This window comes from Brevibacillus sp. AG (assembly GCF_028369215.1).
GTDB lineage: Bacteria > Bacillota > Bacilli > Brevibacillales > Brevibacillaceae > Brevibacillus > Brevibacillus porteri.
Window position 1 is genome coordinate 456,883 of record NZ_JAQMYO010000003.1, and the last position, 81,795, is coordinate 538,677.

Annotated in this window: 78 protein-coding genes, 7 tRNA genes, 1 pseudogene and 2 riboswitches (1 of these 88 only partly in view); of the genes and pseudogenes, 13 read left to right on the forward strand and 73 right to left on the reverse strand. The window is 47.0% G+C overall.

The annotated features are described in order from the left end of the window. The 3 genes in view from purQ to purC are tightly spaced (at most 4 nt apart) and all read right to left on the reverse strand, a layout consistent with a single transcriptional unit that may run on beyond the window. Positions 1 to 325: the 5' end (the start) of a phosphoribosylformylglycinamidine synthase subunit PurQ gene (gene purQ / locus POF51_RS11010; protein ID WP_069847358.1), read on the reverse strand. 368 nt of this gene lie to the left of the window's left edge; only the first 325 of its 693 coding nucleotides appear in the window; the start codon lies at positions 323 to 325; its stop codon lies beyond the left edge, outside the window. A 4-nt stretch (positions 326 to 329) separates the two neighbouring features. Beyond that, positions 330 to 578, reverse strand: a complete 249-nt coding sequence (gene purS, locus POF51_RS11015) for a phosphoribosylformylglycinamidine synthase subunit PurS (protein ID WP_007717324.1) — start codon at positions 576 to 578, stop codon at positions 330 to 332. Next, positions 571 to 1,290: a phosphoribosylaminoimidazolesuccinocarboxamide synthase gene (purC, locus tag POF51_RS11020; RefSeq protein WP_069847360.1), complete on the reverse strand. Its 720-nt coding sequence runs from the start codon at positions 1,288 to 1,290 to the stop codon at positions 571 to 573. Before purC ends, purS begins: the two co-directional genes overlap by 8 nt. Before the next feature lie 291 nt (positions 1,291 to 1,581). Between purC and POF51_RS11025 the strand changes: the two genes are divergently transcribed. Together POF51_RS11025 and POF51_RS11030 are read left to right on the forward strand one after the other, a co-directional pair. Continuing rightward, a complete protein-coding gene (locus POF51_RS11025; RefSeq protein WP_271755375.1) occupies positions 1,582 to 2,781 on the forward strand; it encodes an iron-containing alcohol dehydrogenase in 1,200 nt (399 codons plus the stop codon). Between the two features lie 96 nt (positions 2,782 to 2,877). Beyond that, positions 2,878 to 3,993, forward strand: a complete 1,116-nt coding sequence (locus tag POF51_RS11030) for an aminopeptidase (RefSeq protein WP_271755376.1) — start codon at positions 2,878 to 2,880, stop codon at positions 3,991 to 3,993. Between the two features lie 51 nt (positions 3,994 to 4,044). On the opposite strand, the gene POF51_RS11035 is transcribed toward POF51_RS11030, so the two are convergent. From POF51_RS11035 to POF51_RS11060, 6 genes are all read right to left on the reverse strand, one after another. After that, positions 4,045 to 4,665 (reverse strand): hypothetical protein, encoded by a 621-nt coding sequence (locus POF51_RS11035; protein WP_271755377.1) that lies wholly within the window; start codon positions 4,663 to 4,665, stop codon positions 4,045 to 4,047. A 275-nt stretch (positions 4,666 to 4,940) separates the two neighbouring features. After that, positions 4,941 to 6,032 carry a sensor histidine kinase gene (locus POF51_RS11040; protein WP_069847369.1) on the reverse strand — a complete coding sequence of 364 codons (1,092 nt, stop codon included), beginning with the start codon at positions 6,030 to 6,032 and terminating at the stop codon, positions 4,941 to 4,943. A 42-nt stretch (positions 6,033 to 6,074) separates the two neighbouring features. Continuing rightward, positions 6,075 to 8,228 (reverse strand): serine racemase VanT catalytic subunit, encoded by a 2,154-nt coding sequence (gene vanT / locus POF51_RS11045; protein WP_069847371.1) that lies wholly within the window; start codon positions 8,226 to 8,228, stop codon positions 6,075 to 6,077. Continuing rightward, positions 8,215 to 9,012, reverse strand: a complete 798-nt coding sequence (locus POF51_RS11050; RefSeq protein ID WP_069847373.1) for a M15 family metallopeptidase — start codon at positions 9,010 to 9,012, stop codon at positions 8,215 to 8,217. Before POF51_RS11050 ends, vanT begins: the two co-directional genes overlap by 14 nt. 3 nt (positions 9,013 to 9,015) lie before the next feature. Beyond that, positions 9,016 to 10,068: a D-alanine--D-serine ligase VanG gene (vanG, locus tag POF51_RS11055; protein WP_069847375.1), complete on the reverse strand. Its 1,053-nt coding sequence runs from the start codon at positions 10,066 to 10,068 to the stop codon at positions 9,016 to 9,018. A 2-nt stretch (positions 10,069 to 10,070) separates the two neighbouring features. After that, on the reverse strand, positions 10,071 to 10,949 hold the full coding sequence (locus POF51_RS11060) for a M15 family metallopeptidase (protein ID WP_069847377.1): 879 nt from the start codon (positions 10,947 to 10,949) through the stop codon (positions 10,071 to 10,073). 136 nt (positions 10,950 to 11,085) lie between these two features. Here POF51_RS11060 and POF51_RS11065 point away from each other — a divergent pair, with 136 nt between their 5' ends. Both POF51_RS11065 and POF51_RS11070 read left to right on the forward strand, forming a co-directional pair. Then, a complete protein-coding gene (locus tag POF51_RS11065) occupies positions 11,086 to 12,033 on the forward strand; it encodes a helix-turn-helix transcriptional regulator (RefSeq protein WP_069847380.1) in 948 nt (315 codons plus the stop codon). A gap of 65 nt (positions 12,034 to 12,098) precedes the next feature. Continuing rightward, entirely contained in the window at positions 12,099 to 12,620 is a 522-nt protein-coding gene (locus POF51_RS11070) for a DinB family protein (protein WP_069847382.1), read from the forward strand. On the opposite strand, the gene POF51_RS11075 is transcribed toward POF51_RS11070, so the two are convergent. Continuing rightward, the gene (locus tag POF51_RS11075) at positions 12,617 to 13,393 is read right to left on the reverse strand and encodes a DUF169 domain-containing protein (protein ID WP_069847384.1); all 777 of its coding nucleotides are present in this window, start codon (positions 13,391 to 13,393) and stop codon (positions 12,617 to 12,619) included. The two genes, POF51_RS11070 and POF51_RS11075, sit on opposite strands and share 4 nt — an antisense overlap. A gap of 206 nt (positions 13,394 to 13,599) precedes the next feature. Between POF51_RS11075 and POF51_RS11080 the strand changes: the two genes are divergently transcribed. Further along, positions 13,600 to 14,160 (forward strand): hypothetical protein, encoded by a 561-nt coding sequence (locus POF51_RS11080; RefSeq protein WP_017249696.1) that lies wholly within the window; start codon positions 13,600 to 13,602, stop codon positions 14,158 to 14,160. Positions 14,161 to 14,238: 78 nt separating this feature from the next. Here POF51_RS11080 and POF51_RS11085 read toward each other — a convergent pair whose 3' ends face one another. The 14 genes from POF51_RS11085 to POF51_RS11150 form a co-directional block, all read right to left on the reverse strand. Beyond that, a complete protein-coding gene (locus POF51_RS11085; RefSeq protein ID WP_069847386.1) occupies positions 14,239 to 15,558 on the reverse strand; it encodes a VWA domain-containing protein in 1,320 nt (439 codons plus the stop codon). 20 nt (positions 15,559 to 15,578) lie between these two features. Further along, positions 15,579 to 16,253 (reverse strand): Tad domain-containing protein, encoded by a 675-nt coding sequence (locus tag POF51_RS11090; RefSeq protein ID WP_069847388.1) that lies wholly within the window; start codon positions 16,251 to 16,253, stop codon positions 15,579 to 15,581. After that, positions 16,254 to 16,655 (reverse strand): TadE/TadG family type IV pilus assembly protein, encoded by a 402-nt coding sequence (locus POF51_RS11095; protein ID WP_026043177.1) that lies wholly within the window; start codon positions 16,653 to 16,655, stop codon positions 16,254 to 16,256. It lies immediately after the preceding gene. A gap of 34 nt (positions 16,656 to 16,689) precedes the next feature. After that, positions 16,690 to 17,412: a hypothetical protein gene (locus POF51_RS11100; protein WP_069847391.1), complete on the reverse strand. Its 723-nt coding sequence runs from the start codon at positions 17,410 to 17,412 to the stop codon at positions 16,690 to 16,692. A 23-nt stretch (positions 17,413 to 17,435) separates the two neighbouring features. Next, positions 17,436 to 18,290, reverse strand: coding sequence for a hypothetical protein (locus POF51_RS11105; protein ID WP_069847393.1), 855 nt, complete (start codon positions 18,288 to 18,290; stop codon positions 17,436 to 17,438). Between the two features lie 15 nt (positions 18,291 to 18,305). Continuing rightward, a complete protein-coding gene (locus tag POF51_RS11110) occupies positions 18,306 to 19,451 on the reverse strand; it encodes a hypothetical protein (protein WP_069847395.1) in 1,146 nt (381 codons plus the stop codon). Positions 19,452 to 19,481: 30 nt separating this feature from the next. Further along, positions 19,482 to 20,927: a vWA domain-containing protein gene (locus POF51_RS11115; protein WP_069847397.1), complete on the reverse strand. Its 1,446-nt coding sequence runs from the start codon at positions 20,925 to 20,927 to the stop codon at positions 19,482 to 19,484. A gap of 129 nt (positions 20,928 to 21,056) precedes the next feature. Further along, positions 21,057 to 21,269, reverse strand: a complete 213-nt coding sequence (locus POF51_RS11120) for a hypothetical protein (protein ID WP_007717266.1) — start codon at positions 21,267 to 21,269, stop codon at positions 21,057 to 21,059. Positions 21,270 to 21,369: 100 nt separating this feature from the next. Then, positions 21,370 to 22,305 (reverse strand): type II secretion system F family protein, encoded by a 936-nt coding sequence (locus POF51_RS11125; RefSeq protein WP_017249686.1) that lies wholly within the window; start codon positions 22,303 to 22,305, stop codon positions 21,370 to 21,372. Between the two features lie 4 nt (positions 22,306 to 22,309). Further along, a complete protein-coding gene (locus POF51_RS11130; protein ID WP_017249685.1) occupies positions 22,310 to 23,236 on the reverse strand; it encodes a type II secretion system F family protein in 927 nt (308 codons plus the stop codon). Next, positions 23,214 to 24,602 (reverse strand): CpaF family protein, encoded by a 1,389-nt coding sequence (locus tag POF51_RS11135; protein WP_069847399.1) that lies wholly within the window; start codon positions 24,600 to 24,602, stop codon positions 23,214 to 23,216. Before POF51_RS11135 ends, POF51_RS11130 begins: the two co-directional genes overlap by 23 nt. A 28-nt stretch (positions 24,603 to 24,630) precedes the next feature. Further along, complete coding sequence (locus POF51_RS11140; RefSeq protein ID WP_017249683.1) at positions 24,631 to 25,788, reverse strand: AAA family ATPase; 1,158 nt, start codon at positions 25,786 to 25,788, stop codon at positions 24,631 to 24,633. 3 nt (positions 25,789 to 25,791) lie between these two features. Continuing rightward, the gene (locus POF51_RS11145) at positions 25,792 to 26,622 is read right to left on the reverse strand and encodes an SAF domain-containing protein (RefSeq protein ID WP_069847401.1); all 831 of its coding nucleotides are present in this window, start codon (positions 26,620 to 26,622) and stop codon (positions 25,792 to 25,794) included. 96 nt (positions 26,623 to 26,718) lie between these two features. Continuing rightward, entirely contained in the window at positions 26,719 to 27,174 is a 456-nt protein-coding gene (locus POF51_RS11150; RefSeq protein ID WP_069847522.1) for a prepilin peptidase, read from the reverse strand. 213 nt (positions 27,175 to 27,387) lie between these two features. On the opposite strand from POF51_RS11150, the gene POF51_RS11155 reads away from it, so the two are divergent. The 3 genes from POF51_RS11155 to POF51_RS11165 all read left to right on the forward strand — a co-directional run bounded on the left by POF51_RS11155 (position 27,388) and on the right by POF51_RS11165 (position 30,411). Further along, entirely contained in the window at positions 27,388 to 27,702 is a 315-nt protein-coding gene (locus POF51_RS11155) for a thioredoxin family protein (RefSeq protein ID WP_069847403.1), read from the forward strand. Between the two features lie 130 nt (positions 27,703 to 27,832). Then, complete coding sequence (locus POF51_RS11160; protein WP_069847405.1) at positions 27,833 to 28,984, forward strand: response regulator; 1,152 nt, start codon at positions 27,833 to 27,835, stop codon at positions 28,982 to 28,984. Between the two features lie 32 nt (positions 28,985 to 29,016). Further along, positions 29,017 to 30,411, forward strand: a complete 1,395-nt coding sequence (locus tag POF51_RS11165) for a DUF4832 domain-containing protein (protein WP_069847407.1) — start codon at positions 29,017 to 29,019, stop codon at positions 30,409 to 30,411. A gap of 66 nt (positions 30,412 to 30,477) precedes the next feature. Here POF51_RS11165 and POF51_RS11170 read toward each other — a convergent pair whose 3' ends face one another. From POF51_RS11170 to POF51_RS11225, 12 genes are all read right to left on the reverse strand, one after another. Further along, positions 30,478 to 31,164, reverse strand: coding sequence for a DUF4956 domain-containing protein (locus tag POF51_RS11170; RefSeq protein ID WP_271755378.1), 687 nt, complete (start codon positions 31,162 to 31,164; stop codon positions 30,478 to 30,480). 22 nt (positions 31,165 to 31,186) lie between these two features. Further along, a complete protein-coding gene (locus POF51_RS11175) occupies positions 31,187 to 31,921 on the reverse strand; it encodes a polyphosphate polymerase domain-containing protein (RefSeq protein WP_069847412.1) in 735 nt (244 codons plus the stop codon). After that, positions 31,918 to 33,642: a CotH kinase family protein gene (locus tag POF51_RS11180; protein ID WP_069847414.1), complete on the reverse strand. Its 1,725-nt coding sequence runs from the start codon at positions 33,640 to 33,642 to the stop codon at positions 31,918 to 31,920. The genes POF51_RS11175 and POF51_RS11180 overlap by 4 nt, the downstream gene beginning before the upstream one ends. Positions 33,643 to 33,673: 31 nt before the next feature. Then, positions 33,674 to 35,074: an exopolysaccharide Pel transporter PelG gene (pelG, locus tag POF51_RS11185; RefSeq protein WP_069847416.1), complete on the reverse strand. Its 1,401-nt coding sequence runs from the start codon at positions 35,072 to 35,074 to the stop codon at positions 33,674 to 33,676. 5 nt (positions 35,075 to 35,079) lie between these two features. Then, on the reverse strand, positions 35,080 to 36,486 hold the full coding sequence (pelF, locus tag POF51_RS11190) for a GT4 family glycosyltransferase PelF (protein ID WP_069847418.1): 1,407 nt from the start codon (positions 36,484 to 36,486) through the stop codon (positions 35,080 to 35,082). Positions 36,487 to 36,489: 3 nt separating this feature from the next. Then, a complete protein-coding gene (locus POF51_RS11195; protein ID WP_244521738.1) occupies positions 36,490 to 38,355 on the reverse strand; it encodes a DUF2194 domain-containing protein in 1,866 nt (621 codons plus the stop codon). 38 nt (positions 38,356 to 38,393) lie between these two features. After that, the gene (locus tag POF51_RS11200; RefSeq protein ID WP_069847421.1) at positions 38,394 to 39,368 is read right to left on the reverse strand and encodes a hypothetical protein; all 975 of its coding nucleotides are present in this window, start codon (positions 39,366 to 39,368) and stop codon (positions 38,394 to 38,396) included. Continuing rightward, on the reverse strand, positions 39,361 to 41,565 hold the full coding sequence (locus tag POF51_RS11205) for an NAD-dependent epimerase/dehydratase family protein (protein WP_271755379.1): 2,205 nt from the start codon (positions 41,563 to 41,565) through the stop codon (positions 39,361 to 39,363). The genes POF51_RS11200 and POF51_RS11205 overlap by 8 nt, the downstream gene beginning before the upstream one ends. Further along, positions 41,562 to 41,981 carry a response regulator gene (locus tag POF51_RS11210; RefSeq protein WP_069847425.1) on the reverse strand — a complete coding sequence of 140 codons (420 nt, stop codon included), beginning with the start codon at positions 41,979 to 41,981 and terminating at the stop codon, positions 41,562 to 41,564. Before POF51_RS11210 ends, POF51_RS11205 begins: the two co-directional genes overlap by 4 nt. Before the next feature lie 405 nt (positions 41,982 to 42,386). Continuing rightward, entirely contained in the window at positions 42,387 to 42,752 is a 366-nt protein-coding gene (locus tag POF51_RS11215; RefSeq protein ID WP_069847427.1) for a response regulator, read from the reverse strand. 265 nt (positions 42,753 to 43,017) lie between these two features. Further along, positions 43,018 to 43,626 carry a hypothetical protein gene (locus tag POF51_RS11220; RefSeq protein ID WP_106834449.1) on the reverse strand — a complete coding sequence of 203 codons (609 nt, stop codon included), beginning with the start codon at positions 43,624 to 43,626 and terminating at the stop codon, positions 43,018 to 43,020. 39 nt (positions 43,627 to 43,665) lie between these two features. Further along, complete coding sequence (locus POF51_RS11225; protein WP_069847429.1) at positions 43,666 to 44,214, reverse strand: hypothetical protein; 549 nt, start codon at positions 44,212 to 44,214, stop codon at positions 43,666 to 43,668. Positions 44,215 to 44,362: 148 nt separating this feature from the next. Here POF51_RS11225 and POF51_RS11230 point away from each other — a divergent pair, with 148 nt between their 5' ends. After that, a complete protein-coding gene (locus POF51_RS11230; protein ID WP_069847431.1) occupies positions 44,363 to 44,767 on the forward strand; it encodes a hypothetical protein in 405 nt (134 codons plus the stop codon). 97 nt (positions 44,768 to 44,864) lie between these two features. On the opposite strand, the pseudogene POF51_RS11235 reads toward POF51_RS11230, so the two are convergent. The 3 genes and pseudogenes from POF51_RS11235 to POF51_RS11245 all read right to left on the reverse strand — a co-directional run. Further along, positions 44,865 to 45,061 (reverse strand): annotated as a pseudogene (locus POF51_RS11235) (gamma-glutamyltransferase); the annotation flags it as partial. Next, a complete protein-coding gene (locus POF51_RS11240) occupies positions 45,062 to 45,394 on the reverse strand; it encodes a hypothetical protein (RefSeq protein WP_069847528.1) in 333 nt (110 codons plus the stop codon). Positions 45,395 to 45,411: 17 nt separating this feature from the next. Further along, positions 45,412 to 46,008, reverse strand: a complete 597-nt coding sequence (locus POF51_RS11245) for a TetR/AcrR family transcriptional regulator (protein ID WP_271755380.1) — start codon at positions 46,006 to 46,008, stop codon at positions 45,412 to 45,414. A gap of 115 nt (positions 46,009 to 46,123) precedes the next feature. Here POF51_RS11245 and POF51_RS11250 point away from each other — a divergent pair, with 115 nt between their 5' ends. From POF51_RS11250 to POF51_RS11260, 3 genes are all read left to right on the forward strand, one after another. Continuing rightward, entirely contained in the window at positions 46,124 to 46,390 is a 267-nt protein-coding gene (locus tag POF51_RS11250; RefSeq protein ID WP_069847436.1) for a hypothetical protein, read from the forward strand. A 36-nt stretch (positions 46,391 to 46,426) separates the two neighbouring features. Then, entirely contained in the window at positions 46,427 to 46,834 is a 408-nt protein-coding gene (locus tag POF51_RS11255; RefSeq protein WP_069847438.1) for a YiiX/YebB-like N1pC/P60 family cysteine hydrolase, read from the forward strand. An 81-nt stretch (positions 46,835 to 46,915) separates the two neighbouring features. Further along, complete coding sequence (locus tag POF51_RS11260; RefSeq protein ID WP_271755381.1) at positions 46,916 to 47,944, forward strand: hypothetical protein; 1,029 nt, start codon at positions 46,916 to 46,918, stop codon at positions 47,942 to 47,944. Between the two features lie 60 nt (positions 47,945 to 48,004). On the opposite strand, the gene ggt is transcribed toward POF51_RS11260, so the two are convergent. The 23 genes from ggt to POF51_RS11375 form a co-directional block, all read right to left on the reverse strand. After that, positions 48,005 to 49,615 (reverse strand): gamma-glutamyltransferase, encoded by a 1,611-nt coding sequence (ggt, locus tag POF51_RS11265; RefSeq protein ID WP_069847442.1) that lies wholly within the window; start codon positions 49,613 to 49,615, stop codon positions 48,005 to 48,007. A gap of 28 nt (positions 49,616 to 49,643) precedes the next feature. Further along, complete coding sequence (locus POF51_RS11270) at positions 49,644 to 50,174, reverse strand: chromate transporter (protein ID WP_069847444.1); 531 nt, start codon at positions 50,172 to 50,174, stop codon at positions 49,644 to 49,646. Then, entirely contained in the window at positions 50,171 to 50,752 is a 582-nt protein-coding gene (locus POF51_RS11275) for a chromate transporter (protein ID WP_048030999.1), read from the reverse strand. Before POF51_RS11275 ends, POF51_RS11270 begins: the two co-directional genes overlap by 4 nt. 24 nt (positions 50,753 to 50,776) lie before the next feature. Beyond that, on the reverse strand, positions 50,777 to 51,763 hold the full coding sequence (locus tag POF51_RS11280; RefSeq protein ID WP_026043174.1) for an ABC transporter ATP-binding protein: 987 nt from the start codon (positions 51,761 to 51,763) through the stop codon (positions 50,777 to 50,779). After that, positions 51,760 to 52,734 carry an ABC transporter ATP-binding protein gene (locus POF51_RS11285; protein ID WP_026043173.1) on the reverse strand — a complete coding sequence of 325 codons (975 nt, stop codon included), beginning with the start codon at positions 52,732 to 52,734 and terminating at the stop codon, positions 51,760 to 51,762. Before POF51_RS11285 ends, POF51_RS11280 begins: the two co-directional genes overlap by 4 nt. Before the next feature lie 35 nt (positions 52,735 to 52,769). Then, positions 52,770 to 53,600, reverse strand: coding sequence for an ABC transporter permease (locus POF51_RS11290; RefSeq protein ID WP_069847449.1), 831 nt, complete (start codon positions 53,598 to 53,600; stop codon positions 52,770 to 52,772). After that, positions 53,600 to 54,556 (reverse strand): ABC transporter permease, encoded by a 957-nt coding sequence (locus POF51_RS11295; RefSeq protein WP_017249656.1) that lies wholly within the window; start codon positions 54,554 to 54,556, stop codon positions 53,600 to 53,602. The genes POF51_RS11290 and POF51_RS11295 overlap by 1 nt, the downstream gene beginning before the upstream one ends. A gap of 41 nt (positions 54,557 to 54,597) precedes the next feature. Beyond that, on the reverse strand, positions 54,598 to 56,160 hold the full coding sequence (locus POF51_RS11300; protein WP_271755382.1) for an ABC transporter substrate-binding protein: 1,563 nt from the start codon (positions 56,158 to 56,160) through the stop codon (positions 54,598 to 54,600). 114 nt (positions 56,161 to 56,274) lie between these two features. Then, entirely contained in the window at positions 56,275 to 56,751 is a 477-nt protein-coding gene (locus tag POF51_RS11305) for an Lrp/AsnC family transcriptional regulator (protein WP_069847451.1), read from the reverse strand. Between the two features lie 241 nt (positions 56,752 to 56,992). Further along, complete coding sequence (locus POF51_RS11310; RefSeq protein ID WP_069847453.1) at positions 56,993 to 57,463, reverse strand: nucleoside deaminase; 471 nt, start codon at positions 57,461 to 57,463, stop codon at positions 56,993 to 56,995. 70 nt (positions 57,464 to 57,533) lie between these two features. Next, entirely contained in the window at positions 57,534 to 59,420 is a 1,887-nt protein-coding gene (locus tag POF51_RS11315; RefSeq protein ID WP_069847455.1) for an ABC transporter permease, read from the reverse strand. Further along, positions 59,395 to 60,165, reverse strand: coding sequence for an ABC transporter ATP-binding protein (locus tag POF51_RS11320; protein WP_007729857.1), 771 nt, complete (start codon positions 60,163 to 60,165; stop codon positions 59,395 to 59,397). Before POF51_RS11320 ends, POF51_RS11315 begins: the two co-directional genes overlap by 26 nt. Positions 60,166 to 60,232: 67 nt before the next feature. Next, on the reverse strand, positions 60,233 to 61,249 hold the full coding sequence (locus POF51_RS11325) for a sensor histidine kinase (protein WP_271755383.1): 1,017 nt from the start codon (positions 61,247 to 61,249) through the stop codon (positions 60,233 to 60,235). Beyond that, complete coding sequence (locus POF51_RS11330; protein ID WP_017249650.1) at positions 61,246 to 61,944, reverse strand: response regulator transcription factor; 699 nt, start codon at positions 61,942 to 61,944, stop codon at positions 61,246 to 61,248. The genes POF51_RS11325 and POF51_RS11330 overlap by 4 nt, the downstream gene beginning before the upstream one ends. A 653-nt stretch (positions 61,945 to 62,597) precedes the next feature. Next, positions 62,598 to 63,113, reverse strand: coding sequence for a sigma-70 family RNA polymerase sigma factor (locus POF51_RS11335; RefSeq protein ID WP_069847459.1), 516 nt, complete (start codon positions 63,111 to 63,113; stop codon positions 62,598 to 62,600). A gap of 298 nt (positions 63,114 to 63,411) precedes the next feature. Continuing rightward, positions 63,412 to 63,984, reverse strand: coding sequence for a GNAT family N-acetyltransferase (locus POF51_RS11340; RefSeq protein ID WP_069847460.1), 573 nt, complete (start codon positions 63,982 to 63,984; stop codon positions 63,412 to 63,414). 444 nt (positions 63,985 to 64,428) lie between these two features. After that, positions 64,429 to 65,724: an adenylosuccinate lyase gene (purB, locus tag POF51_RS11345; protein WP_017249647.1), complete on the reverse strand. Its 1,296-nt coding sequence runs from the start codon at positions 65,722 to 65,724 to the stop codon at positions 64,429 to 64,431. Next, the gene (gene purK, locus POF51_RS11350; protein WP_069847462.1) at positions 65,721 to 66,884 is read right to left on the reverse strand and encodes a 5-(carboxyamino)imidazole ribonucleotide synthase; all 1,164 of its coding nucleotides are present in this window, start codon (positions 66,882 to 66,884) and stop codon (positions 65,721 to 65,723) included. Before purK ends, purB begins: the two co-directional genes overlap by 4 nt. Next, positions 66,881 to 67,369 (reverse strand): 5-(carboxyamino)imidazole ribonucleotide mutase, encoded by a 489-nt coding sequence (purE, locus tag POF51_RS11355; protein WP_012684280.1) that lies wholly within the window; start codon positions 67,367 to 67,369, stop codon positions 66,881 to 66,883. Before purE ends, purK begins: the two co-directional genes overlap by 4 nt. A 181-nt stretch (positions 67,370 to 67,550) precedes the next feature. Continuing rightward, positions 67,551 to 69,089 carry a M1 family metallopeptidase gene (locus POF51_RS11360; RefSeq protein WP_069847464.1) on the reverse strand — a complete coding sequence of 513 codons (1,539 nt, stop codon included), beginning with the start codon at positions 69,087 to 69,089 and terminating at the stop codon, positions 67,551 to 67,553. Between the two features lie 19 nt (positions 69,090 to 69,108). Further along, complete coding sequence (locus POF51_RS11365; protein WP_271755384.1) at positions 69,109 to 70,605, reverse strand: M1 family metallopeptidase; 1,497 nt, start codon at positions 70,603 to 70,605, stop codon at positions 69,109 to 69,111. A 59-nt stretch (positions 70,606 to 70,664) separates the two neighbouring features. Beyond that, positions 70,665 to 71,966, reverse strand: coding sequence for a histidine--tRNA ligase (locus POF51_RS11370; protein ID WP_271755385.1), 1,302 nt, complete (start codon positions 71,964 to 71,966; stop codon positions 70,665 to 70,667). Between the two features lie 291 nt (positions 71,967 to 72,257). Continuing rightward, a complete protein-coding gene (locus POF51_RS11375; protein ID WP_017249642.1) occupies positions 72,258 to 73,634 on the reverse strand; it encodes an NCS2 family permease in 1,377 nt (458 codons plus the stop codon). 194 nt (positions 73,635 to 73,828) lie between these two features. Then, positions 73,829 to 73,930, reverse strand: a riboswitch (purine riboswitch). A 159-nt stretch (positions 73,931 to 74,089) separates the two neighbouring features. Here POF51_RS11375 and POF51_RS11380 point away from each other — a divergent pair. Continuing rightward, complete coding sequence (locus tag POF51_RS11380) at positions 74,090 to 74,575, forward strand: NTF2 fold immunity protein (RefSeq protein WP_271755386.1); 486 nt, start codon at positions 74,090 to 74,092, stop codon at positions 74,573 to 74,575. Between the two features lie 68 nt (positions 74,576 to 74,643). On the opposite strand, the gene guaA is transcribed toward POF51_RS11380, so the two are convergent. From guaA to POF51_RS11435, 11 genes are all read right to left on the reverse strand, one after another. Beyond that, positions 74,644 to 76,182, reverse strand: coding sequence for a glutamine-hydrolyzing GMP synthase (gene guaA / locus POF51_RS11385; RefSeq protein WP_069847532.1), 1,539 nt, complete (start codon positions 76,180 to 76,182; stop codon positions 74,644 to 74,646). A 158-nt stretch (positions 76,183 to 76,340) separates the two neighbouring features. Further along, positions 76,341 to 76,443: riboswitch (purine riboswitch) on the reverse strand. A 20-nt stretch (positions 76,444 to 76,463) separates the two neighbouring features. Next, positions 76,464 to 78,698 (reverse strand): transglutaminase TgpA family protein, encoded by a 2,235-nt coding sequence (locus POF51_RS11390; RefSeq protein ID WP_069847471.1) that lies wholly within the window; start codon positions 78,696 to 78,698, stop codon positions 76,464 to 76,466. A gap of 4 nt (positions 78,699 to 78,702) precedes the next feature. Beyond that, on the reverse strand, positions 78,703 to 79,908 hold the full coding sequence (locus tag POF51_RS11395) for a DUF58 domain-containing protein (RefSeq protein ID WP_069847473.1): 1,206 nt from the start codon (positions 79,906 to 79,908) through the stop codon (positions 78,703 to 78,705). A gap of 14 nt (positions 79,909 to 79,922) precedes the next feature. Continuing rightward, positions 79,923 to 80,876 carry an AAA family ATPase gene (locus tag POF51_RS11400; RefSeq protein ID WP_017249636.1) on the reverse strand — a complete coding sequence of 318 codons (954 nt, stop codon included), beginning with the start codon at positions 80,874 to 80,876 and terminating at the stop codon, positions 79,923 to 79,925. Between the two features lie 196 nt (positions 80,877 to 81,072). Beyond that, positions 81,073 to 81,149 (reverse strand) — tRNA-Arg (locus POF51_RS11405). Between the two features lie 7 nt (positions 81,150 to 81,156). Beyond that, positions 81,157 to 81,232 (reverse strand) — tRNA-Gly (locus POF51_RS11410). 51 nt (positions 81,233 to 81,283) lie between these two features. Continuing rightward, positions 81,284 to 81,365, reverse strand: a tRNA-Leu gene (locus POF51_RS11415). A gap of 68 nt (positions 81,366 to 81,433) precedes the next feature. Then, positions 81,434 to 81,509: transfer RNA gene (locus tag POF51_RS11420), tRNA-Lys, on the reverse strand. Between the two features lie 5 nt (positions 81,510 to 81,514). Further along, positions 81,515 to 81,589: transfer RNA gene (locus tag POF51_RS11425), tRNA-Gln, on the reverse strand. A 4-nt stretch (positions 81,590 to 81,593) separates the two neighbouring features. Then, positions 81,594 to 81,669 (reverse strand) — tRNA-Thr (locus POF51_RS11430). A gap of 18 nt (positions 81,670 to 81,687) precedes the next feature. Further along, a tRNA-Phe gene (locus POF51_RS11435) sits at positions 81,688 to 81,763 on the reverse strand. Between the last annotated feature and the right edge of the window lie 32 nt (positions 81,764 to 81,795).

The following is an 81,795-nucleotide window of genomic DNA, read 5'->3' on the forward strand; positions in this document are numbered from 1 at the left end:
TCAGTGAACGGTTGCGCAAAAGTGCTCCTGGCAACAGCCCGACCTCGGTCAGGATCTGGAAGCCGTTGCAGATTCCCATGATCAGCTTGCCTTCTTCTGCTGCCTTCACCACTTGCTCCATGACAGGTGAAAAACGAGCAACTGCACCACAGCGCAGATAATCTCCATAAGAGAATCCGCCTGGCAAGAGAATCGCATCATATTTAGAAAGATCCGTATCGGAATGCCATACGTAATCCACTGGCACTCCCATTACATCTTCAACTGCGTTAAACAAATCAATGTCGGCATTCGAGCCTGGAAAGACGATAACGGCTACTCGCATGTCCTTAGCCCTCCACGATATCAAAGCGATAGTCTTCTACCACCGTATTGGCCAGCAGCTTTTCGCACATTTCACGTACACGTTCTTCTGCTTGCGCACGGTCAGAAGTGTTCAATTCCAACTCCATGTACTTCCCGATGCGCGCATTGTTTACTTCATCAAAACCCAAGGTGTGCAGAGCACCTTTTACAGCGTGTCCTTGCGGGTCCAAAACACTCTCGCGCAATGTTACATAAACAACAGCTTTAAACATGTACGTCTCCTCCTAGTCTCGTAAGCATTTCTTTGTAAGCTTCCTCCACATTGCCTAAATCGCGGCGGAAGCGGTCTTTGTCGAGCTTTTCATTTGTTACCGAATCCCAGAAACGGCATGTATCCGGGGATATTTCATCGGCGAGGAGAATCTCCCCGTCCGTTGTTTTTCCGAATTCCAGTTTGAAATCGACCAAAGTAATGTTGCGCTCGCTCAGGTAAGGCACGAGGACCTCGTTTACAGCAAGACCCATGCGCTCCAATGTCGCTTGGTCACTCTCACTCGCAATCCCCAACACTTTGATATGGGAGGCATTCACCAATGGATCTCCCAGTGCGTCATCCTTGTAGTAAAACTCGACAACTGGCTGCGGGAGCACAGTCCCTTCTTCCATGCCAAGACGCTTGGCCAATGAGCCTGCTGCGATATTGCGAACGACTACCTCCAAAGGGATAATCTCCACTTTGCGAACAATTTGCTCTGTGGCGGACAGCAGACTGACAAAATGGTTGTCGATGCCCCGCTCCTTCAGCATGGTGAAAAAGATTGCCGTAATGCGGTTGTTCAGCTCACCTTTTCCGGTGATTTGCGCCCGTTTCTCTCCATTGAATGCTGTTGCGTCGTCTTTGTACTCTACCCAGTACTGATCAGGCAAAGATGTCCGATAAATACGTTTTGCCTTACCTTCGTAGAGTTGTTCCTGTTTTTCCACCGTAGGAGTCACCTTCCCAGTCAAAAAGGTTGAGTTTCGGTTAATTCACGAACGTTTCAACTACATTAAAACACAAACATACGCATTTATCAACGAAAAATGATGGAATACACTTCGACAAACGTTCGGGATTTACATTATATTTTTCTTCTCAACCTCACTAACATTCGCAAACTCATTATCCAAACTACCTCATATGCACATAGAGCCCGCCCACGGAGCAGACTCTTCTCTTTTGTTTATGGTAAACTTGTCGTTGGTACAACCAATACGTGAAAGAAGGAATTTCAGATGTTTCCATTTGAAGTGTCTTTTCCTACCAAAATTTACTTTGGCATGGGCGAACTGGAACGTTTGGGCCAAGAAGCAAAATCGATGGGCCAAAAAGCATTGCTCGTCACAGGCGGCAATGCGGCCAAACGTACAGGACTTTTGGACCGCGCCAAGGCTCTATTGCAGGAAGCTCAGGTGGCGTATATTGTTTTTGACAAAATCGAACCGAATCCACGTACGGCAACGGTTGATGCTGGAGCTGCTCTTGCTCGTGAGCATCAGTGTGACTTCATCCTGGCTATCGGTGGCGGCTCCGTGATGGATGCCTCCAAAGCGATTGCGGCGGCAGCGGTTTCCGGACGCCCGATTTACGATTACATGCGAGGAAATCCTAGCGGCTCTGGTCAATTGCTGGTACCCGTTCAGGAAGCACTGCCAATCATGACCGTTCCGACAGTAGCCGCTACAGGTTCGGAAGCAAACCATATCAGCGTCCTGACTCATTGGGACACGCATGAAAAATCTTCGATCAACGGTCCAGCACTTTACCCGAAGATTGCCATTCTTGACCCGTCTATCACCTTTACCGTTCCGGCTCGTGTCACAGCGGAATCTTGCGCCGATATCTTTTCGCATCTGTTTGAGAACTATTTGATCAGCGCAGAAGGAACCCACGTTCAGGACGGTATTTCCGAAACACTCATTCGTCTCGTCGTCGAGCACTCCATCATAGCGCTTCAGCAGCCAGACCATGCAGAAGCACGATCCACCCTTTTGTGGGCGAGCACGCTGGGCATCAGTCCATTCGCTGCTGGCGGTCGTGGTGCTGGTATGCCGTTGCACGGAGTTGAACATCCGCTGAGCGGAATCTACGATATGGCTCACGGTCGGGGACTGGCGATCCTGTCCCTTCCTTATTTTGAACAGGTGATTTTGCAAGACCGTCCCGAGAGACTAGCCCGTATGGGACGTCATTGCTTTGGCGTTACCGTGGATGACGACGGCGAAGCAGCACGAGCAACGATTGAAGCCGTTCGCCGTTGGTATGAGCGCATGGGAATCACAGAACGTCTGTCTGACTTCGGCGTGACCCAACAATCGTTGGCACAAATGGCTGAAGAAGCGGTTCGCATCGGCGGACGCGGAATCGGGTATCTGCCTAGCTCACGAAAATTGAATGAATCTGATGTGATCGCGATCTACGAGGCTTGCCTGTAATCGAAGCATCAAACACACTGGCGAGCCCTCAATTAGTTGTGTAATAATACAAATTAATCATTAATCAAAATTATTTTACTACGGAGGTTACCACCTATGGCAGATCCACGCATTAATGAACTGGCAAGCCGTCTCGTCCGTTACTCGCTCCATTTGCAAAAAGGCGAAAAAGTTCTGATCGAAAATACAGGCCTGCAACCTGAACTCGTTCGTGCACTTGTGCGTGAATCATTTGCAGTTGGGGCTCTGCCTTTGGTCACCTTGAAAGATCAGGAAGTCATGCGTGCACTCTATCAAGGCACGAGCGAAGAACACATGGCGCTGATGGCAAAATACGAGTATGACCGGATGAAAGACATGGACGCTTACATCGCCATCCGCGCTTACGACAACATCAACGAGTATGCCGACGTACCGGAAGACAAAATGGGCATTTACGCTCGCGTCCTGTATCAACCTGTACATACGAACGAGCGTGTTCCGAACAAACGCTGGGTTGTACTGCGCTACCCGAACAAGTCGATGGCGCAGCTGTCCAAAATGAGTCTCGAGGGCTTTGAGGACTTCTACTTCTCCGTCTGCAATCTGGACTACGCGAAAATGTCCGCTGCCATGACTCCGTTGAAAGAGCAGATGGAGCGCACCGATCGTGTACGCATCGTCGGTCCAAAAACAGACCTGCGCTTCTCCATTAAAGGAATCAATGCCATCAAATGTGACGGCAAACGCAATATCCCGGATGGCGAAGTATACACCGCTCCTGTGCGCGATTCCGTTGAAGGAACGATTTTCTACAACGCGGCGTCGATCTACAACGGCATTACCTTCAATGATGTTCAGTTCACTTTCAAAGAAGGCAAAATCGTGGAAGCGACCAGCTCCAATACAAAAGCATTGAACGATATCCTCGACACTGACGAGGGCGCACGCTATATCGGAGAATTCGCGATCGGCTTCAACCCGCACATCCTCCACCCGATGCTGGATATCCTGTTTGACGAGAAAATCGCGGGCAGCTTCCACTTCACGCCAGGAAATGCTTACACAGTAGCAGACAACGGCAACCGCTCCTCCATTCACTGGGACTTGGTCCAAATCCAACGCCCTGAATACGGCGGCGGCGAAATCTGGTTCGACGATGTGCTGATCAGAAAAGACGGTCGTTTTGTATTGCCAGAGCTGGAAGGCTTGAACCCGGAGAATTTGATTTAAACGAAATGAATGAAAAAATGGGTTAGGGAATGAGGTTCCCTAGCCCATTTTCTATCTCTGTGAAAAGCCATCCACCGATTCCGCACCTTCTCGAATTTTTTCTACAACTTCTTCAGATTTGAGTTGCTTGTGCGAAGGAAGATCTAAGAATGTAGAAGCACGTTGATCGAGCCACAAGCTTTCCTCACCTTCACTATCAGTTGCAACGAAAATAAACCCACCTGAATAACTAATGTACGTAATGTTTACATCTTTCCCGAGTGTATTTTTAATGTTCTCGTAAAGATCAAACAATTCAGGACCACTTTTTTCACCACCAGCCATGATTGGCTCTTTATCTGTTGCTATAACGATACCTTTTACTTCATCCTCTTCCATAATGAACGAAAGTTTTTCATCCGTTGACGATAGTAGTCCTTGCATATTCGTATCGTTGTATTTACGTATTTTATCCGCTTCTGGTAAAACAGCTCCCTGAATCGAAAAGTCTGACAGGGTTACATTACTACTCGATTTGCTTAAGGGTTGGTTCTCTTGGTTACGTGCCTGTTCCATCTTTTTATATGCATGTAGCGCTTCCTTATCCCCTTGGTTAATGGCCCCAGCCCAAGTAGCCAATGATATTCCAGCAACAATTACCGCACCTATCAATGTCCATGTGTATTTATTCATAACTAACCCCCAAAGTTAATTTGTTTCGAAGCCATACAATGAGTCAACCTACGGTATAGTTATAGGAACATTCTACCAAAATACGGTAAATAGTTGCGCACACCAATCGGAATTTAGATCTCCATGAATGAGGAATTCCATTTGCCGTTGATAGATAATATCTGCAATAAAAAAATGGAGACTTTGAAGCGTCTCCATTTTTTTATTTATGCTGGAAGTTTATATACCTATTGCTTGAAATAGAATTCGGTACGAGAGTTGTTCTTTGGCATATTTCATCCATACGGCAACCGCACCTCAAAACACGTTCGAATCACATCACTTTGAACAGAAATCGTTCCCCGATGCTTCTCGACGATATTTTTTACAATAAACAAGCCGAGTCCTGTACCTCCCCCTTGATGAGCTCGCGCTTTGTCGCCCGTAAAAAACATTTCAAAAATATGCGGTAGCGCCTCTTCAGGTATCTGGTCACCGTAATTCATGATTTGAACAACTACTTCATCGCCCTCCCGGTAAGCGTTCAAATCGATAAAATGGCCATCGCCCCCGTAGCGTATCGCGTTGGTCAGGATATTCTCAAATACGCGCGCCAGCAGCTCTCCATCCCCCACGATCACTAATTGAGCAGCAATCGTACACCGCGCGACCAGCTCATTTTTCTCAAAGGAAGGATACATCTCTTCATTTAACTGAACCAGCAATTCACTCAAATCAATGACCTTTTGTTCGATGTTGACCATGCCGTAATTCATTCTGGTAATTTCGAAGAGCTCATCAATCAACTTTTCCAATCGTTGCGACTTGGTAAAGGCAATCGTCGCATAATGCCGCATCCGTTCTTGTGGCATCTGCTCGTCTCGTAAAACTAAATCTAAATAACCCAGCACGGATGTCAGTGGTGTGCGTAAATCGTGTGCCAGATTCAAAACAAGCTGATCCTTGCTGCTTTCCGCGAAGTCTCCTCTTTCTACCGCCTTTTGCAGCATTTCACTTGCCAGATTGATATCCTTGGCGATATCTGCGAACTCATCATGGGAAGAAATATGCACATTGTGCGTAAAATCTCCATTTGCCAGATAATGAATGCCTTTGGAAATCTCCTGAAAATAGCCAACATACCGTTTGGTCAGGAGATAGAACAACAAGATCGCAATGGGAGCAAAAACAAGCAAAAAGAAATTGATATCTCCCATTTCCTTGATGTAACGGCGAACCAGGGCAAGCGGATCTTCGTACTTGACCTCCGTCCGATAGTAAAACTGGAGCACTTTATAGAGCAGGTAGGTTACGAGACCGGCCAAAAGCATGCCAAACCCAAGAAGCTCAATCATTTTGGAACGAAAGCTATATCTCCTCTTCATCATGGAAAAAATGAACCACTCCCTATACTCGCTTCCGTCCAGTGCTCAATCATGATAGACTCTTTTTACACGTTCTCCCAAACGACTAACCAGCTCGTTCGTAATGGTTTTACATGGAAGGGCCATTTCCTCGGCAGTGATCCCCTCTTCTTGATCTCTGCCGATAAAGGTCACAACATCTCCCATTTGTACCCCTTCCATGTCTGTAATATCTACTAAAAGTTGATCCATGCAGACAGAGCCGATAATCGGTCTCCTTTTTCCTTTGATGAGGCAGGTAGCGCCCGTGTGTGATAGCATACGTGGAACCCCGTCAGCATACCCGATAGATACGATGGCAATCTTACTGTCTTGCTGTGCTGTGTAAGCTCGGCCATAGCCCACGGAGGCTCCTTTTTCCACCTGTTTCACCTGCACAACTCTTGCTTTTAGTGATAACACAGGACGTAGGTCGACGCTTGTTTTTACCGTGTCTCCCTGCTTGCTCAACATTCCGTAGAGAGCAATCCCAATCCGAGCATAATCGTATTGCAGCTCCCCATAATTGAGCACGCCGTAACTGCTTTGGACGTGCAGCCTCTGTGGATCGATTCCCTTTTCTTTCAACTGCTCGATCACTTTCTGGAAACGAGCAATTTGATTTTTCGTGTATGCGATATCCGAAGCTTCCAAACTGTCAGCCACACTCAGATGCGTAAAGGTACCACATACCTGCAAATTTTTATAGCGATACATAGCCGCAATTTTTTCCGTGTGTTCCCAAGATTCCCCGAGTCTCCCCATTCCCGTGTCGATCTTGATATGAACAGGGATTTTCACGTTGTAGCTATTCAGTTTTTGGGCATATTCGTCATCTACTACGGTTTGCGTCAGTCTGAAACGGGCGATTTGGCGTATCCGTTGCTCATCGGTATAGCCAAGCACCAGGATCTCCCCTTTTACGCCCTTCTTTCTTAGCTCGATTCCTTCATCGATTGTGGCAACAGCGAAGTGATCAATCCCGAGCTTGTTTAAATACCTCGCGACTTGCCACCCGCCGTGACCATATGCCTGCGCCTTCACGACTGCCATCACCGCACAATCCTTCGGAAGAACCCGCTGGATTTCCCTGACATTATGTTGGAGATGAGGAAGATGGATATCCGCCCATGCTCGTCCTGTTTGATCCGGTTTCTCACCTCGAAAGCGCTGGATCACCTTCATCGCCATCACAGAAAGAACAAACGACAGCACCGTGACTAGCGTAAAATGAACCAAGCTGTTTTCAACAAGTAACCATGTCAGTCCCGTTACTTTGGCCGCCGCGCGAATGAGCACAATACATAGCGGATGAATGACATAAACATACAGACTCAGCTTTCGTAAGGCTGGGCGATTTCTGCCTTTCCAGAACAACAGAAGTTGAAAAAGAAAATACATGCACGGTATCAAAAAAATATACATACTGTCATGGCGTTGCAGCTGATAAGCGTGCAAAAGCAAGCCTTCTATAACTAACATGCTTCCGAACAAAACAAACCCGATGGCATACGGTGCAACCTTTTTCTTTTTCCGTCTGCGGGTATTGGCAATCATTCCTCCCATGACTACAAAAACCGGGGCAAAAAATATACCGTTCCGCGTGTAATCAAACAGGGTAAACATCGATTGATAGAAACTATCCACATACGGATTCATCTGGGCAAATCCAAAGTAACTGTCTCCCAACAGCCCGATGCCATACAGCAGCATGGTCACCCAAAACGTTTTCCATGCGGATAGTCTTGTATACAAAAAGGTACTGATACACACCCCCAGCATGATGCCTGGGAAATACCACAGATGATACAGAGTCCCGTTAAAAAGGAGGTCTTTTACCACCGAAAACACGGTCAATTGATCCGTAAAATACCCTGCATACACATTCACCGGAAGATAGAGAAGAATCGAAAGCAAATATAGCTTTCCTACTTTCCATAAAAACGGCTTCAGCAAGTACGCATTTCTGTTGCGATCTGTACCAAGCTTTTGCAAGAAGAAAAATCCTGTGCACATAAAGAAAAACGGAACCGCCACCCTGGCTATTGTTCGTGTCAGTGTAAAGTCAGCCCATTCGCTTATGGACAGCAGAGGAGAAGTATGGATTGCGATGACAAGGATCGCTGCGATGATTCGGAATTGATCCAGCCCGCCATACTGCTTTTCACTACCCACGTTCATTACGTGCCTCCTGATGAAACACCGTAATGATAAATCCATCCACATTGTTGCCCGATATTTCGTATCTCTCACCATCCACAACCGGGATGTGCGTAACAGTATCGGTAGCTTTTACATAGTAGATTTCAATGCTCTCTTCATCCACTAGCAAATGCTCCTGATGGAATTCGTAGTTTTTCACATACTCGATATACTCTTCCAGACAGAGCTGAAGCTTTTCCATTAAGACGGCATGCGGATAGCCCACATACCGAAAATGCCAAGGCTCATCCGAAATGCCTGTCAGTTGTTCCTTGTCTTTGTCGTAGCGTTTGATAAACCCATATTGACTGGCACGTTGGCGAAACATTCGGCATACGCCATGATCGGGAAAAGAAGGGCAAATAAAATCGATCTCTTCCTTCTTTTCCCCTACATCAATCGCAAGCCCGGTCTGATGTTCACTTTCATTCGGACGTGCTACAAATTTACTGGTAAACACCTGTCCATTTTCGAGCAAGGATTGATCATAGATATCCGTTTGTTCGGCCTTGCTGCGAAAGCCACTGACTGGCACGATTGTCTGCTGTGCGTTGCAGGCTTTCAGCAGCTTGGCAAGCATCTTCGCAGCCGTGTTTTCCAGCATAATTTGGTTGTGTGTTCCATCAATCAGCCGCATGCGGTTTAGTAGAATACTGTCGTCTGTTTGCCAGCGGATCGGGTACTGGCGATTCACCAGAATCAGATGGCCGTGATGCAGATTTTCGCTGTTCAAAGAAATCGTAGAGACGTGAAGTTGTGTCATCGATTAGTCCTCCTCCAACGCTAGCATAATCAACGTATCAAGAAGCTCTTTATAGGAAATTCCCGCTGCACGCAGCATGCTTGGATATCTGCTTTTCGAGGTAAAGCCGGGGATTGTATTCACTTCGTTAAATACAATGTCTCCGTCTGGCGTGACAAACATATCTACGCGAGCAAAACCACGACAACCTAAAACCTGATAGAGATGGGTGGCTGTTTGCTTGATTTTTGCAGCGAGTTCTTCGTCAATTCTTGCTGGGATGTGGATGTGAGCAGTCTCCAATGAGTACTTTTCCGTATAATTGAAAAAGCCTTGGAGCAACTCGATTTCATCCACTTCTCCCACAAGGATCTCACGATTTCCTAGTACCGCACAGCCGACCTCAAATCCCACGATGTTTTCCTCGATGACTACTTTGTCATCATGCAGAAGGGCGTTTTCTATACCGAAAACCAATTCTTGCGTGTTGTATGCCTTTGTAATCCCAATCGAAGACCCTGCCTTTGCAGGTTTGACATACAAAGGGAATCCCAGTTCTTCGGTGGCAGATTGAACAGTGGCAAGATCAGTATTTGGATAAACGGTAACGGATCTTGGCGTTTTTACACCGGAGCTTGCCGCCAGCGTGTGAGCGATATCCTTGTCCATACAAATCGCAGAGGATAGTGTCTGACAACCGACAAACGGAATTCCGGCGAGCTCCAACAACCCTTGCACCGTTCCATCCTCTCCGTTTTTGCCATGCAAAATTGGGAACGCCACATCAACCTGCGTGATCATCATGGCACCGTTCTCCTGTGTAACAATTCCCCGCATCTGTCTGCAAGGAGAGAGAAAGGCAGGCACGCACTTCTCACTTTGATGCCAACTGTCATTCCGAATGCTTTCGATGTTGCCGGTATATCGCAGCCATTGCCCTTCCCTCGTAATTCCTAGCAAAATCACCTCATACTTTTCCAGACACAAACTCTCCAGCACCGAACTCGTAGATTTAAGAGATACTTCATACTCCGAAGAACATCCCCCAAACAATATCGCTACAGTCAATTTCTTCATACTCATTCACTCCTTCTTTCTTTGTTCACGTAGCTTGTTACAATCACGCCGCCCATATTGTCACCCGAAATCTCATAGTTGCGAGCAATCGGTACTTTGAGCGTCATCTCTTGATCGACAGGGTAGTAGTTAATTTCATAGATCTTCCCATCGTTTGTCACGGAGATCCTTCTTTCGTCTTTTAGGTAATCCAAGTATTCCTCGAGCGAAAAGTTATTCTGCTTCATGATCGCGCTATGCGGCAAGCCAACATATCGGAAATGCCAAGGCTCGAATTCCGTTCCTGTAATGGCTACCTTGTCCTTTGGGTAGCGCAAAATAAAACCGTATTTCCATGAATAATCTTCCAACCACTTGCCTTCAGGGGCGCGCTCCATTTTCATTTGCGTCGATCCAATATCAAGCGCGGAACCTACATTATGTTCGCTGTAACCGCTCGGCATCGCATACGCTGGCCCCATTTCTGCATATAGCTGATCTTGTTCTTCCTTGCCTCGATAACCGCTGTTCAGGATAAAGTGGCTCACGTTATCTTGCTGCGCAGCTTTGATCATCTCCAAAAATTTTTTGGCTACACTCTCTGACACTTCGATTCTTTGATCTTGCAAACGATAGCCTTGTAACAGTTCTTCATTCTCAGACAATCGAACCACATCGTTTTTTACCCCTGCCTCATGAACCGGATACTCTTTATTGACCAAGAGAAGGTCTCCTTGATAAATTTGATCTTTTGTTATTTGTATCGATTGGTGCTCCACCTCGGTAGCCTCTCCCAACGTTTCAGTGTGTCCCCCAACATTAGGTGGTCCATCTGCTATTTTTTGAATCACGATATATCCAAACAGCAAAAGCATCACAAGCCAAAAAACCCTCTTTTTCATTCACAGTTCCTCCTTCACTTACACATGTAGGATAGGGAAAACTGTTAAAATAAAAAGTAGGGTAAATATAAAATAATTTTAAAGTTGGCCATTCATTTTTATAAAGATGCTAGCTGGATAGAGAGGGGGTCAGAGCATGAACAAAACAGACCGTTTGTTGGCAATCGTTCTGGAGCTACAGCGAAAAAGTACGTTGCGCGCAGAAGATTTGGCCGCGACCTTCGAGACGAGCGTTCGGACGATTTATCGTGATATGCAGGCATTGAGCGAAGCAGGCGTCCCCATCGTTGGGGCACCGGGTCAGGGCTATTCGTTAATGGAAGGATATTTTCTGCCGCCCGTCAGCTTTTCGGTAGAAGAAGCCGTTGCACTCTTGATCGGAGCAGACATGGTTGAGCAAGTATTTGACCAAAACTTTGGCAACAGCGCAAGAGCCGTACAGCGCAAAGTAGAAGCGATCCTGTCAGCGGATGTAGGCGAACAAGCCAGCCGTATCCGTTCAACCTTTCGCCTCATAAGCCCCAGAGCAAACAATCTGCGCGAGCAGGAAAAGGCGCATGCACAACTCCTCCACGATGCGATCATCAATGAGCGGAAGGTACGGTTCCGTTATCGGAGGGGCACACCTGGGCATGATGACGATCGTGAGACAGTGCGTGACGTTGCTCCATATGGTCTGGTGCTGGTTCGTGGTTCTTGGATACTTCTCGCTCATTGCGATCTGCGACAAGATATTCGTCGATTCCGCCTGTCACGCATGAGCGGCCTGATCGTATTGGAAGACCGCTTTATCCTCCCTGACCATTTCCATTTTGATGATTACACGCCTCTCGACGATCGGTCCCTGGAGGTGCAGATCGTCATCAGCGCAGCTGTCGCTGATCGGGTAAAAGAATCGGGCTATTTTTTTATAGAAGAGATTACGGAGCATCCGGACGGCTTTCTCGTCAGATTGCGCGTCAGACAAATCGAAGAAATATTGTCTTGGGTACTTGGGTTGGGGGCAGATGCGGTTGTTCTTACGCCTGAATCCTTGCGTAGCCGAATGCACGAAGAAGCCAAAAAATTATTCGAACGCTACTGACATACTGCTGTCAGTAGCGTTTTACTATTATAAAAGCAAGAAAACCAAGAGGAGCTGATTCGCCCATGAATACAAAAGAAATCGTGAACAAATTTGAAGACGTGACAAACCACTACCTGCATGAATTAGAAGGCTTCACCATGGAACAACTCTTGCAAAAACCAAGTGAAGAGGAATGGTCGATCGGTCAAATGTACCTTCACTTGATCCAATCTGCCCGGTATTTTCAACTGGGAAGTATCGAGAAGTGTAGACAAGGAGGTCCTGCTGTCACAGAAGCAGGTACCGAAAAATCCGAGATTGGGCAGACGATATTTGCTCAAGGCTCCTTGCCGCCTATTCGCGTGAAAGTCCCTGCCTCCCCGGAGTACACACCTGCACAGCCAGAGAGCAAGGAGCAATTGATTGATGGACTCATCAGCGTACTCACACAAATGAAAGAGCTGGAACCGATTTTGGACGAAATTCCTGCGCATCACACGGTGGCTCACCCAGCCTTCGGTCCGCTGACGGCAATGGAATGGTTTGCCGTCGTAGAAATGCACTATCGCCATCACCTGCTCCAGCTCAACCGACTGAAGGGTTAGTTTTTTTCCCCAAACATCCCCGCAAGCTTCTGATAAGTCGGCGGAAACTCTGCCTGATAGCGCAAAAAGGACGGGATCGGGTAGCGGATTCCGCCTTTTTGCGTTCCCACTAATCCCTCCACCAGCTCGGCGGCATCGCGAAAATGAAAGCTGAAGGCCATCTCGTGATCCTGTGTCTGAGCAAACAATCTGTCTCCATAACACGGTACGATCACTTGCGGCTGTCCCGTCTGGATCGGCTTGATTGCGATGTCTGCACAGTCAGCCCGACTGGAAAAGGTGGAAGGAATCGATCCACCGCGCTGGTACAGCATCCCCGCCACCAATCGCATGACTTGTGCCGCATTGCCGTAAATCACAACGACATCTGGCTCGATCTCTGCCCGCTCCAGCGGAAATGATACGTAGTAGCCGCTTTCTTCTGCTGAAAATTTCGGGACATCCAGCTCGCTTTTCGCCCCATTTTCTAATGAATCTGTATACATCCCACAGGCGAGATGACCCTCTGTATAAAACGCAGGCTGCTCTTCATAGCCAAAAGCCACCTGCGCGATCGGACAGGACAGATCGGCTCCATTCATCGCGATACTCCAGCCATAACGCCGTGAAAAACCGACAGCTTGGCAAATGGTAATCGGATATCCCAGATCACGAACAGGTCGCTTTGCCTTTGACGGCAGAGCGGCTTCTTCTTTTCGGATGCTAACTCCTACAGGAAAGGTCTCGGTCCTCACATACATTTGAAGCGCTTGATATAGCTCGATGGCGTTCATTCCATTTGCCCCCTCGTTTTCACTTACACCACTCATACTCCGAATTTTTCGTCTTTTTTGCCCAAAGTCCTGTCATTCCCTACATTTTTCTCAAAACTTACAACATCGTAAGGTAATGGAAAGGTTAATCGATAGGGAGTCGAAACAATCCCTGTTAGCATTAAAAAAGATTACACGTATGACTTGGGATGGCTGGAGGGTTCACAATGAAAAAGTTCACATGGCTGGGCACGGCGCTTCTCGTCTTTCTGTTAATGGGATGCTCCTCCAGCTCACCAGATGCAGTGCAAGGGCTCGGAAAAGAAGAAGCGGCGCAAATCGCTGCAGCCGCTGTTAGACAATATTATCAGATGGATGTTGATACTACTGATCGGGAAATTACGCTGGAGGACCCAACCAATTCGGTATACAGAGGAGTCCCTGTTCACGCCGTACTGAAACGCGAACCTGTGAGTGGCGATGTCCATGGCTTTCACGCCATTATTGAACCGAGGTCAAAGCAAATCCTTTCCCTGTCGATTGACGTTATTGGAATAAACGGAGAAATGGCGACAAAAACGATGACAGAAGCAGATTTGGAAAAGACGGCATCCGATTTCATCCGCTCGAAAAACCTGCTTGCGACGAACGACTTCCAATTGGTTAAAGCTTCTGACGCTCATTCCAATGACGCCAAGCGTTACTTTTATTACACAGATGGCTTACATGATGTGGCAATCGGAGTGGACCCAGGCCTACAACAGGTCGTTACGTTCACCTATGATTGACGCACCCTATCCCTTTACATTTACAGTGGGTTCTCCGTTGCGACCGCAATCGCTTTTGTAACGGAGAACCCATTGCTGTTAGTTTCCGCTGTATTTATCCTCAATTTCCTCTCTCATTTCCTGATACGTCTCGGTTGTGAGACTTACCAAGTAATTGGTAAGCTCCTCCTTGGACTGTGTAGCCAACGCTTCTCTTGCTTGCCTTTTCCCAGTAAGGTACTCCCTCGCTTCATTGCCAATCTTGCCACTTGCAGACAAATGCTCAATCGCCATTCCGATGTTCAGACTCTCCCGCCAGTTTTTCTCGTACCAGTCCCGGTCGTAAGCATCCACCCATTTTTTGCGGTCGATCAGCACAGCGTCTGCTTCTGTCAAAGCATCCCGTTTCCACTGCTCCCACTTCTGGGCAATTTCTTTCGCGCGTTCCAGCTCTTGCTTGAACTGCTCACGGTTCGTCACATTTGCATACAGACCTTCTGATGCGTGGGCAATTTCCTTCAATTGCTTCTGCCCTTCTGCATTCACATCAAAGCCAATGACGTTCAACAACGGCATAATTTTGGACTGGGACAATTCCTTGGCTACTGCCACCGGATTGCCATCGCACGTCTCGATGCCGTCACTAACTAGATAGATGACATTCGTATTTTTATCCGCTTCGAATCCCGCCAAATCCTCCTGAGCGAGACGCAAGGAGTGCGCAATGGATGTCCAGCCCGTCGGCTCAAACATGCCAAGTGCTTGTTCAAGACCTTTCGCATCGTAGGCTTGCAATGGATAGACCATCTCACTGCTGCCACAGGAGAGCTGTTTATGCTCATCTGCATTGCTACCCTTATGTCCATACACGCGCAGCGAGATTCTCGCCTCTTCTGGTAGTGCTTCCGCGAATTCCTGGATCGCTTCCTTGGCGAGCTGCATTTTCGTTTTGTCCCCGATTTTCCCAGCCATGCTGCCGCTTGCATCTAGGATGATTTCTACGTTGAAATTTTCCCGAAACTGAAAGCGGGCGTCCTCGATGTCAGGACTCCCATACGAAGCCATTCTCCAACGGTCGACAACCATTTGGGGACTGAGGTAATCCTCGGCAAACAGGGTGAGCAATTGATTCCAGTACAAATCCAAGTAAGCATCATTCATCCCATCGACCAAGGTAGGCATTTTATCCAAAACCTGTATGATCTCAGCTCGATGCGGATAAGCTGCATGGAAAAATTGTGTGCCAGCAAGCGGTCCGGGCTGTGAAGCAATCAACTCCTGTGTCGTCTGCGGCCATTGATTTTGCTGGATCCCTGTACCCGCTCCTATTGCGCCCAGTGAACAGCCAGAAAGCAGCAGCATGATCATGATGCTGTTGATCAAGAGCGACATCCGCATTTTTTGTAGCCTTCTTGTCATGCCATTTCCTCCAACCATCATCATCCAAGAATCGGGATATTGATGTAAAACCAGTCGTTCACCTCATCAATAAAATCGATCCGTCTGCTTTCCCCAGTCTGGTAGATTTGCTCGGAATAGGCAGGAATGAAGTCAAACCCCATCGATTCCGATTCGTACTTTACAGAAGTTGTTACTTCAATCCGATTGTCACTGTTGAACAATTTGACGGACGAACCGCTGGGCGTTGCCTTGTTATCCGATAGCACTTTGGCAACCACCCCAGGAATTTGGCTGGCCGCGTTTCTCAACCCTAGACTTACATATCCCTGCAACTCAACATTGCCTGGCAATGCGTTGCTCAATACCGAGTCAATCGCGCCATATTCAATTTCGCTATGAGACCAATCGGGGTGCGACGCTCTCAGCGAGCTCTCAGCAGCTATTATTCTGGGTGTGAGATAATCTTGGTTATAATACCGATTGGGTGACGCATCGTATATTTTAATTGCATCATCCATCTCATCATAAATATCCTTCACCGCTGCAATACTCGCCTGCTGCGCACTGTTCGACGCCTGCTCCTTATCTACAAAAATGGTCGAAAAGTTGAACAGCGCAACAAACACCAGCATGAACATAAACCAGTAAATCGTCAGGGTGAAGATCGTCATATTTCCACGTTCATTTTGCAAGTGACGCAGTATACGTACCATCTAGTTCATCACCCTGCTCTTCATTTCCCGATCAAAGGAGATATATCGGTCTTCCTTTTTGATAGAGAGCCAGTCAGGAAGGAAACCCAGCTCCATCTGGACGCCGACCTTGGCTGTAAAATATCCGTCACCATCCCACCTGATATCGCCGTCACTGAAGGAAATATAGCCTCCTGCCGCGTTCACCACGTTTCTGGCAGCTTGTATGGCTTCACCCGAATTCCCCGTTATGGCGTACACCTTCGCTGCCTCATTTGCTGCCGACTGAGAGATGATGACGCCGTAGACGCCCACAAGAAACTGCCAGCAAATCAGCATGATCAGAAAGACGAACGGCAGTATGGCGATAAACTCTACGGTGACCGAGCCCTTTTCATTGGAAACGATCTTCTTCAGGCGCATTCTTCGCTCATCTCCTCTCGAACTTATTTGCAAGCTACCTTTCATCGAGCAGCAATCCCCCTGCCACAGCCGCTTCCGCTCCTGCCGCCTCGTCTTTCCATTTATTCACGTACATCATGAACATGACCGCAAAAAACGGGAGAACAATCACATTGAGCAACAACTCAATAAACATAACCGCCCCAAAGGTCGCCGTAATAGACGTGACGAGGAACAAGCCCGCCAAACTGATTAGCCATTCCACCACGCTCACCATTAGCAATAGGCCAAAGATTGGGAAGAAATGCTTTTTGCCCATTTCCATGGCAGATCGCCAGCAACGCCAAGGCGATTGTTTTTTCAGCACCACAAAAAACGGCGTCAAATAAAACAAGATCATAAGAATCAACCCGGGTATCATGAACAGCATCATTCCTGTAGAGACAAGAAAGCTAAACACGATCCCAAATACGAATACAGAAAAGCTGTGTTCAAAAAAAGTCCGAAATGCTTTTCGAATCGGACGCTCATCGCCGTCCAGATCACTTTGGACATACTGGGCAAAAGGGATCTGGAGGATCAGCAAAAACAGAAGAAGTAAAAACAGATTGAAAAAGCTTGCTACGAATTTGGCGCCCGTGATCGCGGCAATCAGATTCAAGTAGTTCAGCGTAAAGTTGTGGATGACAAAAAATGGAACCACGAGCACGGCGGACAAGAGCAGCAAAGACTCGATGTTCCGTGCATAAAACCGAATGCTTTCTTTGAAGGGATGCATATGGGTTTCTCTCACCTTTCCTGTTAAGGGTTTCGCAGTTTATCCATCAGCCCGTTTTCCAAGATGGTCCTATTCAGCTTCTCGTGGGCTTCCCGCAACTGTTCAACCGTATGGAAAGACTCATGCTTCCCTGTCGTATGCGTCTCAAAGCTTTTCACGGATTCATCGGCAATATTTCGCAGTGTTTTGTCTTTGTATACAGAGAGCAAGTCGCTCAGCTTTTTTCGTTTCTGCTCCTGTACCCGATCCAGTTCTACTCGATTGGATTGGAAAAACTGGTAAAGCCGGTCTACCGAGTCTTTGATCAGCACCTGCTTGCGAATGCGATCATACAAAATATAGTCAGATTCAAATAACACATCCCGTAATGCCGTTTCTTCTCCCGCGATGACGTAGTTGCGCGCGAAAAATTGATTGAGCAGATCCATCCCTCGATCATAAATGGCACGCAGCTGGTCCCGGCTTTCCATCATGGTTTTACAAACGTCGATCAGCTTCTCTGCATCTTGCCGAAGCACCGTGTCCATCTTATCCTGGTAGCTTGGCAAAAGCGCCCTCAAAAACTCGTATTTTTGCTCGTACATCTCGATCGGTTTATCCTTATCAATGGCCAGATTGTTCTTAATCTTGCGCCCCGCATGTGCATGCACCAAAAATAGTTTCACGACGGGCTCTGCTTCCTTGCGGCGAACCACTTCACCATCCGGTCGCAGCACCAAGTACCCGACAGCGTCTTTTTTTCCCCATTTCCAGTACGCGACATGGTAGTAATATTCTCCGTCTACGTAGGCCGGGTAATTATACAGCTCTGTCCTCTCTAAAAAACGCTTATTCCGCTCGATCTGAGCCTGAACCTGTGGTGTATTCACGACTTTCATAAGCAAGGACCTCCGTTACGCAAATAAGGATTTTACCCAGCCAACAGCTTTTCCGACCCCATCCCGGATTCCACGGGTAATCGCTCCTCCGGCTAGCTTGTCAGCGTACTTCACGAGTTTGCTCAACCCCCACAAAACCGCACCGGTGACAACAAGCACACCGCCTACCGCCTGCCCACCTGGTATGACGGAAGCAATGACCCCTCCGTCCATCAGCACACTGCCGAAATTACCGACGCCATCCACAAATTTCTCATTTTGTGTCGCTTCATTCTGGCTCGGATCAAACGCCATGCCAAAGCTACCGATCGTATCCATGATGTCAAACGGAAGGCTGATCGCTGCTACGCCCACATTTAAGCCTTTTACGATCCCCGGCATTCTGACGCCGGATGGATTTGCCGAATTCGTCAGCTGACCGCCTTGGAAAATATCCCGAAAACTGTTATTCGGCAATTGTGCCAACACAAATTGATAGTTGGCCCACGCATTCATCCCGTCGAGTGAATCGACACCTAAGCCTGTTACTGTGTTTACATACGGCGTATTCTTGAAGGCAAGATCAAGACCTTTTATCGCCAGATCTCCCAAGAACAAGCCTTTGCCACGAAGTCCCGCTGCCATGTCTACTTCGCCATTCATAAGCAAATCAGCGCTATATGCCAGCGTTCCGCCCATGACGTCCTTGAACGTCCATTTGACTGCACCGTATTCAAGCGTCTCCGTCATCGGCTTCGAGCTATCTGGATCGACGCCAGGCTGCTGAGAAGCAGGCATTTGTACATTTGGTGCAGGTGCGGTTGCATTTGGCGCTTGCGGGTTCGAGTGATTGACGCTTGGCCCCTGCAAATCAGGTGCCTGCGGATTTATCCGATCCCAATTTGGTGCTTGCGGATTCGTCCGATCCCAGCTCGGCGCCTGCGGGTTCAGCTTTTCCCAATCAGGAGCCTGTGGGTTTATTTGTTCCCACTGCGGCGCTTGTGGGTTGAGCTGCTCCCATTGTGGCGACTCCAGATTTGGCTGATCCCACTTCGGGGCCTCGTATTGTAACCCTTGATACTGAATGGAAGCTGCCAGGCCCACCAGCGGAAACAGATTCATCATAAGAATCAGAAAAGCGAAAGTCGCCGCTGCCATTGGGCCTCTTACCCATTTTCTCACTTTACAAACCTCCTTTTGGAGATTTCGTCTCTAGTTCGTTTTCGTATGTTGAGCAAACTTCTGGTTGATCGCATCCACGGCTTCCTTATAGGACTTCTCGTTCAAGGTATCCAGGAATTGCTCCAGTTCATCTGCCTTTTTCTGTGCGATTTCCAGCTGCTCATCGTTCAGCTTCCGCAGCTGATCGGCGAACTCATCTGAAATGATGTTGTTTGCATCCATAGTCATGATCGCAGATGTGAGATCATGATTTTCCCGTTTGGCGATACGGCTCCATTTCAAAGCAAAGTGACTAATGTCGATCGATCGAGAACTACGAGTGGATACGGCTTGATGGGATGCATTGGCTTTCCACTCTTTCCACTTGTTCGCGATTTCTTTCCCACGATTGAATTCTTCCTGTAGCTCCTTCTGATCTTGAATCAGAACATAGCGGCCTCCCGCTGCCTTTGCGACTTCTTTCAACTGCTGCTGTCCCGGACCGTCTACACCAAATCCAATCACGTTAATAATCGGCGTAATCTCGGATTGGGCCAACTGTTTGGCGGCTTCGACAGGGTCACCATCGCACGTTTCGATTCCGTCACTGACGAGGAAGATCATATTGGTGTTCTTATCTCCAGGCAATTTGCTTAAATCCTTTTTCGCTTCCTGCAAAGAGTAGCCAATCGGAGTGTATCCGGTAGGTTGGAACTGATTCAAAGATTGCTGCAATTTTTCTTTGTTGTAAGGCTGCATTCCATATACCAGTTCACTGCTGCTGCAAGACAGTGCTTTATCCGACTCTTTCCCGCTGCCCTTGTGCCCGTATACGCGCAGAGCGACATTCGCCTGTTTCGGCAAAGATTCAGCAAAGGCTTGAATCGCTTCTTTGGCAGCATCCATCCTCGTCTTGCCATTCGATTTTGCCGCCATGCTGCCACTCGCATCCAAGATAATTTCAACATTGTAGCTTTCCTTAAACTTGAACCGTGGATCATCGATGTCCGGATTCCCAAATGAGGCCATTTTCAGTTCATCTATGATCTGTTGCGGATCGGGGTAGCTCTGGGCAAACAGCCCCAACAAGGCAAGGTAGTATTGGTTAATCATTTCTTCGTCTGGGTTTTCAACAGTAGGAAACTTTTTAAGTTCAGGCAATACTTCTTCCCTGTTGTTGTCATACGAAACCCCAGAAAAACGTCCTGGCGGCGAATTGACGAAGTCCTCTGTCGTTTCCCGCTTTAGCGGCATTCCTTCCTGTGCCATCGCCTCCAACGCTTTTACTTTTTCTTCTCGCGTCAGTTGGGCATTTGTTTCCCCTGTTTGGTCTGGCGGCTGGCTTTGTGTAGGCGGTGTTTCTGTGCCTGGTGGAACAGAAGGATTTTGACCCTCTGTGTTCTGGGGAGTCTCCGGTTGATTGTCCGCCTCTTGCGAACACGCCGTTAACAGGCTCAACAGGAGGATCACTGCAATTATTCCCTTCACGAGTCTCATCAAAGTGCTACCTCCTGCTTGATTTCGACTTGCTATGTATGAAGCCTCGTATGATTCAGGTGGTGAAGAAACATCCCTTCACCACCTCTTTTCCATATGCTCATCACCAAAAAAGCATTCAATTGTTGATTAATTTCCGTCTAATTTTTTGATGATATTGCTAAGCGTATCCCCAATCGATTCGCCAACAAGTGCCGGGTTACCATTAAAGTAAGTAATCACCGCTCCAAACACAGCGATCACCACACCCGCCAATGCGATCCACTCAATTGCTTGCGCTCCTTTTTCATTTCCCAGAGCTCCTTGACCTTTTGCATACCATTTCAGCATCATGCTTTTCATAAAAAATCTACTCCCTTCATTATTTGGATGATGAATAAATAAAGAACTGTGCACTCCCATCTCGCTGACGGGCATCACCTCCTAAAAGTGAAGTCATGGATTATGGCATGATGTCAGAGAACAAACTGAAGTTCTCCAAAATATTCAATACCATCAAACCACCAATCAGGATAATCGCTGTAGGAGTCACGACAAACGTGGTGATCAGGGTTACTTTTGGCGATGCCTTGGCCGCCTTTTCCTTAATCAGCTCTTTGCGGATTCTCCGCATGTTTTCCGCCTGTGCCTTGAACGTGACGGCAATCGGCACCCCCAGGCGCATCCCCTGAATGAGCGCTTTGATCAGCATTTGAAACTCCGGATTGTCGTTGCGTCGCAGCAATTGTTCATACGCCTTTTCCCGCTGCACACCGAGATCCAGCTCTTGATTGAATCGGGAAAACTCTTCCCGAATCGGCCCATCAAAAAACTTGATGACTTCGCGCAAAGCCTGATCGAGACTCACCCCCGCCTGAAGCGTCACGCTTACGGTGTCGAGAAATTCTGGCAGGTCGTAGCGAAGCTGATGTTGACGATCGCGCGCTGTTTTCTTCAACAGAAGAATGGGCAAAAAGTAGCCGATCAACGGCCAGGCGATCAAGCCTAGATGCGATAAGGGAAAGCGGAGAATGAAAAACAGCGTTCCAGCAATAATGCCGAGCAGAGCCATAAAAATTTTGACCCCTTGGAATTGGGCGACGGTCAAATCTAGCGGCCGTCCAGCTTTCAGCAACCAATCCTCGACCTCATGCGACTCACTGAAAAAGTTGATGCGCTGCCCCATGACAGCATAGTCGTCTCCATACCGAAGCAATCGTTTGACCAGACGCTCGGACGAGGTTTCCTGCTTGCGTACACCGTAGTTTTTGTGCCCGCTCATTTCATGGACATGTGCGAGCAGCTTTTGCTTCTCGACGGAGTAGCGATACCACTCCTTCAGACAGATCGCAAACAGCAATAGAAACAAGAATACGCATGTAATTATGAGAGCATCCATGTTTTCACACCTTTATGTTGGTCACTTTCTTGACGAGGATATAGGACAGGAGAGTTCCGATTACAAACAACCCCAGAAGAAAAAGACCAAATCCGGAAAACAACGGATCAATGAAGCCTTTGTTCATCATGTTCATCATCAGCACCAGGGCGATTGGCATGATCGGCACCAAGATCGAGACGTACCGCTGTTCCGCCGTCATCGTCTTGATTTCCTGATTCACAATGCGGCGATCCTCCAATGTCTCCGCCATTTCTTGCAGCACCTGGCTCAGATTCCCCCCTGCACGCCGTTGAATCAGCAGGGTAGCCGTAAAGATACGGAATTCTCGCGTCGGTATTCGTTTTTCCATGTCAGAAAGCGCCCGGTCAAAGCTGACGCCTAGCTGCAGCTCACGCGCCATACGGCTAAATTCATCACCCGCGGGATAGTTCATCTCCTTGGCTACCAGTGAGATCCCCTGCGAAAGCGTTAGACCTGCGCGCAGCGAGTTTGCCAAAAGGCGGCACACTTCAGACAGCTGTTCATTCAATCGCTCCTGGTACTTGTTGCGTCGGACAAAGAACAGCACGTTCTGTATGAGATACATCACCACTGCACCGATAATGATGTTAAAAGGAAAAGAAATATTCACAACGTTACTGAGCAAGAAGGCCAGCCCCATGGTACCTACGATCAAAATTCCGTAAAACTCCGAGGGAGCAAGCGGGAAGTTCGCTTTGATCAGTTTTTTTTGGATTTCTTTGGCATAGGGCGTCTGGTCAAATTTATCTCCCCAAACGATGACGACGCTTTTTCGTTTTCCCTTCACCTCGAACCATTCTTCCGCTTTCTTTTTCCATTCGGTCTTCTTGGCCCGATAGCCGAGATACTCGTAGATGCCCCAAATGCCAAACAACACCGCGAGACTAAACAGAATAGGCATGGTCACGCTGCTTCCCTCCTTCCGCCCTGAATATGGATTCATCCAGATTGATTCCAAAAACTTGGAGCCTCTCCAAGCACCGCGGGATGACCCCGGTTGCCGTAAAGTAGCCAAGGACTTCCCCTTTCGCGCCGATCCCCTTTCGCTGGAAACGGAAAATCTCGTTGACCTCCACTCGCTTGTCTTCCGTTTTCGCTACTTCTGAAATCGAAACGATTTTACGTGTTCCGTCTGACAGGCGTGTGACCTGGACGATGATATCCAGCGCACTGACGATATATTCACGGACAATCGTGGAGGGCAAATCCATCCCGGCCATGACGACCATCCCTTCCAAACGGTTGAAAGCATCCTGTGGTGAGTTGGCGTGGACAGTGGTAAGTGATCCTTCATGCCCAGTATTCATGGCCTGAAGCATGTCGAATGCCTCTGCACCCCGTACCTCCCCGACGATGATGCGGTCTGGCCTCATCCGCAGGGAGTTTCGCACGAGCTGACGGATCGTGACTTCCCCTGTTCCCTCCATATTGGGCGGACGTGCCTCCATCCCGATACAGTTGGGGTGAGTTAGCTTCAACTCGGCCGAATCCTCAATGGTAATGACCCGTTCATAGTGCGGAATGGCTTTTGCTGTCGCATTGAGCAATGTCGTCTTTCCGCTACCAGTCCCCCCAGAGATGAGCGTGTTCATTTTGGCTTCCACCACGGCTTGAATGAACTGGGACATTGCTTCACTGAATGAACCAAATTGCATCAGATCATCCATCAAGAACGGCTCTTTGCGAAATTTACGGATCGAAACGAGTGTGCCATTGAGACTGATCGGAGGGATGACGGCATTCACGCGGCTTCCATCCTTCAGACGGGCGTCGACCATCGGCGAGCTTTCATCGATTCGTCGACCAAGCGGTGCCACAATCCGGTCCACGATATGCCGCAAATGTTCCTCGTCACGAAATTTTAAATCGGTTAATTCCAGCCTTCCTCGTTTCTCAACGTATACCAGGTTGTGTCCGTTAATCGAGATCTCCGTGATTTCCGGATCGGCGAGCAGCGGTTCAAGTGGACCAAGCCCCACCGATTCATTGATCAAACGAGTCAGCAGGATATCCTTTTCATTTCGCGGAATGACTACTTTTTCTTCCGACATGTATTGGGAGACGAGACGTTCGATTGCGAGGCGCATCTCATCTGAACGAAGGCTGGTCAGTCTCTCCAGATTGGTCTCCCGCAAGAGTCGGGTCTTGTAATGCTCAGCCAGCTCGTCGATGTACGGATTGAAGGAAGGAGCTGCTAATGTGGCAGCGAGTGTCGTCTGTTTTGCCTCATCCCCTGGCGCTGTCTGCTCTTGCTTTCGTCGGAATAAAGCCATCTAACTCCCACCTTTTTGAACTTGCTCTTTATGACAGTTTCTTGAGTACCCATTTTCGGATGTCTTTCGCAGCAGGAGAGAGCTTCTTCTCATTCGCTTCCTTTTGCAACGGTCGGCCTTGATTGACAGCCGCTTGTACGCCTTGATGATCTCTGCTGATTTCAGCAGTAATCGGTGCAGTGAATAATCCTTTCAAATCAGACACATTCAGTTCGTTATCCCTTCCAACCTGGTTGACGACCACTTCGAGCCTACCTGCGGTATCAATGCGCAGACGTCGGAACAAGTCTTCCACGAGTCGGTAAATTTGAACGGACGGTGTGTCCAGATTCATCACGTAATAAATCATGTCCGACTCTGACAAAGCGGCAAAGGTAAGCTCGTTCATATGCGTTGGCAAGTCGATAATCACAAAGTCATAACTGCGGCGGCTAGCACGGATCAACCTGGTGACAAATGCCTCGGACATATTCTCCGCCGTCTCGGCATCACGCGGACTGACCAGCACCTCCAGCTTGGAATGGTCCTCCCGCTGGGCCACATTGCGAATATGAAATTCGTTGATTTCATCCATAACCGGCATGAGATCACCTAATGTACGGTTGTTGTCAAATGACAAGAAGGTTTCGATTCCACCGTATTGGAGATTGAGATCGATGAGCAGCACACTGGCCGTAGATTCCAGCTTCAATGCTTGCGCAAAGCCCGTTGCCAGCTGCGTTCGTCCGCTTCCCCCTTTTCCACTGTAAAAGGAGTACACCTTTCCCCGACCTCGCACAAAAGCTTTGCCGGATGCATCCGTGCCCTTTTTTCTCTGTTTGATCTGGGATAAATCTGATATTTTGTCGAGACGATCGGACAATAGGTTCAGCTCATCGGGCATCACGATGTATTCCACCGCACCCGCGCGGACAACATCTCGCAGCAGGACAAAATCCTGTTTTTCTGTGAGATAAATGAGGATGCCCTCCGGAAGCTCTCCTTGTATGTACTGCACCAGCTCTACTCCTGCTCCGTCTTCCGGCTGCACAAGCAAAACGACATCCGGTCCAATCCGGTCAATTTCTTTTTTCACTTCGCTGGAAGTCGTGTAGCGTACTTGCTCATACGGAGTCAAAATGTCCCTCAGCATGTCTTTCACAGAGTCGTAATCCGCAACGACGAGAATCTTCATATCTTTGTTCATGACTTACCCTCCGGTTTTCGGTGGTTGATTAGTAGGCTGCGGTGGTACCGAAGTTGGTTTCGTTGGAGGCTGGGCCGGAACTGTCGGTGGTGTCTGTACGGCTGGCTGCCCTGCTGCCGGTGGTGTGACAGGCAGTGTCGCAGGTTTCGCTTCAGCTGGTTTGCCAGGCGGTTTTGTCTGTTCCGGCTTGGGTTCCACAAACGGATCGGGTATACCCAAGTCCCCTTTGCCCACATTCGCTTTCAAAATGCGAACCATCTGAGCATAATGCTGCTGGTGAATGAATTTCGGCGCTTCCTCGAACGGCAGCTCGAGAGCTACCCCCTTGAAGCTGTTCTCCGATTTGGCCACCATGGCGACTGGCACGTCTTTCATGAACACTTCCGTCACGGGCTTCCCGTTCTCCTCATGCGAAATGATAACGTCCACCCGGTCTAGCGCCTCCAGCTCCTGGTCGAAGACGACATTGCTTGATGAAAATACCGTCACAAGCCTGTTGTTCTGGTCCCGTACAACATTGGCTGGCTTCATGATGTTTTTCGTGATGATGTCTCCCTTTGACAAGGGAACGATCGTGACTTGATTTTTCAAACTAGCTTTATCGATGACGTACGAATCATCCGCGTACTTTTTGGGGATTTCCCTTACCGTCAATTGATCGGGTTGTATCAGTGCCCGAGATGGAATATCTGCATTTGCTTCGTATATTTCCACCATTTCGCCCAGTTGCGCATTCAAATCCTTGATTTTTTGCAGAAACAGAAAGCCCGCAAGTGCAGCAAGTAGGAACGATAATACAAGGAAAATGATTGCCCTACGTTTTGATTCCAACATCAGAAGATTCCCTCTCTTTTTCGAAAAATCCATTCATGTTCATACACTGTCGTTTTATTACCAATATTCCAAATCGAAAACCTTATGAGAAAGGCACTAGGAATACATGATCATGACCAGCATGAGACTGGTCCCACCCGCAACAAATGGAGCCAACGGGATCTCTCGCCCGAGCTTCATCCTGCCTGTCATTTTGGCGATGGCCCACATAGGAAGCACGCTGACTCCCGCAAGCAAATACGTAAGCATGAGCACGACCAACCCCGCTTGCCATCCAACCGCTGCGCCGACCAAAGCGAGCAGCTTAATATCTCCTCCGCCCATCTGACCGTTGCTGATCACCGCCATCAGTAATGAAATTCCTCCCAGCACAATTACTCCCATCGCATAAGTCAGCCATTTCTCTGGATGAAGGTATGCATGCAGAACGAGAAAATATACAATTCCCGGAAGCGTCAGCCAGTCGTAAATGAGACGGCGGCGTAGGTCGGTATACATAGCGACTGCCATTACGAAAAGAATGGGAATGATGACATACCAAGATAACACCATATGTCCTCCTTCCTGCTTTTTGAGGAAAATTTCACCATTACAGACTGTATATGAGGGAATTTTGTTGCAAAAATATCCAATTTTTTTGTATGTTTTTTGTAAAAACGCTTTCATTTCCTCGGAGATTACATCTGTTGTCGCTTCATGAGGCAAACATTTTTTTGTGCTATTCTAGTAGAAAAATACGGCGACGAAAGGTGGGAATACCGAACCGTGCAGGAGTATCTCGAACTGACTGAACTACTTGCAGAGATTGAACGTCATCCGATTAGTCTGTTGTTTATAAAAACGGCAAACTGCGGTGTTTGCGATGTCACCTACGCAAGAACAGTAGAACGGCTGAAACAATTTCCACAAGTGAAAAGCATGGTGGTAGCCATGGAAAAAATACCTACCCTTTCCGGGGAGTATCTCGTATTTACTGCTCCAGCGATCCTCTTGTTTGTGGACGGAAAAGAAGTGTTTCGGCAAGCCCGGTTTGTATCATTTGACGAGCTGGAGCGTGTTCTGACCTCCATCACTTGCTAAAAATTCACATTTCCTTCCATCGTAAAGATTTGGATAACCTCTCTTTTGATGATAGAGTAGAGAGTATGGATAAATCAGACTCGTAAGACAATCTGTTGCATTTTATCGTTTTTTGAAGGAGAGACAGTGGATGAGAGCCTTATTGGTAGACGACGAGCAACTACCCTTGATGCATCTGCAACGATTGCTAGAAAAAGATGTTGGCGGCGTTAAGGTAGTCGGAGCCTACACCAATCCTCTCGAAGCGATCGACCAAGCAATATCCCTTCAACCAGATGTCGTATTTTTAGATATTAATATGCCACGCATCAGTGGACTGGAGATCGGAGAACGTCTGCAAGGAATCGATAACTCTCCGGAGATCGTATTTGTCACGGGGTATGATAAGTACGCCGTTGATGCTTTTGAGCTGTGCGCGCTGGATTACATCATGAAGCCCGTACAACTTCAACGCTTGCAAAAGACAATGGACCGACTGCATGAGAGAATCAAGTCCGCGCAAGAAGCCGAGCCTGTTAAAGAAGAATCATTCGTTTCTATCCAATGCTTCAATAGTATTTTGTTTCACCAGTCGAATCAGGAGCCGCAAGAGATCAAGTGGCGCACGAATAAAGCCCGCGAGCTGTTTGCGTATTTGTTGCATCACCGCAATAAGATGCTCGACAAAGATTCGCTGATCGAGCTTTTGTGGCCGGACTATGATGGAAGCAAAGGCGTAACCCAGCTATATACGACGATTTACCTCATCCGGCAAACCTTGAAACGCTATGGTCTCCAAACGATATCGATCAACAAAGGCAATTTAGAAGGCGGCTATAAGCTGACGATCGATTCAGCTGCGATCGATGTGGAAGAATGGGAGAATCGTCTCAAACAGTTACCGCCCCTCTCTCTTGCCAATATGCAAAAGTATGAGCAAGTGCTCGCGACGTATACGGGTGATTATTTCGGAGACTACGACTATTTGTGGGCAGAGTACGAGCGAGAAAGACTCCGCAGGATGTGGCTGCAGCTCGCCAAAACAATGAGCAGCTTCTATTTGGGACACGGCAGAGTCCAAGAGGCGATCAACGTCAACCAACGCATTCAGCATTTGCACCTGCTTGAAGAAGACAGCTACATGATCTTGATGCAGTTGTACGCTTCCTTGGATAATCAAGCGGCTGTAGAAGAGCAGTATCAACTCTTGACCTCTCGATGGGAGATTGAACTCGGCTCTACTGTAAACGAACATATCACCAATTGGTATCACATATGGAAACAGGAGACAGAACAAAAGTAATGATACTCTCTCACTAGATCTAGGGGGCACTCATGAAGATCCGAAGTGGTCTATACAGCGTACTTCTCGCTGCTTTTTGCATTCTACCTTCCTCTGCCGCCGCCTCCAGTTATGGAACGGCGACTTATTCGCCAAAGCAATCCCAAGACGTACTACAAAACCCTTATATGGGACTGGCTCCCGATTCACGGACGAGTAATCATGAGCAAGAACACACCCTCGTCTATGCCAATCTAACCTGGAGGATGCTCGAGCCAACCAAAGGAGATTATGCTTTTGATGAGGTCGAAGATACGATCCGGTTTGAAGAATGGACAGAAAAAGACGTCAAGTTCATCCTCCGCATCGTTATGGATCTTCCTGATAAAAAATCGGACATGGAGATACCGGATTGGCTATACAACGAGATCGGCGGGGACAATGACCATTTTGATGATGGCGAGTGGTATCGAAACGACTATGGCAAAGGCTACAGTCCCAACTACAGTAATCCATTGATCATCAAGTACCACAAGGAATTGATTGGCGCTCTGGGAGAGCGCTACAAGGACGATCCCCGCATTGCTTTCATACAACTGGGAAGCGTCGGTCACTGGGGAGAATGGCACACCGACACGTCTATTCCTTTCCCTGCAACAGAAATCACGGATCAGTACGTACAACCGTATCTAGATAACTTCCCTGATCCCATGCTGCTGATGCGCAGACCACACCCAGTTGCCAAGGAGTACAGACTGGGACTGTTTAACGACATGTTCGGCAATAAAGAAGATACAAACAGCTACCTGTCCTGGATACAGAAGGGCTACGTCTCCTGGCTGACCAAAGAAAAAATGCCTGCCATGCCCGACTTTTGGAAGTATGCGCCAAGCGGCGGAGAATTCTCTCCATCCGACTCATTGACTAGCTACTTTACTCGCTCCTCGATTAACCAGGTAATCTCACAAGCCAAAGCTTCGCATATTAGCTGGCTTGGCCCAAATACACCCGCACGTTTCGAAAAAGACGGCGATCAACAAGAATATTTGGACCGCTTTTTAAACACGATTGGCTACCGCTTCTCCATCACCAAAGAGACACATGCAAAAGCAGTCGAGCCCGGAGACAGCCTCGCTGTGACGATGGATTGGCAAAACCGCGGTGTTGCTCCATTTTACTTCCCGTGGATTCTCGAGCTGTCACTCGCGGATGAAGACGGTGAGATCGTAACCAAGACCAACACGGACGAAGACATCCGCAAATGGCTTCCCGGCAAGAAAACCGTCAAGCAAAGCTTGGAAATTCCGGATAATCTTCCTGAAGGAACATACACTCTCTGTGTAGCAATCCTCGATCCCCATACAGAAGAGCCGGGCATTCAATTTGCCATGGAAGGCAAACGCTCGGACGGAAGATATACGTTGGGTACGGTCCAAGTACGAGACTGATCCATCAAAAAAATCCCTTCCTGACCACCTGTATAGGAGTCAGAAAGGGATTTTTTCTTCTAATCATTATGGTGCATAATCGCCATCGTAGCTTACCAATGATACGTTCTTCACACCTTCTACCTCTGAAATATCTTGAACAAATGCCGTATTATCTCCTTTGATTTTGACTTGCACGATCAATTCCACCATCTCTTTGTGTACGGTCTTTGACTTCAAGGCGTATTTCAGTTTGTTCAACTGGTATTTAACCCCGTCATTGGCTAGATCGTGATAGTTGATAATGAGCAGATAGGCAACATCTTTCATTTGCCGCTTGGATAATACGACAATGACAACCGCCACCACCAGTGATCCCAAGACAGAAACCGGGTACACACCTGCTCCCGTCGCAATACCGACCGAGATCGACCAAAACATGAAAACAATATCCAACGGGTCTTTAATAGCAGTACGGAACCGCACGATGCTCAACGCTCCGACCATCCCGAGAGAGAGCACGATATTGGTGCTAATCGTCATGATAATCAGGCAAGTAAGCATCGCCATTGCCACCAGCGTAATGTTAAAGGTATGTGTATAGACAACACCGCGAAACGTCTTTTTGTAAATATAGTAGATGAACAAACCTAGCAATCCCGATAGCACAAGCCCTATGATGGTATCAATGATCGAGATGCTGGCGAATTGATCCATTTTTAAGACACTTTTTTTGATGATATCTTGAAAATTAATCGTATTGGTAGTATCCATAGTTTCCCGACTTCTCCTCACACTAAAGATTATAGTATTTTTTGGTCTCCTCTCTGCAAATGACATATTTGGAGATAGCCGATCGCTGATTACTCAGGTTTTGTAGCAAATGTCTAATATTGAACGGCAGGAATTGATCGTACTTCACTTCCATGATCATCATGGGCTGATGAATGGCTCTGACCATCATGATGTTTTCGTCAAAAATATCGAGTGAATTGACGTTTGCCTTCAAATACTTGTCAAACGTAATTCTGACATTCCCTTCTCTCACCAAATACGCCTCTCGAACATAATCCGTAATGACGCGAGGCCGAAACAGATGATTTTTGCACGATAAATAAAAATCTCGAAGCACAGCACTTTCTGTCTCTCGCAGAAACTCAACATCGCCTGCCAAAATCAGTTCATACTCATCTCGTGTGATCGACGCTGATTCTTTGCAAATGTATCCACCGAACTTGCTCTTTCGCTCCATTTTGATGACTGCATCACTTTTGTTGTAGATGCGAATGCGATACTTTTTTCTTTGAAAAACCCCGTAGTTTTTTTCATAGAGAGCCGTGTCGTGAAAGTCGTCAAAGTACAGGCTACGAATATGATACCCTTCCTCACTCACAGAATAAGGGTCAGGAGTCGCGATCAGACGCAATCTCTGCCGCAGCGGCTCGTAATTACTCACCCGAAGATAATACTTCAACTCATGCCGCAATCGCTTGTTGCCGAGTTGGATGCCCGTGCTCTGTATTCCTTTCATTTCAATACGAACTCCTTCACCCCATGATAAAGCGCATCCTCGGACTCTACCCTGTCAAATGCCGTCTGTGTGTTCCCTTTGCTGTCCCGAACAATCACACGCCAGAAAAAGCGGCCTTTACCCGGATCGTTTATCGTGTATTGGACCCCTGTCAGCCCCTTGGCCTGCGCGTGTATCTTCGTAAACGCAGGATCGTAACTGACGGTAAAGTCGTAGGTCAGATCGTCACCTTGCAGGTCATAGGAATGGTCCCAGGCAAAAATGAGCTTATCTCCTTCTTTTCTTGGCTCCCCCATAAAAAAGGGCATCGGATTCTCTTGGCGTTCATAGTACCTCTTTTTGTTACGCTCCGGTTCACCAGATAGAAGTGCTTGCTCATTGTGAAAATAGGAGACATCCAGCGGTAAGTTATATAAATCAGGTTGTTGCAGCACATATTTACTCACAATCGGATAATAGCTCTTCAAGTATTTTTCCGTTTGCTCCTTCGTAATGATCTTGCTGATTTCCTCAACCTTTTCGTTAAGCGTTTTGATGTTTTCGGGATCTTTAAAGATGCGGCGATGCAAATTCGACACCCAGTAGTCGGAAATGCCAAACTGCCATTGTCCAAGCCCTTTTTCCGGGCTTCGCTTGAGCTCTTCTTCAAAAAATCCCCACGATGCGTCATAGTCCCACGGTAGGAAATACCACTTGTTGGAGTTGCTAGGGCTGTACAAGTAAAAATTATGAACAGCCGTGTCGTGATTCCCCATCAACAGGTTGGATGCCAGCCATGTATAGTAGTTCTCCCGATCAAAATGCCTGTCCAAAAAGTCTTGCGTATTGATGGCAGGATTGTGAAGATCGTCCAGCATCGAAATGAGCTTTTCATGATTCTCACTGCCTTTGATCTCCAAAATTTTCTCAAAGGCTTTCTTATCGTAGGTAGGGTCTGTTGCCAGCTTGAGTTGTTCCTCGTAACGGTGGAACTCGAAATCAATTGCCTTGTACAAATTTCCGTTTCGGTCCAATCCGTGCGCCTGCAAAAATGTTTTGTTTGGCTGTTCAATTTGAGTGAACAAACCGTAATCAACAAAGTCTCGGTCCGGATTTTTTTTGGTCAAATCCTTGATTTTTACTTGAACGAACTGCGTCCGCAAACTGGTCATATTTGGCATTTGCTCGAAATAATCAAAGCTAAGCTTTTGTCGAACACGCGTCATGTCAGACTTATGCTTGCTTACGTTGATGTTGCGCTGATCCCGCCAGTATCCGGCGCTGTCGAACAAACGGATTTTGTACGATTTTTGTTCCGCTCTTCTGCTCGATTCCCCCCGCAGCTCAATCGTTCCGTTCGCTCTCGACTCGCCAAAACCAAAGTACCCCTGGGTTGGCCCCTCCGCCGTCCCTTCCTGCATAATGACTTTGGCCTGGAGATCTTCTCCCTTTTCATTCCGTCCACTAGGAGCTAGATTGAGTTCCGTAAAGGTGGTCGTTTTCAGTTTCGAATTTTCTTCGTTGACTACCGTCACATATAAATGGACAATGCTCCCATCAACATCCTGATCGTATACGCTTCTATTTTCAATCAGCTCCTCGTTCATCTGCTGAGTTGACGCCACCTGATTCGTTGCTGGCAAGTTGTCTGACACTGGCTGTTCAGGCGCATCTTGTGTACAACCAGTCGATACAACTCCTAATGCAACGAACAGGCTCAGTATGAATCGTTTTTTCTTCAACCTATGTCCTCCCCAATCTATACATATCCGTCTATTCCATTCGTTTTCCTTTGACAAAGAGCGGCTGTAGGCAGTAGGTGTAATAATCGATATTTTTCAAGTAATAGATCAGCCTGCCGAGACCGGCTATCAGTGCAAGAAACGAAGCAATAAAAAATGAAAAACCGTAGTTATGAAGGGGCAACATCGCTATAGTGATGACAACGGTACTGACGAGAAATAAGGTTGTCACCGCAAACGCTCCCTTCCGATCGTCAAAATAGAGCAACATCAGCACGATCACAAACATAACAGCGTACAAATATCCCGCGATGACCAAGATGTTGTACCGCTCCATTTGATCGGACGTAAAACCGATGTGCGGAAGCAGCGTAATGCCTAAAGCCAGTGCAACGAAGGAAAAGAACAGCTGCACCTCCATCATGAAGCTGAGCTCCTGCATCAACGTTTGAATCATGTCAGTTTTCGCCCGCTTGATATCCTGCACCGAGCCTGTGCCCAATATCGTTCCGTAATACGCTCGATACTTCTCGTAAAAAGCAGTCTCCACAGATACCACAAACATGACCATGGTAGGCAATATGCTCAAGGAAGCGTAGAACGCTGGCACATCGTAAAAAGGCGCAATCACGTAAGTATCCGCCACGATCTCCTGCAGCGGACTCCCCAGCCAGTAAATAAAATGGTGCACATAAAAACCGAGAGAACAAAAGAGACCCACACCAAGCAGACTTGGGTACTTTTTCACGTACTTCAGGAAATCAAAATAATTCCTCTCCCGCTTTGGGAAAAAACTCTCCAGATGAAGCATAGATAGGACGATCATCGTAAAAAAGCCGAGATCCAAAGAAATTAGCATCGCGATTCCTTTTTCCAGCTCAGTCAGATTCAACAGCAGAAACGCAGCCAGAAGCGTAACGGCAACAGCAGCCAAATACCCACGAATGATGCGCATATAATCCTTTAATGCGGACAAGTAGGCAGATTGCAGCCATACGACGATCAGTTCCACAAAAAGAAGGTAGGCTACGAGCTTAAAGCCAGACGGTAGAGGCGCGAGCCAGTAAAAGGCACCGCCGAGAATTCCCCCCAAACCTAGACAAACAGCGATAACTCCATACAAAGACGCAATGATGTCGTTATACTCACGCAAGTAAATTTTGTCTGCGATATAGCGAGAAATGACCATGGAAAAGCCGCAGGTAATTAACAGAGAAAACACGAATGCATAAACGACAGCTGCTAAAAAAGACATCCTTTCCAAATAGCTGACATTCCATTGAAGAAGAATTTGCTGTAGCACCGTAATCATTACCATACAAATCAGCATCGGTCCGACTGTGACCAACGAAGAAAATGCATACGCCTTCACACTGGACAAATACCCTTTATTCCGAAACATTTTCTTCAGTTCAAAGCCAATGCCCGCCATGTTTCTTACACCTCGTATTTCCGATACATATTGCGATATCCCGCCAAGAAATTCTCATGTGTGTAAATAGCTGATACTCTCTGGAAGCCACATCTGCCCATTCGCCGTCTCATGGGCTCGTTTTGGCATAACGTAATGATCGCTTGAGCAACTTGAGTAAAATGCATGACGGGTACCGTTATCCCTGCGTTGCCATAGTTGTCGCCATTGCCGTACAACAATTCCCGACAGCTTCCCACGTCCGTTGTGACGAAGGGCTTTCTGCATGCCATTCCTTCCAAAATAACGAGCGGTTGTCCTTCACTGATGCTGGTCAAAACAAGCATGTCCATTTTTCCGAGATACTCTTTCACATTGACCGCACCCGTAAACGTAACATCCTCCAGTTGCAGGCTTTCGACCAATTGCAGGCATTCTGTGTAGTACTCCTCGTCTTCATCCGTCGGACCCATGATGACAAAGCGTGCGTGTGGCACTTGTTCTTTGACGAGCCCGAAGCTGTGCAGCATTGTTTTAATATCCTTGATGGGTACCACGCGGACGACAGCGCCAATCGTTATTGCATCGTTCTTTTTTTCCTCCACGATGTCTACATAATCGCTCACTTTTACACCGTTTGGGATCACTGATACTTTGGAAGGATCACAGCCTAGCTCAATCTGAATTTCCTTGTTTCGCTCAAACAACGTGATTACCTCATCCGCGTAAGAGTAGGCACATGCAGAAAGGTTATGAAAATAATCAATCCAAATATCTTTAAAGTGACCCTTAATCCAGTTTGCCTTGATAATTTCTTCTTCCCGCTCGCGGGTGTAGATTCCGTGCTCCGTCAGCAAAAACGGCTTTTCATGCAGATACTTCCCGAGACTCCCTGCTACACCGCCATATCCCGTACAAACACTGTGATACAAATCCGCTTGCGGCATGCCGTTTTGAATGACTAGACATAGTGGCAACACCATCGAGCGAATCATCCAGATCATTTCGGTAAAGGGAATTTGCGGGTATTTTTGCTCGCAAAGCCGCTGGATTACCTCGAAAAAGTCCTTGCTTGTAAGCAACTCGGCTACGGATGGCACCTTACTCCCCGACAACACGGAAAAAAGAGCATGCCAGTCGCCCTTACTGCCATCAAGCAACGAAAGCACCGCTTGCTGCTCATCCTCAGTTAGCCCCAGACGCTTGCCCAGTGCAGCATCTTCTTTGAGATAGGCATCCAGAAATACCTCTTTGATTTCCACCACATTCGCGGGGAGCTGGTAGACGTATTTCCCCCTATTTTTCTCTTCTGCACCAATCGCATAAATGATAAACTCATGCTCTGGCATGCTAGCGATTAAGGAATGAATCCAACTAGAGACACCCCCTGTAATAAAAGGGTAAGATCCTTCGGCAATCAGACAAATTTTCATCGCTTACTCTTCCAGTCCTATTTCAAATTTTGCACCCGTTGCACGTACGAGATAGGCGCCTTCCTCTATTTTTTCTACCGTGCAATTTACTAAGCTCGTCATTTTTTTATTTGTCCGCAAGATGTAATACATTTCGTCGGAGAAGTTGTTCATGTATCCTGTCATTTTTTTATCCGTATGCGCTATATACACATCCGTCTGCAAATAGCTCTCAAGGCTTGCTGCAGCTTCGGAAGCAGTCTGGCTGCGCAGCCATGGATAGTGCTGGTAAAGCTCTTCCATCATACGTTGAAAGTCTTTTGCCAATTCCGGCCACGACTTGTTATTGCTTCGTTCCTTGTCCAACACATCGTCTGGATGAACAAAATGGGAAAAGACCCCGATGGATGTGATCGCATTCGCTATGTACCAATCATGAATGTCTGTCCGACTGTATCCCGAGGTAATACGCGGCAGCTCTACGATGCCATCTTCGGCCACGGAAAACTCCTGGATGTATTCGTGCGTGCTGTCTGATTCCGCATATAAGGAGGCAATGACTCTCAGATCAGGGAAGGACGTTTTCAGCGCTCGACGCCCTTCGGCTCCCAACACGTTGGAAGGCGGGACATACACCTGTACGTCATATGACGAGAAGACCTTCTTGATATAATCGTTCAGGTACGAAAGTGACTCGGCCATACTTGCTTCATCAGGCCAAGCCTTATACTCGTAATGGCTCGCTGTCGCTTGATCAGTAACCAGCGATTGATGATTATATCCGTGGATGCCCAATTCGCCACCCAATTTCACCAAATCCCTGCCGTACGTAATCAGATTGTTCGAATCTGTTCCTTCCTCATCGGCGAAGGGGGCGGAAACACGGTTATTGTAGGTTTTGATAATCGCTCCCGTGTAGGTCACATCGTAATCAGCAGCAAGCTTGATCATGTCTGGCCACCACACATCCCGAAAGAAGCTGGGAATATCTTTACGGTACTCGCGGTAAATACTCGGCTCGATTCCCTTGCGAAAGGGAGCAGGAAAGTCGTCAATATACGTGATTTTCATATTGAAAATGGGGTACATGAAATCTTGATTCAGTAAACTGATGCCACCAGCAATCAGTCCTCTGTTCATGGCAGACTGCATATTTGTCCCGTTATAGACCAGGAACTTTCCCTGTCCATGCTGAGCCTCCCATAGCAGTGGCATATTGTCGGCAGAAACAGCATGTACCTTCGCTTGCCTATCCAGCTCTACGGGAATCGAGGAATTAACAATGGACTCTCCCCCGATTTTTGCATTTTCTCCTTGGATCAAGAGATTGGATCTCATCTGAATGCCGTTTGTCACGATGGGGAGATCGATGGAATTGATCCCTAGCTTTCGGTAAATGCGATATAAACTGTCATTGTATTCAGGCGTACGAGAAAGGAACACATTTCCCCCATTGTGCGCATATTGCATCATCGCATCCAGATCGGCTAGCAAGCCCAGATTTTCTACAGTGACAATGACCGTCATGTATTGGAGGTCGGGCTTCGAAAATTGCTTAATGTCTGCGAGATCGTACTCCTTTTTCATGTACCGTAGCACTTGCTCCACATTCCTCGCGATTGCCATACTGCTCTCATCCTTGGAATCATGCAGAATGAGGAACCGCTCCCTTGCAAGCTTGGCGATTTCCTCCTGGCTGATTGCGTTTTGCTTCGGCTCGTCAGTCTGCACTCCCGAGCCTCCCGATTTATTACTGCTCACCTGGAGGATGAACTGTGATCGGGTAGCTTCTATGGTGATCCCCAGAATCGCCACAAAGATCAGAATGAGGTAGATGTTTTTTTTCACAGGAATGTCGTTGGACCTCGACTGGCTCCATTCTCGATCCATTTCCCTGTCTCTTTTCTTTCTCCTGTTCCTTGTCATTCTCATTTTGTATCGCTCATCTCTTTCGAATTCGTACCTGTTTCCTGTGCAGCAGCGACTTCCTTCCAAGTACTGTCTTGCTCATCAGCTTCTAGGGTGTTCCAGTAGCGAATCATCATCAGCGTAGCGTGAGAGATTTTAACCGCCGAGCCTTTTAATCGATTCATTTCTGCCGCAAACCCTGCATGGTCTCTGATCGTAAAGAATCGCTTTAGCGACATGACATATGGCTGTTCGCTTTCTGGATGATACTCATGAAACAATTGACAGTACTGTGCGGCTTTTTCATAGGACTGGTTCACTAGCTCACAATTGATCTTGTCCACAAAATAGCTTTCTTCTTCCTTATAGATGTCCAATAAAGACTCCAGCACAAAGGAATACGTATAGCTGTATTTCACATAGGTTCGTTGATCAATAAGTGGACTGTCCAAGTACTTCTTCAATACGTCTGCGTAGGCGCGCAAAACCTCAAGATTCTGCTTGTTTTCCTCGTATTTCACCGATAAATCCTGCAGCTGAAGCTGAAGGTTGCGTCGCATTTCCGTTAAAGCGGCTGCTGCGTAGTGAACCGTTTCCGAATCTTCGTTTTGCAGGGCTGTCTCCAATGTGCCGATCTGCCAAATGGTCTGCTCTTTCAGGACATCGATCAGCATCTTTCGCCGCGTGCTGGTGTCATTCAAAATCAGAATGTCCTCAACTGGAACGATGTTCATTTCCTTTTCCATGTCCGTTCTTCGAAAAATATTTGATCCCTCCGAGAGCTTCAGCAAATCGCTCTCCAGCATTAACTCATTCACATTCTTTTTCGATGTGCGCTTGTACACATCGGTAATTGCTAATAATAAAAGACCGAAAATGGGAAGAAAGCCAGCGACTAGCATTCGCACGATCAGCATTTGCTTATTACGGCCGTGGCTTTGCATCAAACTGTAACAAACAGTCACCAATACATGGAGGAAGACAAAATTAAGCATAGGCGCCATCCCTCAGGGAGAAGCGATCCTGGTCTTTTTCCTGTACAATTCTCGCTGCCATGCCGCGTCTACCAAGCCGATCAATCACGATATTGGCTTCTTGCTCGTTTGAATTGGAGAGAATGATATAGATGTCTCCTGCTTCGTCCATTCCCATATAATCCGCTTCGCGCAGAGAGCTGGCGATAAAGGAAGAGAGCGTATGATGGTCCATTTGCGCAGCGTCCACTGCCAAGAGTGTAAAGTCAGTGTTCAACTGTTGCTTGGCGTCCCTTTTGTTCTTCAACATAGCCGAAAAATAGGCTGGAATCAGGATGGAGGTGTCTTCTAGATAGCGATCCTTTTGTGTGGAGTTTAAGAAACGAAGTGAACGCGACAACGCGGAAGAGATCAATTGAACGGCGACCTGGAAAAGGTTTTGGGTGTACATCGTAAAATTTTCGAATCCAAGTTGTTGCAGCGTTATGACCGCCACCATTTTGCCATTGTCAAAAATGGGAGCTGCCATAAGAGGCATGTCGTGACGCAGCTCTTTATTCACGATGATCTTCTTCATTATCATTAGTTCAGTAAGATAAGCATGCTCACTCATTTTCAACGAGCGTGGCAGATCAAAGCCCGCTTTATTTGATTTAGCCATCAATCGCAAGAAGGAGCCATTTTGATTCATCGTATAAATTGCGATCTCATCGGACTTCATGATTCTTTCCAGCACCTTGACCGATTTCTGCAATACGCGTTCCGGCTCGAGGCTGTCCAGCTCCTTGGTGATGTTGTAGATTTTTCCGAAACTGTCTTCCGAATTCACGATCTGCTGCTGCAATTCTTGCTTGACCATCAGGACATCGTTGTAAATGTCTTTTAAAAAGTCATACTTGTCTTCCAGCGCTTGCTTTTGCAATTCCTTAGACAGTATGTCCCTGTTGCGTTTATCGATCGAATACCCCACAGCAATCCCGATAATAAAATAGACAGCGATATGAAACAGAGCATTGGCGTCATACAAGAGCGATACGACATCGCGCCCGTTATGCAGGCTTTCTCCGATGAAAAGTCCACAGGCCAGGATGACAGACAAGAGCGATTGCTTCGTTCCGTAAATCGCGCCTATCAACACAATGTAAATCAGCTTGAGATCAAAAACACCACTGTTAACCGTTCCAACTGTAGCGAAAACCACCACAAGAAAAGCGAGAACGTTCTCAATGTACGGCCTTGCATCCCATGAACGGAGCCAATTGATCGTTTTCTTCGCTTCGCTCTCCTGCTCTTGTTCTTTCTCTGCGAGGGTCTCTTGATACCACTGCGCCGTTTTTTCCAGCCCCTCCGGCAATGAATACATCGGGATCCAATCTAGTCTTCTCTTTGCCCGCGTATTGTCCAAAACCGACTTATCTACATCTCCTGGGCGTTTTTCCCTTCGCACTATTCCCTGGAGCTGCTGGTTCGCCCCGAGAATGTCAATAAGCTCATTAATGCTGCTTTCCTGATTGGTAGATAAATTCATCACCCCGGTATCATCCGTGGTAACGGAACGGAAAATGGCGTCAGCTACATCCTCTACATAAATAAAATCTCTCGTTTGACTGCCGTCCCCGTGCAAAACTATTTCTTTTCCATGGTTGATCTGGGTTAAAAAAGTAGAGATGACGCCGCCTTCCCCGACTGCGCTTTGTCTCGGGCCATACACATTCGCCAAGCGAAAGACAACCGTTCGCAAGCCATACATTTCCGCCCATTTGCGGCAATACATTTCACCGATGTGCTTGTTTATTCCATAAACAGATACCGGATCACACACTGAATCTTCGTGTAAAGGAGTATTTTCATTCATGCCGTAAACAGCGGCTGATGACGCAAAAATAAATTTGGACACGCCATATTTGCTTGATAGCCTCAGCATATTCATGAGTCCAAGAATATTCGTATTCGAATCCAGCAGGGGGTCTTCCATGGATGCAGCAACACTTACTTGGGCCGCTAAATGTACGACGACATCGAACTTGTTGCTTTTAAATACTTCATCGCATTTTTTATCCGCTACATCCAGCTCGTATGCCTTATGCGGAAATGTGACGTTCCTCTGATTGCCTGAACTGAGATTGTCGAGGATAAATACTTGATAGCCTTCCTTATTAAATCTCTCTGCGACAAAAGAACCGATGAACCCATAACCACCTGTGATCAAAACTTTCATACTAACACCTCAGCTATTTGTTTCCCCTGTCTATCTCCCTGACGAACATTTACCCCTGTTCCCAGCACTTTTTGGACAGCCCATTCGATTCGCTCCAGCTGCAGTGGCTTCGCTATAAAATCCCGCGCACCTGCCTGAATCGCCTTGATGACGGTATCGTGCCTAGACACCGCTGAGCAAATAATGATCTTGGCATCCTTGTCCAACTCCATGATTTTGCGTGATGCAGTCAAACCATTCATGCCGGGCATGGTGATATCCATTGTGACGAGTGATGGTTTATACAAGCAGTAATTTCTAACAGCCTCCTCTCCTGAATCAGCTTCCGCTATGACATGTAGTCCTAACGACTCAAATATGTTGCGCAGCACATGTCTCGTAAACGCTGTATCATCAACAATCAGAATGCTATTCATCCAAAACGCTATCTCCCATCCTATCCATCTATATCTTTTGGATCATTTTATTATAGTAATATATTCCTGATTTCACTACCAACCAAAGTTACCATCTTGCAAATTTCATTTTCCGTAGGCACAAAGACCCCTGACATGTAGCTTTTCCTATTCTACTAGGATCATCTCAACAAATTCTGAACAAAAGTCAAAAAGACCATCAGATGTCTCCGCTCCCCTGCCATATAAAAAGAAGAACAGGGACAGATACCTATACGGCAGCTTTTCCCTGTTCTTCTTCATGTTTTTACACTATTTTTTTCGCCGAACCTTCTCTTTCTCTTTTTTCAACAAACGAATCTCGCTACGAGTCATCCCAGTTTCCATGTACCCTAGCGAAAGCTCCGCCTTCACGCAACACCACAGCTATTCTGTTTCCAACAAATTTTGAACAGCCCATTCAATCCTCTCGAACTGTAAGGGCTTTGCGATAAAATCACGTGCACCTGCCTGGATCGCTTTGATGACAGTGTCGCGTCGTGCAACTGCGGAGCAAATAATGATCTTCGCATCCTTATCCAGCTCCATGATTTTTCGGGAAGCAGCCAAACCGTTCATGCCCGGCATGGTAATATCCATCATGACGAGTGACGGTCGATACAAACAATAGTTTCTAACAGCTTCCTCCCCTGAATCAGCTTCTGCAACTACCTCAACACCTAATTTCTCAAACATGTGACGGAGCACGAGTCTCGTAAACGCTGTATCATCAACAATTAAAATGCTATTCATCCAAAATGATTTCTCCTATCTTTTATACCGCGACTTTCAAACCATCATAAAGGGTTTCCTATACGCAAAAATGACATAATCTGACCATTTTCTACATTCTACTAGGAACATCTAAACAGTTTCTGAACAGAACAGAATAGTCACAAAAAGAAACAGGCATGAAGGACTACATACTTTTCGTCCATTCCATTACTGGGAAATAAAAAAAGCCGAAGCATCTGCTTCGGCTCTACTCTCTTTTCTATTCGGTTCTCTTTTCCCGAAATTATTCAATGAACTCACTATATTTTTCTAGAACATCTTCTTTTAACGTAATCCCTGAATTTTTGCTCAGTGATTTTTCACTTTTTGCTGATTTTGAATCTAAATTAAATTTTCCTAAATCATTGTTAATTACACTGTACTGTCCATGTCCATTATCATTCAAGAAAATAATGTACTTCTCACCTTGTTCCATTTCTTTATATTCATCAATCGTGATTTTTTTCGTTCCATCTAACTCGATCATACCAACAGGTTCTATTATGGAAAGTGTTTCAGATTCTTCTAAATCAAAGTCATTCGGAGATTTAATAATTTTATCTATCTCAATCTCTGTTAATGTATAAAAGTCTTGCAAACTACCATCTTCATAATAACTCGTCTTATGTTCTCGATCTGAAAAGTCAGAGGTTGGAGTCCCTATCAGAATTAAATCTGCTTCATCCAACTCCTCGGCACTTTCATATGTCATATAAAGTGCTTCTAAAGAGATTGTTTCCATTGGCTCATTCTTTTTGGAAAAGGTGCTGAAAGCTGCGCACACAAAAACGATGGCAGTCAACATGATTCCAATTGCTATTTTCATATACAATCGATTCATTTTCAGATTCATCCAAAAACCTCTCCTTTGACTTTATATTATTTCTCTTTTCTATTGTCCCCATTTATTCTTTAATTCTGTCTTATCATAGGAGCTCGGTCCTCTACTTTGTATCCCTTGTTTCATAACAGAAGTTACGTTGCCAACAGGATGTGCCAATTTCAGACTGTGTCCAATTTCGTGTGTAGCATTCGAAATTCTTTCAGCTTCGCTCATATTAAACGCGTCCATATTGTTGTGAAATATATGAACTTTGGTGGAGCTCCAATTACCATTAATATTTGCCATCCGAGTACCATTATACGGGTCCATCCTTCCTAACAACCCTTGAACACTCGTTTCTCCTACATAGTATTTATCTGAATTCTCATGCGTCCGTGAAACAAAGCTAACCTTTGATGAAATGCCTTCCCAATTACGAATGGCTTGGTTATAAACATTCTCGTAGTCATAGGAGTAGTTGTATACGGAGGAATCAAACTCATATACCGTAGTCCCTCCCCATGTTTTTCCTCCCTGCCAGTAATCAGCAAGTGCAGACTGAATAGGAACAATCAATAAGAGCGTTGCAATACCTAAGCTAGTAAATTTTCTCTTCATGACTCACACCTCTTTTTCCTTTTTTTGGAATTTATACCAATTGTATGAATATTTCTGCAAGTTGTAAATACTATATTTTCGGAGAAAATAGTTATTTACACCCCAAATCAAATCGTCCGCCAAATTGGATAGAATCGGAGGTAAAATCATGGTACAAAAGAAAATTCTACTACTCCTTGCACTGCTCTTCCTCTCAGGGTGCAATGAAAAACCGGTCGAAAACATCACCTTGCAAGCCGTTGTTCAAGCATTTGATTCGAACACACTGCCTTTGACGAAATCCGAAAACGCAGATTACTTTGTCCTGAACGGTCAATCCCCTGAAAAATATGCAGTGAACGGAAATCCCCTGTACATTTATGTGTTTGCATCAGAAGAAGATGCAAAAAAGGGATTGGAAGATTTCTTTAACCAAACGGAAAAATTGAACATGGTTATACCGCAAATATTTGCGGCAAAAAACGTTTTGATATTTTATCTTAGCCCCGAGACGAGAACAGATCCCTTTTCAGAAAGGGACGAAAAAATCTTGTCTATCGTCAATTCCATCTAAGGTTAAAGAATAGCGGTTCGTGGGTCTTCTCGTTCCAACGCAAAAAGCCGAAGCATCGCTTCGGCTCTTTTTGATCCTCTTCCCTTCTCCTCTTTCATTACCAAGCTGCAATACAACTATCCGTACGCATATCAGTACCACCACTCAGCACACCATTTTCATCACGCCAAATGCTCCGGTAAATGACGCTCCAGCTCCACTGTATTGCCTTCCATCCACTGCCAACGCGGCGGAAACATGACCTTGAGGCTGCATGAAGCCACCCATTACAACTTATGGGCCAACCGCTTTTCCTTAGGTTCTAAGATTGTTCTTTTGTTCTCTTTTGCCAAGAAGATCTTTAGCAAGTGTGAGATACCACGCAACTATTTCCATAAAAGCAAGGATAACAAACAATGCCCATATTTCCCCTTGGGTAAGGTGGTACAACAGGTTATCAATTTCTGTACCAGAACCGCGCATCAAGGACTGCAAAAAAAATACAATTGGACCGAAAATAGAAAAAAATATAGTTATCATCGAAAAAAGGGTACGCCGTTTCCGAATTAGATACACAATACTACTGATTATTGTTATGAGAATAAATATATAATAGACATTCCACACCCATGGAGGTAAAGTTTCCATGGTAGCCCTCCCTTCCATCAGTCAAGCTCCAGAATTTGTTTGATCTGTTGCTCTATTTGATCGAGCGAATAACCACTCGAAACAAAGCTATTTTGAAGATTGTATCCATCAAGTACGGCAACTATCCTTCTTGAAGTTATTTCCAAATCTAAATTTGCAGAAAGTTCATTAGTTTGTTTCCCCTTTTCCAAGACCATACATATTAACTTGAACCATTCCTGATAATAGATAGACATCCTCTCTTTGACGATTTCATTTCTAACAGCAATAGAACAAAATTCAAAGAAAAGAGGAATCCAATTATCTTCATTGCTTAACTTATAGAATATCTTTATACCTTGACTGATTATGCTTTCAAAGGTGGCATTGGAGTTTAACAAAGGTAGAAAATGCTGTTTATACACTGTCAACTTATGATCCATAAATTCTAAAAAGAAGTCTTCTTTACTTTTAAAGTGCAAATAAAATGTCCCTTTTGTATATCCAGCCTCCTTTGCCAATAAATCAATTGAAGCTTTGTCATAGCCATATTGCCCAAAAACCTTTAAAGCTGCATCCATCAACCTTTGATAAGATTCGTTGCTTTTCTGCGCATGTTTGCTTACTTTATCCATTTTACATATACTCCCTTTTTTAGCAATATTTTATTTAATTCCGATTGTACCCATGTTATATTGCATTACAAATACTAACCGGTTAGTATTAATTTATTTTAAGGAGTTGTTCTTCATGCGTCTCCAAAATAAGCTTATCGCTCTCGCTATCACCGCACTCAGTATTTCTAGCATCCCCATTTTTGCTCATGCTTCTAATGGTACTCAGGTAGGGCTTTTAGACTTAACATCTTCTGAAGTACAAGAGGAGTTAGCAAAGGAAGAAAAGGAAACAAAATTCAATAAAGAGCAAAGAAATAAAGCGAAAAAAAGAAAAGAAATTAATAATTTGGATGACTTAAAGAAAAATGCACCTGAAAAATATAAAGAAATTCAAAATTAACAAGCCAAGCTAACAGCCCTTGCATCGAGCGGAAAAATGGGAACAGTTGGTGATATACTTATTACTTATGACAACGAAACAAGTGGTTGGAATCACGGTCATGCTGCTATTGTGAGGAAAAACAATGATTATATTGTAGAAGCCTGGCCAAAAGAGGGAGTACGTGTGTACAAAAATAACTGGGGAAATCGCTTCAACTCCGCTTACAAATTTTATGTGAAAGGCGCAGATGACACTGACTTTAATAATGCACAAAAATATGCCTACTCTCAATTAGGAAAACCTTATCAACTAAACGTGCAAAAACATTTTACTGATGCCTACTACTGCTCACAACTTGTTTGGAAAGCTTGGTATGAACAAGGCTTTGATGTCGATGCTGATGGCGGCTTTCTTGTAACTCCTGCAGATATTGACGACTCGAAATTAACTGTAGAATATTAATGTAAGATTAAGAGTGTGTGAAGAGCACACTCTTAATTTTGAATTTTCAGTATTCAATCTTAGATTAGGGGGGATTATGTAATGAAACCATTCTTATCATTAAAATCACGCATGGTTACGATGTTAATCGGTTGCAGCATAATTTTCACATGTATAACACTAACTCCACTTTTAATGAAAGCAAAAACACTTACTATATTCGATAACAAATACTTGTTTTTATATTCAAATCCCTTTAAAAACAACACCTATATTATATCAACAAATGATGGCCGTTCTTTTGACAAAACAACTTATGACATTAATGATACTCCCACTTTAATTAGAAACCACAATAATGAACTAATTTTACCAGCAGAACACATTTCAAAAAAATATATTGTAAAGGATGACTACTCTATTTCAGAACAAAACCAAGAGGCTCCCTACTCATTCCTTATCGATCTACAGGACATTCAAATTGAGGGATTGAACGTTAGTTATGCGGAGAATTTGCTTCGAGTTAATGATCGCAAAATGAATAAAACTTATAAAATTAAACTACCTGCTTACTTAGCAAATGCAACGTACGACCAGAATAACATTTATGTTTTGAATTACAATACTACAACTGAAAAGAATGAACTCCATATTATTAATAGAACAACAGGCACCCTTATACACTCTTATATAATTAGTGAAGGGGCAACTGAAATGCTAGCAGTAAATGACTATCTCTTTCTTTCAACAGACAATCGTCTAACAAAATTAGACATACGCTCTGGAAAAATCGAGTATATTAAGTATCCTTTAAATGTAGCCTTTGCAGATACTTTATATCTTGATCAAAACAACGATTTGTTTGTTTGCTTTGTAGATTTTTCCGGTAATGCTGGATTACTCATATTAAATAAAGATTATAACTCTATTAAAAAGAATATTAATTTAAACTTAGGATACATGAAATCTAAGTTTGAAAAAAATAAATTATACATACTATCACAAATGAAGGATCTTACCGAAGACGGGGCAAAGTTTGCAATAGTGGATTTGAGATCGCTACAAATTGAACAGGTATTTCAATTGCCTGTTCTTGATACCAAAGTACAGGATTTTCTTGTTTTGGATTAAACTCAGACATAATGTCAGCAGCAAGCTCTGGCATTATGTCTGAAATAGTATTTTAGTTCCTTACCAAGCAGCAATGCTGCTGTCTGCGCGCATATCAGTACCACCGCTCAGCACACCATTTTCATCACGCCAAATGATTTGACCACGCCCGAAGTAATTGCCGAGCTGCGCCCACTTGATGGTATGGCCCCTGCGCTCCAAGGCTTGTGCCAAATGCTCCGGGAAATGACGCTCCAGCTCCACCGTTTTGCCTTCCATCCACTGCCAGCGCGGTGCATCGAGCGAAGCTTGCGGATTGAGGTGGAAGTCGATCGTGTTCATGACCACCTGTACGTGTCCTTGTGGCTGCATGAAGCCGCCCATTACGCCGAATGGCCCCACTGCTTTTCCATCCTTCGTCAAGAAGCCCGGGATAATGGTGTGGAACGTTCTTTTGCCTGGCTCCAAGCAATTGTCATGAGCAGGGTCCAGCGAGAAGTTATGACCTCGGTTTTGCATGGCAATCCCCGTCCCCGGCACAACGACCCCAGAACCAAAGCCCATGTAATTGCTTTGGATAAAGGACACCATGTTGCCCTCACCGTCAGCAGTCGCCAAATAGACCGTGCCGCTCGTTTTCGGCTGACCAGGCTCTGGCGTCAAGGCTTCATGACCAATCAGTGCACGGCGAGTGGCAGCGTATTCCTCTGACAACAGTGCTTCCTTGGAAACTTTCATTTTGCTCTCTTCTGTGATGTATTTTAATCCATCGACAAATGCCAGCTTCATCGCTTCGATTTGCTTGTGATACGTTTCCGTAATGTCTTTTGCGTCAAAATCAAAGCCCTTCAGAATGTTCAACGCCATCAGACCGATCATTCCTTGCCCGTTCGGCGGGATCTCCCACACATCATAGCCGCGGTAGTTGACACTGATCGGCTTCACCCATTCCGGCTCATAGGCAGCTAGGTCTTCTTTGCGCAAGTAGCCGTCACACTTCCGGGAAAACGAGTCAATCTGGTCTGCCAGCTCTCCGCGATAGAAGCTCTCTGCATTTGTTTCCGCGATTTGACGCAGCGTCTCAGCATGACCCGGCGACTTCCAGATGTCTCCCGCTTGTGGCACCTTGCCATCTGGCGTAAAGGTGGAGAACCAATGTGCGAACTCTTCTCCTTTGCATAGCTGGGAAAACTTTTTGTGTGCGGCATTCCAATAATGCGCCAATGTTGGCGATACCGGATAGCCATTCTCCGCATAATCAATCGCTGGCTGCAAAACCTCTGTCAGTGGAAGACGTCCAAAACGCTTGGACAAGGCGGCCCACGCAGCAGGTGCGCCTGGTACCGTGACAGGTGTCCAGCCGTAGGTCGGCATTTCTCCCAGACCTTTTGCTTTTAATGCCTCAATGGAGATTCCTTGTGGAGCAGGCCCGCTTGCATTCAGTCCATGCAGCTCGTCTTTGATCCACACGAGGGCAAATGCGTCTCCCCCGATGCCGTTCGAGGTCGGTTCTACTACAGTTAGGCACGCAGCTGTTGCAATCGCCGCATCCACCGCATTTCCGCCCTTTTTCAATATATCGAGCCCTGCTTGTGCCGCCAGTGGCTGCGAGGTCGCCACCATGCCGTTCTTGGCAAAAGTCGTCACACGCTTCGATGGGTATGGGTATTCCATTGCGTCATAGTTAACCATGATTTATGCCTCCTTAAGTAGTTCTTTGTTAGCCGATGAAAACAAACCCGTAAGCCATCGCTCCCAGAATGACAAAAGCGGGATGGACCTTCCATGTTTCGAGCAGAAGGTAGGATACCACTGTCAAAATCCCTGTTTGCATCCAGCCGATCCCCTCGACTGCGCCCATCAGGAATTGATACGTCATCGTTCCAAGCAAAACAGTAACGACTGGCCGTACCGATTGGGTCATCGCTTTTACCTGTGGAGCACTGCGAAATAAATTAATAAAACCCATCAATAAGACCATCGCGATCGCTGTTGGAGCAACCGTTGCCAATAACGCGACTACTGCACCCGGTACACCCGCTACCTGATAGCCAATGTACCCAGCGAGCTTGGTCGCGATTGGGCTGGGCAGCGCATTTCCTACCGCCAGCACTTCTCCGAATTCCTGTACAGTCATCCACTGGTAATGGTCAACCACTTCATTTTGGATCAACGGGATGCTCGGTGGTCCTCCCCCGTACCCCAAAATGTTGGAGATGAAAAAGGCCCAAAATAATTGCAGGTAAATCATGCTACTCCCTCCTTGCCATCCTTGTCCTTGCGCTTGCGGACAGACCAAGTAGAGTAGGCAAATGAAACGGCCAGCGCAATTCCTACTACGATGCCCGGATGCCAATCAAGGAAGAGCAACGCTACGAGTGAGAGGGCGAGGGAAAGGCTCACACCTGCTTTGCTGGACGCTCCCTTCCAGCCCTTTGAAAGGAATTCCCACGTAAGGACGCCTGTCATGACTGCGATTACGGGACCGATTGCCTGGATCATGCCGTATACACCCGGCGCATCCTTCCATTGATAAATGACTTGCAGCAAACCGATCATCACAAGCACGATTGGCATCACTACTGCGATGTTTGCCACCAATGCACCCTTCCAGCCTTTTACCCGATAGCCGATAAATGCGGCCAGCTTGGTCGCAATCGGTCCTGGAAGAGCGTTGCCGAGCGCCAGATTGTCGGAAAAGTCCTCATCTGTCACCCATTTGTACTTTTTCACGCATTCGGTGTAAAAGAGAGGAACCATCGTAGGTCCTCCCCCAAACCCGAAGATTCCGATGCGGAAAAAGGCGAGAAATAATTGCCAGTAAATCATAGCTGTACCTCCATCCTTGCCAAGCTAGCGGATAAGTTCGCCCGATTGCACCAAATGACAGGATACCAGTTGGCCCTTGCCGATGTCTGACAAACTGGGCACCTGCGTCTTGCAAGTCTCTGTCGCATATGGACAACGCGGATGAAAAGTGCAGCCGCTCGGTGGATTTGCTGGACTCGGCAAATCGCCTGTCAACAAGATCCGTTCGCGCTTTTGCCGTGGTTTCGCTACTGGAACAGCCGAGAGCAGCGCCCGTGTATACGGATGACTCGGGTTCTCAAATAGCGTCCGCTTGTCAGCAATTTCTACGATCCGTCCCAAATACATCACCGCGATCCGGTCGCACAAGTGCTTCACGACCGACAAATCATGCGAAATGAACATCAGGGTCAGATTGAATTCTTTTTTCAAATCCTTCAACAAATTGAGTACCTGTGATTGAATCGACACGTCCAATGCAGATACGGGCTCATCGGCAATGATCAGCTTTGGTTTTACGACCAGTGCGCGGGCGATTCCGATCCGCTGTCTCTGCCCACCGGAAAAATCGTGTGGGTGGCGGTTCAGATGTTCTTTTCGCAAGCCAACGACCTGAATAATCTCTTCGATGACTTTTTCCCGCTCTGCCTTTGTCCCGATGTTGTGCACCATCAGCGACTCCATCAAAATCTGCTTGATCGTCATCCGTGGATTCAGCGAAGCGTATGGGTCCTGAAAAATCATTTGCAGGTTCCGCCGCATGACGCGCATTTCTTCTTTTGGAAGTTTCGCTAAATCTTTGCCGTCAAACCAGACTTCTCCTGCTGTCGGCTCCAAGAGGCGTAGAATCGTTCGGCCCGTCGTAGACTTGCCGCAGCCCGATTCCCCTACAATCCCAAGCGTTTCACCGGGATACACGGTCAGATCAATACCATCGACTGCTTTTACATGTCCCGTTGTCCGCTTCAAAAATCCACCCTTGATGGGAAAATGCTGTTGCAGCCCTTTTACTTCTAAGAGAGGTGTCGTCATGCCTGTTCTCCCTCCTTCGCGTACAGCCAGCAGCGACATTTTTGATTGTCCAGTTGCAAGAGTTCAGGGGGCTTTTCGTGACAAATCGCTATCGCTTGCGAACAGCGCGGGGCAAAACGGCAGCCCACTGGCATTTGATACGGCAAGGGAACTGCTCCTGGAATGGTTTCTAGATATTCGCGCTCTTCGTCCAGCTCCGGAATCGAGTTCATCAGACCGATCGTATACGGATGCTTCGGACTGTCAAACAGCGTATCGACATCAGTCTCTTCAACGACTTGCCCAGCATACATGACAATCACGCGGTCACACATCTCGGCTACTACACCCAAATCATGCGTAATCAGCATGATGGAAGTTCCCGTTTTTTCTTTTAAATCGCGCATCAAATCGAGAATTTGCGCCTGAATCGTCACATCCAGTGCCGTTGTCGGCTCGTCTGCAATAATCAGCTTCGGATCGCAGGACATGGCCATCGCGATCATTACACGCTGGCGCATCCCTCCTGATAGCTGATGCGGAAACTCTCCGTAAATCTCTTCTGCACGAGGCATTCCGACTGCTTTTAGCATCGCAATCGCCCGTTCCTTTGCCTCTGCCTTCGTTACCTTGCGATGCAGCATGACTGCTTCCTCAATTTGTTTGCCTACGGTATGCAGCGGATTGAGGGATGTCATTGGCTCTTGAAAAATCATCGCGATTTCATTACCGCGTACACCTTGCATTTCTTTTTCCGACAGCGCAAGCACGTTCTTCCCATTGAAGCGAATCGATCCTTCCGTGCTTCCGTTGGGCGGCAGCAAGCGCATGATCGACAGGCTGGTTACACTCTTCCCACAGCCGGATTCGCCCACGACGCCAAGCGTTTCACCAGCACGGATAAAGAAGTCGACGCCGTCCACGACACTGACGACACCGCTGTCCGTGCGAAAACGGGTTCTTAGCTGTTCCACTTCCAAGATGGTCGTCATCTGCTCCACTCCTTTTCTCCCGTGTAGGGCATTCATTATTTACGTGCGCGTGGGTCCAGAACTTGCTGTAGACCATCCCCCAACAAGTTGAAGCCCAGCACGACTAAGAAGATGGCAATCCCCGGATAAAATGTCGCATAGGGCGCGACGGACATAAGTGTTTGTGCTTGGTTTAGCATGCTTCCCCAGGAGGGAGTCGGCGGCTGTACACCCAATCCGAGATAGGACAAGGATGCTTCTGCGATAATCCCGGATGCCATTGCCAACGTCGCTTGAATCACAATGGGGTTCATGGCGTTCGGCAAAATGTGGCGGAAAATAATGCGCGCATCCTTTACCCCAACCGAACGTGCTGCTTGAATATACTCCATATTTCGAAGCGAAAGAACTTGACCACGTGTAATCCGTATAAAAGCAGGGGCAAAACCAATCCCAATCGCTAGCATGGCATTCCCGAAGCCTGAACCGAGCACCGCCGAAATCGCCAGAGCCAAAATGAGAAACGGAAAGGCTTGCATCGCATCGACGCTCCGCATGACGATCCACTCATCCCAAAAGCCGCGGTAGTAACCGGACAACAGTCCAATCGGCACCCCAATCAGCATTGCAATACCGACAGAGATCAGCGCTGCCTGAATGGAAATGCGCGCCCCGTAAACAACACGGGAGAAAATATCCCGACCGAGATCATCCGTCCCAAACAAATGCTCACCATCTGGTGATATCAAAATTTTGTTATAGTCTTGTGCATTGGGGTCGAAGGGTGCGATCAGCGGTGCGAAAATCGCCACGAAGATCAATCCGAGGATAATCACCGCTCCGATGACGCCCAAACCATTCCGGAGAAATTTGCCCACGGTTTTCATCACTCACCTGCTCCTTTCCCAGCCTTGATGCGCGGATCAATGACAGCGTACAAAATGTCGACAATCAGGTTCACCAAGACAACGAGAACCGCCGAAACAAGAATGGCTCCTTGAACCGTTACATAGTCACGTTTGAAGACAGATTCCACAATCAGACGGCCAAAGCCAGGAATCGAAAAAATCGACTCAGTAATCACCAGACCACCTAACAAGCCTGCGATCATCAAACCCGAGGTCGTTACCACTGGAACCATCGCATTTCTCAGCGCATGCCCCAGAATCGTGCGAGCCTCATTCAATCCCTTCGCTTTCGCTGTCCGAATAAAGTCCATGCTCACGACATCGAGCAAAGAAGAACGTAGCATTCGCATCAATACGGCAGATTCCCGCAAGCCTGTTGCCAAACAGGGCAGGATCATGGCCATCAGGTTTTGTGTAGGATTCTCGGAAAAAGGTACATAACCGGATGAAGGCAGCCATTGGTTTTCCACGGCAAAGAAAATAATCATCATCATCGCCAGCCAGAAGCTGGGGATACTCATACCGCCTAGCGCAGTAAAGGTACTTGTATAGTCAATCCAGGTCCCGCGTCGCACTGCCGCGAGAATTCCCGCAGGAAACGCAATCAGAATCGCTACCAAGAACGTTCCGATCGTCAATTCCACGGTAGCTGGTAGTCTTTGCATAATTAAGTCTGCGACCGGCACTCGGTCCGTAATCGATATTCCCAAATCACCCGTTACCACTTTTCCTAGCCAGGAAAAATATTGCACCACGATCGGCTGATCCAACCCCAGCTCGGTTCGCAATGCCGCATAGGCTTCCGGTGTCGCTTCCTCTCCTAAAATGACCCGGGCAGGATCGCCCGGGATCATATGAATCAAAGAGAATGTCATAATCGACACCAGCAGGAGAATCGGGATTGTCAGCAATAGACGCCTGACTATGAACATCATGACAATTCCTCCTTGCTCTTGCTGTTATAGTGTTGCGCTACCTATTGCTTGTCCAAATTGGCTGTACGGATCAAACCATCTGGAACATAAGTAAAGCCAGTTACTTTCTTGTTCATGCCGAGCAGTACATATTGGTGGTACATATAGGCATAGCCCGCTTCGTCTTGCAGCAATGTGGCAGCTTCGTCATACAGCGCCTTGCGTTTTGCTTCGTCCAGCTCACCACGTGCTTTGATAACCAGTTCATCCAGCTTTGGAATGGAAATACGTCCATCGTTGTTAGATGTATCTGTTACGACGAAGTCATGGAAGTTTTGGTCAGGGTCCTGACGTCCAGACCAGCCCAATTGCATCGCTTCAAATTCACCTTTATCGCCCGTTTCGATCAATTGTCCATATTCCAATTTTTCCAATGTCACATTGATGTTGTGTTGTTTCAGCATGTTTTGCAGTACCGCACCCAGTTGCTCATTCTCTGGAGAAGTAGAGATGTACAGCTTAAAGTTAAATCCGTTTGGTTGACCGCCCTTCGCGAGCAAATCCTTGATTTCCGCTGCATCTGGCGGCTTCGGTGTGTTCAGTGCTTCATTGTAAGCCAGACTGCCTTTTGTAAATGCTGTACGAGCCGGTGCCGCATAGCCGTTAAACAGCACTTTTACTAGAGCATCACGGTCAATGGCACGATCCACAGCCTGACGGAGGTACTTGTTGTCAAACGGCGGGCGGGAGTTGTTCAAGTAAAGCCCTTGGTAACCCATGCCGGATTCCGCCACCAATTGCAGGTTCGCATCGCCTTTGATTGCAGGAATTTCTTTTACAGGTGTATCATCGATGATATCCAGCATGCCGGAGCGCAGGTTTTGCACCTTCGCTGTTCCGTTCGTAAATACTTTGTAGTTCACTTCATCGATCTTCACTTGACCATTCCAGTAGTTTTCATTTTTCTTCAGTGTCACGTGGTCGCCTTTTACTTGTTCAACAAATACGTATGGGCCTGTACCAACCGGATGATTGAGGTATTGATCGCCATGTTCCTTCACTGCTTTTGGCGATACCATAATGCCCGAACGGTCTGTTAAGACGGACAGGAATGGAGCGAAAGGCTCTTTCATCTGGATTTTTATGGTATTCTTGTCCACTACGGCAACGGAATCTACGAATTTCAATTCGCCTTTCCGACGGGACTTCTCATCGTTCATGTTGCGCTCGAAGTTGAATTTCACTGCCTCAGCGTCAAACTCGGTGCCATCGTGGAATTTCACACCCTGCTTCAGCTTCAATGTATAGGTCTTGCCGTCTGGCGTTACTTCATACGATTCCGCCAGCATTGGCACTATTTTTCCTTCTGAGTCGATATCAAACAGCTTGTCATAGAGGCTCGCGTATACTTGACGGTCGTACAGCGATGTCGAGGTGTTTGGGTCCATTGACGGCGGATCTGCCTTTAACCCAATATTCAGTACTTTTTCCCCGGAGGCTGGCGATGTTGTTGCGGCTTTGCCGTTATCTGTACTCGCACTATTTCCTCCTCCACAGCCTGTTACCAATAAAACTGTCCCCAGAACAGCACCGAGCATTGCTTTGCTCACTTTGGTCGAAAACATAGGATGACCCCTTTTCTCTCGTTTTTTCTCCGGTTTCTTCCCAGAATCGTTCGGCATTCATAATCCCAGCGGATTTTCGCCCGATGGCATTCCCCCTTCCAAGGTCACCCATGCCTAACGGATAAAGTTATACTTGGACTTCAGTATTTTCAATTCGTTAATCACATTCGTTTTAGAGATGCCAGGAATCTTGTGCAGCTTTTTGAGTAAAAATTGCGATAATTCTTCGTTACTTGTTACGAGCACCTGTGTGAAAAGCTGATATTCACCAGAAGTGAGTACGATGAGCCTAATCTCAACGGTGTCCGTTAATGCAGCAACCACATCGTCCAGCTTTTCCGCATCCACAGCCACTTGAATCATCGCCTGTACGTGAAACCCTGCCTTGACTGGATTGACAATACCGACCAGACTCAGGGCACCTTCGTCCTGCAATTGCTGGACGCGCATGCGGATCGTCTTTTCCGTGACCCCAAGATCCTTTGCAATCTGAGTAAACGGCAAGCGCGCATTTCCTTGCAAGGCTCGAATGATCCCGTAGTCGATGTCATCTAAATCAGGATAAAGTGATCTACGAAAAGTCTCTTCCATATAAACACACCTTTATTCGTCTTTTTTCAACAATATTCAACCTTGTTACGGCTCAATTTCAGAAAATATGGTCGAATTTCATAATGATTGTTGTTACTATAATACGATTATCGACATAGTGCAATACTTTATCTGAAAATTTCATTTTGAAAGCATTTTCATTTTATTTTCTTCTTTCTACCTATTCTTACTATAAATAAAACGAAAAAAAAGAGCCTACTCCGCTAGGAGAGGCTCTCTATTAATATTCGATACGGTCCGGAGATTGAGACCATGCTTGAAATGGACTCTGTCTATTCGCAAGATTGATTCTCTGAAAAGGAATGCTGCGATCCTCATGAGGGAGAACGATCTGCTCATAAATAAACTGATCATCAAAACCAACATGCGCCGCATCTTCTTTCGTGCAAGCGTAATAGACATTGCGCGGTCTGGCCCAATAGATGGCTCCCAGACACATCGGACATGGCTCACAGCTCGTATACAAGTCACAATCGTTTAACTGAAAGGTTTGGAGATGACGACATGCTTCTCGAATCGCTTGGATTTCGGCGTGTGCCGTAGGGTCATTGCTCGTTGTCACTTCATTGCGTCCTCGTCCGATTACGTGTCCGTCCTTCACGACAATAGCTCCAAACGGTCCGCCTATTTTCTCACGTACATTTTCAAACGCAATCTGTACGGCTTGACCCATCCATGCCTCCCGTTCCATCCGCTAGCCCCCTCGCATCCTTCTCCTTTTATCCTATGTCCCTGCTTATCTGGACATGCTGGAAAAGTCACTAGCGGTTCATCGATTGCTTTAAATGGAACAAGTAACGGTTTCGAATGATCCAGAAATACACACCTTGAACAATGACAAAGCTGCACAATACAATCGCAGTCGGTTTAACCACAGACGCGACAAGAATGAGCTTCAACAAGCTTTGCAGGGAGACGAACGCCACCATACTGTGAATAATGGCCACCACAATCGGCACGAAGAACAACAGGGCAACCTGGGTCGTCACGATACGCGTCAGCTCCGCATCCGTGAGTCCGATCTTGGAAAGCGCACCATAATGCCGTTTGTCGTATTCCAGATCCGTGTACAGACGGAAATAGAGAAAGCTTGCTGCGGCTACAAAGAACAACACGCCCACAAACAACCCGATAAAGAGTCCCATGTTCGCCATTTGTTTCATGGAGTGGTAGTATGGCGCACGAGCTGAAAACGAGTAATTATCTTCGACATGACTAATATCTTCCTGAAGCTTGAGACTAAGATCCTGCGTTTCCTTCCATCTTGGCACCTCGTACACAAAGCGCTCTTCTTCCTTCATTTTCGGAAGCTGGTCAAACACCTGATTCGGTACGACAACCAAGCGCTCAAATTCAATCCCTCTGATCAATGGAGTCATATTCGTATCTGTTTTGACTGCGAGCTGTGCCTTCCCCACTTGCAGCGTTTTGCTCGCTACCGAATCACCAATCCAATTGAGTAGTACGAAGGCCTCTTTATTCGTCATTTCGAGTACAGTCGAATTGGACGCTACCGCCAGCCGGTTATAGTCAGACAGCTTGACTACTCCAACCCTTTCCTCCTGAACCAGTTCTGGCAAAACTCTCATAGCCACTTGATATTTTTCGAAGGAAAAGCCACTTTGCTGCAAGCTCGTTTCGATTAACGACAGATGCTTCGCTCTCTCCGCATCGCTTTGTTTGGACTGGTATTCAAACGCAAATGGATGTGTTTTCATCACCGTAATCTGAATCGACCCAGCCAACGCTGCCAGCGTGCCAATCGCACAAAAAGCCACGGTAGAGACGATGCTGACCAAAAAGAACATCCGTGCATTATCCTTCATCCGATAGGCCAGATCAGAGAGCGTCAGGAGATTCGTACCTTTCCAATAGAAAACGCGACGCTTCTTCAGAAAATCGATGAAGATGACGCTCAGCTGAGTAAACAACAGGTACGTTCCGACAGTCGTCAGCGCAATGACCGGAAGCATCAGCACGAGCACATTCACGCCGTCAGCCGTAAGGGCTAAAGCATAGCTCATTCCCAACAAAGCTACTGCGACCAGAGACAGCACTAATGATGCCCTCGGCTCACGCTTAGGCCGACCGCTTCCTTGCAATAGATCTAACAGACTGCGGCTTCGCAGCACGAGGACGGTAAACAGCGAAATGGCTGCGTACAAGATGAGAAACGCCACGACTGTCAAACCGATCGCTTTCCACGGGAAGTAAAACCCGAGTGCTTTTACATCCAGCAAAAATCCGGCGAATTGGAAAAACAGCTTGGCGAGAACCAAACCGAGCCCAATCCCGATAGCAATCGAGACAATGCCAATCAGCATGTTTTCCATAAAAATCAGTGTATTCCGCTGCAACGGTGTCATGCCCTGGATAAAAAGGATGCCGAACTCCTTCTCCCTCTTTTTCAGGAAAGCACCGACACAATAAAAGAGAAAAAAGAAGGAGAACAGAAAAATGACGTACTCAGCCGCCATCATTCCAGTGGCTACGGACTCATGAATCTCCTGTCCGATAATTTCCGGATGAAAAATGAACATCGCATAGACGAAAAAGATTAAGACAGAAAAAACGCTACTCATAAAAAACGCAGCGTACATCCGTTTATTTCTTACAACGTTATTACACGCGAATTGTCGAAAGGTCATAAGTGTTCCCTCCCAAAAACGACAACGAGTCAATAATTTTCTGGAAGAATACCTGTCGACTCTCACCGCGATACATCTCGTTATGGAGCTGTCCGTCTTTAATAAAAATCACCCGATGGCAATAGCTGGCCGCCAAAGCATCATGCGTCACCATCATCATCGTGGTATTGTCTCTCTTATTGATCGCTTCCAGTGTCTCCATCACATTGCGCGAAGACTTGGAATCAAGATTTCCTGTCGGCTCGTCAGCGAGCAAAAGCGATGGAGAATGAATGATCGCTCTGGCAATGGCCGTCCGTTGGCGTTGCCCCCCAGACACCTCGAAGGTCCGCTTTTCCAAAATGTCCTGAATCCCTAGCTTCTCTGCAACACTTTGCAGCTTTTCTTCCATGACCGATACTTTCTCATTATCCAGCGTCAGCGGCAACACGATATTTTCCCCAATCGTCAACGTGTCCAAGAGATTGAAATCTTGAAACACAAAACCGAGCTCACGGCGACGAAACAGAGCGAGTTTATCTTTTTTTAAATGATGCGGATTCGTACCGTTCAAAAGAACCGCACCAGAGGTTGGTGTATCAATAGTGGAGATCATGTTTAATAGCGTAGTCTTGCCACTGCCTGAGGGGCCCATAATACCGACGAATTCGCCCTTGCGAATCGAAAAATCGATATCGGTCAACGCGCGGTAGGTTACCTTGCCCCCGTATATTTTACTCAAGCTATTTACAGCAAGCATTTCCATGCGCCATTCCCCTTTCTTGCACTTCCAAATTCAACTATACGGAAGTGCGCATAGTCCAGCTATCGAATTAACTTTCAGCTATCTTACTTTCTTGTAAGGTTGGTACGACGGCAGACAAGACGATCCGTACGGTTGTCCCCTCGCCCACTTCTGATTCCATTTCCACCCCATGATGGAGCCGCCCGCAAATTTCCTTCACCAAGTACAGTCCCATCCCGGTGGACTCAGGGTATTTGCGCCCGTTTTCTCCCGTAAAATACGGCTTAAACACGCGGCGAATATCTTCGACAGGGATCCCGATTCCATAATCCTGTACTTCCAGTATGGCATGTAATCCGCGTTCATACGCACGAATGGTGACCTTGTTGCTTTTTCCTGCTGAATAACGAACGGCATTCGTCAACAATTGGTTGAGGACAAAAGCAAGCCACTTATCGTCCGATTCCACTCGCCAATTTTCATCCACTTTTACCTCGGGATACACCTGGTTGCGGATAAACAGCCGCTTGTTTTCAGCCAACACATTCTGCACTAAGGAACGCAGAGTTACAGGCTCAATCAGGAAGTCCTGTTCAAATCGGTCGAGGCGAGCTATGTACAAAACGGTTTCCAGTCCTCGCTTGATCCGGTCCACTTCTTCACGGACGCTCTCAGCTGTTGGATCGTCTTCATTTTGCAGCAACAGATGAATAACCGAAATCGGCGTCTTCATCTGATGAACCCACTGCTGAATAAACGTCGTATGGTCCCGTTGCTTGTTTTCATAGGCATGCAGCTGTTCTTTGTAGATTCGGTACTGCTCCTGACTGATATCATCCATCGCGCGGCACAACGGCGAATTCCCGTATGTCTGGGTCAGTTCCTCTAATGACTCTACCGGCTTGCTCAGTCGCTGATAGATTGTGCGGTGAGACAAATAACGGATGGCGAGAAAAGCCCCCGCAAAAAAAACAGATAAAAACATAACGTAGATCATCAATGACTCATTCCAGTACCCATCCATCGCAAAAATCATAATCAATAAGATCAATTGGATTAGAAAAAACGCTGCGAATGGCCATTGATCTCGAAGGAACAGCTTCATTGCTCTTCCTCCCAAGTTGCACGCAAGCGATAACCGGAACCGCGAACAGTCTCGACAGCTCCCTCTAAGCCTAAGTCCTTCAGCTTGCCGCGCACGCGTGTGATGTAGACATTCAGCGTGTTTTCATCGACAAACTGTTCATCCCACAGCTTTTCTAGCAAACGCTCACGGCTGACGACACGCGGATGTTGATTCATCAAGGCTTCGAGCAGTAGCGCTTCCTTTTTGCTCAGCTCGATTTTGGTATCGTACATAGATAGCTCCATTCGCTCCAAAAACAGCTTGAGCCCCGCCACTTCAACCGTACGCTCCCCTTCTTGCGGAGCATACTGTCCGTAAGCCCGACGTAGCTGACTGCGGATTTTGGCCAAAACCACATCGTAGTCGAACGGCTTTGTGATATAGTCATCGGCCCCATTTTCTAAGGCCATCACCTGGTCCATTTTACTTTCTCGTGCAGAGATGAACAGGATCGGGCAGTTGGACTCTTGGCGCATTTGCCGGCACCAATAAAATCCGTCAAATTTCGGTAGATTCACGTCCAACAGAACCAAATCAGGGCGCGACTGGGTAAATACCTCCATGACTCTATCGAAATGTTCAACATTGACTGTTTGGAATCCGTATTTTTCCAGTTGCTCTTGCAGCAGCTGGTTGATTTTCGGGTCGTCTTCTACAATCATAATTGTGGACATCACTCATACTCCTCTCGTCTTGAGTCTCCTCCATTTTATTCTTTACTATACCATTAGAAAACTAGACTACGCCAAGCATTTGGCGTTTCTCGTACTTAGATATCTACTGAAAGAACGGCTTGTGCGTTGCTGTTGTGGAGGGGAGGAAACAGGAGAAAACGCTCAGCTTCTAGGGCCACCCGCTGTGGGATTGACTGCCCGACTCCATGCAAAAACCGAAACCGCGTCCAAAGTTGTCCTTTCAGGATGTGTTTCAGAGGTGAACGCTTAAGGGCGTGTTTCGCTTTTTGCATTGCGTCTCGGTTGGTGTCCCTAAGATCTTCGCTTATTTCTCCTGTTTCCTCTACGAGCTTTCCTACTTAAACGTTTTTTTAAAGACTTAAAAGAATGTAAGGATGTCATCAGTAGCGACAGAGGAGAATATTTCCAGGCGTAGCGACTTGTGAAGTCCTACCGAGCGGAGAAGGGATTCGCGGGCAAAAGAAACGCAACCGTGCCCATACAACGAACCGGCTACCACTTTTGCGTTTCCCCGCGAATCCCTTCGGAGCGGACAGTCTTAGCCCCCAGCAGGACGGAGCCTGGAGCCTAGTCTGGAAATATTCTTCTCTCCACTACAGCAGTAAAAAAGGGAAGGACTGTTGTCCCTCCCTTTATGCTTGAGCCTCCATCAATTGCTGCAGCTTCTTAATCCCACGGAAGTGCAGGATTTTCACCGAAGCCTCTGTCTTACCCAAAATTTCCGCGATCTCATTCATTCGCAAATCTCCGAGATAACGCAGGGCAATCACATTGCGCTGATCCTTTGTCAGCGTGTGCACCTTATCCCACAAGCCCTCGGTTGTCTCCTGATTCAGAAGGCACTCCTCCGGCAGCTTATCCGTTGCGACCATATTGCTAAATGTGTCCTGATCTACCGGGCTCTCCCGCTTCTTGCGCATGTAGTCAATCAAAGCATTGTGCGCAATTCGGAAAATCCAGGCGCCAAAAGGATGGCGGCCATCGTACTGCTCAAGCTTGGAGTACACCTTAATAAACACAGTCGTTGTCAGGTCTTCCACATCCCAGACGTTTTTTACGCGGTAGCGGAAATAGCGATATATTTTAGCAGAGTAATCTTCGTAAATTTGTTGGTGACTTAATTTTGGATACATGATTGCTGTTGTCATAATCGATCTCCCGTTTCGTGATCCGTATGAATTGATTTCATTGTACGGTCGAAACGAAGCAGGAACCATCGAGTTATATTTCAGGAAGCTTACACTTTTGTAAGGTACTTATGGGCTCGTTGTAAGCTCGCACAAGTAGGTACGGAAGAGGTTTCATTTCGGTTACAACTTTCAAAAGAAATCTTTAAAAATTTCTTAAGGAATTTTTTAAGTTGTCTTCAAAACCGTTGTGGTGGGGGGAGAAGTCCTGCCGCATGTTTTCTAGTTTACTTTCGCATCAGTTAGCTCAGCTCAGTTATCAATGATATTCATAGCCTTTTGCTATTGAAAAGATATGGGTATCAGTTAGTTCGCCTGAGTCATTTCGATTAACATTGCGTAAAGTACCCTCCAACGTAAAACCTGCCTTCTTAGCTACAGCTATACTTGCGTTATTCCGAGTATCACAGCGAATTTCAAGACGGTTAGCTTCCAACTCAGAAATGGCAAAGCCAACGATACCTTTTACTGCCTCTGTTATTAGACCCTCACCCGTACGCGATGTGCGTAGCCAATATCCAATTTCAAATTTGCGTACATTCCAATCAAAGCGATGGAGTCCACTACTGCCCACAAACTGCCCTGTGCTCTTTTCAAATATATGAAGTACTAAGTCTGTGCGCTCTAGAAAATTGAGCCGGGCCTTACGCACGTAGGCTTCCGAATCGTCAATGGATGGGAGGTTTTTTACAAACGGAAGCCAGGGGCTCATTTCATTTACACTCTCACGTATGGCTTCATTTACAAATTGACCATCACCCCATTGCGGTGCTCTAATCAATAATCGCTGAGTTTCTAAATGTTCTGGAAAAGAGAGCAGTAATGGATTCATATTCGTCCTCCTTCTATCGGAATGAGTTTCCAATAATAGTAACCGCTTGGCCGCTCATTGACAATTGAAAGCAACACTACCAGTTAGTTTAACGATACTGTCAGTCTAAAACTTTATTATTAGAACACTTAGCAGCAATTTCACACCCTTGAATTCACTTTCAAGCTTTTCACAAAAAGCTGCGCAGGAGAAGCGCATTTCCAGTCCAAGCGCCTCTGGAGCCCGCCCCAGCGTAGGAATGAATGGCGGGGGTTTTCAGCTTCAACGTGCGAATACCTCTTCGAAACTTCCACTTTTGAAGCGCTCCCGCCATTTATTCCGGAGCGGACAGTCAATCCTTCAGTAGGGCGTAGGCCGAAGCGTAGACTGGAAATGCGCTTCTTCCCCACAACAGTTACATTAAAAAGAAAAAACGCCCCCGAAAAAATTCGAGGGCACTTGTATTTACATCAAACCAAGACGTTGGAAGATCGTATCCACATGCTTCAGGTGGTAACGATAGTCAAAGCACTCATCCAGCTCTTCCTTGGACAGTGTGGAGCTGACCGTCGCATCCTCCTCGACGATCGCACGGAAGGAGCGTTGCTCTTCCCACGCCTGCATCGCACGAGGCTGTACCGTGTCATAAGCTTGCTCGCGGCTCATGCCTTTTTCGATCAGCTTGAGCATCACTTGCTGCGAGTAGATCAATCCAAAGGTACGATCCATATTGCGCTTCATGTTCTCAGGGAACACCGTCAAGTTTTTCACGATGTTCATGAAACGGCGCAGCATGTAGTTCAACGCTTGCGTCGCATCTGGCAAAATCACGCGCTCCGCAGAGGAGTGGGAAATATCCCGCTCATGCCAGAGGGAAACATTTTCATAGGAAGTGAGCATGTGTCCACGGATGACACGAGCCAGTCCGCAAATATTTTCGCTGCCGATTGGATTGCGCTTGTGTGGCATGGCGGAAGAACCTTTTTGACCTTTGGCAAATGCTTCTTCCACCTCGCGCATTTCGCTCTTTTGAAGACCGCGAATTTCTGTCGCGAATTTTTCCAAAGAGGTTGCGATCAGTGCCAATGTTGCCATGTACTCGGCGTGGCGATCACGCTGCAAAGTTTGAGTCGAGATAGGCGCTGCCGACAGCCCCAGCTTCTCGCACACGTACGCTTCCACGAACGGATCGATGTTTGCGTATGTTCCAACTGCACCAGAGATTTTGCCGAACGCCACTTCTTTTTTCGCAGCCTGAAAACGTGCCAGGTTGCGCTTCATTTCTTCATGCCACAGGGCCAGCTTCAAGCCAAAAGTCGTAGGCTCCGCATGTACACCATGCGTTCTGCCCATGCAAACCGTATCCTTGTGCTCACGAGCTTTGTCTGCCAAAATCTCGATGAAGTCTTGGATATCACTCTCCAAAATTTCGTTCGCCTGACGCAGCAGGTAAGACAGAGCAGTATCCACTACATCTGTAGAAGTCAGTCCGTAATGCACCCACTTCTTTTCTTCGCCCAAGGTTTCCGATACCGCACGGGTAAACGCCACCACATCATGGCGTGTCTCTTCTTCGATCTCATAGATTCTGTTCATGTCAAAAGTAGCTTTATCCCACAGCTTTTTCACGTCTTCCTCAGGAATGACGCCCAGCTTGGACCATGCTTCACACGCGAGAATTTCTACTTCCAGCCACGCTTTGAATTTGTTTTCTTCCGTCCAAATGGCGCGCATTTCCGGTCGGGAATAACGTTCGATCATGATAATACCTCCGATGTATTCGTCCAGATTTTCAGCTCATCAATCAGGGTGAGCGCTTCTTCTACAGTAGGGGCGAGCACATTGATATGCCCCATTTTTCGCTTGGCCTTGCTCTCTGCTTTTCCGTACAAATGGAGCTTGGCTGTGCGCGGCAGCTTGTCGATCTGATCGATGACAGGCTGTAGATGTTCTCCCAAAATATTAACCATCACGACGCTCGAGAGCAACTCTGTAGATCCCAAAGGCAGATTGCAAACCGCCCGAACATGCTGCTCAAACTGCGAGGTGACACAAGCATCCATGGTAAAATGCCCGGAGTTATGCGGTCGCGGCGCCAATTCATTGACATACAACTGACCATCTTCGGTCAAAAACAGCTCAACGGCAATGAGGCCGACCACATCCAACTTTTCTACAATCGTGCGGGCAATTTCTTCCGCGCGGACTGCTACTTCAGCCGAAATACGAGCTGGAACAATGCTTAGGTGTAGAATATTTTCCTGATGAATATTTTCTGACACAGGAAAAACAGCCAGTTCTCCCGCAGGATTGCGTGCAGCAATAACAGACAACTCCATTTGGAATGGTACAAATTGTTCCACGATCAGCTCTGTACCTGCTTTAGACAGCGTTTCATACGCCTCCGCCAACTCAGCCTCGCTTCTCAACACCCATTGCCCTTTGCCGTCATAGCCACCGGTTGCGGTCTTCATTACAGCAGGCAGTCCCAGTTCACGCACGGCGTTCTGCAAATCCTTCAAGCTATTCACAACACAAAACGGAGCAACAGGAATGCCGATCTCGCGAATGGCGGTCTTTTCCCGAATCCGGTTTTGGGTGATGCGCAAAAGACGGCTGCCCTGCGGCACATAAGCGCGGCTCTCCAACACTTCAGCCACCTGCGCATCGACATTTTCAAATTCATAAGAAATGACATCACTGACCGAGGCAAGCTGCATCGCTGCTTCTACATCATCGTAGCTGGCAACAATTTGTCGATCAGCCGTTTGGCCGCATGGTGCGTCTGCTGTCGGGTCCATTGTGACAAAGCGGTAGCCCATAGCTCGTCCCGCAAGAGCAATCATCCGTCCAAGCTGTCCTCCGCCGAGTATTCCTAGGGTCGATCCTGGTTTGATTTGCTTACGGTCTTTGGTCGTCATTCGAGTTCACTAGCCTCCAGCACCTTATTGCGTACATCATCACGTCTTTGCACGAACCGCTCTTGTACGTCTGGATATTTGATCCCCAAAATTTGCGCAGCCAATAACCCTGCATTGATGGCTCCAGCTTTTCCGATCGCAACCGTCGCCACAGGTACGCCCCCTGGCATTTGCACAATCGACAAAAGCGAGTCGAGACCATTCAAGTTGGATGATTTCACCGGGACACCAATGACTGGTAATTCTGTCTTAGCAGCCACCATTCCTGGCAAATGGGCTGCACCGCCCGCACCCGCAATAATGACTTCCAAGCCGCGGCTTTTAGCGGTTTCGGCATACGTAAACATCAAGTCTGGCGTTCTGTGTGCAGACACGACCTTCTTTTCATACGGCACCTGCAATTCGTCTAAAATTGCGCAAGCTTCCTTCATTGTTTCCCAGTCTGACGTACTGCCCATAATGACTCCTACCAAAGGCTGTAGCATGAACCATTCGCCCCCTACGTTTTGTAACATCAGAAGAAAACCCAACCGACTAACGGCTTTTCGCGCCGCTCTCATCGCCTGGGCTATTCGAACTCGTTTTCACTCAACGTATTCAGTGTAGCAGGGAGAAAGTTTGCCTGTCAACCTCGTTTCCGAACATTTAAAAATGAAAGATCAAAAATTATTCGTGTTTGCCTTTTTCTACCCATTTGTTTGCCGCTTCGGCTTTCTCTAGCTCAACCCGAAGCCAATAATCCAAATAGGGACTGGCATCCGCCCCGGCAGCTGCAGTCAATAGCGCTGTGATTTGCTCCCCATTTGCCTGCTTGTATTGATGATCTCGTACATATTGGCGCAACACCTGATGCAGTCTTTCGACTCCCCATTCTTCTTTCAAGTTCCACCACATGGCACCCGCTCGCCCGTAAACGAGGTCATTGTAGCTCCTCCAGTCTGGAAAAGCTTCCACGGATGACTTCGCAGTGACTCTTTGGTTCGCATATCCTTCCGCTGCACGTGCTTGGCCTAGTCGCATCTGAATATACGCTTTTGAACGTGCGGGGAACTTTTGCTGCAAAAATACCATCGTCGCATAATCCGTCAGTCCCTCATCCAGCCAAGCCTCTCGCACCTCGTCGTTTCCGACCAACCCATAAAACCACTGATGTGCCGTTTCGTGCGCTACGACCGCCTCCCCCATGGCATCGCTACGGTCAAAATACTCTTGAGCAATAAAGACGAGGCTCGGGTATTCCATTCCCCCAAAGAAGCCGCCTGTTTTGACAACATCGTATTCCTTATACGGATACACCCCGAACTGTTTTCCGTAATAGTCGAGTGACTCCTTAGCAGTTTCATGTATTCGTTCAACGTTTTGCGAGTCATCACTTTTCTGCACCCACGTACGTACGATAGTTTCCCCTACCTTACCAGATATGGGCTGGTACGTATCGTCCATGACGACTAGGGCAAAATCCCGAACGTTCCATGCGTCCACCTCATAGATTTTTAGCCGTTGCGGTCTCGTCTCAGTGATGACAGCCACGCTCTCCAATCCACTCGTAGCAAGCTGGTACCCCTCTAATAACTGCACACGCAAATGATAATTCGCCATATCCGAGTAAAAAGGATCGCCAATCGCGGAATAAGGATCGAGCCGCCAGCCTCCTGCGTCCTTGACCGCCAGAATCGGCAGCCAATTGCCCAGCCACATCGCATGATCATGGTAAGACATTCGCCCATTGTTATAAGGGACCTCGATCTGAAAATTCATATCCACCACCATCTCAGCAGACGTTGCTCTTGCAGGAAGGGGCACTTGTAAAAGCGTATTGGTCTTTCCTGCATACTGTACGCCGACACTTTTTCCGTTTACCCGTACGTCGCTTATCTTGATACCACCAGGCTCACGCTGTTTACCCAGCACAACCTCCCAGTTTTCACCACTGAGAGCAGCATTTGCAGAAAAAGCATTGGGATATAGATGAAAAAAAGCTTGGTCATCTTTTGGGACAAAACGAGCCGTCAGCATACCTTTCACCACGTGCTTGTTCATATCGATTTGTACGTCGGCCTTGTAAGTAACTCCAGCCTGCCTGTGATCAATCGGCACAATCTCATGAGCATCTAGGCCTGCCTTCCCTATCCAAGGACGGACGGTCAAGTATACAGTCAAAACGACTCCTACTGCCACGATGACCACCCAATGCTTCCGCCACATCGTGATCCCCTGCCTTCGATTACTTCTTCTGATGCTTGAGACGTTGGCGCTCCAGCCAAGCTGCTGCCTGTTCCTGCTGGGACATGTCTACCTTCAACCAATAATCCAAGAAGGCGCTTGCATCTTCTCCTGCCATCTCAGATAGAAAAGCTCCCCATTCCTTTCTGGTCACAACCTGATAACGGTACTTCTCGACATACTGTTTCAAAACGTCATGTACCCTTTCTTCCCCCCACGCTCCCTGCAATAGCCACAGCATCGAGGACGGACGGGAATAGACGAGATCGCTATAACTCTGATTATCAGGAAATGCAGACAGTGCTTGCCAAGGACGCAGTTCCTCTGCCACGTAATACTGAACAGAGGTGCCCTGCTCCAGCCGTCTGCGCACCCGTTCTGCTCCCAACAGCGGGTCTTGCTGAGATAAATACGAGAGCGTCACGTACTCCGTGAATCCCTCATCCAGCCATGCTTCCTTTACCTGATTATTTCCGAGCAAGCCGTAAAACCACTGGTGTGCCGTCTCATGGACAACCGTGACGATACCTGTTTCTTCCCCAGCAAAGAAATGACGTCCGTCGAGAAAGACCAATGCTGGGTACTCCATCCCATTAATCGCGCCACCAGTCCTTACCACATCATATTCGGTATATGGATAGGCACCTAATTGATGATGAAAATAGGCGAGAGACTTCGCAGCTGCTTCATGAATCTGCTCAGCAGTTGCCGAATCATCTGTTTTCCGCCACCATGTTCGGACGACTGTCTCGCCCACTTTTGTTTCCGTTTGCTGATAGGAGTCATCCATGACGACTAGGGCAAAATCCCTCACATTTTCTGCATCCAGCTGTATTGTCTTTTCTCCCTCACGAGTAGAAAGCTGCTTCGCAGCCCTGTCTGACGCTGTGCTCGCCAGTTGATAGTCTTTTGGCAGCGTCACGTTCACCTCATAATCTGCGTTCTCACTGTAAAATGGATCACCAACGGGCTCGTATGGATCGAGATGCCACCCTTCCTTGTCGTACACCGCAAGAACTGGGAGCCAGTTCCCCAGCCAGATCGATTGGTCATCGTACGACATCCTGCCGTCGTTTCGCGGAAGAGTCATCTCGAACTCCATCACAATCTTTCGTAGTCCCGCCTGTCCTTCTAGAGGCACTTCCAGGATGTTCAGGTCTTTTATCTGTTTGCCGACAACCGCTACTCCATCAACCAAGAGCTTTTTATTAGTATATGAGCCAAGCGTTGGTCCATTGCCTAAAAGTTCCTCCCATAGCATGCCTTGATGCTCTTCTGTAAATACGTTCGGGTAAAGATGGAGATAGGCACGAGTAGGGTCTTTTGGCCAAAAGGTAATTGTTACGGTTCCTGCTACTTCTTTCTTGATTGGATCAATTCGCACATCAGCCTGATAGAGTGGTTTACGCTTAAGCGCAGTACCCTCCTCAGCATTTACAGGCAACATCCACGTCAAAAACAATAAGCTACAACCGACCATTGAGACCCATTTCTTCACGCCATCTCCCCCTTTTCTCTACTGTACAAAAAATGGAAGAAAAAGACTATCTTTCCTCTTTACCCTGACAGCTTGTCGGACAGCCACTTTTCAACCAACTCCAAAGGAACCGGCTGTTCCGTTCCCTCTCGCATATCTCGGACGACGACCTGCCCACTGTTCACTTCGTTTTCCCCATAGATCAAGGCAAAAGCAACGCCTTCTTTGTTTGCATAATCGAGTGCTTTTTTCAGCCTTCTACCTGTCAGCTCCAGCTCGACTCTGATGCCGCTCTTCCGCAATCGATTGGCCAGACCAAGACTGGTTGCTTCGGTCCCGAGGGGAATGACGAGTACATCGGCAGCCTTCTGCTCTCCCGTGTTGCGATTTGCCAACGCTGCAAGAATGACATCCAATCCAAACGAAATCCCTACAGCGGGATACTCTCGTCCATCATCCAAAAGCCGACCGATGATCTGATCGTAACGTCCCCCACTGCCGATACTGGACGTAAGACTTCCATCCTGCAAAAAAATCTCATACACAATTCCCGTGTAGATCCCTAAGCCCCTTGCCAAAAATGGCGCGAAACGAAGCTCCCCACCCACACCCGCTCCTTTTACATAGGCAAGCATATCGCGCAGTTCCTGAATCCCTTCTTGAACTAGCGGGGACACAAAGCGCTCTGCCAACAGATCCAGGGTAATCACACCTTCTTGCAGGAAAGACGTAATCGCCAAAACGAGTGGCTCTTCGACGTTTCGCTCCCGCAAGTCATCACGCACTCCGTCCACGCCGATCTTCTCGAGCTTATCCAGCGACAACATGACATCCCCGGCCCGCAGAGCGGGGACTCCCAACTCCTGAAGCACCCCAGACAATAGCTTGCGGTTGTTGACCTCAATGTACACGTCGAGCCCCAGCCGCTTGAATGCCTCAAACGCCATACTGAGCAATTCTGCTTCAGCCAGCACCGATGTCGTTCCCACGATATCGACATCGCATTGAATAAATTCGCGCAAACGCCCGGTTTTTACTGGACCGTCCCTAAATACTTTTCCGATCTCATACCGCTTGAACGGCATCCGCATCTCAGGATTCATACCCACTACCTTCGTCAATGGTACGGTCAAATCATAGCGAAGCCCAAGCTCTCTATCTCCTTGGTCGTTCAAGCGATACACTTCCTTCAAGATTTCATCCCCGCCACCGTACTTGGATGCCAGCAATTCGTAGTGCTGTAGCATAGGCGTCTCCAACGGTTTGCAGCCGTATGTCTCGAATACCGCTTCGAGTGTCCGTCGTATCCAGTTTCGTTGCATTTGCTCCTGCGGCATGAAATCTTTTGTGCCTTTTACCGTTTTTAATACTTCGTTTTCCATGAGGAACACCCTTTCTTTTTTCAGATAAAGAAAACCAAAAAAGCCATGCAAGGCAATTTCCTGCCCGCATGGCTTCCTAAATACACCACCGCAGGCACGAAGCACAAGAAGCGCTTGCACCTGCGGAAAAATTTCCGAAGATACAAACGCTCTACGTGTGGTGATGCTGTTGAAGGAACATAGTGAGACCTGTCATTTTGATCGGTCCATCCTTCCAAAAAAGATTTTTCCTATCATAGCGCAAAAAAAGCTCCCCGTCCAGTAGACGAAGAGCCCCGTTCCCAAAAAATTCTATTCGCGCAACCAGATGAAGTACGCCAGGAAGACGAAGAACAGCACATACATCGCCGGATGCACTTCGCGAGCCTTGCCCTTCATTACCTTCATCACCGGATAAACGATGAAGCCCGTCGCAATACCTGTTGCAATACTGTAAGTCAATGGCATCAACAAAATCGTCAGGAATGCAGGGAACGCTTCATCCAGGTCATCCCAAGCCACTTTTGCAATGTGAGAAGCCATCAGAACACCGACGATAATGAGCGCTGGTGCCGTAACCGCTGGTGTCACAATTGCGAGAATCGGCGAGAAGAACAACGCCAGAAGGAACATACTCCCTGTGACAACTGCGGTAAATCCGGAGCGTCCGCCTGCCGCTACCCCTGCTGTCGACTCAACATAAGCTGTAGTGGTAGATGTACCAAGTACCGCACCTGCCATACCTGCAATCGCATCGGAAGCGAGTGCTTTTCCTGGACGTGGCAAATTGCCGTCTTCGCGAAGCAATCCAGCTTGGTTCGCTACACCCAAGAGCGTACCCGTCGCATCGAAAAAGTCTACAAACAAGAAAGTCAAAACAACAATCAGCATATTCATGGTGAACAATGCAGATGGATCACCGAGATATTGGAATGCAGCACCGAATGTAGGAGCAAGGCTCGGTGGTGCAGAAACGATTTGCTCAGGCAGATTCACCAGTCCGAAGAACATCCCGGTAATCGCTGTAATCAACATTCCGATAAAGATACCCGCATTGATTTTGCGAGAAAGCAGAATGACCGTCACGATCAAACCAAACACAGCGAGCAATGCATTTTTCGCTGCCAAAATTTCTTCCGGCTTCATGCCCTCGTGATAGAAGGTCAGATGTCCCAATGCTACGAAGGTGGCATCATTTGCTACGATGATACCCGCGTTTTTCAAACCGATAAAGGCAATAAAAAGTCCAATCCCTGCTGAAACTGCGTATTTCAAGCTTTGTGGAATCGCTTTGATGATCGCTTCACGAACACCTGTCAGGGACAGAATCAAAAAGATCGTACAAGAAAGGAATACGCCAGCCAAAGCCTGTTGCCAAGGAATTTGCATCGTCAGAACGACTGTATAAGTGAAAAATGCGTTCAATCCCATACCCGGAGCTTGACCAATCGGCAAACGTCCGAGAATACCCATTAACAGTGTACCGAGAGCAGCAGCCAAAGCCGTTGCGGTAAAGACAGCGCCAAATTCAGGGTAGTTCGCTTTTAAATCTGGCGGCAGATCAGCACCACTGAGAATGAATGGATTGACAGCCAAGATATAAGCCATTGCCAAAAAAGTAGTGATACCCGCGATAATTTCGCGACGGTAATTGGTGCCTAGCTTGTCAAACTCAAAATACTTCCGCACCTATAAGTCCCCCCATACTAATCTTGTTGCAAAAACAGATAGACTGTTTTTTGCCGACCGTAAACGGTCACATCTTATTTAATGAAAAACGTTGAGACGTTTTTCACAAAAAAAGGCCCGGACGCTCTTATCATGCGCCTGGCCTTCAAACAAAACACTCCGGGAATAATTCCAAATATAATAACAAAATCAGATCCCGATGACATTTTGTTCGTAGCCAGGTCGTTAATGGCGACCATGTAGAAACTCTCGAGCCATATTCTCAAGAATATACGAACCTTCCTATATTACCTACTCACATTGAGAAGTGTATCAGGTGACATAGGGAATGTCAACGAAAATACGAACATTCATTTTTGGAAAGAGTTTAATATCCGGATATTTTCTAATACGGCCTGTGTTATACTTGCATAGATTCCTCCAGATCTCAACAATCTCTTTTAGGGTGGTCCAAAATGAGCTATATGGATGCTTGGGAGCAAATAATAGCGGAGCAGGAGCGAGAACGTGATCGGCTTCGAGTCAATCGAATAACCATACGGGTCGACGATAAGAAAAAGAGCAAACGCAACATTCATCAAAAGGAAAAGGTCATCGAATATGGCTTTGTAGAACGTGATTTGTATGATGAGAATTTATATGGGAGGTTTGAACTCTATTTCGCCGATCGCGACACTCTTCTCCAGCAAGATCGGTTTGGAGATGAAGTTGCTTTTAGTGAGCTTACAGATGAACATGCAGTTGCCACTGCAATTTTCTCCTATTTAGCGGAGCACTATTCTCCGTTTTTAGAGGAAGCTCCCTTCGCTATCAGCTATAACCCTTTTGCAGAAGCTTGGATTATCGAAGGAACTCTTCCTCCAGGATGGCTAGGCGGGGTCATTTATATTGCTCTAGCCAAAGAAAATGGGAAGCTTCTCATGATGTATGGAACGAGATAATTCTTGGTCATAAAAAAACTCTCTTTTATTCGCAAATCACGCAAATAAAAGAGAGTAATTTTTTGTTCCTATTCCCACTCAATTGTTGCTGGTGGTTTGGACGTTACATCATATACAATGCGGTTAACATTGTCTACTTCATTCACGATACGCACAGAGATTTTCTCCAATACATCCCACGGAATGCGTGCCCAGTCAGCAGTCATACCATCAATGGACGTTACCGCACGAATCCCTACTGTGTAAGAATACGTACGAACATCTCCCATTACACCTACGGTCGTCATGTTTGGCAAAGCCGTGAAGTACTGCCAGATTTCCCGATCGAGACCTGCCTTGGCAATCTCCTCACGCAAGATCGCATCGGATTCACGAACGATCTTCAGTTTTTCTTCCGTAACTTCACCCAAAACACGAATGCCGAGGCCTGGTCCTGGGAATGGCTGACGCCAAACAATCTCATCTGGCAAGCCCAGCTCTTTACCCAGTTTGCGTACTTCGTCTTTGAACAAGGTTTTCAATGGTTCAATCAACGTGAACTTCATATCTTCTGGCAAACCGCCTACGTTGTGGTGCGATTTGATCGTTTGCGCAGTTGCTGTTCCACTCTCAACGATATCGGTGTACAGCGTACCCTGTGCCAAGAAATCCATATCTGTCAGCTTGGCTGCTTCTTCATCGAATACATAAATGAACTCGTTACCGATGATTTTGCGCTTTTGCTCTGGGTCAGATACACCTTTGAGCTTGCTCATGAAACGCTCGCGCGCATCGATCTTGAGCACTTTCATGGAGAATTTCTCAGCGAATGTTTCCATTACGCCTTCTGCTTCCCCTTGACGCAGAAGACCGTGGTCAACGAACATGCACGTCAATTGATCGCCAATCGCTTTGTGAATCAGCGCTGCTACTACGGAAGAATCCACACCGCCGCTCAACGCACACAGTACTTGCTTATTGCCAACTGTTTCACGAATGCGAACCAGCTCGTCTTCGATGAACGTCGTCATGCTCCAATTCGCTTCACATCCACAAATGTTGAACAGGAAGTTTCCGATGAACTCAGTACCTTTTTGGGTATGAACTACTTCTGGATGGAACTGTACGCCGTACAGCTGGCGCTCAGGGTTGCTGATCGCAGCTACTGGGCAGCTGTCGCTTACCGCATCAATAACAAATCCGGTTGGGAGCTCTACTACTTTGTCAGAGTGGCTCATCCACACGATTTCATTCGTATCCCATTTGTCGTACAAGCTGTGTTTTTGCTGCATCCGCAATTCAGCTTTTCCGTACTCGCGTTTACCCGCGCGTTCTACTTTTCCGCCCGTCAAATGGCTCATCAACTGCATACCGTAGCAAATACCCAATACAGGCAAGCCCAGATCAAAAATCGCAGGGTCTACAGTTGGTGCTCCCTCTTCGTACACGCTAGCAGGTCCGCCAGAGAAAATAATCCCTTTTGGATTCATCTCTTTAATCTTTTCAACAGGTGTATTGAACGCTATCAGTTCACTATAAACACCCAGATCGCGTACACGGCGCGCGATCAACTGATTATACTGGCCTCCGAAATCGAGTACGACGACCATTTCCATTGACTTGTCCATCATATCCCCCTTCTCCTGTAACATACAGGACGTGCAAGTGTCGGCATGCCATGCGAAGTTGTCGCATATTTGCAAAAAAGCCGGGACTGCCATCTCCGATAAACAATACGGAGGCAACGTCCCAGCTTGTGTACACATGTGCGGTTTGCATGTACAAAAATCCGATGTGCTCTCCTCGTAGTCGCCAAATTTACGGTCTAGCGGTAGAAACTTTCAGGCCCTATTCCTGATCATTATACGAGTCTCATTGATCGTCATTCTAGCAGATGGAACGGCATTGTTCAAGGCTTCAATTGACGGATTAACCGTTCGAGTATTTGCTCTGCTATTGTTCTCGCCTTTTGTTCCATTTGTTTGTAGCCATACACGGTACGTTCGTACAGCTCCGTCAAATAGCGCAGGTCTTGTCGCTTGTCTGCCGGCAGGGTCATCCTGCCCACATACTCCCGCAATGTTTCTCCTGGCTGTCTGCGCGTGTAGACTCGCTCCATCATTCGCATCAGCAGATGGTACCGATCCGGGAACTCACTGCTTCGCTGTTGATTCAGTTGCCTGCGCATCCACCATAGCTGGATGTCTTGTCTGCGGCGCCACGCGATAATTCCTGCTACGATAGCGGCTACAGCCAATCCCGCATTTACTTGCCATGGAATCTTAATCCAGCTGCCTGCTGGTCTGTCGCCCTCTTCCAGCTCATTGAAACGTCCATCCCCACGATCAATATTCGTTTGATTCTCCATGTTTGGCAATGGAACGGGGATCTGCGGCTGTGAGGTGACCAGATCATAATTAAAACGAACAGGTGACATGAATGAACTCGTCGCTTCAAATGGAACCCAACCAACCTCCGGGAAGTATACCTCTACCCACGAGTGAGCATCCTTGTTGCGCACTTCTACAGTCTCGTAATTAAACGCATCCGTTCCCACTCGTTCACCTGGAGCAAAGCCCTTGACCCAACGTGTTGGGATATCCAAGGTACGAAGCATAACCGCCATCGAAGTGGAGAAATGGTCACAGTACCCTCGAAGGCTGTCAAACAAGAAGTGATCGACAAAATCCTGACCTTCTGCAGCGACTGGAACGTCTTTCGTTTCATACTTATATTTTCCACTTGAGCGCAAGTAATTCTCGATCGCTCTCACTTTATCATAAGGAGTCTTGGCATCCTTCGTAATCGTTGCAGCAAGCTCTCTTACTCGCGGAGGCACCGAGGCTGGCACTTGCAAATAGCGCTCTTTGATATCATCCGGATAGTTCGTCCCCGCATTCGTCACGGCCTTTTCACTGACAATCGGTACTTCTGTCTCGACCTTATATTGATTCAGTTTGAGCAAAAGCGGATTGGGGCCGTACTCTGGCCGACCGTTTTTCTCACTCAGCTGAACCAAGTTGATTTTTCCTGCCCGTACTTCGAGCTGCTGATTCATTTTGTCATAAACAACGGTTGCCTCTGGTGGAGCGTAGTTGCTCACCTTTTTCAGCTGACCTTGATAAAAGACAGTCGGGAATTGCTGCGGGCCTTTAAATTCTAATGTTGCTTGTACCTTCTTCGTTTCAAGCCCTTGGAACAACGTATTCTCCCATGTATAGGTTTGCGGGTCCAGGATTGACTCGTACTCTCTATCGCCTTTTTCCCAACCAACTCCCGTATACACGTCCTTCGAGTCACCTCGCCAATAGCTGCGCTCGTTCGTCTTTGCAATAAACACTAATGTGTTATCTTGCATGAAAGGACCGCCCAACCGTTCGTCGTTGTTGTCGTATCCTACTTTTTTCATCACACCAACAGGGGTATCGTTTCCTTTCCCTGTTAAAAAGGCGATCGGATCAGGCCATGACGGTCCTGACTTCGGTGCAGCATAACCGATGCCTATACAGACCATAATGACCATCACCGAAGCCAGCAGTGAGTTGAGCATGATTCGGCTTCTCTTCCCTGCCAGTGTTGCCATGTTCGTCATCTTCATCAGATGGCTAATGGCCAGCATCAGGAAACCAATGATCAGCGTCCGTACAACCCCTGCACTGGCATCATACGGGAGAAACGTATCCAACACAGCCAAATACAGTTCCGTCAAAAAGACAAACCATAAGCCTTGCCGTTGTTCCAGCACGAGATACGTTAACATTGTCGCTAACAACACCAAAACGAGATCAAACATCGTATTCCGCGACAAGATCGACATGCTGGCCCAATCCTGTTGAAACGCTAACGGAAGATCGTGAATCATCTGCCCGTACAATTCGCCAATCCATTCCGTGTCAAAAAACGGTTTGTCAAATAAAGTAGCATGCAAAAGCACCACTAGCCCCAGAGCCTTGATCGGCAAGGTTAGCCACCGATAAGGGATCAACAGGTCAATGATAATGACTCCAGCCACAATCGCATAAAACGGCCACAGAATGCCCGTATCGGTTAATGTCTGTAGAGGAAGAAGCCACTCTCTTAACATCAGGAACAGAAAAAGGGCCAAGACCCATTCCCAAATCGTTGGACGCTTCCAAACGCTCATGAGTCTATGCACCTCCAATCCGTTTCCACTCTTGATCATCCATGTGAATAGAAGTACATGTTACTTTGTTTGCGCCAAGCAGCTGCAACGCTTGCTTATGTTCATGCGAAATCGTTGACTCGTTCTGCATGAGAAACAACTGCACCCGTCTACCTTTTTGAGCCAGTGTGACCAAACGACTGATCAGCGTTTTTTCTACATGCGGTGTAATAATAATCAAAGTGACACCTTGAGGCTGCTCCAATGATTCTCTTCCCACAATTCTTGCAAATAACTCTTGTCCTTCTGGTGCGACACGAGCTAATTGATCAAAAACTCTGAGGAAATGAGCATGGGACAGTCCTGTTGGTATCGATATACGTTCTGCTTGCTTGTACACGAGCCCATAATGGTATTGATTCCGATTGGCGTAAGCGATCAGACTCGCCGCTAGCTTCACTGCTGTTTCGAACAAGTGCACAGGCTTCCCTTGGTAGCTCGCCTTCTCCACATCAAGAAAAAAGACAGCCTGATTCATCGCCTGATGCTCAAACTCTTTCGTCTTCAGACCCATCCCCCGTGCGGAAGCTCGCCAATGAATTTGGCTCAACCGATCGCCCCGATGATAGTCTCTTACGCCGCGTACTGCTGCTACGTCGTCAGAGCGTCGATGGGAAACATGCACCGTCCCACTGAAGCTGCCGTCACCCAGGGCCCAATGGGTCAATTCTTTGTATTTTGGATAAACGAGAAACTCCTGAGAAATCGAATAAACCTTCCGACGCTCAAAAAATCCAAAAAAATCCCCGCCGCTCACTACACATTCATCGAGACGATAGTATCCACGCGGTACATTGGGTATGACATACCGAAACTCGACTTCCCTTTTGAACCATGGGAATATCAGTTGTCGATGCGGTTCATACACGCCAGCCAGCCTCGCCGGCAATGGCTCCATAATCATATGCCATCCCAGCGGAAACCAAATCTTCCGGCGCAGGCGTATCGTTACAATGACATCTTCCCCATCCTGTAGACGATTGCGATCTAGTTCACGCTCGACTTCTAGCTTCGTGAACATGAGTACATAAGCCACAATTTCATACAGGAGAAACACCAAACTACTATAGAAAAGAAACCAGCTTGAGAAGCCACCTTGAAATTTTGCGAATGCATACGTGATCAGGACTAATGCAATCGCCTTGAGCCTACCCCACCTTTGCTGTCTCATCTGCAATCACCGCCTTAGCTTACCGGGACACGGGTCTCAGACAAGATCATAGCCAACACCCGATCTACGGTTGCTCCTTCCAGTCTTGCTTCTGGTTTCACAATCATACGGTGTGCAAACACAACTGGAACTAGTTCCTTCACGTCATCTGGAATGACATAGTCACGTCCACGAACGAAGGCCAACGCCTGAACAGCCCGGAAAAGAGCAAGGGAACCGCGCGGGCTCACGCCTAGATAGATATGATGATGCTCACGCGTACGATGACATAGACGTACGATGTATTCTTTTATTCCTTCCGATACCTTAATCGTCGACACCTGGCGTTGAAGTTCCGCCAGCTCGGCTGTGGTCATAACCGGCTGAAGCTCTTCCAATGGATTCGCTGCCGAGAATCTGGACAGCATCCGCATTTCTTCCTCTACCGTTGGATACCCCAAACTTAATTGCATGAAAAATCGGTCCAATTGAGCTTCAGGTAATGGGAAGGTCCCTTCATACTCTAATGGGTTTTGCGTAGCCATCACAAAAAACGGCTCTGCCAATCGATACGTAGCCCCATCGATTGTTACTGAGCGCTCTTCCATTGCTTCTAAAAGTGCAGATTGTGTTTTTGGCGAAGTCCGGTTGATTTCGTCTGCAAGAATGACATTCGCAAAAATCGGCCCTTGACGGAACTCAAACTCCAGACTTTTTTGATTAAAGATAGCAACCCCTGTCACATCCGTTGGCAACAAATCTGGGGTAAATTGAATACGTTTAAACTCACCGCTGATTGATCTGGACAATGCCCGTACCATCATGGTCTTCCCAACGCCTGGTACATCTTCGAGCAAAACGTGACCATTCGCTAGAATAGCGGCTACCATCAATTCAATCACGGAGCGTTTACCAATCAATACTTTTTCTATATTATCGATTAAACTGGCTATTGCAGGATTTACTTGTTCCAATTTGATAGGGTTCATGTTGATACAACTCCTGTTCCATGATATTCTTCCGCAGGTTTGTAACAGCTGTTCCTCCATGCTTTCAGCGTAATTCTAAAGTAATGGATGCAAATAGGAGATACAAGGGAAAAATGCTTAAAATTTGCAAAAATACATAAGTAATTATAAAAAAAAGAGTAGGATCTATTCCTACTCTTCGGTTTCATATGAAATATGGCGTGCCCTGAGAGATTCGAACTCCCGACCTTTTGATTCGTAGTCAAACGCTCTATCCAGCTGAGCTAAGGGCACAAATAAATGGAGCGGACGAAGGGTCTCGAACCCTCGACCTTCGCCTTGGCAAGGCGACGCTCTACCAATTGAGCTACGTCCGCATGTTACATCTTATGTGGTTTGTACTGAGGACAAAGCTTTCTGTTATAGTATGGTGCGGGTGAAGGGACTTGAACCCCCACGGTTGCCCGCCAGAACCTAAATCTGGTGCGTCTGCCATTCCGCCACACCCGCATTTTACTTAGAACAGAAAAGGCATTACTGTTACTATCACGCAGCTTTGCTTATTCAGCAAAAAAAACTGGTGAGCCATGAAGGACTCGAACCTTCGACCCTCTGATTAAAAGTCAGATGCTCTACCAACTGAGCTAATGGCTCGCAAATGGCTGGGGTACTAGGATTTGAACCTAGGAATGACGGAGTCAAAGTCCGTTGCCTTACCGCTTGGCTATACCCCAATGGTGGTGCCGGCAATAGGACTTGAACCCACAACCCCCTGATTACAAGTCAGGTGCTCTACCAATTGAGCTATACCGGCGCTGTTGAATTTAATTAGTGGTGGCTCGGGACGGAATCGAACCGCCGACACGAGGATTTTCAGTCCTCTGCTCTACCGACTGAGCTACCGAGCCATTTATGATTACTTTTCGCCATTCTTTAATAA

Excerpts from the sequence above, each read along its gene's own strand:
- purS (WP_007717324.1), bottom strand. The coding sequence starts at position 578 with ATGTTTAAAGCTGTTGTTTATGTAACATTGCGCGAGAGTGTTTTGGAC.
- POF51_RS11025 (WP_271755375.1), top strand. The coding sequence starts at position 1,582 with ATGTTTCCATTTGAAGTGTCTTTTCCTACCAAAATTTACTTTGGCATG.
- POF51_RS11030 (WP_271755376.1), top strand. The coding sequence starts at position 2,878 with ATGGCAGATCCACGCATTAATGAACTGGCAAGCCGTCTCGTCCGTTAC.
- POF51_RS11035 (WP_271755377.1), bottom strand. The coding sequence starts at position 4,665 with ATGAATAAATACACATGGACATTGATAGGTGCGGTAATTGTTGCTGGA.
- POF51_RS11040 (WP_069847369.1), bottom strand. The coding sequence starts at position 6,032 with ATGATGAAGAGGAGATATAGCTTTCGTTCCAAAATGATTGAGCTTCTT.
- vanT (WP_069847371.1), bottom strand. The coding sequence starts at position 8,228 with ATGAACGTGGGTAGTGAAAAGCAGTATGGCGGGCTGGATCAATTCCGA.
- POF51_RS11050 (WP_069847373.1), bottom strand. The coding sequence starts at position 9,012 with ATGACACAACTTCACGTCTCTACGATTTCTTTGAACAGCGAAAATCTG.
- vanG (WP_069847375.1), bottom strand. The coding sequence starts at position 10,068 with ATGAAGAAATTGACTGTAGCGATATTGTTTGGGGGATGTTCTTCGGAG.
- POF51_RS11060 (WP_069847377.1), bottom strand. The coding sequence starts at position 10,949 with ATGAAAAAGAGGGTTTTTTGGCTTGTGATGCTTTTGCTGTTTGGATAT.
- POF51_RS11065 (WP_069847380.1), top strand. The coding sequence starts at position 11,086 with ATGAACAAAACAGACCGTTTGTTGGCAATCGTTCTGGAGCTACAGCGA.
- POF51_RS11070 (WP_069847382.1), top strand. The coding sequence starts at position 12,099 with ATGAATACAAAAGAAATCGTGAACAAATTTGAAGACGTGACAAACCAC.
- POF51_RS11075 (WP_069847384.1), bottom strand. The coding sequence starts at position 13,393 with ATGAACGCCATCGAGCTATATCAAGCGCTTCAAATGTATGTGAGGACC.
- POF51_RS11080 (WP_017249696.1), top strand. The coding sequence starts at position 13,600 with ATGAAAAAGTTCACATGGCTGGGCACGGCGCTTCTCGTCTTTCTGTTA.
- POF51_RS11085 (WP_069847386.1), bottom strand. The coding sequence starts at position 15,558 with ATGACAAGAAGGCTACAAAAAATGCGGATGTCGCTCTTGATCAACAGC.
- POF51_RS11090 (WP_069847388.1), bottom strand. The coding sequence starts at position 16,253 with ATGGTACGTATACTGCGTCACTTGCAAAATGAACGTGGAAATATGACG.
- POF51_RS11095 (WP_026043177.1), bottom strand. The coding sequence starts at position 16,655 with ATGCGCCTGAAGAAGATCGTTTCCAATGAAAAGGGCTCGGTCACCGTA.
- POF51_RS11100 (WP_069847391.1), bottom strand. The coding sequence starts at position 17,412 with ATGCATCCCTTCAAAGAAAGCATTCGGTTTTATGCACGGAACATCGAG.
- POF51_RS11105 (WP_069847393.1), bottom strand. The coding sequence starts at position 18,290 with ATGAAAGTCGTGAATACACCACAGGTTCAGGCTCAGATCGAGCGGAAT.
- POF51_RS11115 (WP_069847397.1), bottom strand. The coding sequence starts at position 20,927 with ATGAGACTCGTGAAGGGAATAATTGCAGTGATCCTCCTGTTGAGCCTG.
- POF51_RS11120 (WP_007717266.1), bottom strand. The coding sequence starts at position 21,269 with ATGAAAAGCATGATGCTGAAATGGTATGCAAAAGGTCAAGGAGCTCTG.
- POF51_RS11125 (WP_017249686.1), bottom strand. The coding sequence starts at position 22,305 with ATGGATGCTCTCATAATTACATGCGTATTCTTGTTTCTATTGCTGTTT.
- POF51_RS11135 (WP_069847399.1), bottom strand. The coding sequence starts at position 24,602 with ATGGCTTTATTCCGACGAAAGCAAGAGCAGACAGCGCCAGGGGATGAG.
- POF51_RS11140 (WP_017249683.1), bottom strand. The coding sequence starts at position 25,788 with ATGAACAAAGATATGAAGATTCTCGTCGTTGCGGATTACGACTCTGTG.
- POF51_RS11145 (WP_069847401.1), bottom strand. The coding sequence starts at position 26,622 with ATGTTGGAATCAAAACGTAGGGCAATCATTTTCCTTGTATTATCGTTC.
- POF51_RS11150 (WP_069847522.1), bottom strand. The coding sequence starts at position 27,174 with ATGGTGTTATCTTGGTATGTCATCATTCCCATTCTTTTCGTAATGGCA.
- POF51_RS11160 (WP_069847405.1), top strand. The coding sequence starts at position 27,833 with ATGAGAGCCTTATTGGTAGACGACGAGCAACTACCCTTGATGCATCTG.
- POF51_RS11165 (WP_069847407.1), top strand. The coding sequence starts at position 29,017 with ATGAAGATCCGAAGTGGTCTATACAGCGTACTTCTCGCTGCTTTTTGC.
- POF51_RS11170 (WP_271755378.1), bottom strand. The coding sequence starts at position 31,164 with ATGGATACTACCAATACGATTAATTTTCAAGATATCATCAAAAAAAGT.
- POF51_RS11175 (WP_069847412.1), bottom strand. The coding sequence starts at position 31,921 with ATGAAAGGAATACAGAGCACGGGCATCCAACTCGGCAACAAGCGATTG.
- pelG (WP_069847416.1), bottom strand. The coding sequence starts at position 35,074 with ATGGCGGGCATTGGCTTTGAACTGAAGAAAATGTTTCGGAATAAAGGG.
- pelF (WP_069847418.1), bottom strand. The coding sequence starts at position 36,486 with ATGAAAATTTGTCTGATTGCCGAAGGATCTTACCCTTTTATTACAGGG.
- POF51_RS11195 (WP_244521738.1), bottom strand. The coding sequence starts at position 38,355 with ATGGATCGAGAATGGAGCCAGTCGAGGTCCAACGACATTCCTGTGAAA.
- POF51_RS11200 (WP_069847421.1), bottom strand. The coding sequence starts at position 39,368 with ATGCTTAATTTTGTCTTCCTCCATGTATTGGTGACTGTTTGTTACAGT.
- POF51_RS11205 (WP_271755379.1), bottom strand. The coding sequence starts at position 41,565 with ATGAAAGTTTTGATCACAGGTGGTTATGGGTTCATCGGTTCTTTTGTC.
- POF51_RS11210 (WP_069847425.1), bottom strand. The coding sequence starts at position 41,981 with ATGAATAGCATTCTGATTGTTGATGATACAGCGTTTACGAGACATGTG.
- POF51_RS11215 (WP_069847427.1), bottom strand. The coding sequence starts at position 42,752 with ATGAATAGCATTTTAATTGTTGATGATACAGCGTTTACGAGACTCGTG.
- POF51_RS11220 (WP_106834449.1), bottom strand. The coding sequence starts at position 43,626 with ATGAATCTGAAAATGAATCGATTGTATATGAAAATAGCAATTGGAATC.
- POF51_RS11225 (WP_069847429.1), bottom strand. The coding sequence starts at position 44,214 with ATGAAGAGAAAATTTACTAGCTTAGGTATTGCAACGCTCTTATTGATT.
- POF51_RS11230 (WP_069847431.1), top strand. The coding sequence starts at position 44,363 with ATGGTACAAAAGAAAATTCTACTACTCCTTGCACTGCTCTTCCTCTCA.
- POF51_RS11240 (WP_069847528.1), bottom strand. The coding sequence starts at position 45,394 with ATGGAAACTTTACCTCCATGGGTGTGGAATGTCTATTATATATTTATT.
- POF51_RS11245 (WP_271755380.1), bottom strand. The coding sequence starts at position 46,008 with ATGGATAAAGTAAGCAAACATGCGCAGAAAAGCAACGAATCTTATCAA.
- POF51_RS11250 (WP_069847436.1), top strand. The coding sequence starts at position 46,124 with ATGCGTCTCCAAAATAAGCTTATCGCTCTCGCTATCACCGCACTCAGT.
- POF51_RS11255 (WP_069847438.1), top strand. The coding sequence starts at position 46,427 with ATGGGAACAGTTGGTGATATACTTATTACTTATGACAACGAAACAAGT.
- POF51_RS11260 (WP_271755381.1), top strand. The coding sequence starts at position 46,916 with ATGAAACCATTCTTATCATTAAAATCACGCATGGTTACGATGTTAATC.
- ggt (WP_069847442.1), bottom strand. The coding sequence starts at position 49,615 with ATGGTTAACTATGACGCAATGGAATACCCATACCCATCGAAGCGTGTG.
- POF51_RS11270 (WP_069847444.1), bottom strand. The coding sequence starts at position 50,174 with ATGATTTACCTGCAATTATTTTGGGCCTTTTTCATCTCCAACATTTTG.
- POF51_RS11275 (WP_048030999.1), bottom strand. The coding sequence starts at position 50,752 with ATGATTTACTGGCAATTATTTCTCGCCTTTTTCCGCATCGGAATCTTC.
- POF51_RS11280 (WP_026043174.1), bottom strand. The coding sequence starts at position 51,763 with ATGACGACACCTCTCTTAGAAGTAAAAGGGCTGCAACAGCATTTTCCC.
- POF51_RS11285 (WP_026043173.1), bottom strand. The coding sequence starts at position 52,734 with ATGACGACCATCTTGGAAGTGGAACAGCTAAGAACCCGTTTTCGCACG.
- POF51_RS11290 (WP_069847449.1), bottom strand. The coding sequence starts at position 53,600 with ATGAAAACCGTGGGCAAATTTCTCCGGAATGGTTTGGGCGTCATCGGA.
- POF51_RS11295 (WP_017249656.1), bottom strand. The coding sequence starts at position 54,556 with ATGATGTTCATAGTCAGGCGTCTATTGCTGACAATCCCGATTCTCCTG.
- POF51_RS11300 (WP_271755382.1), bottom strand. The coding sequence starts at position 56,160 with ATGTTTTCGACCAAAGTGAGCAAAGCAATGCTCGGTGCTGTTCTGGGG.
- POF51_RS11305 (WP_069847451.1), bottom strand. The coding sequence starts at position 56,751 with ATGGAAGAGACTTTTCGTAGATCACTTTATCCTGATTTAGATGACATC.
- POF51_RS11310 (WP_069847453.1), bottom strand. The coding sequence starts at position 57,463 with ATGGAACGGGAGGCATGGATGGGTCAAGCCGTACAGATTGCGTTTGAA.
- POF51_RS11315 (WP_069847455.1), bottom strand. The coding sequence starts at position 59,420 with ATGACCTTTCGACAATTCGCGTGTAATAACGTTGTAAGAAATAAACGG.
- POF51_RS11320 (WP_007729857.1), bottom strand. The coding sequence starts at position 60,165 with ATGGAAATGCTTGCTGTAAATAGCTTGAGTAAAATATACGGGGGCAAG.
- POF51_RS11325 (WP_271755383.1), bottom strand. The coding sequence starts at position 61,249 with ATGAAGCTGTTCCTTCGAGATCAATGGCCATTCGCAGCGTTTTTTCTA.
- POF51_RS11330 (WP_017249650.1), bottom strand. The coding sequence starts at position 61,944 with ATGTCCACAATTATGATTGTAGAAGACGACCCGAAAATCAACCAGCTG.
- POF51_RS11335 (WP_069847459.1), bottom strand. The coding sequence starts at position 63,113 with ATGACAACAGCAATCATGTATCCAAAATTAAGTCACCAACAAATTTAC.
- POF51_RS11340 (WP_069847460.1), bottom strand. The coding sequence starts at position 63,984 with ATGAATCCATTACTGCTCTCTTTTCCAGAACATTTAGAAACTCAGCGA.
- purB (WP_017249647.1), bottom strand. The coding sequence starts at position 65,724 with ATGATCGAACGTTATTCCCGACCGGAAATGCGCGCCATTTGGACGGAA.
- purK (WP_069847462.1), bottom strand. The coding sequence starts at position 66,884 with ATGACGACCAAAGACCGTAAGCAAATCAAACCAGGATCGACCCTAGGA.
- purE (WP_012684280.1), bottom strand. The coding sequence starts at position 67,369 with ATGCTACAGCCTTTGGTAGGAGTCATTATGGGCAGTACGTCAGACTGG.
- POF51_RS11360 (WP_069847464.1), bottom strand. The coding sequence starts at position 69,089 with ATGTGGCGGAAGCATTGGGTGGTCATCGTGGCAGTAGGAGTCGTTTTG.
- POF51_RS11370 (WP_271755385.1), bottom strand. The coding sequence starts at position 71,966 with ATGGAAAACGAAGTATTAAAAACGGTAAAAGGCACAAAAGATTTCATG.
- POF51_RS11380 (WP_271755386.1), top strand. The coding sequence starts at position 74,090 with ATGAGCTATATGGATGCTTGGGAGCAAATAATAGCGGAGCAGGAGCGA.
- guaA (WP_069847532.1), bottom strand. The coding sequence starts at position 76,182 with ATGGACAAGTCAATGGAAATGGTCGTCGTACTCGATTTCGGAGGCCAG.
- POF51_RS11390 (WP_069847471.1), bottom strand. The coding sequence starts at position 78,698 with ATGAGCGTTTGGAAGCGTCCAACGATTTGGGAATGGGTCTTGGCCCTT.
- POF51_RS11395 (WP_069847473.1), bottom strand. The coding sequence starts at position 79,908 with ATGAGACAGCAAAGGTGGGGTAGGCTCAAGGCGATTGCATTAGTCCTG.
- POF51_RS11400 (WP_017249636.1), bottom strand. The coding sequence starts at position 80,876 with ATGAACCCTATCAAATTGGAACAAGTAAATCCTGCAATAGCCAGTTTA.